The organism is Streptococcus sp. SK643 (genome assembly GCF_000259505.1).
Taxonomy (GTDB): domain Bacteria; phylum Bacillota; class Bacilli; order Lactobacillales; family Streptococcaceae; genus Streptococcus.
The window spans coordinates 1-114,740 of sequence record NZ_AJMM01000006.1; the positions used below are offsets into that span (position 1 = coordinate 1).

117 protein-coding genes, 3 tRNA genes and 1 pseudogene are annotated in these 114,740 nt (G+C 38.0%); 82 read left to right on the forward strand and 39 right to left on the reverse strand.

The features are described 5' to 3' along the window. From ftsH to HMPREF1117_RS03255, 15 genes are all read right to left on the reverse strand, one after another. Window positions 1–1,949 (reverse strand): ATP-dependent zinc metalloprotease FtsH (ftsH, locus tag HMPREF1117_RS03190; RefSeq protein ID WP_000744569.1); only part of this gene is annotated, 1,949 nt, incomplete at its 3' end. Between the two features lie 15 nt (window positions 1,950–1,964). After that, window positions 1,965–2,507 carry a hypoxanthine phosphoribosyltransferase gene (gene hpt, locus HMPREF1117_RS03195; protein ID WP_000892179.1) on the reverse strand — a complete coding sequence of 181 codons (543 nt, stop codon included), beginning with the start codon at window positions 2,505–2,507 and terminating at the stop codon, window positions 1,965–1,967. A gap of 4 nt (window positions 2,508–2,511) precedes the next feature. Beyond that, on the reverse strand, window positions 2,512–3,789 hold the full coding sequence (tilS, locus tag HMPREF1117_RS03200; RefSeq protein WP_000970500.1) for a tRNA lysidine(34) synthetase TilS: 1,278 nt from the start codon (window positions 3,787–3,789) through the stop codon (window positions 2,512–2,514). Then, window positions 3,786–5,054 (reverse strand): serine hydrolase, encoded by a 1,269-nt coding sequence (locus tag HMPREF1117_RS03205; RefSeq protein ID WP_001224742.1) that lies wholly within the window; start codon window positions 5,052–5,054, stop codon window positions 3,786–3,788. The genes tilS and HMPREF1117_RS03205 overlap by 4 nt, the downstream gene beginning before the upstream one ends. Continuing rightward, complete coding sequence (locus tag HMPREF1117_RS12045) at window positions 5,047–5,169, reverse strand: SP_0009 family protein (protein WP_000429369.1); 123 nt, start codon at window positions 5,167–5,169, stop codon at window positions 5,047–5,049. Before HMPREF1117_RS12045 ends, HMPREF1117_RS03205 begins: the two co-directional genes overlap by 8 nt. A gap of 4 nt (window positions 5,170–5,173) precedes the next feature. Continuing rightward, complete coding sequence (locus tag HMPREF1117_RS0101915) at window positions 5,174–5,542, reverse strand: septum formation initiator family protein (protein WP_000164669.1); 369 nt, start codon at window positions 5,540–5,542, stop codon at window positions 5,174–5,176. After that, window positions 5,535–5,801 (reverse strand): RNA-binding S4 domain-containing protein, encoded by a 267-nt coding sequence (locus tag HMPREF1117_RS03215; RefSeq protein WP_001234979.1) that lies wholly within the window; start codon window positions 5,799–5,801, stop codon window positions 5,535–5,537. The genes HMPREF1117_RS0101915 and HMPREF1117_RS03215 overlap by 8 nt, the downstream gene beginning before the upstream one ends. 57 nt (window positions 5,802–5,858) lie before the next feature. Beyond that, on the reverse strand, window positions 5,859–9,362 hold the full coding sequence (mfd, locus tag HMPREF1117_RS03220) for a transcription-repair coupling factor (RefSeq protein ID WP_000258143.1): 3,504 nt from the start codon (window positions 9,360–9,362) through the stop codon (window positions 5,859–5,861). Then, complete coding sequence (pth, locus tag HMPREF1117_RS03225) at window positions 9,363–9,932, reverse strand: aminoacyl-tRNA hydrolase (RefSeq protein ID WP_000163948.1); 570 nt, start codon at window positions 9,930–9,932, stop codon at window positions 9,363–9,365. 74 nt (window positions 9,933–10,006) lie between these two features. Continuing rightward, window positions 10,007–11,122, reverse strand: coding sequence for a redox-regulated ATPase YchF (gene ychF / locus HMPREF1117_RS03230; RefSeq protein ID WP_001218717.1), 1,116 nt, complete (start codon window positions 11,120–11,122; stop codon window positions 10,007–10,009). A gap of 84 nt (window positions 11,123–11,206) precedes the next feature. Further along, window positions 11,207–11,401 (reverse strand): DUF951 domain-containing protein, encoded by a 195-nt coding sequence (locus tag HMPREF1117_RS03235; protein ID WP_000285181.1) that lies wholly within the window; start codon window positions 11,399–11,401, stop codon window positions 11,207–11,209. A 64-nt stretch (window positions 11,402–11,465) separates the two neighbouring features. Further along, entirely contained in the window at window positions 11,466–12,602 is a 1,137-nt protein-coding gene (gene dnaN, locus HMPREF1117_RS03240; protein WP_000581151.1) for a DNA polymerase III subunit beta, read from the reverse strand. A 158-nt stretch (window positions 12,603–12,760) separates the two neighbouring features. Further along, complete coding sequence (dnaA, locus tag HMPREF1117_RS03245; RefSeq protein ID WP_025171563.1) at window positions 12,761–14,122, reverse strand: chromosomal replication initiator protein DnaA; 1,362 nt, start codon at window positions 14,120–14,122, stop codon at window positions 12,761–12,763. A 253-nt stretch (window positions 14,123–14,375) separates the two neighbouring features. Further along, the gene (locus tag HMPREF1117_RS03250; RefSeq protein WP_007556478.1) at window positions 14,376–15,134 is read right to left on the reverse strand and encodes a ParB/RepB/Spo0J family partition protein; all 759 of its coding nucleotides are present in this window, start codon (window positions 15,132–15,134) and stop codon (window positions 14,376–14,378) included. 57 nt (window positions 15,135–15,191) lie between these two features. Continuing rightward, window positions 15,192–16,370 (reverse strand): S1C family serine protease, encoded by a 1,179-nt coding sequence (locus tag HMPREF1117_RS03255; RefSeq protein ID WP_000681819.1) that lies wholly within the window; start codon window positions 16,368–16,370, stop codon window positions 15,192–15,194. A 181-nt stretch (window positions 16,371–16,551) separates the two neighbouring features. Between HMPREF1117_RS03255 and rlmH the strand changes: the two genes are divergently transcribed. The 6 genes from rlmH (at window position 16,552) to HMPREF1117_RS03285 (ending at window position 19,673) form a co-directional block, all read left to right on the forward strand. Then, a complete protein-coding gene (rlmH, locus tag HMPREF1117_RS03260) occupies window positions 16,552–17,031 on the forward strand; it encodes a 23S rRNA (pseudouridine(1915)-N(3))-methyltransferase RlmH (protein WP_000695944.1) in 480 nt (159 codons plus the stop codon). 43 nt (window positions 17,032–17,074) lie between these two features. After that, window positions 17,075–17,148: transfer RNA gene (locus HMPREF1117_RS03265), tRNA-Arg, on the forward strand. A 236-nt stretch (window positions 17,149–17,384) separates the two neighbouring features. Continuing rightward, a complete protein-coding gene (comD, locus tag HMPREF1117_RS03270; protein WP_000402607.1) occupies window positions 17,385–18,722 on the forward strand; it encodes a competence system sensor histidine kinase ComD in 1,338 nt (445 codons plus the stop codon). Continuing rightward, the gene (gene comE, locus HMPREF1117_RS03275) at window positions 18,719–19,471 is read left to right on the forward strand and encodes a competence system response regulator transcription factor ComE (RefSeq protein WP_000866085.1); all 753 of its coding nucleotides are present in this window, start codon (window positions 18,719–18,721) and stop codon (window positions 19,469–19,471) included. Before comD ends, comE begins: the two co-directional genes overlap by 4 nt. A gap of 51 nt (window positions 19,472–19,522) precedes the next feature. Then, a tRNA-Glu gene (locus HMPREF1117_RS03280) sits at window positions 19,523–19,594 on the forward strand. Window positions 19,595–19,599: 5 nt separating this feature from the next. Continuing rightward, window positions 19,600–19,673, forward strand: a tRNA-Asn gene (locus HMPREF1117_RS03285). Between the two features lie 40 nt (window positions 19,674–19,713). On the opposite strand, the gene HMPREF1117_RS03290 is transcribed toward HMPREF1117_RS03285, so the two are convergent. After that, on the reverse strand, window positions 19,714–20,256 hold the full coding sequence (locus HMPREF1117_RS03290) for a TetR/AcrR family transcriptional regulator (protein WP_001158260.1): 543 nt from the start codon (window positions 20,254–20,256) through the stop codon (window positions 19,714–19,716). A gap of 128 nt (window positions 20,257–20,384) precedes the next feature. Between HMPREF1117_RS03290 and HMPREF1117_RS03295 the strand changes: the two genes are divergently transcribed. Further along, a complete protein-coding gene (locus HMPREF1117_RS03295) occupies window positions 20,385–23,039 on the forward strand; it encodes a YhgE/Pip domain-containing protein (RefSeq protein ID WP_000472052.1) in 2,655 nt (884 codons plus the stop codon). 29 nt (window positions 23,040–23,068) lie between these two features. Here HMPREF1117_RS03295 and HMPREF1117_RS03300 read toward each other — a convergent pair whose 3' ends face one another. After that, window positions 23,069–25,612, reverse strand: coding sequence for a YfhO family protein (locus HMPREF1117_RS03300; RefSeq protein ID WP_000834488.1), 2,544 nt, complete (start codon window positions 25,610–25,612; stop codon window positions 23,069–23,071). Window positions 25,613–25,673: 61 nt separating this feature from the next. After that, complete coding sequence (locus HMPREF1117_RS03305) at window positions 25,674–27,296, reverse strand: ATP-binding cassette domain-containing protein (protein ID WP_000958798.1); 1,623 nt, start codon at window positions 27,294–27,296, stop codon at window positions 25,674–25,676. Between the two features lie 194 nt (window positions 27,297–27,490). On the opposite strand from HMPREF1117_RS03305, the gene trpS reads away from it, so the two are divergent. Then, on the forward strand, window positions 27,491–28,516 hold the full coding sequence (gene trpS / locus HMPREF1117_RS03310) for a tryptophan--tRNA ligase (protein ID WP_000165478.1): 1,026 nt from the start codon (window positions 27,491–27,493) through the stop codon (window positions 28,514–28,516). 149 nt (window positions 28,517–28,665) lie between these two features. After that, window positions 28,666–30,144 carry an IMP dehydrogenase gene (gene guaB, locus HMPREF1117_RS03315; protein ID WP_000073431.1) on the forward strand — a complete coding sequence of 493 codons (1,479 nt, stop codon included), beginning with the start codon at window positions 28,666–28,668 and terminating at the stop codon, window positions 30,142–30,144. Between the two features lie 56 nt (window positions 30,145–30,200). On the opposite strand, the gene recF is transcribed toward guaB, so the two are convergent. Together recF and yaaA are read right to left on the reverse strand one after the other, a co-directional pair. Next, window positions 30,201–31,292 carry a DNA replication/repair protein RecF gene (recF, locus tag HMPREF1117_RS03320; protein WP_000266701.1) on the reverse strand — a complete coding sequence of 364 codons (1,092 nt, stop codon included), beginning with the start codon at window positions 31,290–31,292 and terminating at the stop codon, window positions 30,201–30,203. A gap of 2 nt (window positions 31,293–31,294) precedes the next feature. Continuing rightward, window positions 31,295–31,663, reverse strand: a complete 369-nt coding sequence (yaaA, locus tag HMPREF1117_RS03325) for a S4 domain-containing protein YaaA (RefSeq protein WP_000455887.1) — start codon at window positions 31,661–31,663, stop codon at window positions 31,295–31,297. A gap of 160 nt (window positions 31,664–31,823) precedes the next feature. Between yaaA and yfmF the strand changes: the two genes are divergently transcribed. From yfmF to tsf, 12 genes are all read left to right on the forward strand, one after another. Next, window positions 31,824–33,074 carry an EF-P 5-aminopentanol modification-associated protein YfmF gene (gene yfmF, locus HMPREF1117_RS03330; RefSeq protein WP_000424256.1) on the forward strand — a complete coding sequence of 417 codons (1,251 nt, stop codon included), beginning with the start codon at window positions 31,824–31,826 and terminating at the stop codon, window positions 33,072–33,074. Continuing rightward, window positions 33,071–34,354, forward strand: a complete 1,284-nt coding sequence (gene yfmH / locus HMPREF1117_RS03335; protein ID WP_000161276.1) for an EF-P 5-aminopentanol modification-associated protein YfmH — start codon at window positions 33,071–33,073, stop codon at window positions 34,352–34,354. Before yfmF ends, yfmH begins: the two co-directional genes overlap by 4 nt. A 35-nt stretch (window positions 34,355–34,389) precedes the next feature. Further along, window positions 34,390–35,211: a cytoskeleton protein RodZ gene (gene rodZ / locus HMPREF1117_RS03340; RefSeq protein ID WP_001227949.1), complete on the forward strand. Its 822-nt coding sequence runs from the start codon at window positions 34,390–34,392 to the stop codon at window positions 35,209–35,211. A 10-nt stretch (window positions 35,212–35,221) separates the two neighbouring features. Then, entirely contained in the window at window positions 35,222–35,767 is a 546-nt protein-coding gene (gene pgsA / locus HMPREF1117_RS03345; RefSeq protein WP_000712140.1) for a CDP-diacylglycerol--glycerol-3-phosphate 3-phosphatidyltransferase, read from the forward strand. Then, window positions 35,764–36,591 (forward strand): energy-coupling factor ABC transporter ATP-binding protein, encoded by an 828-nt coding sequence (locus tag HMPREF1117_RS03350; protein ID WP_000835723.1) that lies wholly within the window; start codon window positions 35,764–35,766, stop codon window positions 36,589–36,591. The genes pgsA and HMPREF1117_RS03350 overlap by 4 nt, the downstream gene beginning before the upstream one ends. Then, window positions 36,576–37,415 (forward strand): energy-coupling factor transporter ATPase, encoded by an 840-nt coding sequence (locus HMPREF1117_RS03355; RefSeq protein ID WP_000510427.1) that lies wholly within the window; start codon window positions 36,576–36,578, stop codon window positions 37,413–37,415. Before HMPREF1117_RS03350 ends, HMPREF1117_RS03355 begins: the two co-directional genes overlap by 16 nt. After that, window positions 37,408–38,202: an energy-coupling factor transporter transmembrane component T family protein gene (locus HMPREF1117_RS03360; protein ID WP_000377906.1), complete on the forward strand. Its 795-nt coding sequence runs from the start codon at window positions 37,408–37,410 to the stop codon at window positions 38,200–38,202. The genes HMPREF1117_RS03355 and HMPREF1117_RS03360 overlap by 8 nt, the downstream gene beginning before the upstream one ends. Before the next feature lie 60 nt (window positions 38,203–38,262). Further along, window positions 38,263–39,081 carry a rod shape-determining protein MreC gene (gene mreC, locus HMPREF1117_RS03365; protein WP_001078975.1) on the forward strand — a complete coding sequence of 273 codons (819 nt, stop codon included), beginning with the start codon at window positions 38,263–38,265 and terminating at the stop codon, window positions 39,079–39,081. Next, the gene (mreD, locus tag HMPREF1117_RS03370) at window positions 39,081–39,575 is read left to right on the forward strand and encodes a rod shape-determining protein MreD (protein WP_001249464.1); all 495 of its coding nucleotides are present in this window, start codon (window positions 39,081–39,083) and stop codon (window positions 39,573–39,575) included. The genes mreC and mreD overlap by 1 nt, the downstream gene beginning before the upstream one ends. Window positions 39,576–39,668: 93 nt before the next feature. After that, window positions 39,669–40,895 carry a peptidoglycan hydrolase PcsB gene (gene pcsB / locus HMPREF1117_RS03375; RefSeq protein ID WP_000745153.1) on the forward strand — a complete coding sequence of 409 codons (1,227 nt, stop codon included), beginning with the start codon at window positions 39,669–39,671 and terminating at the stop codon, window positions 40,893–40,895. Window positions 40,896–41,118: 223 nt separating this feature from the next. Next, entirely contained in the window at window positions 41,119–41,898 is a 780-nt protein-coding gene (gene rpsB, locus HMPREF1117_RS03380; protein WP_007556349.1) for a 30S ribosomal protein S2, read from the forward strand. Window positions 41,899–41,975: 77 nt separating this feature from the next. Next, window positions 41,976–43,016, forward strand: a complete 1,041-nt coding sequence (gene tsf / locus HMPREF1117_RS03385; RefSeq protein ID WP_000808074.1) for a translation elongation factor Ts — start codon at window positions 41,976–41,978, stop codon at window positions 43,014–43,016. 122 nt (window positions 43,017–43,138) lie between these two features. On the opposite strand, the gene cysK is transcribed toward tsf, so the two are convergent. The 3 genes from cysK to HMPREF1117_RS03400 all read right to left on the reverse strand — a co-directional run bounded on the left by cysK (window position 43,139) and on the right by HMPREF1117_RS03400 (window position 45,256). After that, the gene (gene cysK, locus HMPREF1117_RS03390; RefSeq protein WP_000029887.1) at window positions 43,139–44,065 is read right to left on the reverse strand and encodes a cysteine synthase A; all 927 of its coding nucleotides are present in this window, start codon (window positions 44,063–44,065) and stop codon (window positions 43,139–43,141) included. A 96-nt stretch (window positions 44,066–44,161) separates the two neighbouring features. After that, a complete protein-coding gene (locus HMPREF1117_RS03395; RefSeq protein WP_000863910.1) occupies window positions 44,162–44,605 on the reverse strand; it encodes a PH domain-containing protein in 444 nt (147 codons plus the stop codon). 15 nt (window positions 44,606–44,620) lie between these two features. Beyond that, a complete protein-coding gene (locus HMPREF1117_RS03400; RefSeq protein ID WP_000395767.1) occupies window positions 44,621–45,256 on the reverse strand; it encodes a YigZ family protein in 636 nt (211 codons plus the stop codon). A 56-nt stretch (window positions 45,257–45,312) separates the two neighbouring features. On the opposite strand from HMPREF1117_RS03400, the gene HMPREF1117_RS03405 reads away from it, so the two are divergent. The 9 genes from HMPREF1117_RS03405 to HMPREF1117_RS03450 all read left to right on the forward strand — a co-directional run bounded on the left by HMPREF1117_RS03405 (window position 45,313) and on the right by HMPREF1117_RS03450 (window position 54,414). After that, window positions 45,313–46,611, forward strand: coding sequence for a DEAD/DEAH box helicase (locus HMPREF1117_RS03405; protein ID WP_000867703.1), 1,299 nt, complete (start codon window positions 45,313–45,315; stop codon window positions 46,609–46,611). After that, the gene (locus HMPREF1117_RS03410; protein WP_001277677.1) at window positions 46,608–47,270 is read left to right on the forward strand and encodes a ComF family protein; all 663 of its coding nucleotides are present in this window, start codon (window positions 46,608–46,610) and stop codon (window positions 47,268–47,270) included. Before HMPREF1117_RS03405 ends, HMPREF1117_RS03410 begins: the two co-directional genes overlap by 4 nt. Before the next feature lie 78 nt (window positions 47,271–47,348). Beyond that, a complete protein-coding gene (gene hpf / locus HMPREF1117_RS03415; protein ID WP_000599098.1) occupies window positions 47,349–47,897 on the forward strand; it encodes a ribosome hibernation-promoting factor, HPF/YfiA family in 549 nt (182 codons plus the stop codon). Between the two features lie 415 nt (window positions 47,898–48,312). Next, a complete protein-coding gene (adcR, locus tag HMPREF1117_RS03425) occupies window positions 48,313–48,753 on the forward strand; it encodes a zinc-dependent transcriptional regulator AdcR (RefSeq protein ID WP_001249316.1) in 441 nt (146 codons plus the stop codon). Continuing rightward, window positions 48,753–49,457, forward strand: a complete 705-nt coding sequence (locus HMPREF1117_RS03430; protein ID WP_001269496.1) for a metal ABC transporter ATP-binding protein — start codon at window positions 48,753–48,755, stop codon at window positions 49,455–49,457. The genes adcR and HMPREF1117_RS03430 overlap by 1 nt, the downstream gene beginning before the upstream one ends. Then, window positions 49,450–50,256, forward strand: a complete 807-nt coding sequence (locus HMPREF1117_RS03435) for a metal ABC transporter permease (protein WP_000950038.1) — start codon at window positions 49,450–49,452, stop codon at window positions 50,254–50,256. Before HMPREF1117_RS03430 ends, HMPREF1117_RS03435 begins: the two co-directional genes overlap by 8 nt. Window positions 50,257–50,265: 9 nt before the next feature. Next, window positions 50,266–51,771, forward strand: coding sequence for a zinc ABC transporter substrate-binding lipoprotein AdcA (gene adcA, locus HMPREF1117_RS03440; RefSeq protein WP_000724094.1), 1,506 nt, complete (start codon window positions 50,266–50,268; stop codon window positions 51,769–51,771). A 283-nt stretch (window positions 51,772–52,054) separates the two neighbouring features. Continuing rightward, window positions 52,055–53,206: an iron-containing alcohol dehydrogenase gene (locus HMPREF1117_RS03445; RefSeq protein WP_000190387.1), complete on the forward strand. Its 1,152-nt coding sequence runs from the start codon at window positions 52,055–52,057 to the stop codon at window positions 53,204–53,206. 308 nt (window positions 53,207–53,514) lie between these two features. Then, entirely contained in the window at window positions 53,515–54,414 is a 900-nt protein-coding gene (locus tag HMPREF1117_RS03450; protein ID WP_025171564.1) for an SPFH domain-containing protein, read from the forward strand. 278 nt (window positions 54,415–54,692) lie between these two features. Here the strand turns inward: HMPREF1117_RS03450 and HMPREF1117_RS03455 are convergent, their stop codons facing one another. From HMPREF1117_RS03455 to HMPREF1117_RS11465, 4 genes are all read right to left on the reverse strand, one after another. After that, window positions 54,693–56,780, reverse strand: coding sequence for a GH92 family glycosyl hydrolase (locus HMPREF1117_RS03455; protein WP_000802620.1), 2,088 nt, complete (start codon window positions 56,778–56,780; stop codon window positions 54,693–54,695). A 188-nt stretch (window positions 56,781–56,968) separates the two neighbouring features. Further along, window positions 56,969–58,135 (reverse strand): site-specific integrase, encoded by a 1,167-nt coding sequence (locus HMPREF1117_RS03460; RefSeq protein WP_000704660.1) that lies wholly within the window; start codon window positions 58,133–58,135, stop codon window positions 56,969–56,971. Between the two features lie 184 nt (window positions 58,136–58,319). After that, window positions 58,320–59,333 (reverse strand): virulence RhuM family protein, encoded by a 1,014-nt coding sequence (locus HMPREF1117_RS03465; RefSeq protein ID WP_001004339.1) that lies wholly within the window; start codon window positions 59,331–59,333, stop codon window positions 58,320–58,322. A gap of 342 nt (window positions 59,334–59,675) precedes the next feature. Further along, window positions 59,676–60,290 carry a helix-turn-helix domain-containing protein gene (locus tag HMPREF1117_RS11465; protein WP_001257363.1) on the reverse strand — a complete coding sequence of 205 codons (615 nt, stop codon included), beginning with the start codon at window positions 60,288–60,290 and terminating at the stop codon, window positions 59,676–59,678. 183 nt (window positions 60,291–60,473) lie between these two features. Here HMPREF1117_RS11465 and HMPREF1117_RS03475 point away from each other — a divergent pair, with 183 nt between their 5' ends. The 26 genes from HMPREF1117_RS03475 (at window position 60,474) to HMPREF1117_RS03585 (ending at window position 83,771) form a co-directional block, all read left to right on the forward strand. Further along, entirely contained in the window at window positions 60,474–60,716 is a 243-nt protein-coding gene (locus HMPREF1117_RS03475) for a helix-turn-helix domain-containing protein (protein ID WP_000417955.1), read from the forward strand. Then, window positions 60,716–61,342, forward strand: coding sequence for a Rha family transcriptional regulator (locus tag HMPREF1117_RS03480; RefSeq protein ID WP_000424657.1), 627 nt, complete (start codon window positions 60,716–60,718; stop codon window positions 61,340–61,342). The genes HMPREF1117_RS03475 and HMPREF1117_RS03480 overlap by 1 nt, the downstream gene beginning before the upstream one ends. A 438-nt stretch (window positions 61,343–61,780) precedes the next feature. Next, complete coding sequence (locus HMPREF1117_RS03485) at window positions 61,781–62,071, forward strand: hypothetical protein (RefSeq protein ID WP_000208536.1); 291 nt, start codon at window positions 61,781–61,783, stop codon at window positions 62,069–62,071. After that, window positions 62,068–62,268, forward strand: a complete 201-nt coding sequence (locus HMPREF1117_RS03490; RefSeq protein WP_000171244.1) for a hypothetical protein — start codon at window positions 62,068–62,070, stop codon at window positions 62,266–62,268. Before HMPREF1117_RS03485 ends, HMPREF1117_RS03490 begins: the two co-directional genes overlap by 4 nt. Window position 62,269: 1 nt before the next feature. Beyond that, window positions 62,270–62,485: a hypothetical protein gene (locus HMPREF1117_RS03495; protein WP_001003770.1), complete on the forward strand. Its 216-nt coding sequence runs from the start codon at window positions 62,270–62,272 to the stop codon at window positions 62,483–62,485. Then, entirely contained in the window at window positions 62,482–62,775 is a 294-nt protein-coding gene (locus HMPREF1117_RS03500; RefSeq protein WP_000122741.1) for a hypothetical protein, read from the forward strand. Before HMPREF1117_RS03495 ends, HMPREF1117_RS03500 begins: the two co-directional genes overlap by 4 nt. Further along, window positions 62,756–63,097, forward strand: coding sequence for a hypothetical protein (locus HMPREF1117_RS03505; protein ID WP_000058836.1), 342 nt, complete (start codon window positions 62,756–62,758; stop codon window positions 63,095–63,097). The genes HMPREF1117_RS03500 and HMPREF1117_RS03505 overlap by 20 nt, the downstream gene beginning before the upstream one ends. Next, complete coding sequence (locus HMPREF1117_RS03510) at window positions 63,090–63,365, forward strand: hypothetical protein (protein ID WP_000492148.1); 276 nt, start codon at window positions 63,090–63,092, stop codon at window positions 63,363–63,365. The genes HMPREF1117_RS03505 and HMPREF1117_RS03510 overlap by 8 nt, the downstream gene beginning before the upstream one ends. Window positions 63,366–63,505: 140 nt before the next feature. After that, window positions 63,506–64,366 carry a primase alpha helix C-terminal domain-containing protein gene (locus HMPREF1117_RS03515; RefSeq protein WP_000158194.1) on the forward strand — a complete coding sequence of 287 codons (861 nt, stop codon included), beginning with the start codon at window positions 63,506–63,508 and terminating at the stop codon, window positions 64,364–64,366. 79 nt (window positions 64,367–64,445) lie between these two features. Next, window positions 64,446–65,885, forward strand: a complete 1,440-nt coding sequence (locus HMPREF1117_RS03520) for a DNA primase family protein (RefSeq protein WP_029693125.1) — start codon at window positions 64,446–64,448, stop codon at window positions 65,883–65,885. Window positions 65,886–66,323: 438 nt separating this feature from the next. Then, window positions 66,324–66,449: a hypothetical protein gene (locus HMPREF1117_RS12095; protein ID WP_007556406.1), complete on the forward strand. Its 126-nt coding sequence runs from the start codon at window positions 66,324–66,326 to the stop codon at window positions 66,447–66,449. 18 nt (window positions 66,450–66,467) lie between these two features. Continuing rightward, window positions 66,468–66,998 (forward strand): hypothetical protein, encoded by a 531-nt coding sequence (locus HMPREF1117_RS03525; RefSeq protein ID WP_000173122.1) that lies wholly within the window; start codon window positions 66,468–66,470, stop codon window positions 66,996–66,998. A 70-nt stretch (window positions 66,999–67,068) separates the two neighbouring features. Continuing rightward, the gene (locus HMPREF1117_RS0101930) at window positions 67,069–67,578 is read left to right on the forward strand and encodes a hypothetical protein (RefSeq protein WP_000440226.1); all 510 of its coding nucleotides are present in this window, start codon (window positions 67,069–67,071) and stop codon (window positions 67,576–67,578) included. Window positions 67,579–68,583: 1,005 nt separating this feature from the next. Beyond that, entirely contained in the window at window positions 68,584–68,976 is a 393-nt protein-coding gene (locus HMPREF1117_RS03530) for a hypothetical protein (RefSeq protein ID WP_000417882.1), read from the forward strand. Between the two features lie 54 nt (window positions 68,977–69,030). Then, a complete protein-coding gene (locus tag HMPREF1117_RS11870) occupies window positions 69,031–69,177 on the forward strand; it encodes a hypothetical protein (protein ID WP_000568698.1) in 147 nt (48 codons plus the stop codon). Between the two features lie 478 nt (window positions 69,178–69,655). Beyond that, complete coding sequence (locus tag HMPREF1117_RS03535; protein WP_000263071.1) at window positions 69,656–70,936, forward strand: glycoside hydrolase family 125 protein; 1,281 nt, start codon at window positions 69,656–69,658, stop codon at window positions 70,934–70,936. Between the two features lie 212 nt (window positions 70,937–71,148). Further along, window positions 71,149–73,794 carry an alpha-mannosidase gene (locus HMPREF1117_RS03545; RefSeq protein WP_000432736.1) on the forward strand — a complete coding sequence of 882 codons (2,646 nt, stop codon included), beginning with the start codon at window positions 71,149–71,151 and terminating at the stop codon, window positions 73,792–73,794. Between the two features lie 83 nt (window positions 73,795–73,877). Beyond that, complete coding sequence (locus HMPREF1117_RS03550) at window positions 73,878–74,747, forward strand: ROK family protein (protein WP_007556372.1); 870 nt, start codon at window positions 73,878–73,880, stop codon at window positions 74,745–74,747. Continuing rightward, on the forward strand, window positions 74,741–76,621 hold the full coding sequence (locus HMPREF1117_RS03555) for a beta-N-acetylhexosaminidase (RefSeq protein WP_000234382.1): 1,881 nt from the start codon (window positions 74,741–74,743) through the stop codon (window positions 76,619–76,621). Before HMPREF1117_RS03550 ends, HMPREF1117_RS03555 begins: the two co-directional genes overlap by 7 nt. A gap of 204 nt (window positions 76,622–76,825) precedes the next feature. After that, window positions 76,826–77,755 (forward strand): ABC transporter permease, encoded by a 930-nt coding sequence (locus HMPREF1117_RS03560; protein ID WP_001032148.1) that lies wholly within the window; start codon window positions 76,826–76,828, stop codon window positions 77,753–77,755. 13 nt (window positions 77,756–77,768) lie between these two features. Further along, entirely contained in the window at window positions 77,769–78,692 is a 924-nt protein-coding gene (locus tag HMPREF1117_RS03565) for a carbohydrate ABC transporter permease (RefSeq protein WP_000818349.1), read from the forward strand. Between the two features lie 105 nt (window positions 78,693–78,797). Then, on the forward strand, window positions 78,798–80,282 hold the full coding sequence (locus HMPREF1117_RS03570) for an ABC transporter substrate-binding protein (RefSeq protein ID WP_000800387.1): 1,485 nt from the start codon (window positions 78,798–78,800) through the stop codon (window positions 80,280–80,282). A gap of 333 nt (window positions 80,283–80,615) precedes the next feature. Continuing rightward, a complete protein-coding gene (locus tag HMPREF1117_RS03575; protein WP_000760546.1) occupies window positions 80,616–81,305 on the forward strand; it encodes a CPBP family intramembrane glutamic endopeptidase in 690 nt (229 codons plus the stop codon). Window positions 81,306–81,373: 68 nt separating this feature from the next. Then, the gene (locus tag HMPREF1117_RS0101935) at window positions 81,374–81,670 is read left to right on the forward strand and encodes a bacteriocin immunity protein (protein ID WP_000202558.1); all 297 of its coding nucleotides are present in this window, start codon (window positions 81,374–81,376) and stop codon (window positions 81,668–81,670) included. A gap of 131 nt (window positions 81,671–81,801) precedes the next feature. Continuing rightward, window positions 81,802–82,788, forward strand: a complete 987-nt coding sequence (gene trhO, locus HMPREF1117_RS03580) for an oxygen-dependent tRNA uridine(34) hydroxylase TrhO (RefSeq protein WP_001030022.1) — start codon at window positions 81,802–81,804, stop codon at window positions 82,786–82,788. A 122-nt stretch (window positions 82,789–82,910) separates the two neighbouring features. Continuing rightward, window positions 82,911–83,771, forward strand: coding sequence for a DUF4299 family protein (locus HMPREF1117_RS03585; RefSeq protein WP_025171565.1), 861 nt, complete (start codon window positions 82,911–82,913; stop codon window positions 83,769–83,771). A 64-nt stretch (window positions 83,772–83,835) separates the two neighbouring features. Here the strand turns inward: HMPREF1117_RS03585 and HMPREF1117_RS03590 are convergent, their stop codons facing one another. The 5 genes from HMPREF1117_RS03590 to HMPREF1117_RS03610 form a co-directional block, all read right to left on the reverse strand. Beyond that, a complete protein-coding gene (locus HMPREF1117_RS03590) occupies window positions 83,836–84,900 on the reverse strand; it encodes a DUF6574 domain-containing protein (RefSeq protein ID WP_000808421.1) in 1,065 nt (354 codons plus the stop codon). A gap of 62 nt (window positions 84,901–84,962) precedes the next feature. Continuing rightward, window positions 84,963–85,877, reverse strand: a complete 915-nt coding sequence (locus HMPREF1117_RS03595) for a DUF4097 family beta strand repeat-containing protein (protein ID WP_000549764.1) — start codon at window positions 85,875–85,877, stop codon at window positions 84,963–84,965. Further along, window positions 85,870–86,463, reverse strand: coding sequence for a DUF1700 domain-containing protein (locus HMPREF1117_RS03600; protein ID WP_000198701.1), 594 nt, complete (start codon window positions 86,461–86,463; stop codon window positions 85,870–85,872). The genes HMPREF1117_RS03595 and HMPREF1117_RS03600 overlap by 8 nt, the downstream gene beginning before the upstream one ends. Beyond that, window positions 86,450–86,776, reverse strand: coding sequence for a PadR family transcriptional regulator (locus HMPREF1117_RS03605; RefSeq protein WP_000273855.1), 327 nt, complete (start codon window positions 86,774–86,776; stop codon window positions 86,450–86,452). Before HMPREF1117_RS03605 ends, HMPREF1117_RS03600 begins: the two co-directional genes overlap by 14 nt. Before the next feature lie 138 nt (window positions 86,777–86,914). Then, window positions 86,915–88,081: a CynX/NimT family MFS transporter gene (locus HMPREF1117_RS03610; protein WP_000744859.1), complete on the reverse strand. Its 1,167-nt coding sequence runs from the start codon at window positions 88,079–88,081 to the stop codon at window positions 86,915–86,917. 154 nt (window positions 88,082–88,235) lie between these two features. On the opposite strand from HMPREF1117_RS03610, the gene HMPREF1117_RS03615 reads away from it, so the two are divergent. After that, complete coding sequence (locus HMPREF1117_RS03615) at window positions 88,236–89,066, forward strand: glycosyltransferase (RefSeq protein ID WP_001291487.1); 831 nt, start codon at window positions 88,236–88,238, stop codon at window positions 89,064–89,066. A gap of 85 nt (window positions 89,067–89,151) precedes the next feature. After that, entirely contained in the window at window positions 89,152–91,002 is a 1,851-nt protein-coding gene (locus tag HMPREF1117_RS03620) for a polysaccharide biosynthesis protein (RefSeq protein ID WP_001035712.1), read from the forward strand. A 121-nt stretch (window positions 91,003–91,123) separates the two neighbouring features. Here the strand turns inward: HMPREF1117_RS03620 and HMPREF1117_RS03630 are convergent, their stop codons facing one another. The 3 genes from HMPREF1117_RS03630 to sdaAB are packed head-to-tail and all read right to left on the reverse strand — an operon-like array spanning window position 91,124 to window position 93,345. Further along, a complete protein-coding gene (locus HMPREF1117_RS03630; RefSeq protein WP_000200818.1) occupies window positions 91,124–91,771 on the reverse strand; it encodes an HAD-IA family hydrolase in 648 nt (215 codons plus the stop codon). 21 nt (window positions 91,772–91,792) lie between these two features. Further along, window positions 91,793–92,665 (reverse strand): L-serine ammonia-lyase, iron-sulfur-dependent, subunit alpha, encoded by an 873-nt coding sequence (gene sdaAA, locus HMPREF1117_RS03635; protein WP_000500049.1) that lies wholly within the window; start codon window positions 92,663–92,665, stop codon window positions 91,793–91,795. Window positions 92,666–92,673: 8 nt separating this feature from the next. Beyond that, window positions 92,674–93,345, reverse strand: a complete 672-nt coding sequence (gene sdaAB, locus HMPREF1117_RS03640; protein WP_001191180.1) for an L-serine ammonia-lyase, iron-sulfur-dependent subunit beta — start codon at window positions 93,343–93,345, stop codon at window positions 92,674–92,676. Between the two features lie 241 nt (window positions 93,346–93,586). Here sdaAB and HMPREF1117_RS03645 point away from each other — a divergent pair, with 241 nt between their 5' ends. Then, window positions 93,587–94,231, forward strand: a complete 645-nt coding sequence (locus HMPREF1117_RS03645; protein WP_000859151.1) for a LysM peptidoglycan-binding domain-containing protein — start codon at window positions 93,587–93,589, stop codon at window positions 94,229–94,231. Between the two features lie 50 nt (window positions 94,232–94,281). Here HMPREF1117_RS03645 and HMPREF1117_RS03650 read toward each other — a convergent pair whose 3' ends face one another. Further along, window positions 94,282–95,145, reverse strand: a complete 864-nt coding sequence (locus HMPREF1117_RS03650; protein ID WP_001268151.1) for a helix-turn-helix domain-containing protein — start codon at window positions 95,143–95,145, stop codon at window positions 94,282–94,284. 155 nt (window positions 95,146–95,300) lie between these two features. Here HMPREF1117_RS03650 and HMPREF1117_RS03655 point away from each other — a divergent pair, with 155 nt between their 5' ends. The 12 genes from HMPREF1117_RS03655 to mnmG all read left to right on the forward strand — a co-directional run bounded on the left by HMPREF1117_RS03655 (window position 95,301) and on the right by mnmG (window position 103,067). Continuing rightward, entirely contained in the window at window positions 95,301–96,029 is a 729-nt protein-coding gene (locus HMPREF1117_RS03655) for a hypothetical protein (RefSeq protein WP_000099868.1), read from the forward strand. Between the two features lie 150 nt (window positions 96,030–96,179). Further along, window positions 96,180–96,542, forward strand: coding sequence for a hypothetical protein (locus HMPREF1117_RS03660; RefSeq protein WP_000424402.1), 363 nt, complete (start codon window positions 96,180–96,182; stop codon window positions 96,540–96,542). After that, window positions 96,523–96,768, forward strand: coding sequence for a hypothetical protein (locus HMPREF1117_RS11945; protein ID WP_000356080.1), 246 nt, complete (start codon window positions 96,523–96,525; stop codon window positions 96,766–96,768). The genes HMPREF1117_RS03660 and HMPREF1117_RS11945 overlap by 20 nt, the downstream gene beginning before the upstream one ends. Then, entirely contained in the window at window positions 96,758–96,910 is a 153-nt protein-coding gene (locus HMPREF1117_RS11875) for a hypothetical protein (RefSeq protein ID WP_196793357.1), read from the forward strand. Before HMPREF1117_RS11945 ends, HMPREF1117_RS11875 begins: the two co-directional genes overlap by 11 nt. Window positions 96,911–96,917: 7 nt before the next feature. Beyond that, on the forward strand, window positions 96,918–97,121 hold the full coding sequence (locus HMPREF1117_RS03670) for a hypothetical protein (RefSeq protein WP_000525456.1): 204 nt from the start codon (window positions 96,918–96,920) through the stop codon (window positions 97,119–97,121). Continuing rightward, complete coding sequence (locus HMPREF1117_RS03675; RefSeq protein ID WP_000984723.1) at window positions 97,118–98,020, forward strand: hypothetical protein; 903 nt, start codon at window positions 97,118–97,120, stop codon at window positions 98,018–98,020. The genes HMPREF1117_RS03670 and HMPREF1117_RS03675 overlap by 4 nt, the downstream gene beginning before the upstream one ends. A 217-nt stretch (window positions 98,021–98,237) precedes the next feature. Next, window positions 98,238–98,417, forward strand: coding sequence for a hypothetical protein (locus HMPREF1117_RS12070; RefSeq protein WP_000475580.1), 180 nt, complete (start codon window positions 98,238–98,240; stop codon window positions 98,415–98,417). Window positions 98,418–98,529: 112 nt separating this feature from the next. Then, the gene (locus tag HMPREF1117_RS11950; protein WP_033581983.1) at window positions 98,530–98,742 is read left to right on the forward strand and encodes a hypothetical protein; all 213 of its coding nucleotides are present in this window, start codon (window positions 98,530–98,532) and stop codon (window positions 98,740–98,742) included. A gap of 48 nt (window positions 98,743–98,790) precedes the next feature. Continuing rightward, the gene (locus tag HMPREF1117_RS11955) at window positions 98,791–98,997 is read left to right on the forward strand and encodes a hypothetical protein (RefSeq protein ID WP_025171566.1); all 207 of its coding nucleotides are present in this window, start codon (window positions 98,791–98,793) and stop codon (window positions 98,995–98,997) included. Window positions 98,998–99,426: 429 nt separating this feature from the next. Further along, window positions 99,427–100,548 (forward strand): tRNA 2-thiouridine(34) synthase MnmA, encoded by a 1,122-nt coding sequence (gene mnmA, locus HMPREF1117_RS03685; RefSeq protein ID WP_001293906.1) that lies wholly within the window; start codon window positions 99,427–99,429, stop codon window positions 100,546–100,548. 140 nt (window positions 100,549–100,688) lie between these two features. Beyond that, the gene (locus HMPREF1117_RS03690) at window positions 100,689–101,144 is read left to right on the forward strand and encodes an NUDIX hydrolase (protein WP_000193644.1); all 456 of its coding nucleotides are present in this window, start codon (window positions 100,689–100,691) and stop codon (window positions 101,142–101,144) included. Between the two features lie 9 nt (window positions 101,145–101,153). Beyond that, a complete protein-coding gene (gene mnmG, locus HMPREF1117_RS03695; protein ID WP_000221920.1) occupies window positions 101,154–103,067 on the forward strand; it encodes a tRNA uridine-5-carboxymethylaminomethyl(34) synthesis enzyme MnmG in 1,914 nt (637 codons plus the stop codon). 38 nt (window positions 103,068–103,105) lie between these two features. Here the strand turns inward: mnmG and rnjA are convergent, their stop codons facing one another. Then, window positions 103,106–104,785 (reverse strand): ribonuclease J1, encoded by a 1,680-nt coding sequence (gene rnjA, locus HMPREF1117_RS03700; RefSeq protein WP_000331976.1) that lies wholly within the window; start codon window positions 104,783–104,785, stop codon window positions 103,106–103,108. Between the two features lies 1 nt (window position 104,786). Beyond that, complete coding sequence (locus HMPREF1117_RS03705; protein ID WP_000639586.1) at window positions 104,787–105,020, reverse strand: DNA-dependent RNA polymerase subunit epsilon; 234 nt, start codon at window positions 105,018–105,020, stop codon at window positions 104,787–104,789. 271 nt (window positions 105,021–105,291) lie between these two features. Here HMPREF1117_RS03705 and HMPREF1117_RS03710 point away from each other — a divergent pair. The 11 genes and pseudogenes from HMPREF1117_RS03710 to HMPREF1117_RS03760 all read left to right on the forward strand — a co-directional run. Then, window positions 105,292–105,502, forward strand: a pseudogene (locus HMPREF1117_RS03710) (hypothetical protein); the annotation flags it as partial. A gap of 105 nt (window positions 105,503–105,607) precedes the next feature. Continuing rightward, window positions 105,608–106,291 (forward strand): tRNA (adenosine(37)-N6)-threonylcarbamoyltransferase complex dimerization subunit type 1 TsaB, encoded by a 684-nt coding sequence (gene tsaB / locus HMPREF1117_RS03715; protein ID WP_000865693.1) that lies wholly within the window; start codon window positions 105,608–105,610, stop codon window positions 106,289–106,291. Beyond that, window positions 106,288–106,725: a ribosomal protein S18-alanine N-acetyltransferase gene (gene rimI / locus HMPREF1117_RS03720; RefSeq protein WP_000569847.1), complete on the forward strand. Its 438-nt coding sequence runs from the start codon at window positions 106,288–106,290 to the stop codon at window positions 106,723–106,725. Before tsaB ends, rimI begins: the two co-directional genes overlap by 4 nt. Next, window positions 106,715–107,725 (forward strand): tRNA (adenosine(37)-N6)-threonylcarbamoyltransferase complex transferase subunit TsaD, encoded by a 1,011-nt coding sequence (gene tsaD / locus HMPREF1117_RS03725; protein ID WP_000655022.1) that lies wholly within the window; start codon window positions 106,715–106,717, stop codon window positions 107,723–107,725. The genes rimI and tsaD overlap by 11 nt, the downstream gene beginning before the upstream one ends. 119 nt (window positions 107,726–107,844) lie before the next feature. Next, window positions 107,845–108,540, forward strand: a complete 696-nt coding sequence (locus HMPREF1117_RS03730) for an AzlC family ABC transporter permease (RefSeq protein ID WP_000659747.1) — start codon at window positions 107,845–107,847, stop codon at window positions 108,538–108,540. Next, window positions 108,530–108,853, forward strand: a complete 324-nt coding sequence (locus HMPREF1117_RS03735; protein WP_000253950.1) for an AzlD domain-containing protein — start codon at window positions 108,530–108,532, stop codon at window positions 108,851–108,853. Before HMPREF1117_RS03730 ends, HMPREF1117_RS03735 begins: the two co-directional genes overlap by 11 nt. A 103-nt stretch (window positions 108,854–108,956) precedes the next feature. Further along, complete coding sequence (locus HMPREF1117_RS03740; protein WP_000724928.1) at window positions 108,957–109,787, forward strand: amino acid ABC transporter substrate-binding protein; 831 nt, start codon at window positions 108,957–108,959, stop codon at window positions 109,785–109,787. 153 nt (window positions 109,788–109,940) lie between these two features. Next, window positions 109,941–110,795 (forward strand): MetQ/NlpA family ABC transporter substrate-binding protein, encoded by an 855-nt coding sequence (locus HMPREF1117_RS03745; protein WP_000694530.1) that lies wholly within the window; start codon window positions 109,941–109,943, stop codon window positions 110,793–110,795. 98 nt (window positions 110,796–110,893) lie between these two features. After that, entirely contained in the window at window positions 110,894–112,267 is a 1,374-nt protein-coding gene (locus HMPREF1117_RS03750) for a M20 family metallopeptidase (protein WP_000231796.1), read from the forward strand. Then, window positions 112,260–113,321 (forward strand): methionine ABC transporter ATP-binding protein, encoded by a 1,062-nt coding sequence (locus HMPREF1117_RS03755; protein ID WP_000085645.1) that lies wholly within the window; start codon window positions 112,260–112,262, stop codon window positions 113,319–113,321. Before HMPREF1117_RS03750 ends, HMPREF1117_RS03755 begins: the two co-directional genes overlap by 8 nt. A gap of 1 nt (window position 113,322) precedes the next feature. Further along, a complete protein-coding gene (locus HMPREF1117_RS03760; RefSeq protein WP_000444656.1) occupies window positions 113,323–114,015 on the forward strand; it encodes a methionine ABC transporter permease in 693 nt (230 codons plus the stop codon). A 29-nt stretch (window positions 114,016–114,044) separates the two neighbouring features. Here the strand turns inward: HMPREF1117_RS03760 and HMPREF1117_RS03765 are convergent, their stop codons facing one another. Next, window positions 114,045–114,614: an MptD family putative ECF transporter S component gene (locus HMPREF1117_RS03765; protein WP_000748408.1), complete on the reverse strand. Its 570-nt coding sequence runs from the start codon at window positions 114,612–114,614 to the stop codon at window positions 114,045–114,047. Between the last annotated feature and the right edge of the window lie 126 nt (window positions 114,615–114,740).

A 114,740-nucleotide genomic window follows, 5' to 3' on the forward strand; every position in this document is an offset into this window, starting at 1 on the left:
TCATTCATTTTTGACTTAATTTCATCATAAGATAGGGCATGTGATTCCTCTTCTAACGTCTCAGGCATTTTTCCTGTTTCATAAAGAGATTTAATTTGTGTGCTATCCAATGTTTCGTATTTCAATAATGCTTCAGCAATCAATTTGTGTGTTTCACGATTTGATTGGATGATTTCAGCAGCTTTATTTCGTGCTTCATTTAATAATGAACGAACCTCTTCGTCAATTTCATAAGCTGTTTGTTCTGAAATTGATTTTTGAGGACTCTGTGCACCAAACATAGCATGGTTTCCTTCATATTGTACTGGGCCAAGTTTTTCACTCATACCGTACTCTGTAACCATTGCACGCGCCATTTGCGTCGCTTGTTCAAAGTCGTTTGAAGCTCCTGTAGTTTGGACATTAAAGATAATTTCTTCAGCTACACGTCCACCCATTAAGCCAGCCAATTGCTCTTTCATATCTTCTTTAGAAAGTAACATTTGATCTTCTTTAGGCAGAGCAATCATGTAACCCCCTGCACGTCCACGAGGGACAATTGTAACCTTATGTACAACTCGTGCATTTGATAAAACCAATCCAACAATTGTATGTCCAGCTTCATGATAAGCGACCAATTCACGTTCTTTTTGAGATACTGTCTTATCTTTTTTAGACGGACCAGCGATTACGCGATCTTCTGCTTCATCAATATCTGAGGCATCAATTACCGATTTATTGCGACGAGCAGCAACTAAAGCCGCTTCATTCAAGACATTCTCTAAATCAGCACCAACAAAACCTGGAGTTTGTTGAGCCACTAATTTCAAATCAACATCTTCTGCTAAAGGCTTGTTCTTAGCATGAACTTTCAAGATTGCTTCACGACCCTTAACATCAGGACGGCCAACCAATACTTTTCTATCAAAACGTCCTGGACGCAGAAGGGCAGGGTCAAGTACATCTGAACGGTTCGTCGCAGCGATGACGATAATTCCTTCATTTCCCTCAAAACCATCCATCTCAATCAAGAGTTGGTTCAAGGTTTGTTCACGTTCGTCATTTCCTCCGCCAAGACCAACTCCACGTTGACGTCCAACAGCATCAATTTCATCGATAAAGATGATAGCTGGTGCTGCTTTTTTTGCATCCTCAAAAAGAGAACGAACACGACTTGCACCAACTCCGACAAACATTTCTACAAAGTCCGATCCTGAGATGCTAAAGAATGGAACGCCTGCTTCTCCAGCGACTGCTTTAGCAAGCAAAGTCTTACCTGTTCCCGGAGGTCCCTCCAAAAGAACACCTGCTGGAATACGAGCTCCAAGTTTTGTAAATCGTTTTGGATCTTTTAAAAATTCAACAACTTCAACTAGTTCTTGTTTTTCTTCCTCAGCTCCAGCAACATCTGAAAATCTTACTTTAATATCTTCTTTATTTGCAGCTTTAGCCTTACTACGTCCAAAACTCATCGGGTTACGGCTATTATTTCCTCCCATATTTCCCATCATAGAGAATAGGAAGAAGAAAAGAATACCGAATGGCACAATGGATACAAGAATATTAATCCACATACCACTTGAACTTTCATGCTTAACAGTTACTTCCGCTTTATGGTCAGAAGCAAGCTTTTGCAATTCTGATACCGTCGTATCTGACGGAAGAATGATGCTTGAAAATTTCTCTACTGTTGTAACAGATGGAGAAAAGAACTGAATGCCTGTTTCTTCTTTACTTGTTTTAGGATTTTTATAAACACCTGAAACTTCGATAACACTGCCATTTGGTTGGTAAGTCAATTCTTTTACATTGTCATCGGTAATTTCTTTTACCAATTCTGTATAATTAATTTGCTCACTTTTCCCTGCAACACTACCTGTACTAAAATACTGGTAACCTGTAACTAGGAAAAAAATAAGTAATAACCATAGAAAAGGATTTTTAATTAAACCATTATTTTGTTTTTTCATTAAAAATAATTCTTTCTAATTTGTATACACTTCTTCTTTTAATACTCCAACATAAGGAAGATTGCGATAATTTTCTTTGTAATCCAAACCATATCCAACTACAAACTCATTTGGAATAGTGAAACAAGTATAATCTGCTTCAATTTCTACAACGCGTCCCTCTGGTTTGTCCAATAAAGTCGCAATTTTAACAGAAGCTGCTTCTCTAGCTTTAAACATATCTCTCAAGCTCTTCAATGTTTGACCTGTATCAATGATATCTTCTACAAATAGAACATGTCTTCCTTTGATATCTTGAGTTACATCTTGCTTGATATTGATGACACCGCTACTTGCTGTTCCACCATGATAGCTAGAAACCATCATGAAGTCCATTTCAATATGTGTGTCGATATGTTTGACCAATTCAGCCATAAAAGGAATAGATCCTTTTAAAATCCCAACTAAAATTGGATTTTTTCCTGCATAGTCTTTAGTGAGTTGAGCACCTAATTTTTTAGCAGCTTCTGTAATTTCATCGTGTGAAACGAGGATTTTTTTAATATCGTTTTCTAACATTTTTTTACCTATCTATTTTTTCTATATAAAGTACAGTGTTCATTATATCATTTTTCGTTTTTTTACTCAAATCACTGGTCGCAATTCCTAAAATTGAGACAATTTTACCAAATTGCTCAATAATCAGAGCAGATTTTCGTTTTTCTATAGGAATTTTTAAATCTATAAATAAGCGTCTTAATTTTTTTCTATGCCCGTTTTTGATAATAAAATCCCCTGATTTTCGATGACGAATATGAATTGATGTTTCCCGTGAAACAGGAATTTGTTGAACTGAATCTCCCTCTAAAGGAATTCCAAAAGAAAATGAGTGTCCTAAATAGGAAACTTGATTTTGATAGTGTAACACAAGTTCATTTTTATTTTCATCGGCCTGAGGACTGATTTTACAAATCCGAAACTGTTGATACTCTTTAATTAATTCATAACCATTTTTAAGCGGATGATGATACTGGCTTTTAGATTTTAAAATCTGTCTAACTTCTTCAAACTGAGCTTTGGTAAGATTCAAATCTGGAAAGCGACTGATATAGTTTTGAAGTAAAACCTTTTGTGTAGACTGAGAAAAAGTAAAGAGTTGCTCTAAGTCCTCCACATCAACATCTTTTGATAATTCAGTTATTGCCAACTCATAGTCTCTAACCTCATTACCTAATTCTAATATAGAATCTCTAAAGCAGGGATTTTCCTTCTCTAACTCTGGTAAATAAAGATTTCTCGTTCTATTTCGAAAGTAATTATTCTCATTATTTGTTTTATCATCAAAATGAAAAATTGGTGGAAAATCCTTTTTATGAAATTGTAGTAAAGGACGGATAATTTCAATGTCTCCTACTAATTGCTTTTCTTTAATTCCTGATAAATACCGTAATCGACTACCTCGAATCAAACGCATAAAAATCGTTTCAACCTGATCATCTGCATGATGTGCCGTAACCAAAACTGTTGCTCCAGTTTCTTCCATAACCTCTTTAAAAAAATCATAACGAAAATTTCGAGCACGCACTTCTGAAAATTCACCTGAAAACCTAGTGATATAAATAGGAAGTTTAGCTTGATTAGCTAACTTCCCTAACTCCTCTTCTTCAAAATCTGATTCTAGTCTCTGCTGATGGTTAACATGAGCTAAAATCAGTTCAATTTCCAACTCTTTTTGATACTTGGATAATAGTCGAAATAAAAACATAGAATCCAACCCACCTGAAAGAGCCAACAAAACCTTTGAATGTTTGTTAAAATATTTTCTTTGAATAAAATGATTTAAAAAATCTTGTTCCATCATTTTAAAACCTCATAAACATCCTTGGCTATTTTAGTAATGGTATCATAATCAGAATTCTCTGTAAAAATTGAAAGAATAAATGGAGAATCGGTATAAACTATTGCAGTGTCATGTTTAAATTCATCTGCATCGCCAATTTTGTGAGCAACTTTAACAGAAACACCTTTGGGAATTCGCTGATTATCAAAAGCAGTTTTTGTCAAAGATTCTAAAACAAATCCATTTTGATTATAAATAGCTTCCATTACCTTACCAGCCATTTCAGAAGATATTAGTTTTTCTTTTGGATCCCAATCATGTCCCATAATAACAGATAATTTAGTTTTAAAATCGATATCAGATTTATTTGAGACATAATATCCTAGAATATTATGAGCAATATTATCAGATTCTTTTGATACTCTCGTAATTAAATCTTTTAAAGAATATTCTTTATTATCTTCTTTTTTAGGAAGACTGCCACTTCCTTCTGGTTTATAAGAACCTGGAAAATCATTAACTTCAGATATGTATTTTAAACTTGTATCTAATTGATAAACTCCCTCATTTATTTTTTCTTGCGTATAATAAAGATAAGGTAATTTCAAAACACTAGCTGCATACATTTTTTTATCTTGATTGACACCAGCTTCATTCCCAGTAGTCAGTTGCTTAACATAAATAGAGAAAGAATCTTTCTGATATTTTTCTGATAATATTTCTTGGACCTTACTCATACGATTATCTTTTTCAGAAGTATAGTCCTTATCTATCCATCCAACTTGATCAATATGTAAAAATTCTCTTCCTTCCACAAACATGGTCTTATCAATTGATACTTGCGAATAAGATGTTAAAGATGATGTTGCTTCTCTCAAATCATAAGGACTATTATATACTTTAAATCCAGACTCTAACCATACTTTTTTTACTACGGATCTTGCTTCTGATTGATCGTATAACAATCGTTTATCAGCGGCAATAAATTGATGATTTGATAATTTAAATACTGGAATTCCTTGCCTATTTAGACGCCATTCAGTTATATGAAAAGTTGTTTTGGGAGTTAGCTTTCCAGATTCTATTACTAAATCTTCATTAGCATAGACTGGGATTTCTCCATAAACCACGGGAGCATTTAATTTTTCTCTAAAATAAATACCAAAATCAGATTGAGAAAGGTAATAAATTTCTTTCGAAGTGTAGACTACTTCTTTTTCTGTGCTAACAACTTTTGAAATTGTCAAAAAGCTCGGTAGCAACAAAATAATTAAGAATTTACGCATTCTTCCTTTCCTTTTCTTCTTGTAAACGCAATTGTTGATTTTTCTCAGTCAATTCTTCTAATTTTTCATCTGACAAGTTCAAAAATCGCTCGACTACACTTAATAAATTTTCCATGTTATCACCTTGGAAGTAAGTTAGGAATGGTGTAGACTACTTCCCTAGAATTTGAATAATAGTATTTAGCACGCATATATTTAGCAGCATAATCTTCATCCTTCAACTTGTTTGCAAAGTCTGTTTCCTTATCCTTCTCCTCACTCAAAGTTTGATACTGAGTTTGCAAATCAGCTAGTTGCTGACGTCTTTGTAGTAATTGATTATAACTCTGTGCTAAATTAAAAGTCGGCAATATAAATAACAAAATGATCAAAATCAATATCCAACCCATAAAACGATTTCGTTTTTGTCGTTCTTTCATTAGATATCGATTACGTTGATGTTCGTTTTGAATAAAAGAATTGTTTAACTGTACAATATTTTTAGTCATTTTCTTCTACCCGTGTTTCACTGATAATTTCATACATGCCCACTGCATCTTCTTTTTTTGTACTATCTTTCATCTCTAATACTTTTACAAGAAGTAGTTTATTGCCAAAACGAATCTCAACTTGGTCATTTACTTTCAAATCAGTTGAACTTTTTGCCAAAATACCATTGACCTTTATTCTACCTTTATCTGCAACTTCTTTTGCAACTGTACGTCGCTTGATAATTCGTGATACTTTTAAATATTTGTCTAATCTCATCTTTATTTCCTCAAATTATTATTGTACCATTTTTATCTATTTTATAGAAGAAAAATGTTAAATAGAATTTGCTTCCTTGGATTCTTTTATCCCTAATAAAGTTTCTCCAAAACTCAACAATCCCTCTAATATTTCATAATCTTTCTTGTTTCGTACATCAAAAACAACTTCCATTAATCCTCTATTCTCAGCTATAGCAGCTTTTAAGTTCGTTGCGGATAAAGCTTTAAAATAATCTTGAGCCAAGAACAGTCGCTGAGTAATTTTTTCAAATTGAACTGTAATCTTATTCTCTTTTCTTTCCACACGTTCTACAAAGACCTTGTCAAAATATGACTTGACCAAACCAATCTCTAAAAGATAGGCAACAACATCTGGGTATTCTCCAAAGCGATCCATCAACTCCTCTTGTAACTCTTCATAGTTAGTACGACTGTCAATCTGACGAATTTTTTTATAAATTTCAATTTTGTGTCGTTGATCAGTGATATATGTTTCAGGTAGATAAGCATCAATTTGCAAGATTAATTCAGCATTGCCTTTAATTCTTTTGTTCCCACTGCGATTTCTTTTAGCAATAGCTTCCTCTAATAACTGAGAATACAATTCAAAACCAACAGAATCAATAAATCCAGACTGAGACTTTCCTAAGAGATTTCCAGCCCCACGGATTGAGAGATCTCGCATAGCAATCTTAAATCCAGATCCCAATTCTGTAAATCCTTTAATCGCTTCTAATCTCTTCTCGGAGACTTCACTGATTGATTTTTCTGGACGATACATGAGATAGGCATAAGCAATACGATTACTACGACCGACTCTTCCTCTTAACTGATACAAGGTTGACAAGCCCATATGGTCCGCATTTTCAATAAATAAAGTATTGGCATTTGGAATGTCCACCCCTGTCTCAATAATGGTAGTCGTCACTAAAATATCATACTGACCTTCAATGAAATCCAGTAGAGTATTTTCTAACTGAATATCACTCATTTGCCCATGAACATAACCAATCGAAGCATCTGGAATCAACTCCTGTAATTCTGAAACCTTCTGATCAATTGTGTCAACTTTATTGTAAAGATAGTAAACTTGACCTCCACGCTCCATTTCACGCAAGACCGCATCACGAATGACACTATCATTCTTTTCCAAAACATAGGTTTGCACTGGATAACGATTAGTCGGCGGAGTCTCAATGACTGACAAATCTCTGATTCCTAACATAGACATATGAAGGGTACGAGGGATTGGAGTAGCGGTCAAAGTTAGGACATCCACTTGTTTTTTCAGTTCTTTCAAGGTTTCCTTATGCTTGACACCAAATCGCTGTTCCTCATCAATAATCATCAAGCCCAAATCAGCAAACACAACATCTTTTGACAAAACACGATGGGTTCCAATCAAAATATCAACTTGACCGTTTTTTAATTTTTCAAGTGTCTTTGCCTGCTCTTTTTTACTTCTAAAGCGACTCAACACATCAATATTAATTGCAAAATTTTGGAATCGTTCCTTAAAATTCGTATAGTGCTGTTGTGCTAAAACCGTCGTCGGAACTAAGACGACAACCTGTTTGTGATCATTGACTGCCTTAAAGGCTGCACGCATAGCAACTTCAGTCTTTCCAAAACCAACATCCCCAACTAAAAGTCGATCCATTGGCTGAGAAGCCTGCATATCTCTCTTGATTTCCTCAATACTACGAAGTTGATCATCCGTTTCAACATAAGGAAAGGCATCATCAAAAGCATGTTGATCTTCATCATCAGCTGAAAAAGCAAATCCCTTCAACTGACTACGCTCAGAATAAAGTTTGATTAAATCGTCAGCTATATCCTCTACCTGGTTCTTAACTTTTTGCTTGGCTTTTTTAAAATGGCCATCATTTAATTTATTAAGTTTCGGAGCTTTCCCATCACTTGAGACATATTTAGATAGTAGTTGTATCTGCTCAACTGGGATAGAAATTTGATCACCATTTTGATACAGTACGCTTACATAATCACGGTGAATCCCCTTGATTTCAATTGTTTCAATTCCTAGATATTGACCAATCCCATGGATATGATGGACAACGTAGTCCTCTTTTTCAAGTTCATTGTAATCTTTTAGTCTTTCAGCATTCGAAACATGTTGTCTTCTAAAACGACGTTTTAATTTCTTTTGAAAAATCTCATGTTCAGTAATCAACAAAATCTTTTCATCAACAAAATGAAAACCATGTCTTAGATTGCCATCAATTAAGTTTACAGATTCTTTACAGATACTTGATTTATCTCTGAAATCCAATTTAATCTTGTATTCCTCTAAAACAGACTCCAATGTTTGGCTTCCCATTGAATTACTGGATTGGAGGACAATAGTGTAGTCCATTTTTTTATATCTCTCAATCTCCTCTTTAAGAAAAGAAAATTGATTAAAAAACTCCTGCATAGGATATTGATTAAATTGATGAATTTGGTCAAACTTGAGATTTCCTAACCCCTTTTGCAGATTAGAGAAAAAGGTAACCGGACTCTGTTTTTTATAGATTTGCTCTGTATCAGCAAAATACTGCATCTCAGAAAATGCTTTACTGTTCTGTAATTCTTCTGTAAAGTATTGTGCTAATTCTCTTTCAAAGACTTCATACTGATTCATTAATTTTTGATAATCATCAAAGAATATTGGGGTATCTTTTTCAATATAGTCAAAAACAGTCCATGTCTTGTCATAACACAAAGATAAAAATTTACGAGAATCTAAATGCATTTGGTTTTTATTAAAATTAGAAAGTATTTCTTCTAAATATGATTTTAAAATTGGAGATAGAGTGTTAGAAATTTGTTTCTCTAAAGCTGACTGTCCTCGTTGATATTCCTTATCTCTTAATAGTATATCACTAGCTGGAAAGATAGTAATCTCTGTCTGATTTTCTTTGGATAATTGTGTTTCAACTTCAAATGACCTAATACCATCAACTTCATCACCAAAAAACTCAATACGGTTAGGCTCTAACCGAGATATCTCAAAAATATCTAAAATATCTCCTCGTATACTAAACTCTCCCTGAGTCTGTACTTGAGTAACTTTTCGATAACCTATTTCCTTTAATTGGTCAATAACATCGTGTTGGTTATATTCTTCACCAACCTTAATACTTATAACACTTTCTTTAAATACAATTGGAGAAGGTAAAATTAATCTACTGGCTGCGATATTACAAACCAAGATCCCTTTCTTAGAAGGATCATTCAAAAAACGCAAACCTTCAACTCGTGAAATGATTTTTTCTTGTGAAGACATTAAAAATTCTACCATAGGAGAGTCATCTACCAAAAATGGATAGATAAGTTCCTCTCCTAGGATAGCAATAAGATCACTGATGATTCGCTCTGCTTCTCCATAAGTAGATGTTAGTAATACAATCTTATCCTTTTTTTTCAGACTACTCGCAATTGCAAGAGCCTTGGTAGAAGTTGACAGACCTAGTATTAATTGTCTTTTCTTATCAGCTAGATGTTGATGCCACTTTTTAATCTGATTATTTTCTGAGAATAACTCTAATAAGGTCACCATTTATCCGTTATACCTCTGCATCGTTTTTTCAAAACTTTTCTCTTGTAAATAATAATTTACAGCGTCGTCAACCTTGTCAATCGACTGTAAAATTCCAATATAGTCGTCCTGATCAAACTTACTCAAAACATGGTGAACAACTGACATTCCTTTCTTAGGTCTACCGATACCGATCTTAACGCGATTAAAGACCTGACTTCCTAGATGTTGGATAATAGACTTGATACCATTATGACCACCTGCAGATCCCTTTGCTCTTAAACGAATCTTTCCAACTTCCATGTCAAGATCATCGTAAATGATGAGTAAATCTTCAATATCCAAACCATAATAAGTCAATAAAGCATGAACCGCTTTTCCACTTTCATTCATAAAGGTTGTTGGTTTGACAAGATAAATTTTTTCTCCATTGAAAAAAAAGCTTGCTAGGTCAGCTTGAAATATTTTATCATGTGTAAAAGAAAGATTTTGTTGTTTTGCTAGTTGATCAATCAACATAAATCCGACATTGTGCTTTGTTTCAAAATATTTATCCCCTGGATTTCCTAATCCAACAAGTAATTTGGTCATTTATTTTTTCCTTTCAAAAGCCAAAAGGGTTGGAATTTTTTTCCAACCTAATTGATACTATTTACTACATTTTATTAGACATTGAAGCGGAATTCCATGATATCTCCATCTTGAACGATATATTCTTTTCCTTCTTCACGCAAGCGTCCAGCTTCTTTTACAGCCTTTTCAGATCCGTATTTCACCAAATCTTCATAAGACATAGTTACTGCACGAATAAATCCTTTTTCAAAGTCAGAGTGGATAATACCTGCCGCTTGTGGAGCTTTCATACCACGTTTGAAGGTCCAAGCGCGAACTTCTTTTTCACCAGCTGTGAAGTAAGTTCCCAGTCCAAGCAAGTGGTAAGCTGCACGAGTCAACTTGTCAACGCCTGATTCTGTCAAGCCAAGTGCTTCAAGAAACTCTTGCTTATCTTCATCGTCTAACTCAGAAATTTCTTCCTCAGCACGCGCGGAAATAACTACTACTTCAGCATTTTCTGTCGCTGCAAATTCACGAATTTGTTTAACATAGTCGATAGAGTCAGGTTCTGAAACTACATCCTCGTCTACATTGGCAACATAAAGAACTGGTTTAGTTGTCAAAAGGAAGAGACTTTTGACAACTTTTTGCTCTTCATCTGTAAATTCAATAGTACGTGCTGATTTTCCATCTTCAAGAACAGGTTTAATCTTTTGAAGAACATTAAATTCTGCTACTGATTCTTTATCTTTTTGCGTACGTGCCATCTTTTCTACACGCGCATAGCGTTTATTAACTGATTCTAAGTCAGCAAGAATCAATTCTAGGTTTATTGTATCAATATCTGCTAGTGGGTCTACAAAGGCATCTTCACGCCCTTGCTCGCGCATAACATTTTCATCATCAAAAGCACGAACTACGTGAACAATTGCATCTACTTCACGGATGTTAGCCAAGAATTTATTTCCTAGCCCTTCTCCTTTTGATGCGCCTTTTACAATCCCGGCAATGTCCGTAAATTCAAATGTTGTTGGAACTGTCTTTTTAGGGGTAATCATTTCAGTCAATTTTTGGAGGCGTTCATCCGGAACTTCTACCATTCCAACGTTTGGATCAATGGTGGCAAATGGGTAATTTGCTGCCTCTGCTCCTGCTTTTGTAATTGCATTAAATAGTGTTGATTTACCAACGTTTGGCAAACCAACGATACCTGCTGTTAAAGCCATATTTTCTCATTCTCCGTTCACATTTCAATCCCTAATATTATAACACAAAAAGGGAAAACTTGCTAACCCTCTAACTAAGTGGTGTTAATCAATAACTTTATTCATTTTACGATCAAAATCATAACGTCCCATCATGACAACATGTTCACAATTACTGCATTTTATTTTGATATCTGCCCCTATGCGTGTAATTTCCCAACGATTGGCTTTTTTACCAGTTGACTTGATGGTACAAGCATGTGGCTTTTTCATCTCAACAAAATTTCCAACTTGATACATACTACTCTCCTTTTCTTTTTCGATTATATCATAAAAGAGGCGAGCTAGGCTCAACCTCTTAAAATTAATTTGTACGAACTGGGGTGATAAGTTGCATAAAGTCCTCGTCAGTATCTGCTGGCACAAGAGTAAATGGACGAACAGCTGAGATAAAGCTAATGGTCACCTTTTCGCTATTTAAAGCTTTCAGAGAATCAATCAAATAAGTTGGGTTGAAACTAATGGTCAAATCTTCACCAATAACCTGATCAGTATCGATTTCTTCGTTTACTTTACCAACTTCTGGAGAGTGAACATGGGCGCTAACAACCCTATCTTTAATTTCAAGTTTCACAGTACCATTTTGAGTAGCACTCGATAAAAGACGAGCACGCTCCATCGATTGTCGTAATTTAACAACATCAAAAGTAACTTCCGTATTAAATTCTGTTGGAATCAAACGATCTGTGTCAGGATAATTTCCTTCTAGGAGACGAGTATAAAAGCTAATATTTTCACTTCTAAAAAGGATTTGGTTATTTGCGAAGAAAATCTCAACTGTTTCAATATCATCTGTAAATACCGCTGAAAATTCACGTAGAGAACGGCTAGGAATGACAACATCAAAATCATCACTATTTTTCTCAAGCGTTAATTTTTTCTGGCTTAGACGATGAGAATCTGTTGCCACTGTTTTTAGCTCTTTGTGTTGACTCAATACAAAATGAACACCTGTTAAAATCGGACGACTTTCCTGTGTACTTGCAGCAAATGCTGTTTCATTGATAATTTTCTTGAGTAATTTTGTTTCAAGAATTAAAGGAGTGCTTACTGAAATTTCTTGGATTCGTGGATATTGTTCACTATCTTTTCCTTTTAGGGTAATTTCTGATTTGCCACTGGTTAAAACAATTTGTTTTTGCTCAATTTCTTTAAAATCAAGTGTCACATCAGGAAGACTAGATATGACATTTATAAAGAAAGAAGCTTCAAGAAGAATAGAACCTAAGGAAGTAATTAGTAAACCAGCATCTTCATTTGTTTGAGAAATAAAATTTTCAATTGAAATTTGACCATTTGAGCCGATTAAAGTAATACCTTCATTGGTAACATCAATTTTTATAGTTGATAAAATGGGAATAGCATTTTTTGAACTAATAGCTCTTTTTGTAGTATTCAAAGCTTGTAGAAATAAATTTTTATTAATTGAGAAATGAATCATGGATTCTCCTTTATTTATTTTTAGTATTAGAAGGATAATAGTAATAATAGAGTCTGTGAAATCTGTGGAAAACTGATTTCAAGATAGTTATAGCAAGTGTTTTGGTTTGTTTAAAAAGTGTGGATAAAAAAGAGTGAAAAGTAAAAGTTATTCACAGGCTACTTGATTTTCTTTTTAATTGATTCTATTTCTAAACGTAAATTATCATCATCTTCTATCAAAGATTTAATTTTTGCGTGGGCATGAATGACTGTGGTATGATCTTTTCCTCCAAACTCTTTCCCTATTTTTGGAAGACTGTTATCTGTTAATTCTCTGGAAAGATACATGGCTACTTGACGTGCTAAAACAATATTTTGAAGACGTCTACTTCCCTTCATTTCTTTGACACTAACTCCATAGAAGTTACCTACTTCAGTTTGAATTTTATCAATTGGAATGACGAGGATTTGGCTAACATCTTGTTTTCGAGCTCTAATAGCTTCTGCAGCAACATCAATTGTAATATCTTTGATTTTCTTTACTCTAGCAACTAAAGTGATATCATTAATTGCCCCTTCAAGATCGCGAACATTTGAATCAAATTGACCTGCTAAGTATTCTAAAGTATCGCTTTGGAAATTGTAATCCAAATGTTCAGTTTTGCTTTGTAGAATGGCAATTCGCGTTTCAAATTCAGGAGGTGTAATGTGCTGGGTTAATCCCCAACTAAAGCGCGTGACAAGTCTTTCTTCAAGCCCTTCCAGATGTTTTGGACTTCTATCACTGGTTAGGACAATTTGTTTTTGCTTGTCGTGCAGTGCATTAAAGGTATTGAAAAATTCTTCTTGTGTTGCAACTTTTTTACCACTTAGAGATTGGATATCATCAATCAATAAAAGATCAAGGCTACGGTATGTCTTTTTAAACTTTTCCATTTCTCCCAGTCTTAAGTGATCTAGAAAGTCATTAATAAAGCTTTCAGCAGGGATATATTTAACACGCGCATCAGGAATGTTTTTTAGAATTTCATTACCAATAGCATTTAATAGGTGAGTTTTACCTAGACCTGGACCTCCATATATAAAAAGAGGGTTATAGGTCAAAGCTAGATCCTCTGAAACAGCTAAAGCAGCAGATTTTGCCCAAACGTTTCCATCGCCTTGGATAAAATTATCAAAGGTATACTTTTCTTTTAATCCAGTATCAGAATAAGGAATAGTTTCCAACTTTGGACTGTGGTTATAGATATTAGAATGAATGGCTTCTTCTACTTGTGAGATATTAGTAACTTGAGGTTTAGTGAAAACATAATGTGCCCTTATTTCAGCATCGTAAATTTCAAACCCGGCTACTACAATAATATCTTTCAGTTGTTTTTCCCATACCATTTCCATCTCAGATCTTGGCAGAAATATAGTGGCAACATTCTCTTCTACCTTGATTAGTTCAGCTTGGATAGCATAGAAATCATACATGGATCGTGTCAATCTTTCTTGTGCAAATTCCAATATACGGTTCCAAAACTGTTTTTCTTTCAACAATTCTTCAACCTCCTTTACTTATTGGTTTTAACTTCTGTGCTAGTTTTATTTTACCATACCTAGCAATATTTTTCCACAGCTTAGGTAGCTATCACAATAAAGATTTTCCACAAGTTGTGAATAGTAATCCACAATGTTACTAGGTTTTATCCACAGATTGGGGAAAAGAAGCAAAAATATTGATTATAAAGGATTTTAATTATAAAAAATAGTGGATAACTTTGTGAAATGAAAAAATAAAAAAACAGCCTTATTTCAGACTGTTGATAATTCTATCGTATTCTTCTTGACTAGAAAAAGAGAAAATAATTTTTCCATGGTCTTTTTTAGACAGTTTGATTTCTACATCTAATCCTAATAGGGTTTTTAATTGATGCTCTTCATTTTTTATGAAATAATCCGTATTTTGAGGTTTCTTCATCTTTTTTTTTGAAAGAAGAGATTCTAATCTCCTAACTGAAATTTCCTCTTTTAGTATGAGGTGAAAGAAATATTCTTGCTGCTCTTTGTTTAGTCCAACTAAGGAACGTGCATGAGCTTGAGATAGCTTGCCATCTTCTACTTTTGATAGGATATGTTCTGGTAGAGAAAGTAAACGGATAGAATTGCTTATATAAGGACGAGACTTGCCCATTTGATCTGCAATTTCAGTATGAGTAAATCCTTTATTTATGAGAGATTCAAATGCGCGTGCTTCTTCTACTGGATTTAAATTTTCTCTCTGTAAATTTTCAATGATAGATTGAACCATCATCTCTTTGTCTGAAAGACTTTTGACAATGGCTGGAATAGAGGTAAGGCCAGCTAAGAGAGACGCTCTGTATCTTCTTTCTCCTGCAAGGATTTCGTAACCAATTACAGGAGATTGGCGAACAATAATGGGTTGAATAATGCCATTTTCTTTAATGGACTGAGCTAGTTCTTGTAACTTATTAGCATCAAATTCTTTTCGAGGCTGATAGGGATTTTTTTGTATATCTTTGATAGAAATCATCTCAAATTTTTCCATGATTCTACACTAACATATCTTTTTATTTCTGTAAAGCTTTCTTTACACTGATGTCAATTAAGATTCTAAATCATTAGAGCTCTTATCTAATTTGATAGTAGCAGTCCCTTCTTTACCATTACGGTAGAAGGTTATTTTAATAGTATCTCCAATAGAATGATTGTAAAGGGCACTTTGTAAGTCTGTTGATGAAGAAATATCTTTATCATCAACTTTTGTAATAACATCGTATTTTTCAAGATGGCCATTCGCAGGGAGGTTATCTTGAACAGATCGGACAACTACACCAGCAGTAATATTACTTGGAATATTTAATCTTCTGATATCGCTTGTGCTAATATTTGATAAATTAACCATTTGAATTCCCAAAGCTGGTCGCGTCACTTTTCCGTTTTTTTCTAATTGATTAATAATATTGATAGCATCATTTGCAGGAATAGCAAATCCAAGGCCTTCTACAGACGTTCCACCGTTAGTTGCTATCTTACTAGATGTAATTCCAATAACTTGTCCCTGAATATTGATGAGGGGACCACCAGAGTTACCAGGGTTAATGGCAGTATCTGTTTGAATAGCTTTTGTAGAAATGGCTTGTCCATCTTCAGATTTTAATGACACATTTCTATCTAAACTTGATACAATACCTTGAGTAACAGTATTTGCATATTCTGAACCTAATGGGCTACCAATAGCAATGGCAGTTTCTCCTACGGTTAACTTACTAGAATCACCAAATTCAGCTACTGTTGTCACTTTTTCTGAAGAGATTTTTACAACAGCAATATCAGAGAAGGTGTCAGCACCAACGATTTCTCCTGGAACTTTAGTTCCATCTGAAAGTCGAATATCTAGTTTGCTAGCTCCGTTAATAACGTGATTATTAGTAACAATATAAGCTTCCTTATCATTTTTTTTGTAGATGACTCCTGAACCTTCACTAGATACTTGTTGAGAATCTGTCACTGTATCATCATTACCAAATACGCTGTTTTGTCTATTTGCTGAATAGGTGATGACAGAAACAACAGCATCTTTTACTTTATTAACGGCTTGGGTTGTTGAATTTTCGTTTTTATAGGCAGTCTGTGTAATAGTACTGTTATTTGAATTAGAGACTCCATTTTTTGAACTCAATTGAATGATTGAAAAACTTCCTAATGCACCACTGATAAAGCTAATGACAATAACAACTAATAATTGAAACCATTTTTTGTAAAATGTTTGTAGGTGTTTCATATTTGCCTCCGTATTTTTTAATTACTGAAAGTATAAACTGACTATCTTAATTATAACTTAAAAACAAAAGTTTTTCACAGATTGTGGATAACTTTTAAAAATTGTGGTTTTCTAGGTTAGATTACACAATTTATCTTGTGAATAAGATGTGAAAAAACTGAGAATATGTTAGAATAGAGACATGAAAATTAAAGTGGTAACAGTTGGAAAACTGAAAGAAAAGTATCTAAAAGATGGGATTGCAGAGTATACGAAACGAATTTCTCGCTTTTCTAAGCTTGAAATGATTGAATTATCAGATGAAAGAACACCAGATAAGGCTAGTGAATCTGAAAATCAGAAAATTTTAGAAATAGAAGGTCAGAGAATTTTATCAAAAGTTGGTGACCGTGATTTTGTTATTGTGTTAGCCATTGAAGGGAAAACTTTCTCCTCAGAAGAATTTAGTCAGCAATTAGAAGAAGCTTCTATAAAAGGATTTTCTACTCTTACTTTTATTATAGGGGGAAGTTTAGGTTTAGCTCCTATTGTGAAAAAGAGGGCCAATCTTTCTGTTAGTTTCGGTCGTTTAACCTTACCCCATCAGTTAATGAGGCTAGTCCTTGTTGAACAAATCTATCGCGCTTTTACGATTCAGCAGGGATCTCCTTATCATAAATAGAAAATTGACTTTAAACTGGATTTTTGGTAGAATAAGTGTGTTAGGTCTCATAGCTCAGCTGGATAGAGCATTCGCCTTCTAAGCGAACGGTCGCAGGTTCGAATCCTGCTGGGATCAATATGTTAAAGAAAGCTGGGAATTTTCCCAGCTTTTTTATGTACATTTCAGGATGAAAAAATGACAGTTGAGGGATTTTTTTCTAAAAAGGACCTTAGTTCTGTAAAATAGATTTGTAGATTAACTGAAAATAAAAAGGTTTAGGAGATTTCAGTATGAAAATAATTGTAAAATTAGAAAAGATTAAATGTTGGGATATTCGAAAATTAAAAAAAGATAAGGAGTAAAAAGAGAATATGGAAATTATAATAGGAATAATAGATACCTTATTAACTTGTATTTTAATTAGTAAGATCTATAATAAAATATGTAAAACTTCAAAAACAGAAGAATATATTTTAGGTTTTATACTATTTTTATTTCAATTGATTTATTATTATCTCTTTTTTTCGTTAAATCCTCATAGTTTTCTTTTAATTGTATATTACGCATTAATGAATGTGTATCCATTTATATTTTACCTTTATTTAAAATTTATTAAAAAATACAATGACACAACAAACATATTTTTAAGTATCTCATTTTCATTACTATATCAAAGTACCCATACTTTTTTATCTGTGACTTCATCATCTATAACAGGAGATTTTCTTGCACAACATTATGAACCAATATTCTTTTTTATAATCAATTTAGTATCTTATTTTATAATAGAAAAGATTATTACATATTTTCGTTTGGAATTAAATTATTTTGATAGGGATTACATGTATCCTTTTCTAAAAAAAGTACTACTAATATTTATTTTATTATATATTTTATCCTTTATTTCAGATATAGTAAGTACAATTGCTCACTTAAATAGTTTTGGAAGTATTTTATCATCAATTGTTTTTATTTGTTTACTTTTGACTTTCTTTGCTATGAATTCCCATAAAGATAAGATAGAAAAAGAAATTGCTTTGAATCAGAAAAAATTTGAACAAAGACATTTACAGAATTACACAGATGAGATTGTTGGTTTGTATAACGAAATACGTGGATTTCGTCATGACTATGCAGGCATGTTAGTTTGTATGCAGATGGCTATTGATAGTGGAGATTTACAAGAAATTGATAGAGTTTACAATGAGGTTTTGGTCAAAGCCAATCTAAAATTACGTTCAGACAAGTACACTTACTTTGATTTAAATAATATAGAGGATTCAGCTTTGCGAAGCTTGATTGCTCAGGCAATTGTTTATGCCGGAAATAATGGTGTGGAATTTTCACTTGAAGTAAAAGATACAATTACGAATCTCCAAATTGAGCTATTGGATTTGGTTCGAATTATGAGTGTTTTATTGAATAATGCGGTTGAAGGATCTGCTGAGAGTTGTAAAAAGAAAATAGAGGTAGCAGTGATTAAAATGGATTATGAAACTGTTATTGTTATTCAGAATTCATGTAAAGTCACTTCTACTCATCCGGAAGATTTATTTGCATTAGGTTTCTCTACAAAGGGAGCAAATAGGGGAATAGGTCTAAATAATGTGAAGGAAATATTGGACAAGTATGAAAATATTATTTTGGAAACAGTGATGGAAGATAGTACTTTTAGGCAAGTTATTAGGTTTAAGAGGGAGTTTGAATGAAAGTTTTAATTTTAGAGGATGTTATTGAACACCAAGTCAGATTAGAGACAATACTCGAGGAAATTTCTAAGGAGTCGAAAATTCCCATTTCATATAAGACTACAGGAAAAGTTCGTGAATTTAAAGAATATATTGAGAACGATGAAGTTAATCAACTCTATTTTTTAGACATCGATATTCATGGAATTGAGAAAAAAGGATTAGAAGTTGCACAGTTTATTCGTCGCCACAATCCTTATGCAATCATTGTTTTCATCACTAGTAGATCAGAGTTTGCGACTTTAACCTATAAATATCAGGTTTCAGCTTTAGACTTTATTGACAAGGATATAAATGAAGAATTGTTCAAAAAAAGAATTGAACAGAGTATCTTTTATACAAAGAGTATGTTACTTGAAAATAAAAATGTTGTAGATTACTTTGACTATAGTTATAAAGGGAATGATTTAAAAATTCCTTACCATGATATTCTATATATTGAAACGACAGGAGTATCGCATAAATTACGCATTATTGGTAAGAATTTTGCAAAGGAATTTTATGGAACAATTACAGATATAGAGGAGAAAGACCAAAAAAATCAACGATTTTATTCTCCACATAAATCATTTTTGGTAAATATAGGCAATATTAGAGAAATTGATCGAAAAAATATGGAAGTTGTTTTCTATGAAGACCATCGTTGTCCTATTTCAAGATTAAAAATTAGAAAGTTGAGAGATATTTTGGAGAAAAAGTCTCAAAAGTAATTGACAATTAGTAAGAAATTGATATAATGGTTATATCTGCTACAGATAGATGGTCCGTTGGTCAAGGGGTTAAGACACCGCCTTTTCACGGCGGTAACACGGGTTCGAATCCCGTACGGACTATTTAATCCGCCATAGCTCAGTTGGTAGTAGCGCATGACTGTTAATCATGATGTCGTAGGTTCGAGTCCTACTGGCGGAGTAGATGAAAGGGAACACTGTTGTGTGTTCCCTTTTTTGCATCAATTCGTATCACCAAGCATCTTCATAAGGAAGTCTGTTATTTCTTGAGGACTTTCTTTTTTTCCATGTGCAATCCAAGTTTGACAAACACCAAAAAGTGCATGAGTTAGATAGATGCTACTATATTCTAATTCAGTGGTATTTAGATTTAGTTGCATAAAGCGTTTTTGTAAATCCGTACTGAGCATGATATGAAGTTTATTTCGTAAGAAATTTTGGATTTCTTTAGTCCCATTTTCAGAAAGAAGGGCAGCCAGAAGTGGTTCTGATTCTAGATATTCAAAGACTTCTAAAATAGCGTTTCTTTTGTGATGAGCATGTTTTTGAAAAATATATTCAAATGTATGGAATAGCTTGCTTTGATAGTGCTCAATCATATCATACTTATCCTTATAGTGAGTATAGAAGCTGGAACGACTAATTCCGGCTTTTTTTGCTAACTTGACAGTAGAAATTTGATCAAATGGCTGTTCTATCAGTAGTTGTACCATAGCATTTTCAATAGTTCGCTTTGTTTTTAAGCGTTTGTTACTTTCTTGCATATTTCCTCCTTATAAACAAATTAGACTATGTGTCTAAAAATTAATTTTTTTATCTTGTAATTTATATTTTTTATTGTATAATCTATTATATCAAAATTTTAGACAATGTGTTTAAAAAAAGAGAAACTATGTTTAAAGAATGGAAAGCAATTTTTAAAAAACCAAACTTTATTATTGTCATGATAGGGATTTCTCTTATTCCCGCTCTGTACAATGTCATATTTTTGTCATCAATGTGGGATCCATATGGTCAATTGTCTGACTTACCTGTGGCAGTTGTCAATAATGATAAAGAAGCTTCCTATAATGGTAATAACATGTCTATAGGAAAAGACATGGTGTCTAATTTAGAGCAAAATAAATCATTGGATTTTCATTTTGTAGATGAAGATGAAGGAAAGGAGGGATTGGAAGATGGCGATTACTATATGGTAGTGACTTTACCAAGTGATTTATCTGAAAAAGCAGCTTCTATTTTAACGAATCATCCAGAGCAAATGCAAATCGATTATCAGACTTCAAGTGGTCATAGTTTTATTGCCAGCAAGATGAGCGATTCTGCGATGACACAGTTAAAACAGAATGTTTCTGCTAATGTAACCGAATCCTATACGAAAGCTTTATTTCAAAAGATGGGTGATTTAAAATCCGGTTTAACGAAGGCAGCCGATGGAAGTGAACAATTGGCTAACGGGGCCAGTCAGTTAGCTGTAGGAAGTCAGACATTGTCTTCAAATCTTGCTACTTTAGCTAGCTCAAGTTTAACCTTTTCGGATGGAACAGATCAATTTACAAAAGGGTTGACAACGTATGTCACAGGAGTAAAGCAACTGAATAGTGGCTTAGGAACATTTAATGATGGTTTACAGAACTATACAAGTGCGGTTTCACAGGTTGACACAGGACTTAATCAATTATCTTCGAAAACTCCAGAATTAGTTGTAGGTGTCAACCAGTTAAATACAGGGATGAAGTCATATGCTGGTGGAGTTTCACAACTCAATTCAGGTCTCAGTCAATTTTCGGTTGGTGTCAATGCCTATACAAGCGGAGTTGACAAATTATCTGTTGGTACAAACCAACTATCAAGTCAATCAGATACATTGAGAGACGGTATTACTCAATTAAATAAAGGAATAAAAGAAATATCCACACAATTAAATACTTCATCTCAACAGAAAGAGGATATAACACAGTTAGCAAGCAGTTTAGATGAGTTGAATAAGGCTCTCCAATCAGTTACAGTTTCAGATAATACTGATCTTAAAAATACAATATCTAATGACTTAACAAATATAACGACTCTTGCTCAAACTATTGTGACTAATAGTCAAGCAGAGCAAGAGAAAACTCTTACAAATCTTCAAGCAACAGCAACTTATCAATCTCTCACTGAAACTCAGAAAAAAGAATTGACTGAAGCTGTTTCAAATAATTCTAATTCTACGATAGAGTCAGCAAAAGCAATTTTAACAACGGCAGGAGATTTAAAAGAAAATTTAGGAAGTATAAACCAACCAGTCTCTAATCTTTCTACTTTACAGACTAAAGCAAATCAACTTTTACCTATAGCGTCTAGTTCCTTGACATCTATGTCAAGTGGATTTACACAGTTGCAAAATGCTGTAGATAATCAGTTAGTTCCCGGAAGTCAATCAATTGAAAATGGAGTTAATGCGTATACTAAGGGATTGGATACTATTTCTTTAAGTGTAAATCAACTAAGTGAAAAGAATATAACTTTAACAACAAGTTTGGATCAATTGGTTTCTGGCTCAACCAAGTTGACAGAAAACTCTTCAAAATTGACAACTGGTTTGGATACTCTAGCTGGGAAAACTCCAGAATTAGTAACAGGTATTGAAAAACTATCATCTGGTTCTGCTCAATTGAACAATAAGAGTCCAGAGTTAATAGCAGTTCTTACTAAATTACAATTTGGCTCTGATCAATTAACAGATAAATCAACACAATTACTTTCTGCAGCATCCCAACTAGGAAGTGGCGCTATGAAGATAGCAGATGGTACTGGAAAATTAGCTGAAGGTGGAGCAACTTTAACTGCTGGTATTGAAAGTTTACAAGTAGGAACTACTGATCTAGGACAAGGCTTAAGAAGTGCTAGCAATCAACTAAAATCAGCATCAACAGAATCTAAAAATGCAGAGATTTTGTCAAATCCACTCAATCTTTCAAAAACAGACAATGATCAAGTTCCTGTAAATGGGATTGCTATGGCTCCTTATATGATATCAGTCGCTCTCTTTGTCGCTGCATTATCAACAAATATGATTTTTGCTAAATTACCTTCAGGTCGTCATCCTGAAACTCGCTGGGCTTGGTTCAAATCTCGCTTTGAGATAAATGGAGTTATAGCTGTTTTAGCCGCTGTCTTAGTCTATGGTGGCGTTCATCTTATTGGTCTAACAGCAAATCATGAAATGAGAACCTTGTTCTTAATTATTATCGCAAGCTTAACATTTATGTCTATGGTAACTGCATTAACAACATGGAATAGCCGTATAGGAGCTTTCTTCTCTCTTATTTTGCTATTATTACAGTTAGCATCAAGTGCAGGTACCTATCCACTTGCTTTGACAAATAATTTCTTTAGAGCTATTAATCCGTGGTTACCAATGAGTTATTCAGTTTCGGGATTACGACAAACAATCTCTATGACAGGAAATATTCATCATCAAGTCATTTTCCTTGCTGTGATATTAGCCCTATTTACTGGTTTAGGTATGCTAGCCTATCGACCTAAGAAAATGGAAGAAGATTAAAAAAATCGACCGATTAATTGGTCGATTTTTTATGCTTTAGATGACTTTCGTCTGTGATTATAGGTTCCAAATAGTAAGAGAGAAGTAAAGGAACAAATTGCTCCAGTAATAAAACCATTGGGAATAAAGGAAAGTGTAATAGTTCCTTTTCCCTTAGGAACGTCAACTTTCATAAAACCAGTTTGAGCTTGTTTAATTTCTATTTTCTTACCATCTTGGTAGGCAGACCAGCCTTTATCATAAGGAATGGTGAAGAAAATGGACGTATCTTGTTTAACATCATATGTAGCAAAGACTTTGTTTTTAGAAGTTGATACTGTGACAGGTTGTTCTTTAATTTTTTGAATTGCCTCGGTGAAAGTTTTGGTATCTAAACGATAGAAGGCAGGAGATTCAAATGATACCTGTGAATTTCCAGGGAAACTAACATTAATATTGAAAGTTTTTTTCTCTTTTGTATAGCCTAGATTAAAGAAGGAGAAGACATTATCAGTTGTAAAAGTTTTCTTTTCCCCATTGACAAGGATGTCAACCTTTTTTTGTTTGTCATTAGAAAAGTGAAGGTTTGTGAAAGAAAGATAAACTTGACTGTTTTCGGGAATCTCAATTTGATACTGGATTGCTGCATCCTCATTTGAAGAACTTGTAACACTAATCAAATCATCAGTATTTTCAGTTTTTTCATAAGGTATTGGAGAAAAATAATCAAAATTGACATTAGCAAGCTGATTTAAAAACGAAGCTTGATTATCCAAGGTATGTTCATTGAACTTGACATCATTGTAAACAGATTGACTAGCAAATGCAATCGGAAGAGAGTATTGATTTTCATATAGGGTAAGGTTATCTTTTTGATAGATATCTTGGAAACCATACTTATCAATAGGACTTTCTGAGATATTGTATTGGATGCCAAATAAACTATCAGCCAAAATACTATTATTGACATAACGGAGATTGAGATTGGTCCCAGAGGATTTAAACCCAAGTTTATCCAAAGTAGAGCTTGCTGAACGATTTCGAACAGATGAAAATTGAGAGATTCCATTGTAGTTGAATTTCATACTGTCATTTCCTGTCTGAGTTTGTAGTTTTTCAGTACGAGTAAATGAATTTCCAATATATGTTGAGAAAGATTCCATAGATGGGATATCTCGACTATATGCATTTCGAGAAGCAAATCCCCATTCCTTAGCAATTCCATCAATTTGAGTTGAAGCATTTAAACTGATTTCAATTATTATAAATAAGGAAAGTAGAATTGAAAAAAGCTTCACCGTAATAGTTTTTTTTATGATTGCAAGTAGTAAGAAATAGTAAACCACTAAAAATTCAAGAGTAAGAAATATGTTTAAATCTGTTAAAAAAGAATAGTATGACTTAAAATATATAGTTGCTAGAAATCCTGTCAAGAAAATCAATAAAGACATTAAAAGATTCCAGAGTTTCAGTTCTTTGAGTCGGTTTAGAACCTCTGCTGCAGTATAAATCAATAGAGTAGAAAAAATCCAGGCATAGCGATGTAAAAACATATTGGGAGTATGCATCCCTTGCCAAAATAGATCAATTGCCTCTATGTAAAAACTAGCTATTAAAATAGTAAAGAACATTCCATAAACAAGTTTCACGTGAAACTGAATGGATTTTAATGTAAAAAATAAGATCGTTAAAATAAAAGGAAGAAGTCCAATAAAAATCATTGGAATTGATCCATATTTTGTTGTATCAAAAGATCCAATAAATTGTTTAGCAAAAACATCAAGATACCAACTACTATCAGTTTTAAATTTTGTGATAGCTGTTAATTTTTCCCCATTAGTCCGTAAATCTAAGAGAGTAGGAAGAGTCATGATTAAACTAGCAAATCCAGCTAAAAAGGAAGTTACTACGAAATCAAGAAAGGATAATCTTCGTGTTTTAAAGTCCCAAGAAATTTGACAGAGATACCAGAAAAAGAGAAACAATGCCGTCATATAACCAAAATAATAATTTTGGATAAATAAGATTGACAAACTTGTAAAGTATAAAAGACGTTTATTTTCTGTAATTAGTAAGTGTAAACCTGTTATGATTAAGGGAATCAATATAAAAACATCTAACCAATTTTTTATCTCCAACTGACTCACAGTGAAACTCATGAGAGCGTAGGAGGTAGATAAAGCTAGCTTTATAGGTTTTGGGATAGTTTCAAAAATTCTACTTATACTAAAGAAGGTTGACAGACCAATAAAGCCGAATTTGAGGAGAGTTATTAGATATACAGCATCTGACATATTGGAAAGATTAAAAACGTAGACTAGTGGTGATAAAAAACTTCCCAAGTAATAACTAGATAGAGCATAAAAATTCAGACCAAGACCACTTGTGAAGGTGTAAAACAGGCTACCATTTCCATGTAGGATATTTCGTAAAGCTACATCAAAAATAACGTATTGATGAAAACCATCTCCTAAAAGTGGAGATATATCGCTGTTCCAGTAGATACCTTGTGAAAGATATACCCCTACCATTATGATTATAGGAATGAAGAAAGAAAGAAAATAGGTCCAATATTTTTTAAAAAAAGATTTCATGTTACCTCATAAAATGATAGAAAACCCAGTTGGGGAATCCAACTGAGTTTTGAAGCTTTATTTAGTCTTTCCAAAGTTCTTTGACTTTTGCTTGTACTTCTGCATTTTCTAGGAATTCATCATAGGTCTCATCAATACGATCAATGACTCCATTTTTAGATAAGACAATAATGTGATTTGCCAAAGTTTGAATGAATTCATGGTCATGACTAGCAAAGATGATGGATTCTTTAAAGTTTTTCAATCCATCGTTCAAGCTTGAGATAGATTCTAAGTCCAAGTGATTGGTTGGATCATCAAGGACAAGGACATTTGATTTCAAGAGCATGAGTTTTGAAAGCATGACACGTACTTTTTCTCCACCTGACAAGACGTTGACAGGTTTGTTAACTTCATCTCCAGAGAAAAGCATACGTCCGAGGAAACCACGTAGGAAGGTGTTATCATCTTCTTCTTTACTTGCGAATTGACGCAACCAGTCAAGAATTGAATCTCCACCTGCAAAATCTGCCGAGTTGTCTTTTGGTAAGTAAGATCTACTTGTAGTAACTCCCCATTTGACAGTACCTTCATAGTCAATATCACCCATGATTGCACGAATTAATGCAGTAGTTTGGATGTCATTTTGTCCAATAAGTGCTGTTTTATCACCTGGACGCAAGATAAAGCTGATATTATCTAGAATAGTCTCACCATCAATTTTGACAGTTAAGTTTTCTACTGTCAAGAGATCATTCCCAATCTCACGCTCTGCTTTAAAGTTGATAAATGGGTATTTACGACTTGATGGAACGATTTCTTCAAGTTCAATCTTATCAAGCATTTTTTTACGTGAAGTTGCTTGTTTTGATTTAGAAGCATTGGCAGAGAAGCGAGCAACGAATTCTTGTAATTGTTTAATCTTTTCTTCTGCTTTAGCATTACGGTCGGCCAGTAATTTAGCAGCAAGTTCTGAGGATTCTTTCCAGAAGTCATAGTTTCCGACATAGAGTTTGATTTTCCCAAAATCAAGATCGGCCATGTGTGTACATACTTTGTTCAAGAAGTGACGGTCATGGGATACAACAATAACGGTGTTATCAAAATCAATCAAGAAGTCTTCTAGCCATGTAATTGATTGGATATCTAAACCATTGGTAGGCTCATCCAATAGAAGAACATCAGGTTTACCGAAAAGTGCTTTGGCAAGTAGAACTTTAACTTTTTCACCATTTGCTAATTCGCTCATATTTTGGTAATGCAGTTCTTCTGGGATATTTAGGTTTTGAAGTAGTTGAGAGGCTTCACTTTCTGCTTCCCAACCACCAAGTTCAGCGAATTCTCCTTCAAGTTCAGCAGCGCGAACTCCGTCTTCATCTGAAAAATCTTCCTTCATGTAAATAGCATCTTTTTCTTTCATGATGCTATAAAGTTTTTCGTTCCCCATGATAACGACATCAATAGCACGTTCTTCTTCATAGTCAAAGTGATTTTGACGAAGAACAGAGAGACGTTCATCTGGACCAAGAGAAATGTGACCTGTAGTTGGTTCAATATCTCCAGCTAAAATTTTTAAAAAGGTTGATTTTCCAGCACCGTTAGCACCAATCAATCCATAAGTATTTCCTTCTGTAAATTTGATGTTGACATCATCAAAAAGTTTGCGGTCACTAAAACGTAGTGAAACATCAGATACTGTAAGCAATATTTTTCTCCTATATGTGTTATAGTTTTATTTTACTAGAAAATACAGAAATATTCAAATTTTTATCTGTCAATTTTATGTAAATAAAGTTTACAGATATGTTTACAGAAAACTAGTTGCTTAGTTCTAATAATTTTCTGTTATTTCAGTAAAAAAATGCTATAATTGAAGAGACCATATTGGAGGAAATAAAAATGACTAAACCTATTATTTTAACAGGAGACCGTCCGACAGGTAAATTGCATATTGGACATTACGTTGGTAGTCTCAAAAATAGAGTATTGTTACAGAATGAGAATAAGTATGACATGTTTGTATTTTTAGCTGACCAACAAGCTTTAACAGATCATGCTAAAGACCCTCAAACTATTGTAGAGTCTATCGGAAATGTTGCTTTGGATTATCTTGCTGTTGGATTGGATCCAAGTAAATCAACTATCTTTATTCAAAGTCAAATTCCAGAATTGGCTGAGTTATCTATGTACTACATGAACCTGGTTTCATTGGCCCGCTTGGAGCGTAATCCTACTGTAAAAACGGAGATTGCTCAAAAAGGATTTGGAGAAAGTATTCCAACTGGCTTCCTGGTTTATCCAATAGCTCAAGCTGCTGATATTACTGCTTTTAAGGCTAATTATGTTCCTGTAGGAACAGACCAAAAGCCAATGATTGAACAGACTCGTGAAATTGTTCGTTCTTTTAATCATGCTTATAATTGCGATGTATTGGTGGAACCAGAAGGTATCTATCCGGAAAATGAGGGAGCAGGTCGTCTACCTGGCTTAGATGGAAATGCTAAAATGTCTAAGTCTCTCAATAATGGTATTTATCTAGCTGATGATGCGGATACTTTACGTAAGAAAGTAATGAGCATGTATACAGATCCAAGTCACATTAAAGTTGAGGATCCAGGAAAAATCGAAGGGAATATGGTTTTCCATTATCTAGATGTTTTTGGTCGCCCTGAAGATGCTAAAGAAATAGCAGATATGAAAGAACATTATCAACGAGGAGGTCTTGGTGATGTTAAGACTAAGCGTTATCTACTTGACATTTTAGAAAGAGAACTAGGTCCAATTCGTGAACGCCGTATTGAGTTTGCTAAGGATATGGGCGAAGTTTATAAGATGCTGCAAAAAGGTAGTCAACATGCACGAGAAGTTGCAGGAAAAACATTATCTGAAGTCAAGGGAGCAATGGGTCTTCAATATTTTAATTAATTTATATTATAAGAAACTATCATTTTCTCAAGATTGGAAAAGATAGTTTTTATTTATCCTGTAATATTTGACAAATTTTTATAGAATGGTATGATAGATACAATATAAAAAGAGTCAAGCTCAAAAAGAAAGAAAAGAGGAAACTTCGAATGTCTAATTGGGACACTAAATTTTTGAAAAAAGGTTTTACCTTTGATGATGTATTGCTTATTCCAGCTGAAAGTCATGTGTTACCTAATGATGCAGATTTAACAACTAAATTGGCAGATAATTTGACTTTAAATATCCCAATTATTACAGCCGCAATGGACACAGTAACAGAAAGCCAAATGGCAATTGCTATTGCTCGTGCGGGTGGTCTCGGAGTTATTCATAAAAATATGTCTATTGCCCAGCAAGCAGACGAGGTTCGTAAAGTAAAACGTTCTGAAAATGGTGTTATTATTGATCCTTTCTTCTTGACTCCAGAGCACACAATTGCTGAAGCAGATGAGCTAATGGGACGTTATCGTATTAGTGGTGTACCAGTTGTTGAAACACTCGAAAACCGTAAATTAGTTGGTATTTTAACAAACCGAGATCTTCGTTTTATTTCAGACTATAACCAACCAATCTCAAATCATATGACTAGTGAAAATCTTGTTACTGCTCCTGTGGGTACAGATCTTACAACAGCTGAGAGTATTCTTCAAGAGCACCGTATTGAAAAACTTCCTTTGGTAGATGAAGAAGGTCGTCTTTCTGGTTTGATTACTATCAAAGATATTGAAAAAGTTATTGAGTTTCCAAATGCTGCTAAAGATGAGTTTGGTCGTCTTCTAGTTGCAGGTGCAGTAGGTGTTACTTCAGATACATTTGAACGTGCAGAGGCTCTTTTTGAGGCAGGAGCGGATGCGATTGTTATTGATACTGCGCATGGTCATTCTGCAGGTGTCTTGCGTAAAATTGCTGAGATTCGTGCTCATTTCCCAGATCGTACTTTGATTGCTGGAAATATTGCAACTGCTGAAGGTGCACGTGCCCTTTATGAAGCAGGCGTAGATGTTGTCAAAGTTGGTATTGGCCCAGGTTCTATCTGTACTACTCGTGTTATTGCAGGTGTTGGTGTTCCGCAAGTAACAGCTATCTACGATGCTGCAGCTGTTGCGCGTGAATATGGTAAAACGATCATTGCTGACGGTGGAATCAAGTATTCTGGAGATATTGTAAAAGCCCTTGCTGCAGGTGGAAATGCAGTTATGCTTGGATCAATGTTTGCTGGAACTGATGAAGCTCCAGGCGAAACTGAAATCTTCCAAGGACGTAAGTTTAAGACTTACCGTGGTATGGGATCCATTGCTGCTATGAAGAAAGGTTCAAGCGATCGTTACTTCCAAGGTTCTGTCAATGAAGCAAACAAACTTGTTCCAGAAGGAATTGAAGGTCGTGTTGCTTATAAAGGTGCGGCAGCTGATATTGTCTTCCAAATGATTGGAGGTATTCGCTCTGGTATGGGTTACTGTGGTGCAGCTAACCTTAAAGAACTACACGATAATGCTCAATTTATTGAAATGTCTGGTGCTGGTTTGAAAGAGAGCCATCCTCATGATGTACAAATTACTAATGAGGCACCAAATTATTCTATGTAAAAAACAATGAAAAGAACTCCCGTGGAAAAAGGAGTTCTTTTACAATGTTGTCAATTTTAATTTACAGAAACTTTACCATCCTGAATAGTGAAGATGCTTAGATTTTCTGGTAGATTTTGAAGATGATCTAAGCTTGTTGTTGTAATAAAGGTTTGGATTGATTGAGAAATCGTTTCCAATAGTTTTAGTTGTCTAGTATTGTCAAGTTCACTCATGACATCGTCAAGTAATAATATCGGAGATTCTGTAGTAATACTTTCCATTAACTCTATTTCTGCTAATTTTATAGAAAGGACGAGACTACGATGTTGGCCTTGACTTCCGAAACTAGCATCCATCTCATTTATATAAAAAGAAATGTCATCCCGATGAGGACCAACACCAGTGTTCTTTTTAAATAAATCTCTGGACCTACTTTTTTCTAAAGCAATTTTGAAAGATTCTGATAAGTCTTCTTTGTCAGTTATATTGACAGAAGATTGATAGGATATTGACAACTCTTCAATCTGATTAGAGAGTTCAAAATGTTTTTTACGACCAAATGATTCTAGTTTTTTTATGAAATCTAAGCGGTGATTCATTACACGACATCCATAATCAATTAGCTGATCATCTAAGACTGAAAGGAAGGTTTCATCTATTTTTTGAGCTGATTTAAGATAAGTGTTTCTTTGTTTTAGGATGTGGTTATAATTGGTTAAGTCTGATAGATAGATGGGCTTAATTTGTCCAAGCTCCATATCAATGAATTTTCTTCGAACTGAAGGTGATCCTTTAATTAGTTGTAGATCTTCAGGAGCAAATAAGACAACATTCATGTGTCCGACATAATCTGAAAGGCGTGCCTGTTTTAAATGATTAACTTTTGTCACACGGCCTTTTTGTGTTAGTTCGATTTCTAGAGGAATGGATCCAGTTTTTTTCTGAACGAGACCTGAAATATGAAGTTGTTCCTCATCAAAATGAATGAGATTTTTATCTGTTCGAGTTCGATGACTACGCGTTAAGGCTAAAAAATAGATAGCCTCTAACATATTTGTTTTCCCTTGTGCATTCTGACCTAAAAAGACATTTAATTTAGGATTAAAGTCTATTTTTGTATTTTTGTAATTACGAAAAGTTTTGAGAGATAAATTTTGTAGCCACATAATTACCTACCAGGAAATTGTGGTGCTTGTTTTTTTGGAGTAGATGAAACAGGTTTTGATTTTTTGGGTTTCATTTCTTTATTCATTTCTTTGACAAGTTTAGCGACTCTCTCTTTTTCAACTTTATCTGTTTCGTATTCCTCTTGTTCTGCAGGACTTGGTTGTGTCAATAGGATGCCAATGTTCATATCAGGTATGTCAATTTGATCTCCAATGCGAATTTTTTTTCCTCTCCGGTTTTCCAATTCTCCATTAAAGTATACAGAGTGTTCAGCTAGAAATGCCTTGATAGCTCCTCCGCTATGAGTAATTCCAAGTTCTTTTAGCAGTGCTTGGAGGGTAATAAATTCTTCAAATAATTTGTATTCCATAATTCACCTCAATCTTTGGTATTATACCATATTTTCCCAAAAAATAGTGATAGAAATAAAGGAAAAATGTAAGCGATTTTTATTTCAAAAGCGTTACAGAGAATAAGAAAATTTCAGTTTTTCGTGATATAATAGTAGTCTGTATGTAAGGAGGTAAATCATGGAGTTAGTGCATGGAATTTCAACACATTTTATCCAATCAAAAAAGTTTAAAACTAACAAAATAAGCATTCGTTTTACAGCTCCATTATCTCTTGACACGATTGCAGGTCGTATGTTGAGTGCGAGTATGTTAGAAACGGCCAATCAGAAATATCCTAAGTCTCAAGATTTTAGAAGACATTTAGCTAGTTTATATGGAACAGATGTTTCAACCAATTGTTATAGAAGAGGTCAAAGTCATATTGTGGATCTGACTTTGAACTATGTTCGAGACGAGTTTTTGAGTAGGAAAAATGTCTTAACGTTGCAGGTGTTAGAGTTATTAAAAGAGATTCTATTTTCCCCTTTGCTATTGGATGATGGCTTTGACCCAGTCTTATTTGAGATTGAGAAAAAGCAATTACTAGCAACTTTAGCTGCCGATATGGATGATTCTTTTTATTTTTCACATAAAGAATTAGATCGTCTTTTCTTTAATGATGAGCGTCTTCAACTGAAATATGAAGATTTACGAACCCGTATTCTAGAGGAGACTCCTCAAAGTTCTTACACCTGTTTTCAAAACTTTTTAGCTAATGACCGAATTGATTTCTTTTTCTTAGGTGATTTTAATGAGATTGAAATTCAAAAATTATTGGAATCTTTCAATTTTAAGGATCGAAAAGGAGATGTGAGAGTTCAGTATCAACAACACTACTCAAATATACTACAAGAAAATATGGTCAGAAAAAATGTGGGACAATCTATTTTAGAATTGGGCTACCATTGCTCTGTTGAATATGGTGATGAACAACATTTACCTATGATTGTTATGAATGGTTTATTGGGGGGATTTGCTCATTCTAAATTATTTGCAAATGTTCGTGAAAAAGCTGGATTAGCCTATACTATTTCAAGTCAGTTGGATTTATTTAGTGGATTTTTAAGAATATACGCTGGTATTGACCGAGAAAATCGTAATCAAGCTCGCAAGATGATGAATAACCAATTGCTTGATTTGAAAAAAGGATACTTTACAGATATGGAATTAGAGCAGACGAAAGAAATGATACGTAGATCTTTATTGATTTCTCAAGATAGTCAAAGTTCACTTATTGAACGGACCTACCAAAATTCTATACTTGGAAAATCTTCTGAAGATATTGAGAATTGGATTGAAAGGCTGGATAAAATTGATAAGGAAACTATTTGTAAAGTTGCCAATCAAGTCAAACTTCAAGCGATTTACTTTATGGAAGGTATAGAATGACAAAAATTATTTTTGAAGAAAAATACTATCCAGCTGTAAAAGAAAAGGTTTATCGGACAAGGTTGTCAAATGGGTTGACAGTAGCTCTATTACCTAAAAAAGAATTTAAAGAGGTTTACGGTAGTGTAACTGTTCAATTTGGTTCTATAGATACGCTTGTTAGAGAAGTTGACGGAACTGTAAAACAGTATCCTGAGGGGATTGCTCATTTTCTGGAACATAAACTGTTTGAGAGGGGAGATTCTAGTGATATAATGGCAGCATTTACGCTACTAGGAGCAGATAGTAATGCTTTTACAAGTTTTACTAAAACTAACTATCTTTTTTCAGCTACGGATTATTTACTAGAGAATTTAGATTTACTTGAAGAATTGGTTACGAAAGCTCATTTTACAGAAGATTCTATACTTAGAGAGCAAGATATTATACAGCAAGAACGAGAGATGTATCAAGACGATCCAGATTCGTGCCTATTCTTTTCAACTTTAGCGAACTTATATCCAGGAACCCCTTTAGCTACAGATATAGTTGGTAGCGAGGAGTCTATTGTTCAAATTTATACCGATAATTTACATGATAATTTTACAAGGTTTTACAAACCTGTCAACATGTCTTTGTTTTTAGTTGGTAACTTTGATATTGACAACATCCAGGATTACCTTCAAAGAAAAGTCTTGCAAGATATGAGTTTTGAAGAGTTTACAAGAGAAAAAATTGATTTACAAGATGTAAAGCCAACAGATAGTATGAGGATGGAAGTTTCTTCTCCCAAACTTGCCATTGGAATTAGGGGGAAGAAGGAGGTTTCTCAAGAAGATGGCTATCGGTATAATATTTTATTAAAAATATTGTTTGCAATGATGTTTGGTTGGACTTCAAATCGTTTCCAAAACTTATATGAATCAGGTAAGATAGATGCTTCCTTATCTCTTGAAGTTGAAGTGACAAGTCGTTTTCATTTCGTCATGTTGACAATGGATGCAAAGGAGCCAGTTGCCTTATCACATCAGTTTAGAAAGGCTATTCGTAATTTTATAAAGGATCCAGATATAACAGAGGAACACTTGGACATTATTAAAAGAGAGATGTACGGAGAATTTTTTAGTAGCCTAAATTCCTTGGAATTTATTGCAACACAATATAATGTTTTAGATAAGGGTGAAACAATTTTTGATTTACCGAAGATTTTACAGGAAATCACTTTAGAGGATGTGCTTGAAGCAGGACATCACTTAATAGATGATGGAGATATAGTTGATTTTACAATTTTTCCAATATAAAAGTCATGGAAAAACAGAAAGAAAGAATGTTAAGTATGAGAAAAAAAACTATTGGTGAGGTTTTACGTTTAGCTAGAATTAATCAGGGATTCAGTTTAGATGAGTTGCAACAAAAGACAGAAATCCAGTTAGAGATGATAAAAGCCATGGAAACAGATGATTTTGATCAGCTACCTAGTCCTTTTTATGCACGATCCTTCTTGCGTAAATATGCTTGGGCAGTGGAACTGGATGAAAGAATCGTTTTGGATGCGTATGACTCTGGAAGTATGATTACTTATGATGAAGTAGATGTTGATGAGGAAGAGTTGTCAGGTCGTAGACGTACAAGTAAGAAAAATAGAGCATCATTTTTACCATTGTTTTATTTTATACTTTTTGCATTATCAATTTTAATTTTTGTTACATATTATGTTTGGAGTTATATTCAAAATCAACCGGAGCCCCCTTACATTTCTAACTATAGCGTGGTTCGAGAAACAAGTTCGACAAGCTCTGCTTCTCAAAACTCAAGCAGTAGTTCAAGTTCTTCGATCTTGGAGTCAGCTATAAGCGTCTCAGGAGAAGGAAATTATGTAGAAGTTGCCTATAAAACAAATCAGGAAACTGCTAAAATACAATTGGCAGTCTCAGATGCAAGAAGCTGGATTAGTGTGTCAGATAGCGAGCTCGCAGGCGGTGTGACCTTATCGCCAGATAATAAAAGTAGTCAAACAACAGTATCAACTAAAGATCCAGTGACAGTGACTTTAGGTGTTGTAAAAGGCGTTGTTTTGACTGTAGATAATCAGACAGTTGATTTATCTAAATTAACGACTCCGACTGGAACCGTCACTATCAAATTCACTAAGAATTAAGGAAAAACGAATGAAAAAAGAACAAATTCCAAATCTTTTAACAATAGGTCGTATCTTATTTATCCCTATTTTCATCCTTATTTTAACTGTAGGAAAATCGATGGGGAGTCATATGATAGCAGCGATTATTTTTACGATTGCTAGTATCACAGACTATTTGGATGGTTATCTAGCTCGTAAATGGAATGTGGTTAGCAATTTTGGAAAATTTGCGGATCCAATGGCGGATAAGTTATTGGTTATGTCAGCTTTTATTATGCTTATTGAACTAGGGATGGCTCCAGCTTGGCTTGTAGCAGTAATTATTTGTCGTGAACTTGCTGTAACAGGTTTAAGATTGCTACTGGTTGAGACCGGCGGAACAGTTCTTGCAGCAACAATGCCAGGTAAAATTAAGACCTTTAGTCAAATGTTTGCTATCATTTTCTTATTATTACATTGGACCTTGATTGGCCAAGTTATACTTTATATAGCTTTGTTTTTCACTATCTATTCTGGCTATGATTATTTCAAGGGTAGTGCGCATATATTTAAAGGGACATTTGGTTCGAAATGAAATCGATTATTGACGTAAAAAACCTTTCTTTTCGTTATAAGGAAAGTCAAGAATACTATGATGTGAAAGATATTACGTTTCACGTGAAACGTGGAGAATGGCTTTCTATTGTAGGGCATAATGGTAGTGGAAAATCAACAACTGTTCGATTAATTGATGGCTTACTTGAAGCAGAGTTTGGAGAAATTTTAATCAATGGCCAACGATTAACAGAAGAAAATATTTGGGATTTACGACATCAGATTGGTATGGTGTTTCAAAATCCTGATAATCAATTTGTCGGAGCAACTGTTGAGGATGATGTTGCTTTTGGTTTGGAAAATCAGGGAATTTCTCGTCAAGAAATGAAAGAAAGAGTAGAGGAAGCTCTAAATTTGGTTGGCATGTTGGACTTTAAGAAGAAAGAGCCAGCACGTCTATCAGGCGGGCAAAAGCAACGTGTAGCTATTGCTGGAGTTGTGGCCCAAAGGCCAGCTATTTTAATTCTAGACGAAGCAACCAGTATGTTGGATCCTGAAGGCCGTAGAGAGCTCATTGAGACCGTACAAGGAATTAGAAAAGACTACGATATGACGGTTATTTCCATTACACATGATTTAGAAGAAGTTGCTATGAGTGACCGTGTATTAGTCATGAAAAAAGGGACTATTGAATCAACTGGTAGTCCTAGGGAGCTTTTTTCTCGAAATGATTTAGATCAAATCGGATTGGATAGTCCTTTTGCCAATCAATTAAAAAATTCTTTGAGTCAGTGTGGCTATGATTTACCTGAACATTATTTGACAGAAAGTGAGCTAGAGGAAAAGCTATGGGAATTGCTCTAGAAAATGTGAGTTATACGTATCAGGAGGGAACTCCCTTGGCTTCAACAGCTTTGTCTGATATTTCTTTGACGATTGAAGATGGTTCGTATACTGCTCTGATTGGACATACAGGAAGCGGAAAATCAACGATTTTACAACTTTTGAATGGATTGTTGGTTCCAAGTCAAGGAAGTGTACAAGTTTTTGATACACTCATTACTGCAACTTCTAAAAATAAAGATATTCGTCAGATTCGTAAACAAGTTGGATTAGTATTTCAATTTGCTGAGAACCAGCTTTTTGAAGAAACTGTTTTGAAAGATGTGGCTTTTGGACCGCAAAATTTTGGAGTTTCGAAAGATGAGGCAGAGAAGATTGCGCGTGAAAAATTAGGCATGGTTGGAATTGACGAATCCTTATTTGAACGTAGTCCGTTTGAACTTTCAGGTGGTCAAATGAGACGTGTTGCTATCGCAGGTATACTTGCAATGGAGCCTGAAATCTTAGTTTTGGATGAACCAACGGCAGGCTTGGATCCTCTTGGAAGAAAAGAATTGATGAGCTTGTTTAAACAGCTGCATCTGTCAGGAATGACTATTGTCTTGGTAACGCATTTGATGGATGATGTAGCTGAGTATGCAGATCAAGTATTTATTATGGAAAAGGGATGTGTGGTTAAAAGTGGCCAGCCAAGTGATGTTTTTCAGGATGTTGCATTTATGGAAACAGTACAGTTGGGTGTCCCTAAAATAACAGCTTTTTGTAAACGATTGGCTGATAGAGGTGTATCTTTTAAAAGACTACCAATCAGGATAGAGGAATTCAAGGAGTCGCTAAATGGATAGTATGATTTTGGGGCGTTACATACCTGGAGATTCGATTGTTCACCGCTTGGATCCACGCAGTAAATTATTGGGTATGATGCTATTGATTTTGATTGTTTTTTGGGCTAATAACCCCATCACCAATTTGATTCTTTTCGTTGCGACAGGTATTTTTATCGCTTTGTCAGGGGTATCGCTCTCATTCTTTATTCAGGGACTGAAGTCTATGTTCTTTTTGATTGCCTTTACGACCCTTTTTCAATTCTTTTTCATTTCAAGTGGAAATGTTATATTCGAGTTTTGGTTTGTGAGAATCACTGACTACGCTCTGCAACAAGCTGGTATTATTTTTTGTCGATTTATCTTGATTATTTTCTTCTCAACATTATTGACTTTAACAACAATGCCTTTGAGTTTAGCATCGGCGGTTGAAGGATTGTTAGCGCCTTTAAAGAAAGTGAAAGTTCCAGTTCATGAAATTGGCTTGATGTTATCAATGAGCTTGCGTTTTGTACCAACCTTGATGGATGATACGACGCGGATTATGAATGCCCAGAAAGCTCGTGGAGTTGACTTTGGTGAAGGAAATATTGTTCAAAAAGTGAAGTCTATGATTCCTATTTTGATTCCTTTATTTGCAACTAGTTTAAAACGTGCAGATTCATTAGCGATTGCTATGGAGTCGCGTGGTTATCAGGGAGGAAAAGGTAGAAGCCAATATCGACAATTAAAATGGAGTCTAAAGGATACACTTACAATTTTTGTCATTCTAGCTCTTGGTCTATGCTTATTCTTCTTAAAATCTTAGTAAATTCCAAGGATTGTGAAAAAAGTCACTGTAACAGTTTTTTGATATAAAGGTAGGAGTATGAACCGTTTTAAAAAATCAAAATATGTAATCATTGTTTTTATCAGTGTTCTTATTGTTTCGGCACTTTTAGTGACGACTTACTCAAGTGCAGTTGTTACAAAAGTAGGAGATGGAATTTCATTGGTTGATAGGGTTGTCCAAAAACCTTTTCAATGGTTTAATTCTATAAAATCGGATTTAGGCCATTTAACAAGGACCTACGATGAAAATGAGAGTCTGAAAAAACAAATTTACCAGTTAGTGGTAAAATCAAATGAGGCGGAAAGTTTAAAGACCGAAAATGAACAATTACGTCAGCTGTTGGATATGAAATCAAAGTTGCAAGCTACTAAAATCTTGGCAACAGATGTCATTATGCGCTCCCCGGTATCTTGGCAACAGGAACTAACCCTGGATGCAGGTCGTTTAAAAGGGGTTTCTGAAAATATGCTAGTCATTGCAAATGGTGGTTTGATTGGTAGTGTTTCAAAAGTAGAAGATAACTCCACAGTTGTTAACCTTTTAACAAATACAGAAAATGCTGATAAGATTTCTGTTAAAATTCAACATGGATCTGACGTGATTTATGGAATTATTGTTGGTTATGAAAAGGAAAATGAAATTCTTAAAATTAGTCAGTTAAATAGCAACGCTGATATTAGTGTAGGTGATAAGGTTACAACAGGTGGTTTAGGAAACTTTAATGTCAAAGATATTCCTGTTGGAGATGTGGTTGCTACAACACATAGTAATGACTATTTGACACGAGAAGTAACTGTGAAATTAACAGCTAATATTAAGGATTTATATGCTGTAGAATTAGTGGGGAATTCTTAATGAGACAGTTAAAATATGTTGGTATTTTACTATTGCTTCCCTTAATTGTTTTAATCGATGCTCACCTTAGTCAAGTAGTAGGTTCTTTCTTTCCCTATGTTCATTTAAGTAGTCATTTTCTATTCTTATTCCTAATGTTTGAAACGATTGAAGTATCAGAGTATTTCTACTTACTTTATTGTTTTACAATCGGTTTAGTTTATGATATTTACTTTTTTCACTTAATAGGGATAGCAACTCTTTTATTTGTCTTGCTAGGAGTATCTATTTATAAAATGAACAGTATTATTTTGCTGAATCGTTGGACAAGAATCTTAGCTATTATTGTAATGAGTTTTCTATTTGATATGGGATCTTATCTTCTTGCTTTTGTAGTTGGAATCACTGTAGATAATTTAGCAATTTTTATAGTTTATAGCTTGGTACCATCGATGATTTTAAATTTTATATGGATGTTTGTTTTCCAGTTTATTTTTGAAAAATATTATCTATAAGAAAGAAATAAAAATGTAACAAAGGCGTAATATTCATTAGGCCTTTTTTTGATATACTAGTATTGTCTTTAAAAGAAGGAGTATCTACGTAATATGAAGAAACAAGTCTTAGCATCACTTTTATTAAGTACAGTATTAGTATCTCAAGCAGCAGTTTTAACGACTGTGCATGCAGAAACTACTGATGCAAAAATTGCAGCTAAAGATCAAAAAATTAACTCTTTAACAGCACAACAACAAGAAGCTCAAAAACAGGTTAGCCAAATTCAAGAACAAGTTTCAGCTATTCAATCTGAACAATCTAACTTGCAGTCTGAAAACGAAAGATTACAAGCGGAATCTAAAAAGCTTGAGGGAGAAATTACAGAACTGTCTAAAAACATTGTATCTCGTAATGATTCTTTGGAAAAACAAGCTCGTAGTGCTCAAACTAATGGAGCTGCAACTAGCTACATCAATACAATTGTAAACTCGAAATCCATTACAGAAGCTATTTCACGTGTTGCTGCAATGAGTGAAATTGTATCTGCTAACAATAAAATGTTGGAGCAACAAAAAGCAGATAAAAAAGCTATCTCTGAAAAACAAGTTACAAATAACGATGCTATTAATACAGTTATCGCAAACCAACAAAAATTAGCTGATGATGCTCAAGCATTGACAACTAAGCAAGCTGAGCTTAAAGCTGCAGAATTGAACCTTGCTGCTGAGAAAGCAACTGCTGAAGGAGAAAAAGCAAGTTTATTACAACAAAAAGCAGCGGCAGAAGCAGAAGCACGTGCAGCTGCGGCAGCTGAAGCAGCTTATAAAGAAAAACAAGCAAGTCAACAACAATCTGTTATTGCTTCAGCAAATACTAATTTAAATGCACAGATTCAAGCAGTTTCATCATCTACAGCTTCGGCTACTTCTACAACTCCAGCAGCACCAACGGCTTCTACACCAGCAGCTGCACCTGTTCAAGCAAAGGCTCGACCAACATACAGCTCTAATGCTTCAAGCTATCCAATTGGGGAATGTACTTGGGGAGCAAAAACTTTAGCACCTTGGGCTGGAGATTACTGGGGTAATGGCGCGCAGTGGGCTACAAGTGCAGCAGCAGCAGGATTCCGTACAGGATCAACACCTCAAGTTGGTGCAATTATATGTTGGAATGATGGCGGTTATGGTCATGTAGCAGTTGTGACAGCTGTTGAATCATCAACACGTATTCAAGTATCAGAATCAAATTACGCTGGTAATAGATCAATCGGAAATTATCGTGGTTGGTTCAATCCAGCATCTTACCCAGGATATGTTAGTTACATTTATCCAAATTAATAGATACAAAGGGGCTCTGTTTGAGTCTCTTTTATATTTTTTACCAATCTAATTTTTAATGGATATTACTAAAAATCGCTTGAAATTATTGAGGAAGTATGATAAAATAAGAACTGTCGTGTAAACGATAATACTCATTCTTGATGAATTGTGAAACTGTTGCCCTTTGGTCGTTTTGCAAGTTGAAATTGAGAAGAGGAAAAAACAAAAAGGAGAAATACTCATGGCAGTAATTTCAATGAAACAACTTCTTGAGGCTGGTGTACACTTTGGTCACCAAACTCGTCGCTGGAACCCTAAGATGGCTAAGTACATCTTCACTGAGCGTAACGGAATCCACGTTATCGACTTGCAACAAACTGTAAAATACGCAGACCAAGCATACGATTTTATGCGTGATGCAGCAGCTAACGATGCAGTTGTATTGTTTGTTGGTACTAAGAAACAGGCAGCTGATGCAGTTGCTGAAGAAGCAGTACGTTCAGGTCAATACTTCATCAACCACCGTTGGTTGGGTGGAACTCTTACAAACTGGGGAACTATTCAAAAACGTATCGCTCGTTTGAAAGAAATCAAACGTATGGAAGAGGATGGGACTTTTGAAGTTCTTCCTAAGAAAGAAGTTGCACTTCTTAACAAACAACGTGCGCGTCTTGAAAAATTCTTGGGTGGTATCGAAGACATGCCTCGTATCCCAGACGTAATGTACGTAGTTGACCCACATAAAGAGCAAATCGCTGTTAAAGAAGCTAAAAAATTGGGAATCCCAGTTGTAGCGATGGTTGATACAAATACAGATCCAGATGATATCGACGTAATCATCCCAGCTAACGATGACGCTATTCGTGCTGTTAAATTGATCACAGCTAAATTGGCTGACGCTATCATCGAAGGTCGTCAAGGTGAAGATGCTGTAGCAGTAGAAGCAGAATTTGCAGCTTCAGAAGCTCAAGCAGATTCAATCGAAGAAATCGTTGAAGTTGTAGAAGGCGACAACGCTTAATTCATAGAAATAGTAATTACCTAGGAGGGCGGGGCTTAGCCCGGCTCTCCTATTTTTAAAAATATAGGAGAATCAAAATGGCAGAAATTACAGCTAAACTTGTAAAAGAGTTGCGTGAAAAATCTGGTGCCGGTGTTATGGACGCTAAAAAAGCGCTTGTAGAAACAGACGGTGACATCGAAAAAGCGATTGAATTGCTTCGTGAAAAAGGTATGGCTAAGGCAGCTAAGAAAGCTGACCGTGTTGCTGCAGAAGGTTTGACTGGTGTTTATGTTAACGGTAATGTTGCAGCAGTTATTGAAGTAAACGCTGAAACTGACTTCGTTGCGAAAAACGCTCAATTCGTTGAATTAGTAAATACTACAGCTAAAGTTATTGCTGAAGGAAAACCTGCTAATAATGAAGAGGCACTTGCTTTGACAATGCCTTCAGGTGAAACTCTTGAAGCTGCATACGTATCTGCAACAGCAACTATCGGAGAAAAAATCTCATTCCGTCGCTTTGCCTTGATTGAAAAAACAGATGAACAACACTTTGGAGCTTACCAACATAATGGTGGACGTATCGGTGTTATTTCAGTTGTTGAAGGTGGAGACGAAGCACTTGCTAAACAATTGTCAATGCACATTGCAGCGATGAAACCAACAGTTCTTTCTTACAAAGAATTGGATGAGCAATTCGTTAAAGATGAGTTAGCACAATTGAACCACGTAATCGACCAAGACAACGAAAGCCGTGCAATGGTTAACAAACCAGCTCTTCCACACTTGAAGTATGGATCAAAAGCACAATTGACTGATGATGTTATTGCACAAGCTGAAGCTGACATCAAAGCTGAATTGGCTGCAGAAGGCAAACCAGAAAAAATCTGGGACAAAATCATCCCAGGTAAAATGGATCGCTTCATGCTTGACAACACTAAAGTTGACCAAGCTTACACACTTCTTGCACAAGTCTACATCATGGATGACAGCAAGACAGTTGAAGCATACCTTGAATCAGTTAACGCTTCAGTAGTTGAGTTCGCTCGCTTTGAAGTTGGTGAAGGTATCGAGAAAGCTGCAAACGACTTCGAAGCTGAAGTTGCAGCTACAATGGCAGCAGCCTTGAATAACTAATAATAAAAAGGAAGCCAAATTGCTTCCTTTTTTCTATGAAGTAGATTTCTCTAGGGAGAGAATTCTACTTTTCAAGATATAAATAAAAAGCCCTATAATAAGGGCTAAGTGCATTTAGGAGACTACACTTCAAATTCATAGAGTGCTGTAGACAAATAACGTTCTCCGTTATCTGGTGCTAGAGCAAGAACTTTTTTACCTGTACCTAATTTCTTGGCAACCTCGATGGCTCCGTAGATAGCTGCAGCTGAAGAAATACCAATAAGGAATCCTTCTTTTCCACCAATTTCACGGCCGAGTGCTAGAGCATCGTCTGATGTTACACGAACGATACCATCATAAGCGTTTGTATCAAGTGTATCAGGAATAAATCCAGCTGAGATACCTTGAATTTTGTGAGGACCAGGTTTTTCACCAGATAGAATAGCAGATTCATCTGCTTCTACTGCAAAAACTTGAATGCTTGAATTTGCTGTTTTGAGTGCATGAGAAACACCAGAAATCGTTCCACCGGTACCCACTCCAGCAACAAAGGCATCTAGTCCATCTTTACCGAAAGCAGCTAGTATTTCAGCTCCTGTTGTTCTTTCGTGTACTTCTGGATTAGCTGGATTGTCAAATTGAAGAGGAAGGAAACCATCACGTTCAGCAGCGATTTCTTGAGCTTTAGCAATAGCGCCTTTCATTCCCTCACTACCAGGAGTTAGGACGAGTTCAGCACCATAAGCTTGGATAATCTTACGTCGTTCTACACTCATAGTTTCAGGCATAACAATAACAACTTTATACCCTTTAGCAGCACCTACCCATGAAAGTCCAATACCAGTATTTCCACTTGTTGCTTCAACAATTGTAGAACCTGGTTTAAGAATACCGTCTTGTTCAGCTTTTTCAATCATGCTAAGAGCAATACGATCTTTTACAGAAGAACCAGGGTTGAATGCTTCAAGCTTTACATAGACATCTGCAGCACCTTCTGGCACAATGTTGTTGAGTTTAACAATCGGAGTTTGACCGATTAATTCAGTAATGTTGTTATAAATAGACATGTGAATACCTCTTTGTATAAGATATTTCTAGTATAACGCTATCTATAGCATTTGTAAAATATAGAAATCCTATCGAAGTGATAGGATTTTTTTATATCACAGGTCTAAGCCATTAATTTTCAAGCGATTGTGATAAGCTAATTCTAGTAAATAGGTGTAAAGTGGAACGATATTCGTTTTCTTAGGGAATTCAAATTTATGAGCATTAAAATGCTCATTATGTGCTTTTAGAAAGACGTTTTCTAAATAAGTAATAGTAATTTCACTATCATCTATTCCTGCTCCTGCAGTTTCCATTTCAACGTTAACAATGTTCATCAAAAAGATGGATTTAACGGACATCTTGCGACCAGTAGCGCCTTGTTTATCTGTAAAGATGATACGGATATTTGTAAATATAATAGAATCACGGATAAGTTTATATCCACTTTGAATTTCTTCATTATCTAGTAGATATTGTCCATATTCTTTGGTAAGAGTTTCTTTATTTTGCTCGCTAAAGTTACCAGCGAGTCCTTGAATGAATTTTCCAAATGCCATATTTCTATCCTTTATTTACACTAAGTTTACAGGAACTTCAACTTCTCGTAAACCTTTATCAGTTAAAGTAACTTTCCCATTAAAAAATTCTACGAGTGTGGCTTTGATATTTTCTTTTTGTTCCTTATCAACATAAATCATAGTATCGATTTGGTCTGTAAAGTTTGTTTCTAGTTCTATGAGATTATGTTCTTTAAGGAAATTACTATATTCTTGGTATTGAGCGTAGGACATTTGAATAGCTATGCCAGCCTGCTCTTTGATTTCGATGATGCCAATTTCTTTGACGGCCAAGGCAACACTACCAGCGTATGCACGGATGAGTCCTCCAGCTCCTAATTTAATGCCTCCAAAGTATCGTGTCACAACCACACAAAGGTTGGTTAGATTATGATTTTCAAGCACCCCTAGCATAGGTACACCAGCAGTACCACTAGGCTCTCCATCGTCACTAGTACGTTTGATTTCACTACGTTCACCAATAATAAAAGCAGAGCAGTTATGAGTAGCTTTGTAGTGTTCTTTCTTGATAGCAGTGATGAAGTCGCGAGCCTCCTCTTCACTATAGACACGTTTGACATGACAGATAAAGCGTGATTTTTTGATTTCTTCTTGGACTTGTCCATATTCTTTAATAGTTCTAAATTCCATAATGATATTGTACTAAAAAAACATCTAAAGTGCTAGGTTTTTACGAATAAAGAAGTATGAAAGTAAATCCAAATTATCTCGGTCGCTTATTTACTGAGGAAGAATTAACTGAAGAAGAGCGTCAGTCTGCTGAAAAAATTTTGAGTATGAAAAAAGATAAAGGAAGGCTTGTCTGTCAACGTTGTAATAGTCTTATTTTGGAAGACTGGTATTTGCCCATTGGGGCTTACTATTGTAGGGAATGTTTGCTGATGAAGCGTGTAAGGAGTGATCAAGATCTATACTATTTTCCTCAGGAAGATTTTCCTGAACAAGATGTTCTAAAATGGCGAGGTCAGTTAACGCCTTTTCAAGATATGGTATCAAAAGGATTGCTCCAAGCAGTAGATAATAAGGAGGAAACCTTGGTTCATGCGGTGACGGGAGCTGGAAAGACGGAAATGATTTATCAAGTTGTGGCTAAAGTCATTAATGCTGGTGGTGCGGTATGTTTGGCCAGTCCGAGAATAGATGTTTGTTTAGAGTTATATAAGAGATTACAGAATGATTTTTCTTGTGAGATAGCCCTCCTACATGGAGAATCAGAGCCGTATTTTAGAACACCATTAGTTGTTGCAACGACACATCAATTATTAAAGTTTTATCAAGCTTTTGATTTACTGATAGTAGATGAGGTAGATGCTTTTCCTTATGTTGACAATCCAATTCTTTACTATGCTGTAAAGAATAGTGTAAAGGAGAATGGCATGAGAATCTTTTTAACAGCGACTTCTACCGATGAGTTAGATAGGAAAGTCCGTTTAGGAGAGTTAAAGAGGTTAAGCTTGCCAAGACGATTTCATGGAAATCCGTTGATTATTCCAAAACCTGTCTGGCTATCTGATTTTGAAAGATATTTAGATAAGGGGTGTTTGTCGCCAAAGTTAAAGTCCTATATTGATAAGCAGAGAAGTACTGGTTTTCCATTGCTACTTTTTGCATCAGAAATTGAGAAAGGTGAGAAATTAAAAGAAGTCTTGCAGAAGGAGTTTCCTCATGAAAAAATTGGTTTTGTGTCCTCAGTTACGGAAGATCGATTAGAGCAGGTACAAGCATTTAGAGATGGGGGACTGACTATACTCATCAGTACAACTATTCTAGAGCGTGGAGTGACTTTTCCTCGTGTAGATGTTTTTGTAGTAGAAGCGAATCATCGTCTCTTTACCAAGTCTAGTTTAATACAGATTGGAGGACGTGTCGGTCGGAGTATGGACAGACCAACAGGAGAATTGGTTTTCTTTCATGACGGTTTGAATGTTTCCATTAAGAAGGCTATTAAGGAGATTAGACAGATGAATAAGGAGGCAGATTTGTGAGCTGCTTGTTATGTGGACAGAGTATAAAGAAGGATTTAACCTTTAGAAGTTTATTACTTTTAAAGAATAAAGAAAATAATGTTTGCGTAGATTGTTTATCTGGATTCGAGAAAATTAGTGAAGAGCATTGCCCAAACTGTATGAAAACAGGTGTGTCAACCAAGTGTCAAGATTGTCAATATTGGTGTAAAGAAGGGATACGAGCCGATCATCATGCTATTTTTATCTATAATCAAGCTATGAAAGATTTTTTTAGTCGATATAAGTTTAATGGAGACTATCTCCTAAGAAAAGTTTTTGCATCATATTTATCTGAGGAATTCAGAAAGTATAAGGATTATCAGTTTGTAGTCATTCCATTAAGTTCTGAAAGATATTATAAAAGAGGCTTTAATCAGGTTATTGGCTTGGTGGAAGCAGCAGGATATTCATACAAGGATATATTAGGTAAAAGAGAAGAAAAGGCTAGTTCTTCAAAAAATCGTTTAGAACGCTTGGCTACGAAACTTCCTTTTTTTATCAAAAATGATGTTAGTATTCCTAAAAAAATATTACTTATCGATGATATTTATACTACAGGTTCAACTGCCAATCGTATTAAGAGAATGTTGGAAGCAGCAGGCACTGAAGATGTAAAAACATTTTCACTTGCAAGATGAGGAAAAAATTGCAAAATTAAGATGAAAGCGTTATAATAAACATATAAAAACAAAAATGTTTAGAAAGAAGGTACTCATATGATTAAATATAGTATCCGTGGTGAAAACCTAGAAGTAACAGAAGCAATTCGTGATTATGTAGTTTCTAAACTCGAAAAGATCGAAAAGTACTTTCAAGCAGAACAAGAGCTTGATGCTCGGATTAATTTGAAAGTGTATCGTGAAAAAACTGCTAAAGTAGAAGTAACAATTCCACTTGGATCTATTACTCTTCGTGCAGAAGATGTCTCTCAAGATATGTATGGATCAATTGATCTTGTAACAGATAAGATTGACCGTCAAATTCGTAAAAATAAAACTAAAATCGAACGTAAAAATAAAAATAAGGTTGCAACAAGTCAATTATTTACAGATGCTTTGGTTGAAGATTCAAATGTTGTTCAGTCTAGAGTTGTTCGTTCAAAACAAATTGACTTAAAACCAATGGATTTGGAAGAAGCAATTCTACAAATGGATTTATTGGGTCATGATTTCTTTATCTTTGTAGATGTTGAAGACCATACAACGAATGTTATTTATCGTCGTGAGGATGGCGAAATTGGTTTACTAGAAGTTAAAGAATCTTAAGATTTTATATAAAATATTAGAACTTGAAAGCCAAAATGGGAGAGGACAACTATAGTCCTCTCTTTTTTGTTGTTCAGAGTACTATGATGTCAATATAGAAGTTTACTGGCAAACTTATCTTGTTTTGTGGTAATGTTTTAGAGAATAAAGTTGGTAAGGTTCCTTTCTTGAGGTATGGTTGCTAGTTTTTTTGATTGACAATCTTTTAGGATAAAGCTTTTTTAGGTCTGCAGGTAAGAAACGGATAGTCAAGTTTAGTGGGGGCATACCTGTGAGTTTAATTGGTAGCTCATCCAAAATAGTCATCTCAAGGTCTTTTATTCCTCTTTGGTTTGTGATATAATTAACCGGTAAATAATTAACGCCTCTTGTTTTTCTATTAGAGATAGAGCAAACACTAGGAAAGGAGTAAGACATGAGACAGCTAGCTAAGGATATTGACAGCTTTTTGAATGAGGTGATTTTGCAGGCTGAAAATCAGCATGAAATCTTGGTAGGCCATTGTACAAGTGAGGTTGCTTTAACCAATACTCAGGAGCATATCCTCATGCTCTTGTCGGAGGAATCTTTAACAAATTCAGAATTGGCACGACGCTTGAATGTTAGCCAGGCGGCTGTAACCAAAGCTATTAAATCACTGGTTAAGGAAGGGATGCTTGAGACGTCCAAGGATCCTAAGGATGCGCGTGTGATTTTTTATCAGTTGACAGATTTGGCTCGTCCAATCGCAGAAGAGCACCATCATCACCATGAGCATACACTTTTAACCTATGAACATGTGGCGACTCAGTTTACTCCAAATGAACAAAAAGTGATTCAGCGGTTTTTGACTGCTTTAGTAGGAGAAATCAAATAATGAGATATATTACGGTAGAGGATTTATCCTTCTATTATGATAAGGAGCCGGTTTTGGAACATATCAACTACAGTGTTGATAGTGGGGAATTTGTTACCTTGACGGGGGAGAATGGGGCGGCTAAGACGACACTAATCAAGGCCAGTCTTGGAATCCTTCAGCCACGCATTGGAAAGGTGACTATTTCAAAGACAAATACGCAGGGTAAAAAATTGCGAATTGCCTACCTGCCTCAGCAAATTGCCAGTTTTAATGCAGGTTTTCCTAGTACGGTGTATGAATTTGTCAAATCTGGTCGTTATCCGAGAAAGGGATGGTTCCGTCGTTTGAATGCTCATGATGAGGAGCATATCAAGGCTAGTCTGGACTCAGTTGGTATGTGGGAACATCGAGATAAACGCTTGGGGTCTCTATCTGGGGGACAAAAGCAGCGAGCGGTGATTGCGCGTATGTTTGCTTCGGATCCAGATGTGTTTATCCTAGATGAGCCGACAACGGGGATGGATGCAGGCAGTAAAAATGAATTTTACGAACTCATGCACCATAGCGCCCATCATCACGGCAAGGCTGTTTTGATGATTACCCATGATCCTGAAGAAGTTAAGGACTATGCGGACCGCAATATTCATCTAGTTCGTAACCAAGATTCGCCATGGCGCTGTTTCAACGTTCATGAGAATGATCAGGAGGTAGGCCATGCTTAGTTTATTATCTTATGACTTTATGCAGCGTGCCTTTCTGGCCGTTATTGCTATGAGTCTTTTCTCGCCAGTATTGGGAACCTTCCTTATTTTGCGTCGTCAGAGTCTGATGAGTGATACCCTCAGCCACGTCTCGCTGTCAGGTGTAGCCTTTGGTCTGGTTCTGGGGATTTCTCCGACTGTTTCTACGATTGCTATTGTCTTGATTGCTGCGGTCTTTCTTGAGTATCTCCGTACGGTTTACAAGAGCTTTATGGAAATCGGGACAGCTATCCTCATGTCGACAGGACTAGCTGTTTCTCTGATTGTCATGAGTAAGGGTAAAAGCTCCAGTTCGATGAGTTTGGACCAATATCTCTTTGGTTCCATCGTGACGATTAGTGAAGAGCAGGTTATTTCCCTCTTTGTCATTGCTGCGGTTGTTTTGATCTTGACTTTTCTCTTTCTTCGTCCAATGTATATCCTGACCTTTGATGAAGATACGGCCTTTGTGGATGGCTTGCCTGTTCGTACCATGTCCATTCTTTTTAACATGGTAACAGGTGTGGCTATTGCCCTTATGATTCCTGCTGCGGGAGCACTTCTAGTATCGACAATTATGGTCTTGCCAGCTAGTATTGCCCTGCGCCTGGGGAAAAACTTTAAATCGGTTATGCTGCTTGCTAGTGCTATTGGTTTTTTGGGAATGGTAGCAGGACTTTACATTTCCTACTATGCAGAAACACCTGCAAGTGCAAGTATTACCATTATTTTTGTAACTGTCTTTTTACTCATCAGTTTAGTAAGACGTTTTATCAAATAGGAAATGAACATGAAAAAAATTAGCTTATTGCTAGCCAGTTTATGTGCCTTGTTTTTAGTGGCTTGTTCCAATCAAAAGCAGGCAGATAGCAAACTAAATATCGTGACAACCTTTTACCCTGTCTATGAATTTACCAAGCAAGTCGCAGGGGATACTGCTAATGTAGAACTCCTCATCGGTGCTGGCACAGAACCCCATGAATATGAACCGTCTGCCAAGGCAGTTGCCAAAATCCAAGACGCAGATACCTTCGTTTATGAAAATGAAAATATGGAAACATGGGTCCCTAAATTACTAGATACCTTGGATAAGAAAAAGGTGAAAACCATCAAGGCGACAGGTGATATGTTGCTCTTGCCAGGTGGTGAGGAAGAAGAGGGAGACCATGACCATGGAGAAGAAGGCCATCACCATGAGTACGATCCCCATGTTTGGTTATCACCAGTTCGTGCCATTAAACTAGTAGAGCACATCCGTAACAGCTTATCAGCAGATTATCCGGATAAAAAAGAGACCTTTGAGAAGAATGCTGCTGCCTATATCGAAAAATTACAAGCCTTGGATAAGGCTTATGCAGAAGGTTTATCTCAAGCTAAACAAAAGAGCTTTGTGACTCAACATGCAGCCTTTAACTACCTCGCCTTGGACTATGGACTCAAACAAGTTGCAATCTCAGGCCTCTCTCCAGATGCAGAACCATCAGCTGTACGTTTGGCAGAATTGACAGAGTACGTCAAGAAAAATAAAATTGCTTATATCTACTTTGAAGAAAATGCCTCACAAGCCCTTGCTAACACACTTTCAAAAGAAGCAGGTGTCAAAACAGATGTCCTCAATCCTTTAGAAAGTCTGACAGAAGAGGACACCAAGGCTGGCGAAAACTATATTTCCGTGATGGAGAAAAATCTCAAGGCTCTTAAACAAACAACGGACCAAGAAGGCCCAGCAATCGAGCCTGAAAAGGCAGAGGATACCAAGACAGTCCAAAATGGTTACTTTGAAGATGCAGCTGTCAAGGACCGCACCTTGAGTGACTATGCAGGTAACTGGCAATCAGTTTATCCTTTCCTTGAAGATGGTACGTTTGATCAGGTCTTTGATTACAAGGCTAAGTTGACTGGTAAGATGACTCAGGCTGAGTACAAGGCCTACTATACAAAAGGCTATCAGACAGATGTGACTAAGATTAACATTACTGATAATACTATAGAATTTGTTCAAGGTGGACAAAGTAAGAAATTCACCTACAAGTATGTTGGTAAGAAAATCTTAACTTACAAGAAAGGTAATCGTGGCGTGCGCTTCCTCTTTGAAGCCACAGATGCAGACGCTGGACAGTTCAAATATGTTCAGTTTAGTGACCACAATATCGCCCCAGTGAAGGCAGAACATTTCCATATCTTCTTTGGAGGTACAAGCCAAGAATCCCTCTTTGAAGAAATGGATAACTGGCCAACCTACTACCCAGATAATCTATCTGGACAAGAAATCGCCCAAGAAATGTTGGCGCATTGATGAGAAACCGACTAGTTCATAGGAGCTAGTCGGTTTTTTGAAATAGTGGCTGATGCGTAGTCTGTTTCAGGTGTCGGGGGATAACCTATAGCTGTTATCTTGGGTAGATGCAATTTTGTTTCAAGAACCACAGTATCATATTGAAAAAGAATCTCACAAATAATAACTCATTTTTTCTCCTTTTAAAAACGTTTGATAAATATTTCACAAACAATTGAAAACGGATACAAAAAGTAATATAATGATGGTAAATAAATAGCGCAGAGCGCAGGAGGAAATACGTATGGCTACATTTTATGTTCCAGCAGTCAATCTTATTGGTAAAGGTGTTGTAAATGAAGTAGGTCCTTATATCAAGGAACTTGGTTACAAAAAAGCACTTTTGGTGACAGATAAGTTCATCGAAGGAAGTGACATTTTGCCTAAGATTTTAAAACCACTAGATGCTGAAGGAATTGAGTATGTGATTTTTAGTGATGTGGAGCCAAATCCGACTTGTAAAAATGTTACAGATGGTGTATGTGCCTTGCAAGAAAATACTTGTGATTTCATCATTAGTGTAGGGGGTGGTTCGCCACAGGATGCGGCTAGCTGTATTTCGGTTATCGCCACAAATGGTGGGAAACCACAGGATTATGAAGGTCTCCATAAGTCTGCTAAAAAAGGTTTGCCAGTTGTGGCTATCAATACAACGGCAGGAACTTCTGCAGAGATTACGATTAACTACGTGATTACAGATGAAGAACGCAAGGTCAAAATGGTAATGGTTGATAAAAACAGTCTTGCTCTAGTCTCTGTCAATGACCCTGAATTGATGCTATCAAAACCTAAAGATCTAACTGCTGCGACAGGTATGGATGCTCTGACTCATGCTGTAGAAGCCTTGGTAACACCAGGAGCATATGATGTAACCAAGAAACTATCTATTGGAGCCATTGAGCTTATCAAGGAATACCTTCCTCGTGCCGTAGCAAATGGACACGACATTGAAGCGCGTGAAGGTATGGTCAATGCCATCTTCCTTGGTGGTATGAGCTTTAATAATGCTGGTCTTGGCTATGTTCACTCAATGGCTCACCAACTCGGTGCAGTATATAATTTGCCTCATGGTGTATGCTGTGCCATGCTTCTTCCAGTTGTGGAACGTGAAAATGCTAAACGTGTACCAGAAGCTTTCCGTAATGTTGCTAAAGCCTTGGGACTTCATGTAGAAGGTAAATCAGATGGAGAGTGTGCCGATTATGCAATTGCTGAGATTGAGAAGCTTTCTGAAACAGTAGGTATTCCTAAGAAACTAACTGAACTAGGTATCGAAGAAAAAGATTTCGACTTTGAATACCTTTCTAAGAATGCCTTGATTGATGCTTGTGCACCGGGTAATCCATTTATGCCAACTTTAGAAGAAACGATTGCCTTTTATAAAGAGTTGTTTTAGCTAGAAAATAGACTCCAAATAAGGACTATATACCTATATGATAGAGTACTTTATAAATTTAGTTTAAAAGAAAAACTAAATTTATACAAATGTTGAACTATACCCCAGAAGTTGGGCAGAGAAGTCAAATTTTTGGGGTGTTTTATAATGAAATTGAATAGGAAGATGGAGTTTAAATCTATAAACTAAAAACTATGACTACTATTTTCTTCAATAGTTAATATTTCAGGAAAAATCGCAGTAAAAACTGCCTCTCCTTCTTTAAATGTGCTATAATACAGGAAAATATAACGATGGAGGTCACAATGATGACAGTTTTTTTCCTAATTTTTGTGGTGGTTTGTGTGCTCCTCTTGGGGCTAGTCATGCTGAGTACAGTTTATGTGGTCCGTCAGCAGTCGGTCGTGATTATTGAGCGTTTTGGGAAATACCAAAAGACAGCTAATAGTGGGATTCATCTGAGAATGCCTTTTGGAATTGATTCGATTGCAGCTCGCATCCAACTGCGTTTATTGCAGAGTGATATTGTAGTTGAAACCAAGACCAAGGATAATGTTTTCGTTATGCTAAATGTGGCGACTCAATACCGTGTCAATGAGCAGAGCGTGACAGATGCTTACTATAAATTGACACGTCCAGAATCTCAGATCAAGTCTTATATCGAAGATGCTCTTCGTTCTTCTGTTCCTAAATTGACCTTGGATGAGTTGTTTGAGAAAAAAGATGAAATTGCCCTTGAAGTGCAACATCAAGTGGCTGATGAAATGACAACTTACGGCTACATTATCGTGAAAACCTTGATTACCAAGGTCGAACCAGATGCAGAAGTCAAGCAGTCTATGAATGAGATCAATGCGGCCCAACGTAAGCGGGTTGCTGCGCAAGAGTTGGCTGAAGCTGACAAGATTAAAATTGTTACTGCTGCAGAAGCAGAAGCAGAAAAAGACCGCCTTCATGGTGTGGGGATTGCCCAACAACGTAAGGCGATTGTGGATGGACTAGCAGAGTCTATCACAGAACTCAAAGAAGCTAATGTTGGTATGACAGAAGAACAAATCATGTCCATCCTCTTGACCAACCAGTATTTAGATACTTTGAACACTTTTGCTGCAAAAGGCAATCAAACTATCTTTTTACCAAATACGCCAAATGGTGTAGATGATATCCGTACACAAATTTTGTCAGCTCTAAAAGCTGATAAAAAATGATATAAAAAAGAGCCTGCTTTAGGCTCTTTTTTCTGCGATCGTGAAAGTGAATATCCAATTGTAAAAAGTGAAATTCACAAAAGTTATTAACAGGCTGTGGATAAATGTGGATAACTTCTGATTATTCCCGTTAAAATTCTTATTTATCTAATCGCTTTAGTAGCTTTCGAGGTTTATAAAGTAGTTTTAATTCCTATAACTAAAGAGTTAAGAACAGTTTGAGATAGTTATTCACAACTTGTGGATAACATTGGGGATTGCAGATTTCTTTTTGTTATTTAGCGATGACTTGGTAACCAGCTAAGGGTGAAGGTTAGTTGTTCAGCTTTTAAGAGGCCTTGGTGTTGGATGCTAGTCACCTCGGTATTGTCGAGTTGACAGTCTTTGACAAAGTTGAAATGACTGTGGTTTTGCTCAGTATAGATATCCAACCATTTATCTTCTTTGGCAAGATAGACTCGGAGGTGGTCAAAGAGAGGGATTCCGAGATCATAGCTTGGTTTTCCTGGACAGGTCGGATAAAATCCGAGAGCTGACCAGATATACCAGGCTGAGAGACTGCCATTGTCTTCATCGCCAGGATAGGCTTCCCAACTTGGGTGAAAGGCCTTCTGACGGAGAGTCTTGATGAGAAGGGCAGTGTAGTCAGGGTAGTTGCTGTAACGGAATAGATAAGGAATGTGGAAGCTTGGTTGGTTAGAAATGGCGAGTTGCCCAAAAGGAGCAGTAGCCATTTCGCTCATTTCGTGAATCTCGTAGCCATAGCCTGTTGTCTCAAAGAGGGGAGCCTCCTGACAGGCTTTCAAAAGGTAGCGACTAAAGGCTTCTTTTCCACCCATAATCTGGATTAAGTCTGGGATGTCGTGGAGGACGCCTAAAGTTGCTTGGATGGCAGAGCATTCGGCATAGTCGCGCCCCCAACTATAAGGAGAGAAGTCAGGACGGAAGTTTCCTTGGTTATCACGCGCACGCATATAGCCTGTTTCAGTATCAAATAGATGTCGGTAATTGTGTGAAGTAGTCTTATAAGTCTCAGCAATCTCTATTTGCCCTAGTTTTTCGGCACAGCTTGCGATACAAAAGTCACTATAGGTATAGTCTAGGGTGTGGCTGACGCTTTCGTGGTGGTCTGTAGAAAGGTAGCCCAGATCGTGGTATTGCTCTAGTCCGTGACGACCATTGATGCCGAGAGGGTCGGACTTGCTAGCTGTTTCAAGCATGGCTTGGAGGAGTTCTTCTTCCAAGTCGGGGGTCATGTCCTTGCAGGCGCTATCTGCTATAATGCCATCTATAAGAGTGCCAGGCATCATGCCACGCTCATCTGGAGCCAGCCATTTTGGAAGGAAACCAGTATCGTGGTAGCTATTGAGAAAACCTTCTAAAAAACGGTGGTAGTGTTCCGGTATGATAAGGGCAAAGAGGGGGAAGGTGGTGCGGAAGGTATCCCAGAAACCATTGTTGCTGAAGAGGACACCAGGCTTGACAGTTCCAGTAGCCAGATCCTTGTGGATGGCGTGCCCTGATTCATCAATCTCATAAAAAGTCTGTGGGAAGAGGAAGAGTCTGTAAAGGCAGTGATCAAAGAAGGTTCGGTCAGCCCTTCCTGTCTCTATAACGTCAAAACGATGGAGGAGATTTTCCCAGTCCGCTTGGGCATTTGCTTTACAGTTATCAAAATCTTCTTGAGGTAGATTAAGCAGTGCTTGAGCAGGAGAGATGAAAGAAGTGGCTAGCTGAATCTCGATTTGACTATCTGCTAGGTCGATTCGCCAGTCTCCCTCTTCTTGTCTGACAGAAAGAATATCCGTATTCATCTGCAGGGAAGTGAACAGTATCAGTGGATTTTTGTTGGTTTCAGTTTTTCCTTCTTGTCGCAGGGCAAGAGTTCGCTCATCTACTTTCTCCACGATTAGTTCATCTGCTGCGTGAAGATAGAGGGAGAGGGATTTACCTTGCTTTTGTTTCAAACGAATAGAAGCACCATAGCAAGTCGGTGTTAGCTGAGTCTCAATCTGATAGCGCAGAGAAAAGAACTTCAAATAATGAGGCTGAAAGCAAGCACTATCTAGGTCATAAGAGGACTGACGATGGAAAAGGCTGTCTCCACCTAGCCGGCCTGTGACAGGTGTCAGAAGGAGCCAAGAGTAGTCCCCAATCCAAGGGCTAGGCTGGTGGGTTAACCGAATCCCCTGAAAGATGGGCAGATGCGGATCGAAAAACCAAGATCCCCTCTGATCACTAGTCTGGGGTACAAAGTAATTCATCCCAAAAGGCACGCCTGTGTATGGCAGGGTATTTCCCTGAGAAAAGGCGTGCTTACTAGCAGTGCCAAATCGGGTATCGATGGTTTCAAGTATTGGTTTCATATTATTTCCTTAGTTTTTTTATCATTATAGCAGAAAAATAAAGCCTTTATAAAAGGAGTTTAAAAGATAACTAGTTTGTAGAAAAATGAACCTTTTTTAAAATAAATCTAACAAAAACCCTGTTGCTATTGGCTTTTTGCTTTGTCTTGAATTGTTAATTTTTGAATTTGCTCCCCTTTTTGCTCCCCTTATAGTGCTTTTAGTGCAGTTTCGTAGAATGATACTGCTTTTTTTGCGTTCTCTTTTGAGAGGTGGCTATATGTGTCCATGGTCATGCTGATTTGAGAGTGACCTAGACGGTGTTGGAGTTCTTTGTATGGTATTCCAGAGTTAAGCAAGAGACTAGCGTGAGTGTGCCGGAATCCGTGAAAGCCAATGTTAGGAACGTCAGCACGCTTAAAATGTGTTAGTAATCTTTTTTTAAGTTTTACAATGCTAGTATATTCATGAATGAAGTCAGAAAATACGACACTTTCACGTTGCCCTATCTTCCAAGCTTCTTTAGTTTGGCGTAGCTTGTATTGTTTCAGCATGCTAACAGTCGCTTGATCTATATCTATATCCCGATAACTAGCCTTAGATTTTGGGCTATTGATTTCTAAATCCCGATTTAGTGTTTTGGTGATGTGTACAACGGCACCGTCTAAGTCAATATCAGACCAGCTAAGCGCTAGAGCTTCATTGATACGGCAACCAGTAGCCAGTAGGAACTTATAGAGCGTTGCGTCATAGTAATAACGATATTTACAACTATCTAAATTATCGAGATAAACAAGAAACTTTTTTAACTCTTGATTATCAAAGTGCTTTAGCTTTTGTCGCTTTGCTTTCTGAGTGTTACGAGGTAAAACCACATCACGCGCAGGATTGGACGGTATTGCTTGCATGGTTACGCCATACTGTAAGATACGTTTGTTTAAAGCGTGTATCATATCATAGTGTAGAAAAGCGCCCTCTTCCCCCCTATTAGCCTTATCAGCAAGTTTATTGATAATTGACTGAATAAGTGGAGTAGTGAGCTTATCGAGCTTATACTCCCCGAAAGTAGGCAATATGTGATTATCTATTAGCGCTCTAACGTTTCCTTGAGTGTTTGGCTTAACTGTATTCTTATAGCTTTCCCACCAGAGAGTTGCCAATTCTTGATAGTTTTTTATGGTAATAGCCTTTTGTCTGGTAGATCCTGCTTTTTGAAAAGCTATTTTTTCTTGATTGGCTTTCTGCTTAACTTCCTTTTGTGTCCGACCTGTTACTTTGGTTTTGACTTTCTTTCCTGTTACCTGGTCAACTCCTAAATATACATTAGCACGGTAAACTTTGCTACCGTCTTTTTTTATAACTTCAGTTATTTTCATGATTTAAACCTTTCTAAAATACATCAGCAGGCAAGCCATTATCAAAAAGGTTTTATATCATGCTAGGGCTTCATAGTTTGCCCTGTATTCGATTTTAAAGAGTCAGACGGTAAATAATACCAGAATAAAAAACAAGGCGGATATGGGGCTAATATGGGCTTGTTTATAGTAAACAGGCCTGTATTTAAAGTTTTTTATCGTCAGTTAGCTGTTTTAAAGTTTTTTCAAAGTCCGAGTTTATCTTTTGAGTTTTGTTGAATAGTTGGTATTCTGCTTTTGCTTTATCTTTCGCAACCTTGGAAGTGATTTTCCCATGACCTTCTAAAATATCGTATTCTTGGAAAGTCAAAAAGCGGTCAATGCTTTGGGCTAGTTGTTGCATTGTCTGAGCTTTTCGCTGTTCTATCTGTCTTTCCAGGTAATCAAAATAGCTAGATATTCCTCTTTCAAGGGAACGGATTTCTGTTTCTGAAAGGTAATTCTTTGCTATTTGGGTATCTGCTTGCAGTATGCGACCGTTAGGGGAGTTTTTCCATGTTGTAAGCCCCATGTTGTCTTTTGTATGGTCTGCTTTCGTGTAGATAATTTCCGCAGCAGTTTGGCCAGTGATTGCATAATGAAACTTATTCTGTACATCAGCATAGAATTGCTTAGTCAACGTACTTTGTGGATCATAGTCGATAGAGATTTCGGCAAAAATATCTGTAATCTGTAACCATATACGGCGTTCACTAGCCCGGATAGAGCGCACGCGCTCCAACAGCTCACGGAAATAGTCTTTTTCCAGCAAGTTTTCGCCTTGTTTCAGACGGTTGTCATCCATGGCGAACCCTTTTATCATGTACTCACGAAGTACTGAAGTAGCCCACTGTCTAAATCTCGTAGCTTTTTGGGAATTGACACGGTAACCAACTGAAATGATGGCGTCAAGGTTGTAGTAGCTGACATCCTTAGTTTGGGTTTTATCAGCAATTGCACCGTGTTTTGTGGTTATTTCCATTTTGGAAACAACCACCTTTTCTTCTAATTCGCCCTCTTCAAAGATATTTTTTAGGTGTTTACTAATTGCAGGAACACCGACATCGAAAAGTCTAGCCATTTCTTTCTGACTAGCCCAGATAGTTTCGCCTTTGATGATGACACTAGCTGTCTCGCTATCGTTATCAGCGGTATAGATTAAGAATTGTAATTCGTTCATGAGATCCTTTCTAAAATATTGTAAGTGGTTGACATTTGTTGACATCAACAAAATTAGTAGATATGGGGCTTATATAGGCTTGAAGCACGAGCGAACCACGAGAATCCACGCGCTTCAGGATTGTTGAACATTGTGGCGCGTGGGTATGCTTTGGGGCATAATCGGACTTTTCGGACTCCCTAAAGAAAAATAGTAGTGCTATGGTTTGCTATGGTTTCGATACATATAAGAATTGAGGTTTTTTGCGCTTTAGTTTGTAAAATCGGCTTTCTATTCTTCAATTTCCCCTGTTTTTGCAAAATAGAGAGTGGGAGAAGAGGTGCAATTGGTTAATGTGGGGGATTAATTTTCAGTTTTTAATTTTTTATTTTCAGCTTCTAATTTATTTAGTTCTTCCACTAGTTTTTCCATTTCTTCGTTTACAACTTTTAAGTATTTATTAAGATCTCTAGAATCTTCCATCATCATTTTAAATATTTTGGATGATAGATAATTATCTTTTGTAGATGTAATAAGTTCAACTACACCATTAAAATTATCCACAAGTTTTTTTATTGAAAGTAGCGTAGTTATAGCTTCTTTCCTATGTATTTTTTCTTCATTGAGAATATTATTTAAGTCTTGTAATTTATCATATAGTAAATCCTTAATAGAATTGTATTGCTCGTTATATCCAGTTAATTGTACAGAAAGTTCTTCGAGAGCTTCGTTTGATTTATTAATGTAATATTCTTCATCAAAAGGTTCTTCACTATATCCCAAAAGATATTCTACAGATATTTCTAAAACGTCAGCAAAGTCTTGAGCTTTATTGAGAGGAAACTGTCTTGTTTTATTTAAATATCTGGACATAGCAGATTTTGCTATTCCAGTCCTCCTAGCCAATTCGCTAAGAGAAAGGCCTTTCTTGTCTTTTTCAGAGATAATAATATCTACAATTTCACTATTAGAACGCATTTTATAACCCTCCTCTTTATTTTAATTTTATTATAACACCGTTCCCAAAGAAGCACAAGGATAACTATAAAAATATTTTATTGTCTAGATATTGAATTTTATTGTTGACAAACGAGAACGAAAATATTATACTTATCTTGTTCCTTTTCGGGAACGTATTTAAAAAAAGAAAGGTGGAAATTTATGGAATTAGATTTGAGACGCATTAAAGCAGAACGTATTGCCAAAGGGTATACTCAAGATGTAGTCGCTGAAAAAATGGGATGGAAATCACGAGCTCCTTACGCAAAGAGGGAAAATGGAGTTGTCCCTTTTGGAGCTGATGAACTTGCTGAGTTTGGCAATATTTTGGGATATAGTGTTAATGAATTAGGAATTTTTTTTACAAAAAATGTTCCCGGAAGAGAACGAAAAGGAGCTAACTAATGGAACTAGTCTACATGGACGGTAAAAAAGAGCCGTATACACTGAGCAGTATTGTGGCAGAATGTGCAGAAATCAAGCACAGACATTTGAAGATTTTGCTGAATAAACACCGAGAGGACTTCGAAAGCTTTGGAAAGGTGCAATTTAAAATTTCACCTTCAGAAAGTGGGCAAAATGTACGGGACTATATTTTAAATGAACAACAAGCAACATTGCTGATCACTTACTTACGGAATACAGAACCCGTAAAAGAGTTTAAGAAGAACCTAGTCAAAGCATTCTTTGAAATGCGTGACGAACTAGCAAAATTCAAGCTACAACGTGCTTTAGAAAAGCCAAAAAGAAAAACACTGCATGACAGCATTGAGAATTGGGAACAAGCCCCAAAGTACCCGCATAGCACCATGAACAACCTGCTACTAAAGGCCGTAACCGACAGGAACGCTAAGCAGTTAATGGCGGAACGTGGGGGCTACAATGGGATTGATAGCTTGACCAGTGAGGAGCTGGAGCAATACCAGGCATTTGAGGACATGGTAATAGCCATGATTGGCTTGAATATGAGTTACCAAGAAATCAAGGCTATGGTATTCAGAAATAAAAAAACACGCCAAAGAAGCGCGTGAGAGCAACAAAAAAAGGCTTAGCAATAACCACACCGCAGAGCCTTTCACACTAACACTAAAACGAATTTAACAAAGCAGGCAAGCTATTATCAAAGAGGTTTTAGTAAAGATTTATACCTAGATTATAGCATATTTAGGGCAATTTGACCATACGGAGAGCGCCAACTCTTAAAACTGGTACTTTCTCACGCTTTCAATTTGGCGACTCTGAGCGTGAGGATTAGCGTTATAAGAAACAACTCAAAAAGCCCCACGCTCTCGGTCGGCAAACTTCTGAGCGTGAGGAACTTCATTACAAGAAAAACTGTATAAGAAACAACCATTCAAAACCCCCACACTCGCCATCGCCCAACTTTGAGTGTGAGGATATCCAGTATAGTAAAAAGCATTAAAAAGCCATCGTGGCAAGTATAAAAAGATAGAAAAAAGGTAAAAAACATGACAACAAAAAAAGCAATATCAAGCCAACAAGTTCTATTATCGGCTAAGAAGCTAGCAGAATTAGGGAACGAATTAACCGACATCATGAATGTTTTAGAAATGAATAACCTAGCTCTTGAAGGGCTTGAGTTTGCACTACAGAATGATACAACCACGTTCTTATGGCTTGCTAAAAAATACACTGATACAGCATACGCCCAGAATGAAAAGCTATACGATCGTCTAAATGAAATAGCCTTTTTGCTTTTGAACAATGACGACGCTAAAGAGCTGGAGGCAATGCAATGACACTAGACCTAGACAACATGACACAAGCAGAATTTGATAAACAAATGGCTGAAATCAAGGATAGAAATCCGAACCTCTTCCAGTTTATTGCTGATTTTGTAGATAGAAAGGTAAGCACCGAAGAGGTGGACGACTGGTTGAATATGGAGCGAAGCGATCAAGTAGAATATATTAAGAATTATCAAGCGAGGGCATAACATGAATGAGTTAGATTTGACCAACACACAAGCGGTAATCTTTATGGTGGTATTGATTGGCTTACTGCTTTATCTAAACCACCGAGACCGCCAAAAAAGCGCCCAAATGGAGCGAGAAAGCACACAGGCGATAGAAACACCTAGCGAGGATTTAAACCCTGATTATGGGCGATATATCCAGCTTGCAGGGGTAAGAGTTTACGGAGGGATGAAATGAGTTACACAGTGAAGATATACCCTGATATTGAAAAAATACCAGACGAACCTTATTTTACTAAAGATATTTTTCTAGCTACGTGTATGGACAATGCAACAAAGTTAGCTGTAACTATGGGCTTGTTGACAAAACAAACGTTGGATTTAGAGACTAAGACAGCTATTTTGAAAACCCTTGATACAATCATAGAAACTCAAAAAGATATTTTGCGAGGGGTAACGAGCGGACAAATAACCTTTTTGAATAAAAGCAAAGAAGAGGAGGAACTGAATGAGTCTATCAGAGAATGACAAACGAGTATTAAGACTAATCAAGGTAGGTGCTGAGAACTCCATAACAGGGGCAGAAATCAGCCTACTCACCAAACTAGCAGAAAGAACCGTGCAAGATATTATCAGTCGTCTAATCACGCGCCATAGCGTTCCTATTGTTGGGGTTCGCCATGGGACATTTAGAGGATATTTTATCCCAGCTAACAAAGAGGAGCTACTGGACGGTGCAAAAACCTTTTACAATCAGATACGAGAAGAAGAAAAGCGCCTAGCGGTGTTGATGAACAGCGACCTAGAAAGCTACAAAGAAACCTTGAAGGAGGTGGGCGGATATGTTTAGCCTAAGCCGAGAAAGTGAGCAAGACCTAGTGCATGGCATTCTGGAGGTAGTGGAAAGATACCATGAAGCGCGTGATAGACTCAAACCACGACTGACAGGCTTAATATCAGCCCAGGAAGTCATGGACGAGTTAGATATAAAATATATGACACTCCAAAAATGGGAAAAAGCAGGGCTAAGACGATACCATCCACCGCTTGAAGATACAAGAAAGGTTTACTATAAAATAACTGACATCTGGAAGTTTCTGGGGGTAGAAAATGGGTAGATATAACACACACCCAGCACAGGGCGGAGGCCATTATCATGACATTAAATTGTATAAGCACCGTGGCAGATCTTTGGAACAGTTCCAAGAACAAAAGCTACTGAAGAAGTTAAAAAAGAAACGCAAAAAGGGGCGATAGTATGACAATTTATGAGGCTAAAGGCTTTCAGAGTAATCTTGTCTATCCATTTGATAAAATTGAGCCGTTCCAGTACATTGAACGCTTTAAGCCTTTGGTAGTCCCTGAAGGGGCAAACATTGAAGAATTTAAACGTACACAAGCGCCTTACTGTATCAGTGGCAAAGTGACACCAGAAAAGCATGGCAGTTACAAGCGAAACAACTCCAGTCTAATCTATCGGGATTTGATTTTCCTTGATTATGACGATATACAGGGGACGTCTGAGGGATTTATAAAGGCCGTTTCTAGCGCTTTATTTGGCTACTCCTATATCTTATACCCAACTATTAAGCATAGCTTAGAAAAGCCCCGTTTTCGCCTTGTAGTGAAGCCTGACAACGTGATGAACGAGGCAACCTATAAGCAGGTAGTGAAAGAGATTGCTGACAAGATTGGGCTACCCTTTGACATGGCAAGTCTAACCTGGTCACAACTCCAAGGGCTACCAGTAACAACAGGCGACCCAGCAAGTTATCAAAAGGTTGTGGAGCATGGCCTAGATTATCCAGTCCCCAAGGTTGAACCAAGAGCGAAGCAAAGAACTACTGAGCTTTACAAGCCTAGAGCAAGTGGCCAGAGGTCAATGACTATGAGGATCATTGACACACTTTTTAATGGCTTTGGAGACGAGGGAGGGCGAAACGTGGCACTGACACGCTTTGTAGGTTTACTCTTTAATAAGTGGGTTGATTGTGACCTAGAGACCGCCTACGAGCTGACAAAGATAGCTAATAGCGTGACAGTTGAACCATTGCCTATTGAAGAGCTAGACCGCACTTTTAGCAGTATAGCACGGACTGAATATAGAAAGAGAGGTTAGAACCATAGAACTAGAAGAATTAGCAAACCTAAAAAGTGAAATCTTGGAGGTCAGAGAGCAAGAACAACCCCCTAGGACGATGAAAGAGCTTGAAAATCGTATCTTTAAAGCTGGAGAAGAATGGCGGGCAGAACATACCGAAACTAAGGTAAATGAGAACACAGGGGACGTTACCGAAAAGGTTGCCATGCCCCAAACATTCACCGTTGCCAAAATACTGAGCGAGATTGTCACATTTACTTTTATCAGCAAGAGCAATATACCTGATTATAGCCTGCTCTATATCTATGATTTAGACGAGGGTATCTACACCGCTAGTAATGATCTATTCAATCTTTTGTGTAAGACCTTTGACGTTAGAATTAAACCCAGAGAGTGGCCACAGATTAAGTTAATGGTTAGAACATTGGCAAAGATACGAAAACCTTTAGAAAGTGCTAACCTTATTCCCGTACAGAACGGCATTATCAACTTAGAAACTAAGGAACTACTCCCCTTTAGTCCTAAGTATGTAATTACAAGTAAGATAAGCACGGCCTACCACGCGCCTAAACGAGTCCCAATAGATAGAGAGGGCAAAACTTTTGATGATTGGCTAAACTCAATCGCTTGTAATGATAGTGAACTGGTAACACTGTTTTGGCAGATTATCCTTGAAGCTATTAACCCTAACCATACCCGAAATAAGTTTGCCATCTTCTACGGGGACGGTAACAACGGTAAGGGAACATTTCAGCGCTTCCTTATCAACCTGATAGGGGAAAGCAATATATCAGCCTTAAAGCCTGCACAGTTCGGAGAAAAGCATAACTTGGAGACCTTGGTAGGTAAGGTTTGTAATATCGGGGATGAAGCACCTAACGAATACTTAAAAAATCCGTCGGATTTAATGAGTATCACTAGTGGGGACACCGTGCTAGTCAACCCCAAAGGTCGCCCAGCCTTTGAAGCCACATTCAAGTTATTCAATATCTTTTCAGGGAATTATATCCCCAATGGGGGCAACAAGACAAAAGGCTGGTATCGTAGAATTATGATCGTCCCTTTTAATGCTGACTTTAACGGGGAGAAGGAAAAACCTTGGATAAAAAATGAATTTTTGGCCAATGATGAAGTATTAGAATATGCCCTCTACAAAGCTATCAATCAAGAGCCATTTACTCACTTTATCGAACCTAAAGCAGTTAAAGGACTCCTAGAAGAATACCAGGAGGATAATGACTACTTACTTTCATGGGTTAAGCATGAATACATGGAAAAAGGTTGGCATGAGCTGGACGTAGTACCTGTTTTTATACTAACTAGGTCGCTGAAACATTATGCTGAAGATATGGGAATACCCAAGCCCAATGTTTACGGGGCAGGAAAAGAAACGATAAGACACTTACAACAGTTAACACCCAATCATTACAAACTTAAAAGAGCGAGGGTCAAAGTTGAAGATTATGACAAACTAGATCCGCTAGAGTTTGAAAGAACCAAACTATCCAAAACTAATCACGCTGTCGTTAAAGACTAAAATGTTACCTTCTTTTTATGCCCTAAACCCTTGGTATATCTAGGTTTTTACCCAAAAATGTTACCTTCTTGTTACCTTGTTTAGAAAGAAGGTAACGTTGTTAAACCCTTGATACTACTGACTTTTTTGGGAAAATGTTACCTTGTTACCTTGTTTTTAACTCTCTATATAGGGAAAAATAGTATTTTTATATATAAGGGCTATGACTTCAAAAGAAGGTAACATGGTAACAAAAGGGTCTAAACCTTTGGGGGAGTAAGGCTGAACTATGTTACCTAGAAGGTAACAAAATCACTAAAGAAGGTAACAAAATGGGGTAGATAGTACCGACCCCCTTGCAATGGTGTAACTACTAGTGACACCCTTAAGAACAGAAAGAGGAAAAACAACATGAAAATTAAACTATTTCATCAGAAATACAAGAAAGCCCTTTAGGATTTGGAAAGCCAGGTTAATGGTTTTATGGCAGGCGTTGAAGTTATTGACGTGAAATATACAGAGGCAACAGTGGGGAATAGTGAGGATATGGATACACTAACCAGTGTGATGGTTCTATACAAATAACAGAACAGGAGAAACAACATGACATTAAAAACATTTTCAGATAAAGCAAAAACATTTACTTTCACTTACGAATTTAAAGACCTAGATACTGCTATGGTAGCAGGTCACGCGCTACTGGGATATATGACTGGGACTTATGAAGTGCCATCTATTTCAATAACTCACAAGGATAAAGGCACGCTTGTAGCTGAGTATGTGGAGGATAGCAAACTAAACAAGACTTTCAAGCGTATTTGTGACAGTTTTAAAGACTACTACAACCAACCAGTGGCCGATGAAGCATTTGAGGAACGTTACAAACGGGAGCGCGTGCTTCAACTCAAAGAGTCAGAGGACTTTGAAAGTTTACTGGAGAAAGTAACAGACTACGAGCTGGAACTATTAGACTATGCTGATCGCTTGCTTTCTAATAAGCCTATCCCTATGGACTCTATGACCGCTTTTGGTACGTTGGAAATGCTGTGCGATGAAAGTATTAGCCTACTCCAAAAGTTGGACGTAGAGGGCGAATATAAAGGCCTTGCTGGTTATACAGAGCATTTGAAGTAGAACACAGGGGAGCAATCCCCTTTTTGTTAACAAGTCAATAGTTTTGGGTTTTTCCATATAGGGGGAAATAATGGAGCGGTTAGCAATAGAAACAATCACTAAATCAATGAAGCTGAGAGGAATAACTAAGGGTATAGCCGAGTTGGACGGTCAATATTTAGAGATTGATTTGGATAGTTTAATGATTGATTTTGGTGGAGAATCATTTGAATTAGACAGAATAGCAGGTACTAAGGGAGGTAATCGATATTTCTTTCTTTGCCCTGATTGTGGTAGACGGTGCAGGTTGCTTTATAAACGGTATTTATATTTTAGTTGCGGTACTTGTCTAGATATCCACAAGAGTACCCTGAACCGCAGTAAAACGGATTGCCAATACTACTGGGAGCTTGCACTAAAAGAAGCCAGAAAGGTAGAACCAGGGTGGAGTCCTAGACGTGGTGGATATATGTTTGATGGTTTCCCTGAAAGACCAAGGTATATGAAACGTGACAGGTATCATAAGCACTATAAGAAGTTTTTGAAGTATATTGAAAAAGGGGATAGATTTTGGCTGAATGGTTTGGGATCCCTGAGATAATTTGTAGTAGTGTGCAATTTACAAAACAAACAAATACTACATATTAGACGGTTTAAATGTTAAAAAAAGCTAGATATATCAAGGATTTAAGTAAGTAGAGCGTTCCAAAAAAAGGGTGCGATAAATGGAGCGCGTGTTTTGATAAAAAATTATTCGTTTAGGAAAAGGAAACAGGAAATACTTAGGTTTTGGTTAGGTAGTGGCAGTAAATATGCCTGACAAATGGCAGGGTTATGTGTGTTGAACTCCGAGCGAACGCCGAGAAAAGTGGATATATCCCCCCTATCATTTATCAAGCAATTAATAGCAATAATAACCCCCCTTAACTCCCTGAGAAATGACAAGCAGATAAGCGAAGTTTTTAGCCCTCTTATTTCGGATTTACTCCTTGCAGAATGACAAGCAGATAAGGACGACAATAAGCCTTCTTAATTGCTTACAAAACGATAGGGAGTTAAGACGAATTTAAAAGCCCCTTATTTTCGTTTTTCTCCTTGTCAAACGGTAAGGAAATAAGACAGGAAATAACATCGCTTATTTTGATTTTGCTCCCTGAAAAACTGTAAGGAGATAAGGAGACTTATTAGCTTCCTTAATTTGGGTTTTCTCCTTACAAAATGATAGGGAAATAAGAACTAAATAACTCCCCTTATTTTCCTACCAAATGACAAGGAGATAAGAGCGGTTTAAAAGTCTGTTATTTTGGATTTGTTGCTTACCAAATGATAAGCAGATAAGCAAAGAAATAACTTGCCTTAATTGCTTGCAGAATGACAAGGAAATAAGAGAGATAAAAACATCCCTTAATTGCTTATCAAACCATAAGGAGATATGGGGGCTATCTCCCTCCCCACGCGCTTCTATGAGCTTCACACCGTCATTGTACATTTTTTCTCACGGGAAAGAATTTGAAGCTAGAGCGAATATAGAGAAATAGCAAAAAAAGCCAAGGCGCTCCGCCTCAGCTATAATCTCAATAATATTATATCATGAAGGAGCGAACTAATGGAGCTGGATAAGTTTAAAACGATGATGAACGTAAGAGAGCGGATGACTTACTTTCTGAGATTCCAGAGGATGGCAGGGAGTGAAAACCAAGTTACAATAGATGAAGAGGCTTGGGAACTTGTCTTACCTGATCAGTGGAATTTGAGCGGTGAGCATGAAAAAGCAATCCGTGAGGGGTTGGAGATATTCGCCCACGACATCAATAAGATAGAGAACAAGCGAGCCAGAAAATACTTTATTATCCATTATTGCTACATGAGAAAGAAAACAGTAAGCGAATGTGTAGAAATGGCAGGTACTAGCTCCACTAGCTACCACAGATACAAACAGATAGCCGTCTTAAACTTTGCGAGAATCCACCAGAACGGAGAGCTAGAAGCATATAAGTAGGCGTTTGTGGTGTTTTGTTGAGAAATGTTGAGATTTAAGTGAGGGGGGAATGACATGATTGAAGATTTTTTGATTGATTTGGAGAATATCCAATTAGAGGATATGGAGATAGATTTAAACATGGATATAGACATAGATTTAAACATAGATTTTGACCTTGATGATTTAGATTTAACCTTACTACAAGAATTAGAATCGTAAATGTTGGAAAATGTAGGCTGAGGCTTCATATTCGCCTCCTATTTTGCTTTGTTTCGTACTGGACAACTAAAACACCATGGATAAACTAGAAGCCCTCAGAAACGAATCAGGGGGCTTTTGTGAGGTCATAATCTTATAAACCACGCGCTTCATGGTATAATATACCTATCAGCAACCAGCAATAAAAAAAGCACGTTTGACCGTGCTAGTTTCTTGCCTGCTGAACTCGTTAAATCTTAGCCCTTTTGTGGGGCTTTTTTGCTCCCCTTTTTGCGTACTTTGGGGGAGTAAGTAGTAAATAGTAATGTTAGTATTTTTTGTTAAAAAGCGCGTGATATAAGGGTCAGGAAGCCCTAAGGAAACCTAAAATAATAATTCTTTTATTATGTAGAAAAATGACTAACATTTGTGTATGTATTTTCTGATTCAAAACCTATATACTGAAAACGAAACTTGTTTGAAAGATGGAAAATATAGTATGGTATATTCTAAAGAAATTGTTAGAGAATGGCTAGATGAAGTGGCAGAGCGGGCTAAGGACCATCCCGAGTGGGTGGATGTTTTTGAGCGTTGCTACACTGACACCTTGGACAATACGGTTGAAATCCTAGAAGATGGTTCAACTTTTGTTTTGACTGGGGATATTCCTGCTATGTGGCTTCGGGATTCGACAGCCCAACTCAGACCCTACCTTCATGTGGCTAAAAGAGATCCTCTCTTGTGCCAGACAATAGTTGGTTTGGTCAAGCGTCAAATGACCTTGGTGCTCAAGGATCCTTATGCTAACTCCTTTAATATTGAGGAAAACTGGAAGGGCCACCACGAAACAGACCATACAGATTTGAATGGTTGGATTTGGGAACGCAAGTACGAGGTGGACTCGCTTTGCTATCCTTTACAGCTGGCTTATCTCCTCTGGAAAGAGACTGGTGAGACTGGTCAGTTTGATGAAACTTTTGTCGCAGCGACTAAGGAAATTCTCCATCTTTGGAGGGTAGAACAAGATCACAACAATTCACCTTATCGTTTTGTTCGAGATACAGATCGTAAGGAAGATACCTTGGTAAATGATGGATTTGGTCCAGATTTTGCAGTGACAGGTATGACTTGGTCAGCCTTTCGCCCAAGTGATGATTGCTGCCAGTATAGCTATTTGATTCCGTCAAATATGTTTGCTGTAGTAGTCTTGGGTTATGTCCAAGAAATTTTTGCTGAACATGACCTAGCTGATAGCGAAAGCATTATTGCAGATGCCAAACGTCTTCAGGCTGAAATCCAAGAAGGAATCGAAAACTATGCCTACACTAGAAATAGCAAGGGCGAAAAGATTTATGCCTTTGAAGTAGACGGTTTGGGAAATGCTAGCATCATGGATGATCCAAACGTACCAAGTCTGCTGGCTGCACCTTATCTGGGTTACTGTTCGGTCGATGATGAAGTTTATCAAGCAACTCGTCGTACCATTCTGAGCCCTGAAAATCCATACTTCTACCAAGGAGAATACGCTAGCGGTCTCGGAAGTTCTCATACCTTCTATCGCTATATCTGGCCTATCGCCCTTTCTATCCAAGGATTGACAACGACAGATAAGGCAGAGAAGAAATTCTTGCTGGATCAGCTGGTTGCTTGTGATGGGGGGACAGGAGTCATGCACGAAAGCTTCCATGTGGATGACCCAACTCTTTATTCTCGTGAATGGTTCTCTTGGGCTAACATGATGTTCTGTGAATTGGTCTTGGATTACTTGGATATCCGCTAATACTCTTCGAAAATCTCTTCAAACCACGTCAGCTTTATCTGCAACCTCAAAGCTGTGCTTTGAGCAACCTGCGGCTAGCTTCCTAGTTTGCTCTCGGATTTTCATTGAGTATAAGGAGCTCGCTTTCGCTCAATTGATTCTTGGAAAGAATCACAAATTTACATTTAAAACGTTAACAATAAAAATTTAAATTTAGAATGAGGTTTTACTTCATGGAAAATGTTGTCGTACATATTATCTCACATAGTCACTGGGATCGTGAGTGGTACTTGCCTTTTGAAAGCCACCGTATGCAGTTGGTGGAATTGTTTGACAATCTCTTTGATCTCTTTGAAAATGACCCTGAGTTCAAGAGCTTCCACTTGGATGGTCAAACTATTGTCCTTGATGACTACTTGGAGATTCGCCCTGAAAATCGCGACAAAGTCCAGCGCTACATCGACGAAGGCAAATTGAAGATTGGTCCCTTTTATATCTTGCAGGATGATTACTTGATTTCAAGTGAAGCCAATGTCCGCAATACCTTGATTGGTCAAGCAGAATGTGCAAAATGGGGCAAATCAACCCAGATTGGTTACTTCCCAGATACCTTTGGGAATATGGGGCAAGCTCCTCAAATTCTTCAAAAATCAGTTATTCACGTGGCAGCCTTTGGGCGTGGGGTGAAACCGATTGGTTTTGATAACCAAGTTCTTGAAGATGGGCAATTTACTTCCCAGTTTTCAGAAATGTACTGGCAAGGTGCGGATGGTAGTCGTGTCCTCGGGATTCTCTTTGCCAACTGGTACAGTAATGGGAATGAAATTCCAGTTGATGGAGATGAGGCTTTGACTTTTTGGAAGCAAAAACTTTCAGATGTGCGTGACTATGCTTCGACCAACCAATGGTTGATGATGAACGGATGCGACCACCAACCTGTACAAAAAAATCTGAGCGAAGCGATTCGTGTGGCAAATGAACTCTTCCCAGATGTAACCTTTGTTCATAGTTCTTTTGATGAATATGTCCAAGCTGTAGAAAGTGCCCTGCCTGAACACTTATCAACGGTTACAGGAGAGTTGACCAGTCAGGAAACAGATGGCTGGTACACACTTGCCAACACTTCTTCATCTCGTATTTATCTCAAACAAGCCTTCCAAGAAAATAGTAACCTCCTAGAGCAAGTGGTTGAACCATTGACAGTTATTACAGGCGGACACAATCATAAGGATCAGTTGACTTATGCTTGGAAAGTTCTCTTGCAAAATGCACCCCATGATAGTATATGTGGCTGTAGTGTGGACGAGGTTCACCGCGAGATGGAAACGCGTTTTGCCAAGGTTAATCAAGTAGGGAACTTTGTTAAGAGCAATCTTCTTAACGAGTGGAAGGGTAAAATCGCTACGGCTAAGGCTCAAAGTGACTATCTCTTTACGGTCATTAACACAGGCTTGCATGATAAGGTTGATACTATCAGCACAGTAATTGATGTGGCGACTTGTGATTTCAAGGAATTGCACCCAACAGAAGGTTACAAGAAGATGGCTGCTCTTACCTTGCCAAGTTACCGTGTGGAGGACTTGGATGGTCGTCCTGTAGAGGCTAAAGTCGAAGACCTTGGGGCTAATTTTGAGTATGATTTACCAAAAGACAAGTTCCGCCAAGCTCGTATTGCTCGTCAAGTGCGCGTGACCATCCCAGTTCACCTAGCGCCACTTTCTTGGACAACCTTCCAATTGCTGGAAGGAGAGCAAGAACACCGCGACGGTATTTACCAAAACGGAGTTATTGATACGCCATTTGTAACGGTGAGTGTGGATGACAACATTACAGTCTATGATAAGACAACTCACGAAGCCTATGAAGATTTTATCCGCTTTGAAGACCGTGGTGACATCGGAAACGAGTATATCTATTTCCAACCAAAAGGAACAGAGCCAATCTATGCAGAGCTTAAGGGCTACGAGGTCTTGGAAAACAAAGCTCGCTATGCTAAGATTTTGCTCAAACATGAATTGACCGTGCCTGTCAGTGCCGATGAAAAACTAGAAGAAGAGCAAAAAGGCATCATCGAGTTTATGAAGCGTGAGGCTGGACGGTCAGAAGAATTGACAAGCATTCCTCTTGAAACTGAGATGACTGTCTTTGTTGACAATCCACAAATTCGTTGCAAGACTCGCTTTACTAACACTGCCAAAGACCACCGTATCCGTCTCTTGGTCAAGACTCATAACACGCGTCCAAACAATGATTCTGAAAGCATCTATGAGGTGGTGACACGACCAAACAAACCAGCAGTTTCATGGGAAAATCCTGAAAATCCTCAACACCAACAAGCCTTTGTCAGTCTGTATGACGATGAAAAAGGGGTGACTGTATCCAACAAGGGATTGAATGAATACGAAATCCTTGGAGACGACACCATTGCAGTGACTATTTTGCGTGCATCAGGTGAGTTGGGTGACTGGGGTTACTTCCCAACACCAGAAGCTCAGTGTTTGCGTGAGTTTGAAGTCGAATTTGCGATTGAATGCCACCAAACCCAAGAACGCTTTTCAGCCTATCGTCGTGCTAAAGCCTTGCAGACACCATTTACTAGCCTTCAGATTGCTAGACAAGAAGGCAGCGTGGCTGCGACTGGTAGCCTCTTGAGCCATTCTGTTCTCAGCATACCGCAAATCTGTCCAACAGCCTTTAAGGTAGCTGAAAATGAAGAAGGCTATGTGCTTCGTTACTACAATATGTGTAGTGAAAATGTACGTGTACCTGAAAGTCAACATCTCTTCCTTGATCTACTTGAACGACCACACCCAGTTCATAGAGGCCTCATTGCACCACAAGAGATTCGTACAGAATTCATCAAAAAAGAAGAAATTTAATTTCAAAAAGTAAACATAAAAAGAAAGGAGGGGCGAAAAGGTAAGAACTAACTGCTGATTCGCCCCTTTTTATGGGAAAAACAATGACCATTGCAACGATTGATATCGGAGGGACTGGGATTAAGTTTGCGAGTCTGACTCCTGATGGGAAAATATTGGATAAGACAGGCATCCCAACTCCAGAAAACTTGGAGTATTTACTAGCTTGGCTAGACCAGCGCTTGTCAGAACAGGATTATAGCGGGATTGCTATGAGCGTTCCAGGTGCAGTCAATCAAGAGACAGGTGTGATTGATGGCTTCAGTGCCGTCCCTTATATACACGGCTTTTCTTGGTATGAGGCGCTTAGCTCTTATCAGCTACCTGTCCATTTAGAAAATGATGCCAACTGCGTTGGACTCAGTGAATTACTAGCTCATCCAGAGCTTGAAAATGCAGCCTGTGTCGTGATTGGAACAGGGATTGGCGGAGCCATGATTATCAATGGTAGACTTCATCGAGGTCGCCACGGTCTGGGTGGAGAATTTGGCTACATGACAACCCTTGCCCCTGCTGAAAAGCTCAACAACTGGTCGCAACTAGCGTCAACTGGGAATATGGTACGCTACGTGATTGAAAAATCTGGTCAGACTGATTGGGACGGTCGCAAGATTTACCAAGAGGCTGCAGCTGGGAATGCTCTTTGCCAAGAAGCCATTGAGCGCATGAACCGTAATCTGGCGCAAGGCTTGCTCAATATCCAGTATCTCATCGATCCAGATGTCATTAGTCTGGGTGGCTCTATCAGTCAAAATCCAGATTTTATCCAAGGTGTAAAAAAGGCTGTCGATGAATTTGTCGATACCTACGAAGAATACACGGTTGCACCCGTTATCCAAGCCTGCACCTATCATGCAGATGCTAATCTCTACGGTGCCCTTGTCAACTGGTTACAGGAGGAAAATCAGTGGTAATATTTACAGGACTTAGTCCCAAACAAACTCAGGCAATCGACTTGCTGACAAAGCATATTTCTTTACCAGATGTGGAAGTGGCTGTCACTCAGTCTGACCAAGCCTCTATCTCAATTACAGGTCAAGGCGGATGCTATAATCTAACTTACTGCAAACCTCACCAACTCTATCGTGCCTTGTCCTTGTTGGCAACAGCTCTAGAAGAAAGTGATAAGGTAGAGATTGAGGAGCAGGCAACTTATGAAGATTTAGCCTATATGGCAGACTGTTCGAGAAATGCGGTGCTAAATGTGGCTTCTGCCAAGCAGATGATTGAGATTTTGGCCCTCATGGGCTACTCAACCTTTGAGCTCTACATGGAAGACACCTATCAGATTGAAGGGCAACCTTATTTTGGCTATTTCCGTGGGGCCTATTCAGCAGAGGAATTGCAGGAAATCGAAGCCTATGCCCAGCAATTTGACATGACCTTTGTGCCTTGCATCCAGACCTTGGCTCACTTGTCAGCTTTCGTCAAATGGGGTGTCAAGGAAGTGCAAGAGCTTCGTGATGTGGAGGATATTCTCCTTATTGGCGAAGAAAAGGTTTATAACCTGATCGATGGGATGTTTGCTACTCTATCTAAACTGAAGACTCGCAAGGTCAATATTGGGATGGATGAAGCCCACTTGGTTGGTTTGGGACGCTACTTGATTCTGAACGGTGTTGTGGATCGTAGTCTCCTCATGTGCCAACACTTGGAGCGCGTGCTGGATATTGCTGACAAGTATGGTTTCCACTGTCAGATGTGGAGTGATATGTTCTTCAAACTCATGTCAGAGGATGGTCAGTATGACCGCGATGTAGAAATTCCAGAGGAAACTCGCGTCTACCTAGACCGTCTTAAAGATCGTGTAACCTTGGTTTACTGGGATTATTATCAGGATAGCGAGGAAAAATACAACCGTAATTTCCGAAATCATCACAAGATTAGCCAGGATCTTGCCTTCGCAGGTGGTGCTTGGAAGTGGATTGGTTTCACACCCAACAACCATTTCAGCCGTCTCATCGCTATTGAGGCCAACAAAGCCTGCCGTGCCAATCAGATTAAAGAAGTTATCGTAACGGGTTGGGGAGACAATGGTGGGGAAACAGCCCAATTCTCTATCCTACCAAGCTTGCAGATCTGGGCAGAACTCAGCTATCGCAATGACCTAGACCGTTTGTCTGCTCACTTCAAGACCAATACAGGTCTTTCGGTTGAAGATTTTATGCAGATTGACCTAGCTAACCTTCTACCAGATCTACCAGGCAATCTTAGTGGCATCAATCCCAATCGCTATGTCTTTTATCAGGATGTTCTTTGTCCAATCCTTGATCAGCACATGACACCTGAACAGGACAAGCCACACTTCGCTCAAGCAGCTGAGACGCTTACTGACATTAAAGAAAAAGCAGGCATCTACGCCTACCTCTTTGAAACTCAGGCCCAGTTGAATTGCATTTTAAGTAGCAAAGTAGATGTGGGACGACGCATTCGTGAGGCTTACCAAGAGGATGATAAAGAAAATCTACAAGAAATCGCAAGACAAGAATTACCAGCACTCAGAAGCCAAATCGAACACTTCCATGCCCTCTTTAGCCACCAATGGCTGAAAGAAAACAAGGTCTTTGGCTTGGATACAGTTGACATCCGTATGGGTGGACTCTTACAACGCATCAAGCGAGCAGAAAGTCGCATTGAAAACTATCTAGCAGGTTCTATCTCTCATATCGAAGAACTAGAAGTAGACCTCCTTCCATTCAATGATTTCTACGGAGATAAGGATTTCACAGCGACAACTGCCAACCAGTGGCATACCATTGCGACAGCTTCAACTATCTATACAACATAAGAAAATGACACTCTGTTCAAGTAGGGTGTTTCTCGTGAAACAACACAATTTCAAAAGTTCTCCACATAAAATAATTTGTGGAGTTTTTTCTATAATTAGTAGGTTAAACAAAGTTTTAAATAGGAGTATACTGTTAATGTAATCGTTATCAAAACTCTAAAAAGAAATTTTTAGATGGATATCAAAATAAAAAGGGAGGAAATTATGAATAAGTTCTCAAAAACCTTGAGAGATAACTGGATCTTTCTCTTAATGGTTTTTCCAGGAGCACTCTGGTTGATTCTATTCTTTTACATCCCAGTATTTGGGAATGTGGTTGCCTTTAAAGACTATCACATGACCAGTAATGGATTCATCGATAGTATCATGAATAGTAAATGGGTTGGACTAGATAATTTTAGATTTTTATTTAGTTCAAAAGATGCCTTTATCATTACTCGAAATACTGTTCTTTACAATCTTGGCTTCATCTTTGTGGGATTGATTGTATCTGTAGGGATTGCCATCATCCTCAGTGAGTTACGCTCCAAGAGAATGGTTAAGATTTTCCAAACGTCTATGTTGTTCCCTTACTTCTTATCATGGGTTATCATCAGTTTCTTTACAGATGCCTTCCTAAACATTGATAAAGGGGTTTTCAACCATTTCCTAGAATCTATCGGTCTGAAGGAAATCAACTTTTATGCTGACTTGGGAATATGGCCATATCTTCTACTTTTCCTAGGTATTTGGAAAGGTTTCGGATATAGCAGTGTCATGTACTATGCGACGATTATGGGAATTGATCCAACTTACTATGAAGCAGCAACAGTGGACGGAGCCAGCAAATGGCAACGGATTCGCAATGTAACCATTCCTCAGTTGGCGCCACTCGTAACTGTATTGACCATCCTTGCAGTAGGAAATATCTTCCGCGCTGACTTCGGTCTTTTCTACCAAATTCCCCACAATGCTGGTCAGCTTTATAACGTAACCAACGTCTTGGACGTATATGTTTATAACGGTTTGACTCAGACAGCGGATATCGGGATGGCTTCAGCGGCAGGTCTCTACCAATCAGTTGTTGGCTTGATTCTGGTTATCCTATCAAACTTACTTGCAAGACGAGTTGATCCAAACTCAGCTTTGTTCTAGAAAGGAGGAGAATATGGCAGAAAAGAAAATTAAAAAAGAAAAAATTGATAATGTCGGCATTCACTCCTTCAGTAAGAAAGCGGATATCTTCTTTAGCACCATTTCTGGTTTGATTGCCCTCTCTTGTATTTTGCCTTTCATATTTGTCATTGTTATTTCTGTGACAGATGAAAAAAGTATCCTCCAAAATGGATATAGTTTCTTCCCATCTCAATTTGGATTAGACGGTTTTGAGTTCTTGGCACAGTTTAAGGATAAAATCCTACAAGCCCTCTTCATCTCAGTCTTTGTAACAGTGGTGGGGACTATCACAAACGTTTTTATCACAACAACCTATGCCTACGCCATTTCACGGACAACCTTTAAGTATCGCAGATTCTTTACGATTTTCGCCCTTCTTAGTATGTTGTTCAACGCTGGTTTGGTACCAGGTTATATCGTGGTAACTCGTTTACTTCAACTTGGTGATACAGTTTGGGCCTTGATTGTTCCAATGCTTCTCTCACCATTTAACATTATCTTGATGCGTTCCTTCTTCAAGAAGACCATTCCAGAAGCCATTCTCGAATCCGCTCGTATCGATGGTGCCAGTGAAGCCCGGATTTTCTTCCAAATCTGTTTGCCATTGTCACTACCAGGTATTGCGACAATCACACTTTTAACAGCACTTGGTTTCTGGAACGACTGGTTCAACGCCCTTCTTTACATCAAGAGTGACAACTTGTATCCATTGCAGTATTTACTCATGCAAATCCAACAAAATATGGACTACATTGCAAAAGCAGTCGGACTATCTGGTCAACTGGGAGTTGCTCTTCCAAAAGAAACAGGTCGTATGGCCATGGTTGTAGTTGCAACCCTTCCAATTGCAATCTTGTATCCATTCTTCCAACGCTACTTTGTAAAAGGTTTGACTATCGGTGGTGTGAAAGAATAATTCGTGTTGAGAAATAACCCTTTCTCATTTCCAAACTTCTGCTTAATTGAAGTTTGAAAGTATTACATTGTTTATAAGTTTAAAAATAAAAAAGGAGTTTTTGTCATGAAAAACTGGAAAAAATATGCTTTTGCATCTGCTAGTGTAGTCGCTTTGGCTGCTGGTCTTGCTGCTTGTGGAAATCTTTCAGGTAACAATAAGAAAGCTGCTGATTCAGCTTCAGGTGATAAACCTGTTATCAAGATGTATCAAATCGGTGACAAACCAGACAACTTGGATGAATTGCTAACAAACGCAAACAAAATCATCGAAGAAAAAGTTGGTGCAAAATTGGAGATCAAATACCTTGGATGGGGTGACTACGGCAAGAAAATGTCAGTTATTACATCATCTGGTGAAAACTATGATATCGCCTTTGCAGATAATTACGTTGTAAATGCACAAAAAGGTGCTTACGCTGACTTGACAGAATTGTACAAGAAAGAAGGAGCAGATCTATACAAAGCACTTGATCCAGCTTATATCAAAGGGAATACTGTAAATGGTAAAATTTACGCAGTTCCAGTTGCAGCAAATGTGGCATCATCACAAAACTTTGCCTTCAACGGTACACTTCTTGCCAAATATGGTATTGATATTTCAGGGGTGACTTCATACGAAACACTTGAACCAGTCTTGAAACAAATCAAAGAAAAAGCTCCAGATGTAGTGCCATTTGCGGTTACTAAGAACTTTATCCCATCTGATAACTTCGACTACCCAGTAGCAAATGGTCTTCCATTCGTTATCGACCTTGAAGGTGATACTACCAAAGTTGTAAACCGTTATGAAGTACCTCGTTTCAAAGAACACTTGAAGACTCTTCATAAATTCTATGAAGCTGGTTACATTCCAAAAGACGTAGCAACAAGCGATACTTCATTTGACCTCCAACAAGATACTTGGTTCGTTCGTGAAGAAACAGTAGGACCAGCTGACTACGGTAACAGCTTACTTTCACGTGTTGCTAATAAAGATATCCAAATCAAACCAATCACTAACTTCATCAAGAAAAACCAAACAACTTCAGTTGCCAACTTTGTAATCTCAAACAACTCTAAGAACAAAGAAAAATCAATGGAAGTGTTGAACCTCTTGAACACTAACCCAGAACTCTTGAACGGTCTTGTTTACGGTCCAGAAGGAAAGAACTGGGAAAAAATTGAAGGTAAAGAAAACCGTGTTCGTGTCCTTGATGGATACAAAGGAAACACTCACATGGGTGGATGGAACACTGGTAACAACTGGATTCTTTATATCAACGAAAACGTTACAGACCAACAAATTGAAGATTCTAAGAAACAATTGGCAGAAGCTAAAGAGTCTCCAGCACTTGGATTCATCTTTAACACTGACAGTGTGAAATCTGAAATCTCTGCAATCTCTAACACAATGCAACAATTTGATACAGCTATCAACACTGGTACTGTAGACCCAGATAAAGCTATTCCAGAATTGATGGAAAAATTGAAATCTGAAGGTGCTTACGAAAAAGTATTAAACGAAATGCAAAAACAATACGATGAATTCTTGAAAAATAAAAAATCATAAGATAAATTGATTTCATGTATTCGATCCTAAAAATTGTAGTCACTGTTTTCCTCAGACTTATCTGGGGGAGGCAGTGATTTTTTGAAATAATACTCTTCGAACCACGTCAGCTTCCATCTGCAACCTCAAAACAGTGTTTTGAGCAGCCTGCGGCTAGCTTCCTAATTTGCACTTTGATTTTTATTGAGTATAAAGACATAGATATTCCGGTTTCTTCATTTCCCTTATTATAACCATTCAGGAAATCTCAAGCACCATTTAGGATTTGGAGTAAGGATTTAGGAAAATATGGTTTATATTAGAGAGGTTCCGAGTTTACAAAGGAGAGTTCATATGAAGAAGTATCAACTTCTATTAAAAATAAGCGCAGTCTTGTCTTACTTATTTTTCGTATTTGGACTTTCTCAGCTGACCCTTATCGTTCAAAAATATTGCCAATTTTCTTCTCAGGTAGGAAATTTTTTCTGGGTGCGAAATATCTTAAGTCTGCTATTTAGCGGAGTCATGATTTGGATTCTGGTTAAGACAGACCATGGTTATCTCTTTCGCATCCCTAGGAAAAAGTGGTTGAGCTATTCTGTTCCGACGGCTTTAGCAGCTGTCGTGCTTATATGCTTTAACTATCTGACAGCTAAACATGTTCAGGGGACAAACGAAAGTTGGAATTTGTTTATTGCCTATAGTGAAACCAATTTTGCAGAGTTCGGTGTTTACCTAACCTTGATAGTACTAGGACCTCTGATGGAAGAATTGGTGTGTAGAGGGCTGCTTCAACATGCCTTCTTTAAGAATTCGAGATTAGGACTTGACCTGATACTTCCTTCCATTTTGTTTGCTCTTCCTCATTTTTCTACTTTTCCTAGTATAACAGATATTGTTGTCTATACCACCGTTGGATGTATATTTGGAGGGTTGACCCGTTATAGCAAGAGTATGTATCTTTCTTATATACTACATGCCATTAATAATACTATAGCTTGGTTACCATTTCTGCTGACTTTTTTACATAGGGTGTTTGGTTAAATACTGGATCGAGAGTTAGGAATGATAGTTTATCAAATTTATAAGTGAGCTTCAGGAGGAAAATAAGAATGACATCATTAAAATGGTTTGCTGGAGGAAGCGAAAGACGTTGTGAAGCCATGACGATCATAGATCATCTATTGGAAGATATAAAGGATACGCCTCAACTGAATCCCTTGAAAGATCGGTTAGTGAGTTATAAAAGACGATTAGAGGACGATGGGACCTCTACTCCGTTTATATTGAGTCAAATGAATATTGATATCTCACGTGTGTTGATTGACAATAAGCTGATTTTGTTAGAAAGTCAAGCCGAGCAGATCAAAAAGTTGAGAGAACTATCTGCGATTCGGTATGGTTACTGATGAAGTGCAGGGATATGCTTCTTTCTACAATTTCCAGTCAAATAAATTGCATTCGTTTTCTCAAGCGGGTATACTAGTATAGTTAGATGAAAAATTCTGAAAATTTAAGAATAGAAAAGAGAACAAATCTTATGGCAAAAGATATTCGTGTCTTACTTTACTACCTTTATACTCCAATTGAAAATGCAGAGCAATTTGCTGCAGACCACTTGGCTTTCTGTAAATCAATCGGCCTTAAAGGTCGTATCCTAGTCGCTGACGAGGGAATTAACGGAACAGTTTCAGGTGACTACGAAACAACTCAAAAATACATGGACTACGTTCACAGTCTTCCAGGAATGGAAGACCTCTGGTTCAAGATTGACGAAGAAAGTGAACAAGCCTTCAAGAAGATGTTTGTTCGCTATAAGAAAGAAATTGTCCACCTTGGTTTGGAAGACAATGACTTTGACAACGACATCAATCCACTTGAAACAACAGGTGCTTACCTGTCTCCAAAAGAGTTCAAAGAAGCCCTTCTTGACGAAGATACAGTTGTCCTTGATACACGTAATGATTACGAATATGACCTAGGACATTTCCGTGGGGCTATCCGCCCAGATATCCGTAACTTCCGTGAGTTGCCACAGTGGGTTCGTGACAACAAAGAAAAATTCATGGACAAGCGTGTCGTAGTTTACTGTACAGGTGGAGTTCGCTGTGAGAAATTCTCAGGCTGGATGGTCCGTGAAGGCTACAAAGATGTCGGTCAATTGCACGGAGGAATTGCAACTTACGGTAAAGACCCAGAAGTTCAAGGTGAACTTTGGGATGGGAAAATGTACGTCTTTGACGAGCGTATTGCAGTCGATGTCAATCATGTCAACCCAACTATCGTAGGGAAAGACTGGTTTGATGGAACACCATGTGAACGTTATGTCAACTGTGGAAATCCATTCTGTAACCGTCGTATCCTAACATCAGAAGAAAATGAGGACAAGTACCTTCGTGGATGCTCACACGAGTGCCGCGTTCACCCACGTAACCGCTATGTCTCAGAAAATGAATTGACACAAGCAGAAGTCATCGAGCGTCTAGCAGCTATCGGTGAAAGCTTGGATCAAGCAGCTACTGTATAAGATCAAACAGTCCGCAAGGGCTGTTTTTTCTATGCTTTCTACTTAAAAACCTAAAGTTTGTTTCTATATCTTTCAGGAAAATAGGATATACTATATGTAAACGATTTCAAAGGAGGTAAATTTTGATGAAAACATTTTTTATTCCAAATAAAGAAAGTATTTTAGGTCAACAGGAGATTTTAACTGCCAAGTTTATCTTGGCTTTGGTGGATGGTTTAGAGTCTCATAGCTACGACGCAGTCTATCTCCGTCAGCCACTCAATCGTTTAGAGTATATCGAGTGTGGTATTGTTGGGAAATCTCAGTTCCTCTTTAAAGTAACCTATGCAGATGCTAAAAAAGGATATCAAGTAGTGCTTCCGGACCTGATTACTCAAGCTGACTGGGAGATTGTAGAGTCCCTTCTACAAGGTCTATCTAGCCAGTTGGGGCAAGATGTAGAAGGACTGGAAGGGTTTGATTTTGAAGGTTATTTCCATGAAAATGTCAAAAACTATTTGGCAGATAAAGTTGCCCATCTAGTCTATTGCCAAGGACTTTTGTCAACTATCTACTTCAATAGAAAAGACCTAGAAAGCTTTTTAGCTGAGAATGGCTTGGCACGTTTTGAAGCGATTGTTAAGAAGGTTCAGCAGTCGGATGCTTACTTTGCGACTGTAAAATTCTACCCCGATAGTGAAGCTAAGATTCATGGTATCTACCATCTGGCTCAAGGAGTCAAGACCGTTTTGCCTAAGGAGCCAATTATTCCAGAACCTTATGTTGAGCAGTTGGCAGGAAAGGATCTCGTCTGGGAAATTGACCTCGTGAAAATCTCTGGAGACGGCTCTAAACCAGAAGATTATGAAGCAGTCGCTAGACTTGATTATAAAGAATTTTTAGAAGCACTACCAGTAGCATATTACAAGGAACTAGATGCCAATCAATTAGAAGTGCAACCCATCCTTGGTCAAGATTTTGACAGATTAGCACAAGAAAAGTAAAGCAGGTCAATCGACTTGCTTTTTGATATATAAAAAATCCTGCCATGAAAGACAGGATTGATTCTTAAATAAAGGCTAAGATACGAAGATATTCTCCAATCAGTGCCACTTCAGCTACAAAGAAGAGGAGGATAATAACTCCGTTAACAAACACAGATAAGCATAGCTTGTAAAAGGAGTCACCTGTACTTGTTTGACTTGGTCTCGTAATACTGTGAAGACTAGCAAGTAGAATAATCCCAATGCTGATAGCACATAAGAGAGCTGAAAAGCGTAGGCTATTAAAGAAGGCAAAGAAGCTTGCAATCGCAGTGAGGAGGATAGGAATTGTCAAGAGTTGACTGAATTGCTGGAAGGCTTTTTCTAGGGTCCAGTCCATTTCTTGGTGGATAAATCGTCTCACAACCAAACTTCCCAAGAGGAATGAAAAGAAGAAAAGTGTTGTTGCTACTAGTATAGAGACGATTGAAAAGAGGGTCAATGAAGCAAATTGCTCAGGGAAGTGATTATGCATACTTGCTATGCGTCCATAATAGGCTTGCTTGCTATGGTAGATGCTAAAGAAGAAGGTTGAAGAAGAAAATAGAATGAGCAAGAAAAAGGCTGTATAACTGTGTTTATTACTTGTTTCAAAAGTGCTTGTTGGGGATTTGATGGCTTCCACTAGCCAAGACCAAAAATCAAGTACTTGCTCTTTCCATCTATCCGTAGATTTTGGAGCTTGGTCGGGGATATAAGGACTTTCTAAGGATTTATTGATAAGAAGTGGCTCTTTCGTGGTTGTTTTTTGCTGAGGAAGAGCTTCTTGGCTCTCTTCAGATATAGTGACTTTTTCTGTTTCTTTAGAAATGTCTGGCTCTTCTTCAGTAGAATTGGATGCCTTCTTTTCCTCTATTTCTGTTCTCGCTTCACTGTCTTCAGGCGTTTCAATTTTCTCTTCTTGCTGACTTTCCAGTTCGACTTCAGTTTGAGAGACTTCCTCCTCTACTTGAGCATTTTTTTCAATTGGTGTATCGAGATTAATTGTCGTTTCTTCAGTTTTATCTATCATTTCTTGTGATAAATCTTCTGATTTGTTTTCATTTGGTGATTTAACAAAATCATTACTTTCAAACCATTCTTGTTTCATGGTAGAACCTCCTTTTTAGTTAGATAAATATGCTTCCATAGTAGCAGATGTAAGCGCTTTTGTCAACGTCTGATTGGTGTGGATACTAGAGTGATATCATTATCAGCTCTAGCAATGAGTTGATCCTTGACACCAGCTTTTTCAGTTTTGTAAGGGTTACTTAATTCTGTGTATTTTGATCCAGGTTTTTCTCTTGTAGCTTGTAAGATAGAACCATAGTTACTTGAGATGTCCCAATTAATTCGTTGGCTTTCTTTTTGCGTCAGAGTGATTGAGAGATGCTCTTTAGAAGTTAATTCCACCTTGCCGTGAACTTGGATATTTTCAGCGTGGAAGTGATGTTCTGTTGACTCTAGCTGACTATCTGTAAGGTCTGTATCAAAGATATTGATAATATTTGGTGTTGTGAGTTTACTGTTTTTGATACGACTTCCTTCAATTCGGAGGAGATAGCTATTATTGGTATTGATGGTCGCATTTTCAAGACTAGCATTAGTGATACTGGTTTGACCGCGATTGGCTGAGATGTTGATCCCTTTTAGACTTCTTCCCTTTGGAACTTGGAGAATAACTTCATTAAAACGACTAGAGTAGCTACTTGCGATATGGAGAATCCCGCCAATTCCAGAAGAGAGAGATGGAGTTTCAGACAGTTTTTTATCCGTTAGGCTCAGAGTTTTGTCGTTCTGATTTATGACAAGATCATGGCGAGCAAAAAGAGTTGGATGGTAAGAAATGTGGATTTGATCATCCAAAGAGTCTGTGATGGTGAGCGCGTGTTGGTGGAGAGTGATTTCTAGGTTTTCGACTTCCTTGCCAAAGGTCAACTCTTCCATCCGACTATCGTAGACAGGTTCCTTGGACATGGCAAGTAGGCTCTTGATCCCGTCAGATTGGATACCTACAAAGAGCAGGATAAATCCGATAATAGTAGTCACCACACCAAAAATGAGAAATCCTTTTGTCCATTTATGCATGATTGTCACCTCTCTTTGCTTTTTTAAGAACAAATTGTACCAGACGGACAATAAGTAGGCCGAAGAAGCGGGCTACATAGGAAATACCTAATAAAACCAGCGAAGAAGCACCGATAGCCAGTAAACCAGAACCAAAAATCAAGATAAAGGCTGATTTAGCTTGGGCTAAGACAGTGAAACTTTCAACTAAAAATAGGAATCCGCCTATGATACCAAGTATGGAAACCGCAAAGAAAGCCAGAATGACAGTCAAAGCTGCCACAAGGATTCCGAACAGGGCCACGAGGATGGCGATTCCAAGAGGAATACCGATGGGTGCTGCAAGGAGGGTTAACAAGGCGATATGTAAAATTTGTCGGTTATTTTTTTGAGCGGGTGCTTCATTGATTTTTTTATCGAGAAGATTGGAGAGAACTTCGTGGGCTGCTTCTTTGGGAGTTCCCAAGCTAGCGATGAGTTCTTCTTCTCCTTCGACTCCAGCATCGTCAAAGAGTTCCCTGAAATAGTCCATGGCTTCAATTTGGTCAGCCTGAGGCAGTTTTTTGAGATAGAGTTCTAGCTGAGTCAGGTATTCAGTTCTTGTCATGGCGGATACTCCCTTCTATGATGCCATTGATGGTGTCTGTATAGAGTGTCCATTCATCTTTTAGGGTCAAGAGCTGCTCTATACCACCATTTGTCAAGGAGTAGTATTTGCGCATGCGACCTTGGAACTCTCTAGAATAGGTTGTCAGAAAGCTATTGCCTTCCAATTTTTTGAGAATGGGATAGAGTGTGGATTCTTTGATATTAGCAATCAGCTTAATGGTTTGGCTAATCTCATAACCATAAGAATCCCCTTTTTCCAGTACGGCCAAGATGAGAAATTCAATCAAGGCAGAGGATGTTGGAAAGTACATGGGAAACCTCCTTTTCTAATGTGTAAGATTTTTATATATAATTTTTCTACACATACATTGTACATCTAAAAGAAAGCCCTGTCAAGAGAAATGTGTAAAATTTTTATATATAAAAAACTTCTAGCTAAAACTAGAAGTTTAAAGGATTTTATCAGCTCTATCCACTGTAAAGAGGGCCACAGTCATCAGGATATCGACGAGCAAGAGAGCAGCTACAGCTGGTACCCAAGAATGGAACAGGTCAAAACTGTAACCAAAGAGAGTCGGCCCAAAGGCTGCTAGGATATAGCCTCCAGTTTGAGATAGGCCGGACAATTGGGCTGTCTTTTCAGGGGCGCTTGTCTTGAGCGAAAAGTTAACCATGAGATAAGGGAAAAGAGCGCTAGTTGCTGTTCCGATTAGGAGATGAATCATCAGCCAGTAAAGGAAATTGTTAATAGGAAAGAAGAGCATGGAAATACCAACTACTCCAGCTAGAGAGACTAAGGTCAGCATGAGTTGACGATGTTTAGTAGATAAGCTCGTCGTTAGACTAGGAATAGTCATCGAAAAGGGGATACTAATCAGAGAGAAGATAGAAGTCAAGAGTCCTGCTTCGTGGCTAGATAAGCCAGCTTGGATACTCATAGTTGGTAGCCAGGTCATACTTGTATAAAAGATTAAGGATTGGAAACCTGCAAAGACAATGACTGCCCAGACCTTGATATTCTTGATAACTTTTTCTGGGGTTGCTTGTTTAGTTTGTGGAGCAAGTCTGTGGTTGTAAGGATGGTTTGGTAACCAGACTAAAAATGTTGCTAGGCAGAGTAATGTAAGGAGAATTATTAGACCCTTCCAAGAGCTGGCTTGGGTAATTGGGACAGCTAGATAAGAAGCAAGGGCTGTAGCAATCCCCATCGAAGTCACATATAGGGTTGTGAGGAAACCAATTTTTTTAGGTTGATTTGCTTGTATAAGACTAGGGAGAAGAACGTTGATGACAGCGATACTGGCACCAACCATCAAGGTTCCCATATATAAAAGAGGTAGGTTGAAGAGGCGAATCAGAGAGCCTATTGTCAAGAAAAAGAGACTATAGGTAAAGAGATGTTCAAGCCCTATTCTTTGAGCGAGTTTAGTAGAAACGAGAGAAAAAAGGGTAAACATTAAAAGAGGAAGACTAGTCAGAAGGCCAAGTGAACTAACTTCAACTCCAAGACCCTTTGAAATATCTCCAAGTATAATCGGCAGAACAGTAAAAGGGGTCCGTAAGGAGACACCAATTAAGATAATACCTGGAATAAAAAAGAGCGACTGCTTCTTCATAAAATACCTCTTCTATCTGATTTTTATAACAGCTTATTTTAAGTTTTTTTTACTATAATGTCAAGTAAGGTTTTGGGCTTTCAAGATAAAAATAGGAAAGTCAGAAATTTTGTGATAAAATAGTGGGAGGAAATTTATACATTGGAGAAAAACTGTGTCTGAAAAGCAACAATTTAGCGTCTTGATGTCGGTCTATATAAAGGAAAATCCGATATTTTTGAAGTATGCTATCGAGAGTATTCAAAACCAGACTATGAAACCTAGTGAAATCATTCTTGTTGAGGATGGGCCTTTGACACCGGAGCTCTATCAGGTATTAGACCAGGTGGAAGCTGAGTCTGAAATTCCAGTGAAGCGTTGCCCCTTAGAAGAAAATCAAGGTTTAGGTTTGGCTCTTAGATACGGTGTTTTGCAGTGTCAGTACGATATCATTGCTCGCATGGATACAGATGATATAGCAGTAGCTGACCGATTTGAGCAACAAATTCATCTCATGGAGCAGGAAAATCTTGATCTCTTAGGTGGTCATATTGCAGAATTTATTGATAATCCAAAAGAGGTTGTTTCCTATCGTCGTGTTCCAACTCAGCACGCAGACATTGTAGCTTATCAAAGAATGAGAAGTGCCTTCAATCATATGACGGTTATGTTTAAAAAGAACATGGTTCTCAAAGCAGGTAACTACGAAGATGGACTTTATATGGAGGATGATCTCCTCTGGCTCAATATGATTGCTGCAGGTGCTAGAACTGGAAATGTAGATCAAATTTTATGTAGGGTTCGTGTCGGTGCAGGTATGTTTGAACGTCGTGGCGGTTTACGCTATCTCAATCTTTATCGTCAAGCTCGACAACGGATGTTGGAAAGAAATCAAATCTCTTATATAGAATATGCTAAAAGCGTTGGAGTTCAGGCAGTCGTTGCTCTTTGTCCAGGCTTTGTTCGTCAGTTTATCTTTGTCAAACTATTAAGAAAAAGCAAATAAAAGAATGTACGAGATAGCAAATTAGCAAAAAAATGTTATAATAACAATATAAATATTCATCTCTTTTTAGGGGGAGTAAATTCCTATGAATAAAAAACTAACAGATTATGTCATTGATCTGGTTGAAATTTTAAATAAGCAACAAAAGCAAGTGTTTTGGGGGATCTTTGATATTCTGAGTATGGTGGTTTCCATCATCGTATCTTATATCTTATTTTATGGATTAATAAACCCAGCACCTGTTGACTACATTATCTATACGAGTTTGGCCTTTCTATTTTATCAATTGATGATTGCATTTTGGGGCTTGAACGCGAGTATTAGTCGCTACAGCAAGATCACAGATTTCATGAAAATCTTCTTTGGTGTGACTGCGAGCAGTGTCATGTCTTATAGTATCTGCTATGCCTTCTTGCCACTCTTTTCGATTCGATTTATCGTTCTCTTTATCCTATTGAGTACTTTCTTGATTTTATTACCACGTATTACTTGGCAATTAATCTACTCTAAACGCAAAAAAGGAAGTGGAGATGGTGAGCATCGTCGTACCTTCTTGATTGGTGCGGGTGATGGTGGAGCTCTCTTTATGGACAGTTACCAACATCCAACTAGTGAATTGGAGCTTGTTGGTATTTTGGATAAGGATGCTAAGAAGAAAGGCCAAAAACTTGGTGGAATCCCTGTTTTAGGCTCATATGATAATTTGCCTGAATTAGCTAGACGTCACCAAATTGAGCGTGTGATCGTAGCTATTCCTTCGCTAGATCCGTCAGAGTATGAGCGAATCTTACAGATGTGTAATAGACTAGGTGTTAAATGTTACAAGATGCCTAAGGTTGAAACGGTTGTTCAAGGACTTCACCAAGCAGGTGGAGGCTTCCAGAAGATTGATATCACAGACCTTTTGGGCCGTCAGGAAATTCGTCTTGATGAATCACGCCTAGGTGCAGAACTTACAGGTAAAACTATCTTGGTTACAGGAGCTGGTGGTTCCATTGGTTCTGAAATCTGTCGTCAGGTCAGTCGTTTTAATCCTGAACGCATCGTTTTACTTGGTCACGGTGAAAATTCTATCTATCTTGTCTATCATGAATTGATTCGTACATTCCAAGGGATTGATTACGTTCCAGTTATCGCAGATATTCAAGACTATGACCGTCTGTTGCAAGTCTTTGAACAGTACAAACCAGCTATTGTCTACCATGCTGCTGCCCATAAGCACGTTCCGATGATGGAGCGTAATCCTAAAGAAGCCTTCAAAAATAACATTCGTGGAACTTACAATGTTGCTAAGGCTGTTGATGAAGCCAAAGTACCTAAGATGGTTATGATTTCGACAGATAAGGCGGTTAATCCACCAAATGTTATGGGAGCAACCAAGCGCGTGGCGGAGTTGATTGTCACTGGCTTTAACCAACGTAGCCAATCGACCTACTGTGCAGTTCGTTTTGGGAATGTTCTTGGTAGCCGTGGTAGTGTCATTCCAGTCTTTGAACGTCAGATTGCTGAAGGTGGGCCTGTAACGGTGACAGACTTCCGCATGACCCGTTACTTTATGACCATTCCAGAAGCTAGCCGTTTGGTTATCCATGCTGGTGCTTATGCTAAAGATGGAGAAGTCTTTATCCTTGATATGGGCAAACCAGTCAAGATTTATGACTTGGCCAAGAAAATGGTCCTTCTAAGTGGACACACCGAAAGCGAAATTCCAATTGTTGAAGTTGGAATCCGCCCAGGTGAAAAACTCTACGAAGAACTCTTGGTGTCAACTGAACTTGTTGATAACCAAGTTATGGATAAGATTTTCGTTGGTAAGGTTAATGTCATGCCTCTAGAAGCCATCGATAAAAAGATTGAAGAGTTCCGAACTCTCAGTGGAGATGAGTTGAAGCAAGCCATTATCGCTTTCGCTAATGAAACAACCCATGCTGAATAGAAAGAGCTTGGGTAAAAAGTCTTTAAAATCAGAAAAACGCATAGTATCAGGTATGAAAAAACGTGATACTATGCGTTTTGTTATGGAAAGTTTTACTTCAGTTTCTACTAAAATTGAGTTTTTACCTAGCTTCTTTTGTCTTGAAAAAAGTCAAAACTTCTAAGGGGGCATGGGCTATAAAATCAGGTTGATAGATTAGTAAATCAGCATTTTCTCCAAAGCCCCAAGTGACTGCTAGTTTTTTAAGTCCTGTTTCCTGAGCTCCTATCATATCAAATTTGGTGTCACCAATGATGATAACTTGTTCGGGTGCTAGCTGATGTGTTTTTAGTGTATGGCGAATGACATCCGCCTTATGTGGAGTTTCAGGACTGGATCCATAGATTCCCTCAAAGAAATGATGGATCCCCAAGTTTTTTGTCATTTCCTGAGCAGTAGGTGTATTCTTTGTAGTGGTGATGTAGAGTGGATAATTACTCGACAACTTCTCAAGCAAGTCTACAATCTGAGGAAAGAGTTGAGCTTCATAGATTCCCTTTTCCTTGTAGTAAGAACGGTAAGTCTGAACTGCCTCAGAGATTTTTTCTTTGGGGAGGTAAGTCTCAAAGCTACTTTCAAGAGGTGGTCCCATGAAACTACGAATGGTTTTGGCATCAGGACAAGGGACTCCCAGCTCTTTAAAGGTAGAGCTAAAGGCATTATGAATCCCAATGGAACTATCAACAAGAGTTCCGTCTAGATCAAAAAAGATGGCTGAGATAGAGGTCATAATTTCTCCTATCAGATAAGATTACTCTCCGAAAATTTCTTTTTGGAGGCGACGGCCAGTAGGAGTGGCAGCAAGGCCACCTTCGGCTGTTTCACGAAAGGCAGTTGGCATGGTTGCTCCTACTTGATACATGGCATCGATAACTTCATCTACGGGGATTTTGGATTCGATACCTGCCAATGCCATATCTGCTGCGATGAAGGCAAAACTAGATCCCATGGCATTGCGCTTGACACAGGGAACTTCAACTAGACCTGCAACAGGGTCACAAATCAAGCCTAGCATATTTTTAATGACAAAGGCAATGGCTTGACTAGCTTGATAGGGAGTTCCACCTGCTGCTAAAGTGAGGGCGGCAGCACTCATAGCAGAGGCAGAACCGACTTCAGCCTGGCATCCACCTTCAGCTCCTGAGATAGAAGCATTGTTTGCGATAACTAGGCCAAAGGCCCCAGCGACTAATAAGAAATCTAATTGTTCTTGATGATTCAGGTCTAATTTTTGAATAGCGGTCGTAAGAACTGCCGGTAGGCAACCAGCACTCCCTGCTGTAGGAGTAGCGCAGACCAAACCCATTTTAGCATTGTGTTCATTGACAGCTATAGCATTGCGAGCAACGGATAAAATGGTGTCGTCTGACAAGGCTTTTCCACTTTGGATATAGCGATTAAGTTTTGCAGCGTCTCCTCCAGTTAGGCCACTACGAGATTTATTTTCATTGAGGCCAAGTTGGACAGAGGCTTTCATGACTTCTAGATTGCGTTCCATGAGAAGGAGGACTTCTTCACGTTCGCGACCGGTCAACTCAAATTCTGTCGAAATCATCAGTTCAGCGACATTTCCTTGGAAGTCCTTTTCTGCTTGTTCGACTAATTCTTTGATAGAATAAAACATGATTCCTCCTACTTAAAGAAATTGACATTGTGAAGATGAGGGATTTTTTGAATTTCTTTGATGGCTTCCTCACAATTTCGACTATCAACTTCGATAATCATGATGGCTTTTTCACCCGCTTTTTCTCGAGTAACGTTCATCTGGGCGATATTGATATCATAGCGGGAGAGAGCTTTGGTTACAAGAGCGATCATCCCAGGGATATCCTGATGCACAATGATGATGGTAGGTGTATTCATATTGAGAGAGACCGCAAAGCCATTGAGTTCGGTGACCTGAATATTCCCCCCACCGATAGAAATACCAGTGACACTTATGCTCTTGTGGGGATTTTTGACAGTAATTTTAGTGGTGTTGGGGTGTGGAGCATTGCTGTCTTTTTGGATGGTCCAGACAATCTTGATGCCTCTCTTGTGGGCGATTTCAAGACTATTTGGGATTTCAGGATCATCTGTATCCATACCCAAGATTCCTGCAACTAGGGCTAGGTCTGTCCCGTGACCACGATAGGTCTTGGCAAATGAGTTAAATAGCTGGAATTCGACTTCTGTCGGTGTATCATCAAAAATAGAAGAGACAATCTTCCCAATACGAACAGCACCAGCAGTATGGCTACTGGATGGTCCAATCATGACTGGTCCGATAATATCAAAGACAGATTGAAAACGAAGTGATTGCATCAGTTTCCCCTTATAAAAATTCTTAGTTATATTATATCAAAGAATGAAGGTATTGGCTTTAATTGTGGGTTAAAACCTCTTTAATGTTCAAAATAGCATAAAAATAGACTCTTTTGTGACAAAAATGCCTTGTTTTATCAAATAAAAAAATAATTTTGTAATATTTCTACATAAAAGTGTTAAGAAATAGTAATATTTAAAAGGTATCATAGAGATATAGAAAGAAGGAGAACTTTTAAAAATGAAAACAACAACTAATAAAATCAAAACAACTATTGCAGGAGTAGCCGCTTTGTTTGCAGTATTTGTACCATCGTTTGTATCTGCTCAAGAATCAACAACTTACACTGTTAAAGAGGGTGATACACTCTCAGAAATCGCTGAAACTCACAACACAACTGTTGAGAAATTGGCAGAAAACAACCACATTGATAACATCCACTTGATTTACGTAGGTCAAGAGCTCGTTATCGATGGGCCTGTAGCACCTGCTACAACACCAGCTCCAAGCACTTATAAAGCTCCAGCAGCACAGAATGAGGCTGTTTCAGCACCAGTAGCAGCAACTACAGAAGTAGCGCAAAAAGAAGCTCCAGTAGCAAGTGCTCCTGCAGAAGCAGTTGCTCCAACACCAGCGGCAGCACCAGCTTCAACTGTAAGCGAATCTGACGCAGAAGCCAAAGAATGGATCGCTCAAAAAGAATCAGGTGGTAGCTACACAGCTACAAACGGACAATATATCGGACGTTACCAATTGACAGCTTCATACTTGAACGGTGACTACTCAGCTGAAAACCAAGAACGTGTAGCAGATGCCTACGTTGCAGGACGTTACGGTTCATGGTCAGCCGCTAAAAACTTCTGGCTTAACAACGGCTGGTATTAAGAAATAACGAACAGAATAATTTGAAAAGTCGAGGAAATCCCTCGACTTTTTTATATTTTCTTCGGTTGATAATAGGTCTCCACTTCTTTTTTGAGATGAGACAGCATAGAAGTTTCCTCGGTCAGCTCTAGAAGGGAGAACCCTTTTTGGATAAGTTTAGCATCATCCCTACAAATCCCAATACGGACATAGCAGATAGCAAGTCTATCGTAGCTTTTCTTGTTCTTGGCATCCTCCAGTAAAGTGTAGCAGATTTGCTTACACATGTTTTTATCTTGATTGTATAGATAGAGTGTGGAAAGGTTTAATAGAATTGTCATTCGCAAGTCATATAAATGTTGATAGTTTTTATAGACTTCTAGGCGTTGCAATATTTTTCCAGTGATGAGATGGAGGTATTCAATGGGAAAACTGAAAAGAATGGTATTGAGGATTTTTAGGTCACTCTCATACCATGTATCTTGTTTTTCAATTTTTCTCCAAAGTTTTTTGACAACCTGTTCTGCGTGATCTGATAGTTGCTCTGTACCATGTTGACGGATATAAATGACAACTTCAAGCATGTCTCTGATTTCTTCTATAGGGAGATCGTGGTGGGTCTTGAGGTAGTCTTGGCATTTTTGAAATAAATTGACAAGATCGCCGGTCCCAATAATGGAACGCATATTAAGATAGGTTTGCATAATTTCTTTGCGTTGACTTGGTTGATAAAGTTGACAGATATATTCAAACTCTTCAAAACTCATATTGATTTGACGGAGAAGAAATTCCATATTTTCATATTTGGGGGTAGTCTTGCCACTTTCGATTTTTGATAAGCTAGTTCTTGAGAGAACACCCCCACAGACCTCTTCTTGGGTCAGCCCCTTTGATTCACGTATTTCTTTATAGACCTTTCCGAAATCATAACGCATGATTTTCTCCTTTTCGTGAAAAAAGTTAACAAACAATAAAATTTTGTTAAAAATATTGTATCATAGCAATGTAAAAAGTAAAAAAGAAAGTCGAAATAAAGTTGTGAAAAAGATTGACATAGTTTAAAAATGGGACCAAAGATAAGAGGAAAAGGATGAGTAGTGTAGATAAGATTAAAAAAATACACGTCATCGTGTGTTGGCTGTATATATTTTTGTCATTTAGGTCGACAATCAGTAACACGGAGTATTTCTTGCTTATTTTTTTAGCGTTTCTCTATTCGATAGTATCGCTACCTATATATTCAGTGAAGAATAAAATAGTATCTATTTGTCTGGCTATAAACTCGATTCTGTTAATGAGTTTCCCGATTTTAATCAATAAATATTTCCCAGGAAACGTTTCTACTTATATCGTATTAATCAGTATTTTTATCCTGGAGTTTTTAATCTTTAATAAAATTGGTAAAGATTTTGATACTAGATTAGCTAGTGAGTATAGGAAAATCAGTCAGTTTAAAAGTAAGATGTCTCAATCTCCTTGGATAAAATATTTAGAGATTTCTAGTTTTATATTAACTATATTTCCATTTATTCTTCATGGTACAGTTGCTAATCGTGTATTTGCTCTTATCTTTTTGATAAAAATTTGTGTAGATACTACGATCAAGATTCTATTAAACAGAATTTTTAAGACAAGTAAGGTAATGAAAAGGAGGATATTTTCTCTTTTTGTACTAGATTTGATTGTCTATATATTTTTAGGTTATGTTTTAGTAATGCAAAAAGATGGATACCTATTTTCAATTCTACTAATTTTTTCTAATTTCTCACTTCCCTTTATCAGAGAAAAAGAGTATGAATTATTTAAAAATAAGAAATGAGATAAATATGATTAAATCTTAGTTCTCTTTAAAATAAAATCAGGTAGAGAAAGGATATCTTATCTAGGTAACTAAGTACTATAAACAAAGTTGACGATTACCTGTTAGGAAACTATCCTAACCACGCTGTATGAAAAAAGGAGTATTTTGATGGAGCTTGTATTACCAAACAACTATGTTGCGATTGATGAAGAAGAGATGATGTATCTTGATGGGGGTGGTGTTGGTTGTAACTGGTGGAACAAACGTTATAATATTGCTGCAACTGCAGTTTATGGAGGGATGTCAGTATACCAGAGATATGCCATTAAAAAGTTAATTGCTAATCGTGGTATGATGAGCCGAGTCGTTAGAAGTGCTATAACAAGATATATTGGTGGAGTTAGTATGGCAACTATTACTAATGCTCTTAATATTGCGGCTACTGTTGCTGAAGTATTCTCATTAGGAGGAGCCATTGCATATGGTTTAGATATCGTAGACGGTAAATTTGATGGATATTTATGGGGATAAAACTATAGCTATGAAACATTTTTTTGCAGGAATTGGTGAGATTCATTTTTTGTTATTTTTATTATATCTAAGCATGTCTACTAGTCCAATTATTGGACTAGTGATTGGACATACTAAAATAAATCTAATAAATTCTATTATTATGGTTCTTGGTATGATATTGACATTAATTTTGGTATTATCAAGAGTGTATAGAAAATATTTTTATAGAGACGATGATGACTAAAGTTTTTATCAATAAAGCAAGTTTTGCAACTTCTACTATTAATGGATTTGCAGCTTGGATGTCAATTGGTAATGCCATTACAACAATTTGGGCAAATAATGATATTAATCGCAGAGATCTAAACTTAAACGACTTATGGTAATTGTAAAATGGGTATGAAAATTGAAAAAATTTTTGTTATTGTATTTTTGGAATTTCTACTAATTTCCTCTGTAACTTTTTTAGCATATGATCATGTTGGTGAGGAACTAAAGAAATTAATCATTATGATTAATTTAATATTTTTGCTTTTAACCCTAGCAATGATAGTTTATGCAAAATTAAAAAAAGATAAGGGTGCTGTAAAATTATGATGCGTAAACTAATTATTTTCTTATTAATGCTCCCTTTTTTAGGTTTGTGGTTAGAGTCGCATGTCTTAGTGAATAACTTGCCACTGAATCTAGAAATTCCCCTTGATTTTATTATCAGTATGAGTCTTACTTTCTGTAGTTTAATTTTCTCAAAAATAGTTTTGGACCTACTATATGCATTGAAAGATTTATACAAGAAAAGAGGCCTTATTACGATTTTTCCCTTTATTTTTATAAAAAGAAAAAAAGTTAATGTGAGATTCTCGCCCTATTTTTCATTTCATCGTAAAAGTTTGTTGCCTGATGATTTGAAATCTAGAATTATATGGAGTTTTATTCTTGAAATAGTCATTATAGCAGCCTTTATTTTTAAAATGCCTTTCGTTCTAATTGTGCTTACTACAATATTTTTTTGGAATATAATGGATATCAACCATCTCGTTTTTAATAAGACGGAATTTCTTTTCAATCAAAATAAATGGCAAAAAGAAGATTCGTTTGACAGGAATTTGACCAATACGTTAAAGGATAAAATACAAAAATCAGAGCTAAGTTATTCTGACTTAATGTGTATTCTGCTGTATGATGCGATTAACCAATTCACCTTTTTAACGGATAGCGAGATCTTTGAGGATATTTTGAAAAAAATCGAAGATTCTCAAAACACTCTTCTATGTACAGGTCTTGCCGAGTTACTGCTGTATGAGATTTCTATTAGTGACAATAACAACTGGCAAGAAAAGGTTGATAAAATTAGAATACGGCTCATCAGAATCAATCAATTAGATTTTTTCTATTATACAAGTCGGTTAAGGCAAAATTTTGATTTCTGTATGAATAGAGAATATGCCAAGATGAAGTCACGAAGGATATTGATTAGTAATGAGAAGATAATCTAGATTCGTCTTGTAAGTTCAGTAAATGAAGTTATTTGAAGTAATTAAGTTTAAAAATTTGTTCATCTATAAAATATGATTAGGCAAAAAAGAGCCTCTTAGTTAGGTAATGAAGAGATGGTGTAACTTAATGGAGTATTATATCTATACAAGAGCTTGCTTTCTTTTGGAGAACTGTTACAGTAAACATAGCCACTGCTTATTTTATGGGGAATTAAATATGTTTAAACTAAGTGATAAAGTTAGACTAATATTTGCTCTTTTAGGGGTAAGTTTCATATTGGTTAGTATGTATCTTATACCTTTCATTAAAACTGAGAATAAATTTTGGGAAATACTTTTATTTATATTAGGTGTGTTGCTAATTGGAATTGCGTTACTAAATCCCCCCAAAAATTAAATTTTAGAATGGTATTAGTGAGTAGGTAATCATTTATTGATTGGATTTTTTAATGCCATTGATGAATGGAATGAAAAATGTAATAATGACTTAAGGATAGGATGATAGTATTATGATGGTTGTTTTAATTTCAGTGCTTGTGGCATTTCTGTATTATGTAATTACAGAATATTTTAAGAATAATTATATTGACTGTATACTATTTCTATCATTGCTGATTTCTCATTTGATATGGGATTACTATTTTTTGCCCATTGAAATCTTAGTGGCATTAAGTGGAGTAAATTTGCTGTCAAGATTTTTCAAAAAAAAGAGAAGTCAATAGATTTGTTAGTGGATTATAAAGATGAAAGGTAAAATTGGGATATTTAAAATGAAACATTTTTTTGCAGGAATTGGTGAGATAAGATTTATTAGTTATCTATTGTCTCTATGTGTAGGACTAGCCCCTCTTTTTCATATCTATGTAATAGGTTCTGAAATGAACTTTGTGAAAATAGTATTATCTATTTTGGGAATTATATTTGTTTGTATTTTAACTATTGCTCGAATTTATAGGACTTTTTTCTATAAAGAATAGTTGGTCTTGAAATATATACTATGTAAGAGCTTGGCAGATTATCAGCCTCTTTCTTGTCTTCTCTAACCAAGCATGTTATAATGAATACTGCTCAAGCGACCTTCAATCGTTAAGCACACACGACCTTCAATCGTGAACTAGTCATTTCGTTTATCTTTTATTACGTCGTTAACTCGAAATGAGATACAAGCAGAACTTGTCTTATTTATAACCTCAATCAGTCTCCCAGACTGATTGAGCGAACTCAAGTTATGCCTGCGACTCGTTGCCTATCATATTTTCATTTTAAGATGATAGGCTAAAATGGTCTCCCAGACCATTTTACTACTAAAAGCAAACGAAATGACTATACTCAAATAAATTCTATTGAAAGTCATAGTAAATAGAATTTTGAGGGGTATAAATAAACGAACAGATGGGAGACTTACCATGAGTGAGAACTCTAAAACACGTGTTGTTGTGGGGATGAGTGGTGGTGTCGATTCGTCGGTGACGGCTCTTTTGCTCAAGGAGCAGGGCTACGATGTGATCGGTATCTTCATGAAGAACTGGGACGACACAGATGAAAACGGCGTTTGTACGGCGACCGAAGATTACAAGGATGTGGCTGCGGTGGCAGATCAACTTGGCATTCCTTACTACTCTGTCAATTTTGAAAAAGAGTACTGGGACCGCGTTTTTGAGTATTTCCTAGCGGAATACCGTGCAGGGCGCACACCAAATCCAGATGTTATGTGCAACAAGGAAATCAAGTTTAAGGCCTTTTTGGACTATGCCATGACCCTGGGTGCAGATTATGTAGCGACTGGGCATTATGCCCGAGTGGCGCGTGATGAAGATGGTACTGTTCATATGCTTCGTGGTGTGGACAATGGCAAGGACCAAACCTATTTCCTCAGCCAACTTTCGCAAGAACAACTTCAAAAAACCATGTTCCCACTAGGACATTTGGAAAAGCCTGAAGTTCGAAAACTAGCAGAAGAAGCAGGCCTTGCGACTGCTAAGAAGAAAGACTCGACAGGGATTTGCTTTATCGGAGAAAAGAACTTTAAAAACTTTCTCAGCAACTACCTGCCAGCTCAGCCTGGTCGCATGATGACTGTAGATGGTCGCGATATGGGAGAGCATGCAGGACTTATGTATTATACAATCGGTCAGCGTGGCGGTCTCGGTATCGGTGGCCAACACGGCGGTGATAATGCCCCTTGGTTCGTTGTCGGAAAAGACCTGAGCAAGAATATTCTCTATGTAGGACAAGGATTCTACCATGATTCGCTCATGTCAACCAGCCTAGAGGCTAGTCAAGTCCACTTTACTCGTGAGATGCCAGAGGAATTTACGCTAGAATGCACAGCAAAATTCCGTTACCGTCAGCCCGACTCTAAGGTAACAGTACATGTCAAAGGAGACAAGGCAGAGGTTATCTGTGCAGAACCGCAACGCGCGATTACACCAGGACAGGCAGTTGTCTTTTACGATGGCGAAGAGTGTCTAGGTGGTGGTTTGATTGACAATGCTTACCGTGATGGACAAGTTTGTCAGTACATTTAGATTGACAAATTTTCTCAATTTGCTACAATAATAAAAGCAATAGAAATGATGGTCAAAGCTCATGGATGTTGCAGGCTTTTTTGTCCTGCACTTCTTTGGAGTTTTGACTGTTTTTGTGTCGTTTAAGGGAAAGGACAAGAATGACTCAGCAAGACTTTCGGACAAAAGTAGGAAATATAGTTTTTGGTGTTCGGGCGACAGCTTTGATTATCCAAAATCGCAAGCTCCTAGTTACCAAAGATAAGGGTAAATATTATACTATTGGTGGTGCGATTCAAGTCAATGAAAGCACGGAAGAAGCGGTAGTCCGTGAAGTGAGGGAAGAACTGGGTGTCAAAGCTCAAGCTGGGCAACTAGCTTTTGTGGTTGAAAATCGTTTTGAACAGGACGGTATTTCCTATCACAACGTTGAGTTTCATTATCTGGTGGACTTGCTTGAGGATGCCCCATTGACCATGCAGGAAGATAAGAAAAGGCAGCCCTGTGAGTGGATTGACTTGGATAAGCTCCAGAATATCCAGCTAGTTCCAGCCTTTCTAAAAACAGCCCTACCAGATTGGGACGGCCAACTAAGACACATCCATCTTGAGGAATAGGAGAGAAACATGACTTATAATTTTACTGAAGAATACGATATTATTGTAATCGGTGCGGGACACGCTGGGGTAGAAGCATCCCTAGCTGCTAGTCGTATGGGTTGTAAGGTCTTGCTTGCGACTATCAACATTGAAATGCTGGCTTTCATGCCTTGTAACCCCTCTATCGGTGGTTCTGCCAAAGGGATCGTTGTGCGTGAAGTTGATGCCCTCGGTGGCGAGATGGCCAAAACCATTGACAAGACTTACATCCAGATGAAGATGCTTAACACAGGGAAGGGGCCAGCTGTCCGTGCCCTTCGTGCGCAGGCTGACAAGGAGCTTTACTCTAAGGAAATGCGCAAGACAGTTGAAAATCAAGAAAATCTGACCCTTCGTCAAACCATGATTGATGAGATTTTGGTGGAATACGGCAAGGTTGTCGGTGTCCGTACAGCAACCCATCAAGAGTATGCTGCAAAGGCTGTTATTGTAACGACAGGGACAGCCCTCCGTGGGGAAATTATCATCGGAGACCTCAAGTACTCATCAGGCCCCAATCACAGCCTAGCTTCTATTAACCTTGCTGACAATCTCAAGGAATTGGGCTTCGAAATTGGTCGTTTCAAGACAGGAACTCCTCCACGTGTCAAGGCTTCTTCTATCAACTACGATGTGACAGAGATTCAGCCAGGAGATGAAGCACCAAACCATTTTTCTTATACCTCGCGTGATGAGGACTATGTCAAAGACCAAGTGCCATGCTGGTTGACCTACACCAATGTTACCAGTCATGAGATTATCCAAAACAACCTCCACCGTGCGCCTATGTTTACAGGTGTGGTCAAGGGAGTGGGGCCTCGTTACTGTCCATCAATTGAAGACAAGATTGTGCGCTTTGCGGACAAGGAACGCCACCAACTCTTCCTTGAGCCAGAGGGGCGCAATACTGAGGAAGTCTATGTTCAAGGACTTTCAACCAGTCTGCCTGAGGATGTCCAGCGTGACTTGGTTCATTCTATCAAAGGGTTGGAAAATGCAGAGATGATGCGAACAGGCTATGCCATCGAGTATGACATGGTCTTGCCTCATCAGTTGCGTGCGACTCTGGAAACCAAGAAAATCTCAGGTCTTTTCACTGCTGGTCAGACAAATGGAACGTCAGGTTACGAAGAGGCAGCAGGTCAAGGGATTATCGCGGGTATCAATGCGGCTCTGAAAGTCCAAGGCAAGCCTGAGTTGATTTTGAAGCGCAGTGACGGTTATATCGGCGTGATGATTGATGACTTGGTGACCAAGGGAACCATTGAACCTTATCGCCTTTTGACCAGTCGTGCTGAATACCGTCTCATTCTCCGTCATGACAATGCCGATATGCGTTTGACAGAGATGGGACGCGAGATTGGACTTGTGGATGATGAACGCTGGGCTCGTTTTGAAATCAAGAAAAATCAATTTGACAATGAGATGAAGCGCCTAGACAGCATCAAACTCAAGCCAGTCAAGGAAACCAATGCCAAGGTTGAGGAGATGGGTTTCAAGCCTTTGACAGATGCAGTGACAGCCAAGGAATTCCTTCGCCGTCCAGAAGTTTCTTATCAAGATGTGGTGGCCTTCATCGGACCGGCTACAGAGGACTTGGATGACAAGATTATCGAATTGATTGAAACAGAAATCAAGTACGAGGGTTACATCTCAAAAGCTATGGATCAAGTGGCTAAGATGAAACGGATGGAAGAAAAACGTATTCCAGCCAATATTGATTGGGATGATATTGATTCTATCGCTACAGAAGCCCGTCAGAAATTCAAACTCATTAATCCAGAAACTATTGGTCAGGCTAGTCGTATTTCTGGAGTAAACCCAGCAGATATTTCTATTTTGATGGTGTATCTGGAAGGTAAAAATCGTAGTATTTCTAAAAATCAAGAAAAGAAAGCATAAAGAAAAACAGCTCCGAATGTCGGGGCTGTTTTGTTGACTTATTCTTCATCTGGTGTGAGGATCATCGGGATGATAATCGGTTCACGTTCTGTATTTTCATAAAGGAAGGGGCGAATAGCGTTGACAATGGCACCATTGACAGACTGTACGCTAGCATCCTTGTTTTTCAGTGCGATACGAATAGCATTGAAGAGGATACGTTGACTTTGACGAATCAAGTCACCAGACTCACGCATGTAAACAAAACCTCGGCTGAGGATGTCTGGGCCAGACAGAATCATCTGTGATTTGAAGTCAACAGTTGCGACTGCAAGAACGACACCATCTTCAGACAAATCTCTACGGTCTTTAAGAACAGCAGCACCGATTTCACCGATACGGTTACCGTCGACATAGATATCTTGGGCATTGAATTGGCCTGCGATACGAGCAGAATCTGCAGTAAGGGCAAGCACATCGCCATTACTCATAATAAAGATATTGTCCTTTTCAACACCAGTATCCACTGCTAGTCCAGCGTGGACTTTTTGCATGCGATATTCACCGTGGACAGGCATGAAGTACTTAGGTTTAATCAAGCGGAGCATAAGTTTTTGCTCTTGCTGACCACCGTGTCCAGATGTATGGATATTGTTGACTTTACCGTGGATAACTTCAACACCAGCTTCAGAAATGATGTTAATCAGCTTGTTGACGCTAGTAGTGTTTCCAGGGATTGGACTAGAAGAGAAGATAACGGTATCACCGGGTTGTAGTTGTACCTGACGGTGCGTTCCGTTTGCGATACGAGAGAGAGCTGCCATAGGCTCACCTTGACTACCTGTACAGAGAATAAGAACATCGCCTGCAGGATAATCTTTGATTTCATTTGGCTCGATAAAGGTTCCTTTAGGAGCTTTGATGTAGCCAAGGTCGATTCCGTTGACAATGGCCTTTTCCATAGAACGACCAAAGACAGCGATCTTGCGCCCAGTCTTAACAGCGGCTTCTGTTGCTTGTTGAAGACGGAAGATATTTGAGGCAAAGGATGCAAAAATAATACGTCCTTCAATGCCTTGGATAATCTTCATGATGGACTGGCCAACGACTTTTTCAGAGTTGGTAAAGGTTGGAACTTCTGCATTTGTCGAGTCAGACAGGAGACAGAGCACGCCTTCTTCACCAAGAGCTGCCATACGGTGCAAGTCTGCTGGTTCACCAACTGGTGTAAAGTCAAACTTGAAGTCACCCGTACAGACGATTTTTCCTTGAGGAGTATGAATGACAATCCCCAAAGGCTCTGGAATAGAGTGAGTCGTTCTAAAGAAAGTTGCCTTGAGATTTTTAAAGGTCAACTCAGTGTTGTGGTTGATTTCGTAAAGTTTGGCGTTGCGCAAGAGGCCGTGTTCTTCGAGTTTCCCACGGATCAAAGCCAAGGCAAGCGGTCCAGCATAGATTGGGACATTTGCTTGCTTGAGTAGGAATGGAATTCCACCGATGTGGTCCTCGTGTCCGTGTGTAATCAAAACAGCCTTGACGCGGTCGATATTGTCCACGATGTAAGAGTAATCAGGAATGACATAGTCGATACCCAGCAAGTCATCTTCTGGGAATTTAATCCCAGCATCGACGATGATAATCTCGTCTTGGTATTCAATTCCGTAAGTGTTTTTCCCGATTTCTCCCAGACCACCGATGGCAAAAACGCCGACTTCTTCTGGTTTAAGAGTGTAGGCCATATTAGAACTCCGTGATTTTGAAGGCGCCAGTTTCTTTTTCGTAATCTAGCAATTTGTCAGATAAGAGTTCAATAAATTCGATGTTGTACTCTGGACGATTTTCTTCGACAAGTTGGCGAGCAGCGATACGTCCCTCAAGTTCTGAGCTGGCATCGATGTCTAGGTAAAGTGATCGTGTTGTTTCACGACGTGGGCTACGTTCTTTTGTTTCTTGATAAAAAACTTTGTAAATCATATCGTTCCTTTCTATTTGTAGGTCAGTGTATTCCAAACTTTCAGCAGAGATTTGCTTGATTTCATTCCATTTTGCGTCTAGATTGACCTTGATTCGTTACAATTATTTCAATTATACCATAAAATGAAAAATTAGTAAAAAACGGGAACGAGAAAGTCTTTTGAAACCAAGTAAGCGCTGCTAGCAAAAGAAAAATGTGCTTTTCTATAATGATAGAAAAGGGGATAAGATACGAAACATTCTTAATACTTTTCATCAAGGAGGTTCGATTATGAATGGTCTGTTTATTTTTGCCATCGGAGTTCGCTTGGCGACGTTTATGATTTTTGTTGCCTGTGTTTACCGAGGAAATGTTTTATTTACTCGACTAGAGGGACGGAAAACCAAACTTTTCTGGAAGATTAGTTTTGTGACTCTCTATTCTCTTTTTCCTCCGTGTAACCTATGTAGTTTGGTTGGTATTTTACTTTGGTTTAAATGCATATATGCCCTGCTTATGCTGGGGCATTTTGTTTGGGATAAAGAAAATTCCCATGTGCCAGCTTTTGTAGTATAATAGTAAGCAGACAAAAAGATAGGAATGTGTTATGAAAGTATTAGCTTTTGATACGTCCAGCAAAGCTCTTTCTCTCGCTATTTTAGAGGACAAGCAGGTTCTTGCTGAGACGACTATTAATATTAAGAAGAATCACAGTATTACCCTCATGCCTGCCATCGATTTTTTAATGGCAAGTTTGGATTGGACGCCCAAGGATTTGGACCGAATCGTGGTAGCGGAAGGGCCGGGTAGCTACACAGGCTTACGAATTGCGGTAGCAACTGCTAAGACCTTGGCTCATACTCTGAACATTGAGTTAGTTGGTATGTCTAGCCTCTTGGCTTTAGTGCCAAGTCAGCAAGAAGGACTGGTTGTTCCTGTCATGGATGCTCGTCGTAACAATGTTTACGCAGGATTTTATGAAAATGCTAAATTTGTCATGCCAGAAGCACATCTATCTTTTGAAGAGGTATTAGAAAAAGTCAAGGGTGCTAGTCAGGTTACCTTTGTTGGAGAAGTCGTCCCCTTTGTGGAGCAGATTCAAGAACATTTACCTCATGCCAACTACCAAGAAACCTTGCCAAATGCAGCCAATCTTGCTCTTTTGGCTTGGGATAAGGAAGCAGACTCTTTGCATGATTTTGTGCCAAATTACCTCAAGCGTGTTGAGGCTGAGGAAAACTGGCTCAAGAACCACACCGAATCTGGCGAGTCTTACATTAAACGCCTATGATAGAGATCAAACGAATCCAACAACAGTCTGATCTGGCCCAAGCCATTTACGCTGTTATGGCGGATGTTTACTCAGTTAGTCCTTGGACGCTGGAACAAATCCAAGCAGGCCTGTCCCAAGACCAGACTTGGTATGCTCTGGCTTATGATGGGGCCGAAGTGATTGGATTTCTAGCTGTGCAGGAGAATCTTTTTGAAGCAGAAGTTCTGCAAATTGCTGTCAAAGAAGCCTATCAGGGTCAGGGAATTGCGTCAACTTTGTTTGCTCAATTGCCGACAGATAAGGAGATTTTCCTCGAAGTCAGAAAGTCAAATCAACGAGCGCAAGCATTTTACAAGAAAGAAAAGATGGCAGTCATCGCTGAGCGAAAGGCCTACTACCATGATCCAGTCGAGGATGCCATCATCATGAAGAGAGAAGTAGATGAAGGATAGATATATTTTAGCATTTGAGACATCCTGTGATGAGACCAGTGTCGCCGTCTTGAAAAACGACGATGAGCTCTTGTCCAATGTCATTGCTAGTCAAATTGAGAGCCACAAACGTTTTGGGGGTGTAGTGCCGGAAGTAGCTAGTCGTCACCATGTCGAGATCATTACAGCCTGTATCGAGGAGGCGCTGATAGAAGCAGGGATTACCGAAAATGATGTGACAGCTGTGGCGGTTACCTATGGACCAGGCTTGGTCGGTGCCTTGCTAGTTGGCTTGTCAGCTGCTAAGGCCTTTGCTTGGGCACATGGACTTCCGCTGATTCCTGTTAACCACATGGCTGGACACCTCATGGCAGCTCAGAGTGTGGAGCCTTTGGAGTTTCCCTTGTTAGCCCTCTTGGTTAGCGGAGGACACACAGAGTTGGTTTATGTTTCTGAGGCTGGTGATTACAAGATTGTTGGGGAAACGCGAGATGACGCGGTTGGTGAGGCTTATGATAAGGTTGGCCGTGTCATGGGCTTGACCTATCCTGCCGGTCGTGAGATTGACGAGCTAGCTCATCAGGGGCAGGATATTTATGATTTCCCCCGTGCTATGATTAAGGAAGATAATCTGGAGTTTTCATTCTCAGGTTTGAAGTCTGCCTTTATCAATCTGCATCATAATGCTGAGCAAAAGGGAGAAAGTTTGTCTACAGAGGACTTGTGTGCTTCCTTCCAAGCTGCAGTTATGGACATTCTTATGGCAAAAACCAAGAAGGCTTTGGAGAAATACCCTGTTAAAACCTTAGTCGTGGCAGGTGGTGTGGCAGCAAATAAAGGCCTCAGAGAACGCCTAGCAACTGAAATCACAGATGTGAATGTCGTCATTCCACCTCTACGCCTCTGCGGAGATAATGCAGGTATGATTGCCTATGCCAGCGTTAGCGAGTGGAACAAAGAAAACTTCGCAGACTTGGACCTCAATGCCAAACCAAGTCTTGCTTTTGATACTATGGAATAAAGAAGAGTCTGTCTGATTACAATCAGCAGACTTTTTTCTCTTCCCTGAATGTGTTATAATAGTCCATGCTGTGGCTGGAACCGATTCAGCCCACTTATTAAGACAATACGAGGAGAAAGATGAAAGAAAAAGGATTTTGGGAAGGGGTCCAGGCAGCCATGCCGACTGCCCTTGGCTATGTCAGTATCGGTCTAGCTTGCGGTATTATCGGTGCACCTTATGTGACACCTGTTGAGATGGCCTTGATGAGCCTCTTTGTTTATGCTGGGAGTGCCCAGTTTGCCATGTTGGCCTTGATTGCAGTGCAGGCACCTGTAGCTGCCATTGCCATGACGGTCTTTTTGATCAATTTACGTCTCTTTTTGCTGAGTTTACATGCATCGACTTATTTTCGTCACACTAGTCTATGGCACAATATCGGTATGTCTAGTATCTTGACGGATGAGACTTATGGTGTATTGATGGGAGAATTGGCCCATACAGAAAAGGTCAATCCTATGTGGATGCATGGGAATAATCTCAATAGCTATGTAGCTTGGTTGATTGGGACGGTTGTTGGGACAGCTCTAGGTGGTCTTCTGCCAAATCCCGAAATCTTTGGCTTGGATTTTGCCCTTGTTGGGATGTTTATTGGTATTTTTGCTTCGCAATTCCAGATTATGCAAAGACGGATTCCTGTTCGCAATCTGCTCATTATCCTAGCAGTTGTTGCGTTGTCCTTCTTTTTACTCTTGGCAGTGGTGTCTCAGTCACTAGCTGTTCTATTTGCGACACTACTTGGTTGTACGATAGGGGTGGTTTTAGATGGTCAGTAAGTATCTTTTATTAGCGGTTGTTTTCTCTGGCTTGGTGACTTGGATTCCCCGTATGATTCCCTTCATCTTGGTCAAGTATAAGGGTTTGCCTCCTATCGTTGAGCGATTTTTGAAGTTCTTGCCCGTTTCTATTATCTTTGCCTTGATTCTTTCAAGCGTAGTGACAGGCAAGGTTGGTAGTCTTCCTCAAATCAAATGGCTGGACTTCTTAGCCGTCTTTCCAACGGCTTGGGTAGCCTTTCGCTACCGCAATCTAGTCGGAACTGTTCTCTTTGGAGTGGTTTTGATTGCAGTCTTGCGTTTGGTCTTTTAAATTGGCCATAAAGAAAACTTATCACAGAGATAGATATCATATAATGGCGTAAATGGTCTTTTTCTGTTAAGATTATAAGGTATTCTATTTTGGAGGAAATAACATGAAAAAAATCGTTAAATATTCATCTCTTGCTGCCCTTGCTCTTGTTGCTGCAGGTGTGTTAGCAGCTTGCTCAGGTGGTGCGAAGAAAGAAGGAGAAGCAGCTAGCAAGAAAGAAATTATCGTTGCAACCAATGCTTCACCAAAACCATTCAACTATGAAGAAAATGGTGAATTGACTGGTTACGAAATTGAAGTGGTTCGCGCTATCTTTAAAGACTCTGACAAGTATGATGTCAAGTTTGAGAAGACAGAGTGGTCAGGTGTCTTTGCTGGTCTTGACGCTGACCGTTACCAAATGGCCGTTAACAACATCAGCTACACTAAAGAACGTTCTGAAAAATACCTTTATGCAGCCCCAACTGCTCAAAACCCTAACGTTCTTGTAGTGAAAAAAGACGACTCTAGCATCAAATCGCTTGATGATATCGGTGGAAAATCAACAGAAGTTGTTCAAGGGACAACATCAGCTAAACAGTTGGAAGACTACAACAAACAACACTCAGATAATCCAACTGTCCTTAACTATACTAGAGCTGACTTCCAACAAATCATGGGACGCTTAAGCGATGGACAATTTGATTACAAGATTTTTGATAAAATCGGTGTTGAAACAGTCATCAAGAACCAAGGTTTGGACAACTTGAAAGTTATCGAACTTCCAAGCGACCAACAACCGTACGTTTACCCACTTCTTGCTAAAGGTCAAGATGAGTTGAAAACATTTGTAGACAAACGCATCAAAGAACTCTACAAAGACGGAACTCTTGAAAAATTGTCTAAACAATTCTTCGGAGATACTTATCTACCAGCAGAGGCTGATATTAAATAATTATTTGAAATCATCCATTCTGAGTAAGGTGGATGGTTTCTCAGTTTTTAGGGATATAGTTTTAAACTATATATCTGACTATCTAATAACAATTTGTGAAATAAAACAAATTGTGAGATACTAGTACGGTATTATTTTTAAGGAGAAAGAATCATGAAAATCAAAAAATGGCTTGGTGTAGCAGCCCTTGCTACAGTCGCAGGTTTGGCTCTTGCAGCTTGCGGAAATACAGAAAAGAAAGCAGACAACGGAACAGTTGTTAAAATCGCAACAGTGAACCGTAGTGGTTCTGAAGAAGCTCGTTGGGACAAAGTTCAAGAATTAGTCAAAAAAGACGGTATTACTTTGGAATTTACAGAGTTCACAGACTACTCACAACCAAACAAGGCAACTGCTGATGGCGAAGTAGATTTGAACGCTTTCCAACACTATAACTTTTTGAACAACTGGAACAAAGAAAACGGAAAAGACCTTGTAGCGATTGCAGATACTTACATTTCTCCAATCCGCCTTTACTCAGGTTTGAATGGAAGTGACAACAAGTACACTAAAGTAGAAGATATCCCAGCAAACGGAGAAATCGCTGTACCGAATGATGCTACAAACGAAAGCCGTGCGCTTTACTTGCTTCAATCAGCTGGTTTGATTAAATTGGACGTTTCAGGAACTGCTCTTGCAACAGTTGCTAACATCAAAGAAAATCCAAAGAACTTGAAGATCACTGAGTTGGATGCTAGCCAAACAGCTCGTTCATTGTCATCAGTTGACGCTGCCGTTGTAAACAACACCTTCGTTACAGAAGCAAAATTGGACTACAAGAAAGCACTTTTCAAAGAACAAGCTGATGAAAATTCAAAACAATGGTACAATATCATTGTTGCTAAAAAAGATTGGGAAACTTCACCTAAGGCTGACGCTATCAAGAAAGTCATCGCAGCTTACCACACAGATGAAGTGAAAAAAGTTATTGAAGAAACTTCAGACGGCTTGGATCAGCCAGTTTGGTAATAGAATATTAGGAGGTGGGAGAATGGTTCCACCTCTTGCTTTTGTATAGAGCATGGATTGCAAAGAAGACTATAGGTTCATAGAAAGGTAGAGAGAATATGGTTTTTCCTAGTGAACAAGAACAGATTGAAAAGTTTGAAAAGGATCATGTAGCCCAACATTACTTTGAAGTTTTGCGGACCTTGATATCTAAGAAATCAGTCTTTGCCCAGCAGGTTGGACTCAAGGAAGTCGCAAACTATTTGGGAGAGATTTTTAAGCGTGTGGGAGCAGAAGTTGAGATTGATGAGAGCTACACGGCTCCTTTTGTCATGGCTCATTTCAGAAGTTCGCGTCCAGATGCTAAGACCTTGATTTTCTATAACCACTATGACACTGTACCAGCGGATGGGGATCAGGTCTGGACAGAGGATCCCTTTACTCTTTCGGTGCGCAATGGCTTCATGTATGGACGTGGGGTTGATGACGACAAGGGTCATATCACAGCTCGTTTAAGTGCGTTGAGAAAATATATGCAGGACCATGATGATTTGCCTGTCAATATCAGTTTTATCATGGAAGGGGCGGAGGAATCGGCTTCGACAGACTTAGATAAGTATCTGGAAAAACATGTGGACAAACTCCGTGGCGCAGATTTGTTGGTCTGGGAACAAGGGACCAAAAATGCCTTGGAACAGCTGGAAATTTCTGGTGGAAATAAGGGGATTGTGACCTTTGATGCCAAGGTTAAAAGTGCTGATGTGGATATCCACTCTAGTTATGGTGGAGTTGTGGAATCAGCTCCTTGGTATCTCCTTCAAGCCTTACAGTCTCTTCGTGCTACAGATGGCCGTATCTTGGTTGAAGGTTTGTACGAAGAAGTCCAAGAGCCAAATGAACGTGAATTGGCTTTGGTGGATCAATATGCTCAACGAAATCCAGGGGAAATCAGCCAGATTTATGGTTTGGAATTACCTCTCTTACAAGAGGACCGTGTAGCCTTTCTAAAACGTTTCTTTTTTGAACCAGCTCTTAATATCGAAGGGATTCAGTCAGGTTATCAAGGGCAAGGAGTTAAAACGATTTTGCCTGCAGAAGCCAGCGCTAAGTTAGAAGTTCGTTTGGTTCCTGGCTTAGAACCGCATGATGTTCTGGAAAAAATTCGGAAACAGCTAGACAAAAATGGCTTTGATAAGGTAGAATTATACTATACCTTGGGAGAGATGAGTTATCGAAGCGATATGAGTGCACCCGCCATTCTCAATGTAATCGAGTTGGCCAAGAAATTCTATCCACAGGGCGTTTCAGTCTTGCCGACAACAGCGGGGACAGGCCCTATGCATACGGTCTTTGATGCCTTAGAGGTACCAATGGTGGCCTTCGGTTTAGGGAATGCCAATAGTAGAGATCATGGTGGAGATGAAAACGTGCGAATCGCCGATTACTACACCCATATTGAATTAGTAGAGGAGCTGATTAGAAGCTATGAGTAGAGATATTATCAAGTTAGATCAGATCGATGTGACTTTTCATCAGAAGAAGAGAAACATCACAGCGGTCAAGGATGTGACTATTCACATCCAAGAAGGGGATATCTACGGAATCGTTGGATATTCTGGAGCAGGGAAATCAACCCTTGTACGGGTGATTAACCTCTTGCAAAAACCATCTGCAGGGAAAATTACCATTGACGACGATGTGATTTTTGATGGTAAGGTGACCTTGACGGCAGAGCAGTTACGTCGTAAACGTCAAGATATTGGGATGATTTTCCAACACTTTAATCTTATGAGTCAGAAGACTGCTGCGGAAAATGTGGCCTTTGCCCTTAAACACTCTGGACTCAGCAAGGAAGAAAAGAAGGGAAAAGTAGCTAAGTTGTTGGACTTGGTTGGCTTGGCAGATCGTGCTGAAAACTATCCTTCACAACTATCTGGAGGGCAAAAACAGCGTGTGGCCATTGCGCGTGCCTTGGCAAATGATCCAAAAATCTTGATTTCAGATGAGTCAACTTCTGCCCTTGACCCGAAGACAACCAAGCAGATTTTGGCCTTATTGCAAGATCTGAACCAAAAATTAGGCTTGACTGTTGTCTTGATTACGCATGAAATGCAGATTGTCAAAGACATTGCCAATCGTGTGGCAGTCATGCAGGATGGTCATTTGATTGAAGAGGGCAGTGTGCTTGAAATCTTCTCAGATCCTAAACAACCTTTGACTCAGGACTTTATCTCAACAGCCACAGGAATTGATGAAGCTATGGTCAAGATTGAGAAGCAAGAAATCGTGCAACACCTGTCTGAAAACAGCCTTTTGGTGCAGCTCAAGTATGCAGGAGCTTCTACAGATGAGCCACTTTTGAATGAATTGTACAAACATTACCAAGTAACAGCTAATATCCTCTATGGGAATATCGAAATCCTCGATGGCACTCCTGTTGGAGAATTGGTTGTGGTCTTGTCAGGTGAAAAAGCAGCGCTAGCAGGTGCCCAAGAAGCCATTCGTCAAGCAGGCGTACAACTAAAAGTATTGAAGGGAGGACAGTAAGATGGAATCATTGATTCAAACCTATTTGCCAAATGTCTATAAGATGGGTTGGTCTGGTCAAGCAGGCTGGGGAACAGCCATCTACCTAACCCTTTATATGACAGTTCTTTCCTTCATCATCGGAGGTTTCTTGGGGCTAGTGGCAGGTCTTTTCCTTGTCTTGACAGCACCCGGAGGTGTCTTGGAAAATAAGGTCGTCTTCTGGATTTTGGATAAGATTACCTCCATTTTCCGTGCGGTTCCTTTCATTATCCTCTTGGCAATCTTGTCTCCCCTTTCTCACTTGATTGTGAAGACAAGTATTGGGCCAAATGCAGCCCTTGTTCCACTTTCTTTTGCAGTCTTTGCATTCTTTGCACGTCAGGTGCAGGTTGTCTTGGCTGAATTGGATGGCGGTGTCATTGAGGCAGCTCAAGCGAGCGGAGCGACATTCTGGGATATCGTGGGTGTTTACCTATCAGAAGGTCTTCCAGATTTGATTCGTGTGACGACTGTAACCTTGATTTCCCTTGTTGGTGAAACGGCTATGGCTGGTGCGGTTGGAGCTGGTGGTATCGGTAACGTGGCCATCGCTTATGGATTTAACCGCTACAATCACGATGTGACCATCTTGGCAACCATCATTATCATTTTGATTATCTTTGCAATCCAATTCTTGGGAGATTTCCTGACCAAAAAATTGAGCCATAAATAAAAAAGAGCCGCTTGGCTCTTTTTTAGTAATTATATTTTCTGTGCCAATTTTTTACTCAAGGCTTGTCCAAGCAAGGCACCAACCAGGGCTCCTATGACAACACTTGCGATAAAAAGAAGAATGGTCGAAGGATTTGGCGCGACCATGATACGGTCGATATATTCTTGCGATTTTCCTCTTGCTAGAAGGGTTGCCATATAGGCTTTGGGTGCAATCCACATGACTAGAATTGGTCCTGATGTGCTGAAAGCAAAAATAACAAAGGATAGGAAATTCTTAGTTTGATCCTTGTATCTTCCTAGGCTAGCCACTCCATCTGCTAGGAGGCCACAGATAATCCCAGGAAGGAAGGTGCCAGCACCGTGTTTAGTTCCTAAGAAGAAGAGAGAGATGACAAGGCCGATAGTGGTAATGGCTCCAAAGCGCGGAACTTTTGCGATTAGAATCATATAAACGCTACCGCCGACAAGGGCAGTAAAGGCAGGCGCATAAAACATGTTTCCAGTTTGGTCGAGGAGATTGCCCAAAAGGACACCAATCCCCATGCAGAGGAAGTAAAGAACTGCATAGAGCAGTGTAGTTAAGATAGATTTTTTCATGAGTTGTCTCCTGATAATTTTTTCATAATTCTCATTTTACCACGGTTTGGTGGGATTGTAAATGGATAGTGTATGTTTTTGAAAACGCTTGAAATATGATATAATAGTTTCATAGTTATTTTTAGG

What these genes read in the sequence shown, in the direction of transcription:
- HMPREF1117_RS03595 (WP_000549764.1), bottom strand. Translation starts at nt 85,877, where the DNA reads ATGCATAAATGGACAAAAGGATTTCTCATTTTTGGTGTGGTGACTACT.
- HMPREF1117_RS03450 (WP_025171564.1), top strand. Translation starts at nt 53,515, where the DNA reads ATGACAGTTTTTTTCCTAATTTTTGTGGTGGTTTGTGTGCTCCTCTTG.
- HMPREF1117_RS03405 (WP_000867703.1), top strand. Translation starts at nt 45,313, where the DNA reads ATGAAAGTAAATCCAAATTATCTCGGTCGCTTATTTACTGAGGAAGAA.
- HMPREF1117_RS03765 (WP_000748408.1), bottom strand. Translation starts at nt 114,614, where the DNA reads ATGAAAAAATCTATCTTAACTACACTGCTCTATGCAGTTCTTTACTTC.
- HMPREF1117_RS03675 (WP_000984723.1), top strand. Translation starts at nt 97,118, where the DNA reads ATGATGCGTAAACTAATTATTTTCTTATTAATGCTCCCTTTTTTAGGT.
- HMPREF1117_RS03495 (WP_001003770.1), top strand. Translation starts at nt 62,270, where the DNA reads ATGAATGAGTTAGATTTGACCAACACACAAGCGGTAATCTTTATGGTG.
- HMPREF1117_RS11870 (WP_000568698.1), top strand. Translation starts at nt 69,031, where the DNA reads ATGATTGAAGATTTTTTGATTGATTTGGAGAATATCCAATTAGAGGAT.
- HMPREF1117_RS03550 (WP_007556372.1), top strand. Translation starts at nt 73,878, where the DNA reads ATGACCATTGCAACGATTGATATCGGAGGGACTGGGATTAAGTTTGCG.
- comD (WP_000402607.1), top strand. Translation starts at nt 17,385, where the DNA reads ATGGAAATTATAATAGGAATAATAGATACCTTATTAACTTGTATTTTA.
- tsaD (WP_000655022.1), top strand. Translation starts at nt 106,715, where the DNA reads ATGAAGGATAGATATATTTTAGCATTTGAGACATCCTGTGATGAGACC.
- HMPREF1117_RS03205 (WP_001224742.1), bottom strand. Translation starts at nt 5,054, where the DNA reads ATGCGTAAATTCTTAATTATTTTGTTGCTACCGAGCTTTTTGACAATT.
- HMPREF1117_RS03505 (WP_000058836.1), top strand. Translation starts at nt 62,756, where the DNA reads ATGAGTCTATCAGAGAATGACAAACGAGTATTAAGACTAATCAAGGTA.
- rlmH (WP_000695944.1), top strand. Translation starts at nt 16,552, where the DNA reads ATGAAAATTAAAGTGGTAACAGTTGGAAAACTGAAAGAAAAGTATCTA.
- yfmH (WP_000161276.1), top strand. Translation starts at nt 33,071, where the DNA reads ATGACAAAAATTATTTTTGAAGAAAAATACTATCCAGCTGTAAAAGAA.
- HMPREF1117_RS03430 (WP_001269496.1), top strand. Translation starts at nt 48,753, where the DNA reads ATGAGATATATTACGGTAGAGGATTTATCCTTCTATTATGATAAGGAG.
- HMPREF1117_RS03485 (WP_000208536.1), top strand. Translation starts at nt 61,781, where the DNA reads ATGACAACAAAAAAAGCAATATCAAGCCAACAAGTTCTATTATCGGCT.
- HMPREF1117_RS03755 (WP_000085645.1), top strand. Translation starts at nt 112,260, where the DNA reads ATGAGTAGAGATATTATCAAGTTAGATCAGATCGATGTGACTTTTCAT.
- HMPREF1117_RS03480 (WP_000424657.1), top strand. Translation starts at nt 60,716, where the DNA reads ATGGAACTAGTCTACATGGACGGTAAAAAAGAGCCGTATACACTGAGC.
- HMPREF1117_RS03565 (WP_000818349.1), top strand. Translation starts at nt 77,769, where the DNA reads ATGGCAGAAAAGAAAATTAAAAAAGAAAAAATTGATAATGTCGGCATT.
- HMPREF1117_RS11950 (WP_033581983.1), top strand. Translation starts at nt 98,530, where the DNA reads ATGATGGTTGTTTTAATTTCAGTGCTTGTGGCATTTCTGTATTATGTA.
- mfd (WP_000258143.1), bottom strand. Translation starts at nt 9,362, where the DNA reads ATGGTGACCTTATTAGAGTTATTCTCAGAAAATAATCAGATTAAAAAG.
- comE (WP_000866085.1), top strand. Translation starts at nt 18,719, where the DNA reads ATGAAAGTTTTAATTTTAGAGGATGTTATTGAACACCAAGTCAGATTA.
- HMPREF1117_RS03255 (WP_000681819.1), bottom strand. Translation starts at nt 16,370, where the DNA reads ATGAAACACCTACAAACATTTTACAAAAAATGGTTTCAATTATTAGTT.
- HMPREF1117_RS03735 (WP_000253950.1), top strand. Translation starts at nt 108,530, where the DNA reads ATGGTCAGTAAGTATCTTTTATTAGCGGTTGTTTTCTCTGGCTTGGTG.
- HMPREF1117_RS03235 (WP_000285181.1), bottom strand. Translation starts at nt 11,401, where the DNA reads ATGTATCAAGTTGGAAATTTTGTTGAGATGAAAAAGCCACATGCTTGT.
- hpt (WP_000892179.1), bottom strand. Translation starts at nt 2,507, where the DNA reads ATGTTAGAAAACGATATTAAAAAAATCCTCGTTTCACACGATGAAATT.
- sdaAA (WP_000500049.1), bottom strand. Translation starts at nt 92,665, where the DNA reads ATGTTTTATTCTATCAAAGAATTAGTCGAACAAGCAGAAAAGGACTTC.
- HMPREF1117_RS03645 (WP_000859151.1), top strand. Translation starts at nt 93,587, where the DNA reads ATGAAAACAACAACTAATAAAATCAAAACAACTATTGCAGGAGTAGCC.
- HMPREF1117_RS03740 (WP_000724928.1), top strand. Translation starts at nt 108,957, where the DNA reads ATGAAAAAAATCGTTAAATATTCATCTCTTGCTGCCCTTGCTCTTGTT.
- adcA (WP_000724094.1), top strand. Translation starts at nt 50,266, where the DNA reads ATGAAAAAAATTAGCTTATTGCTAGCCAGTTTATGTGCCTTGTTTTTA.
- HMPREF1117_RS11945 (WP_000356080.1), top strand. Translation starts at nt 96,523, where the DNA reads ATGGATATTTATGGGGATAAAACTATAGCTATGAAACATTTTTTTGCA.
- HMPREF1117_RS03705 (WP_000639586.1), bottom strand. Translation starts at nt 105,020, where the DNA reads ATGATTTACAAAGTTTTTTATCAAGAAACAAAAGAACGTAGCCCACGT.
- HMPREF1117_RS03745 (WP_000694530.1), top strand. Translation starts at nt 109,941, where the DNA reads ATGAAAATCAAAAAATGGCTTGGTGTAGCAGCCCTTGCTACAGTCGCA.
- cysK (WP_000029887.1), bottom strand. Translation starts at nt 44,065, where the DNA reads ATGTCTATTTATAACAACATTACTGAATTAATCGGTCAAACTCCGATT.
- HMPREF1117_RS03760 (WP_000444656.1), top strand. Translation starts at nt 113,323, where the DNA reads ATGGAATCATTGATTCAAACCTATTTGCCAAATGTCTATAAGATGGGT.
- HMPREF1117_RS0101930 (WP_000440226.1), top strand. Translation starts at nt 67,069, where the DNA reads ATGGAGCGGTTAGCAATAGAAACAATCACTAAATCAATGAAGCTGAGA.
- HMPREF1117_RS12045 (WP_000429369.1), bottom strand. Translation starts at nt 5,169, where the DNA reads ATGGAAAATTTATTAAGTGTAGTCGAGCGATTTTTGAACTTGTCAGAT.
- HMPREF1117_RS03655 (WP_000099868.1), top strand. Translation starts at nt 95,301, where the DNA reads ATGAGTAGTGTAGATAAGATTAAAAAAATACACGTCATCGTGTGTTGG.
- HMPREF1117_RS03510 (WP_000492148.1), top strand. Translation starts at nt 63,090, where the DNA reads ATGTTTAGCCTAAGCCGAGAAAGTGAGCAAGACCTAGTGCATGGCATT.
- HMPREF1117_RS03690 (WP_000193644.1), top strand. Translation starts at nt 100,689, where the DNA reads ATGACTCAGCAAGACTTTCGGACAAAAGTAGGAAATATAGTTTTTGGT.
- HMPREF1117_RS03290 (WP_001158260.1), bottom strand. Translation starts at nt 20,256, where the DNA reads ATGCAAGAAAGTAACAAACGCTTAAAAACAAAGCGAACTATTGAAAAT.
- trpS (WP_000165478.1), top strand. Translation starts at nt 27,491, where the DNA reads ATGACTAAACCTATTATTTTAACAGGAGACCGTCCGACAGGTAAATTG.
- HMPREF1117_RS03590 (WP_000808421.1), bottom strand. Translation starts at nt 84,900, where the DNA reads ATGAAACAAGAATGGTTTGAAAGTAATGATTTTGTTAAATCACCAAAT.
- HMPREF1117_RS03620 (WP_001035712.1), top strand. Translation starts at nt 89,152, where the DNA reads ATGAATAAAAAACTAACAGATTATGTCATTGATCTGGTTGAAATTTTA.
- pgsA (WP_000712140.1), top strand. Translation starts at nt 35,222, where the DNA reads ATGAAAAAAGAACAAATTCCAAATCTTTTAACAATAGGTCGTATCTTA.
- dnaN (WP_000581151.1), bottom strand. Translation starts at nt 12,602, where the DNA reads ATGATTCATTTCTCAATTAATAAAAATTTATTTCTACAAGCTTTGAAT.
- HMPREF1117_RS11875 (WP_196793357.1), top strand. Translation starts at nt 96,758, where the DNA reads ATGATGACTAAAGTTTTTATCAATAAAGCAAGTTTTGCAACTTCTACT.
- HMPREF1117_RS03750 (WP_000231796.1), top strand. Translation starts at nt 110,894, where the DNA reads ATGGTTTTTCCTAGTGAACAAGAACAGATTGAAAAGTTTGAAAAGGAT.
- HMPREF1117_RS03465 (WP_001004339.1), bottom strand. Translation starts at nt 59,333, where the DNA reads ATGAACGAATTACAATTCTTAATCTATACCGCTGATAACGATAGCGAG.
- tsf (WP_000808074.1), top strand. Translation starts at nt 41,976, where the DNA reads ATGGCAGAAATTACAGCTAAACTTGTAAAAGAGTTGCGTGAAAAATCT.
- HMPREF1117_RS03295 (WP_000472052.1), top strand. Translation starts at nt 20,385, where the DNA reads ATGTTTAAAGAATGGAAAGCAATTTTTAAAAAACCAAACTTTATTATT.
- HMPREF1117_RS12070 (WP_000475580.1), top strand. Translation starts at nt 98,238, where the DNA reads ATGTTTAAACTAAGTGATAAAGTTAGACTAATATTTGCTCTTTTAGGG.
- pth (WP_000163948.1), bottom strand. Translation starts at nt 9,932, where the DNA reads ATGACCAAATTACTTGTTGGATTAGGAAATCCAGGGGATAAATATTTT.
- HMPREF1117_RS03250 (WP_007556478.1), bottom strand. Translation starts at nt 15,134, where the DNA reads ATGGAAAAATTTGAGATGATTTCTATCAAAGATATACAAAAAAATCCC.
- HMPREF1117_RS11465 (WP_001257363.1), bottom strand. Translation starts at nt 60,290, where the DNA reads ATGCGTTCTAATAGTGAAATTGTAGATATTATTATCTCTGAAAAAGAC.
- recF (WP_000266701.1), bottom strand. Translation starts at nt 31,292, where the DNA reads ATGTGGCTACAAAATTTATCTCTCAAAACTTTTCGTAATTACAAAAAT.
- HMPREF1117_RS03670 (WP_000525456.1), top strand. Translation starts at nt 96,918, where the DNA reads ATGGGTATGAAAATTGAAAAAATTTTTGTTATTGTATTTTTGGAATTT.
- tsaB (WP_000865693.1), top strand. Translation starts at nt 105,608, where the DNA reads ATGAAAGTATTAGCTTTTGATACGTCCAGCAAAGCTCTTTCTCTCGCT.
- HMPREF1117_RS03570 (WP_000800387.1), top strand. Translation starts at nt 78,798, where the DNA reads ATGAAAAACTGGAAAAAATATGCTTTTGCATCTGCTAGTGTAGTCGCT.
- HMPREF1117_RS03575 (WP_000760546.1), top strand. Translation starts at nt 80,616, where the DNA reads ATGAAGAAGTATCAACTTCTATTAAAAATAAGCGCAGTCTTGTCTTAC.
- HMPREF1117_RS0101935 (WP_000202558.1), top strand. Translation starts at nt 81,374, where the DNA reads ATGACATCATTAAAATGGTTTGCTGGAGGAAGCGAAAGACGTTGTGAA.
- HMPREF1117_RS03545 (WP_000432736.1), top strand. Translation starts at nt 71,149, where the DNA reads ATGGAAAATGTTGTCGTACATATTATCTCACATAGTCACTGGGATCGT.
- HMPREF1117_RS03215 (WP_001234979.1), bottom strand. Translation starts at nt 5,801, where the DNA reads ATGAGATTAGACAAATATTTAAAAGTATCACGAATTATCAAGCGACGT.
- guaB (WP_000073431.1), top strand. Translation starts at nt 28,666, where the DNA reads ATGTCTAATTGGGACACTAAATTTTTGAAAAAAGGTTTTACCTTTGAT.
- HMPREF1117_RS03400 (WP_000395767.1), bottom strand. Translation starts at nt 45,256, where the DNA reads ATGGAATTTAGAACTATTAAAGAATATGGACAAGTCCAAGAAGAAATC.
- HMPREF1117_RS03490 (WP_000171244.1), top strand. Translation starts at nt 62,068, where the DNA reads ATGACACTAGACCTAGACAACATGACACAAGCAGAATTTGATAAACAA.
- HMPREF1117_RS03730 (WP_000659747.1), top strand. Translation starts at nt 107,845, where the DNA reads ATGAAAGAAAAAGGATTTTGGGAAGGGGTCCAGGCAGCCATGCCGACT.
- HMPREF1117_RS03520 (WP_029693125.1), top strand. Translation starts at nt 64,446, where the DNA reads ATGAAAGAGCTTGAAAATCGTATCTTTAAAGCTGGAGAAGAATGGCGG.
- rpsB (WP_007556349.1), top strand. Translation starts at nt 41,119, where the DNA reads ATGGCAGTAATTTCAATGAAACAACTTCTTGAGGCTGGTGTACACTTT.
- hpf (WP_000599098.1), top strand. Translation starts at nt 47,349, where the DNA reads ATGATTAAATATAGTATCCGTGGTGAAAACCTAGAAGTAACAGAAGCA.
- mnmA (WP_001293906.1), top strand. Translation starts at nt 99,427, where the DNA reads ATGAGTGAGAACTCTAAAACACGTGTTGTTGTGGGGATGAGTGGTGGT.
- HMPREF1117_RS03475 (WP_000417955.1), top strand. Translation starts at nt 60,474, where the DNA reads ATGGAATTAGATTTGAGACGCATTAAAGCAGAACGTATTGCCAAAGGG.
- rimI (WP_000569847.1), top strand. Translation starts at nt 106,288, where the DNA reads ATGATAGAGATCAAACGAATCCAACAACAGTCTGATCTGGCCCAAGCC.
- tilS (WP_000970500.1), bottom strand. Translation starts at nt 3,789, where the DNA reads ATGATGGAACAAGATTTTTTAAATCATTTTATTCAAAGAAAATATTTT.
- HMPREF1117_RS03350 (WP_000835723.1), top strand. Translation starts at nt 35,764, where the DNA reads ATGAAATCGATTATTGACGTAAAAAACCTTTCTTTTCGTTATAAGGAA.
- yaaA (WP_000455887.1), bottom strand. Translation starts at nt 31,663, where the DNA reads ATGGAATACAAATTATTTGAAGAATTTATTACCCTCCAAGCACTGCTA.
- yfmF (WP_000424256.1), top strand. Translation starts at nt 31,824, where the DNA reads ATGGAGTTAGTGCATGGAATTTCAACACATTTTATCCAATCAAAAAAG.
- HMPREF1117_RS11955 (WP_025171566.1), top strand. Translation starts at nt 98,791, where the DNA reads ATGAAACATTTTTTTGCAGGAATTGGTGAGATAAGATTTATTAGTTAT.
- trhO (WP_001030022.1), top strand. Translation starts at nt 81,802, where the DNA reads ATGGCAAAAGATATTCGTGTCTTACTTTACTACCTTTATACTCCAATT.
- HMPREF1117_RS03605 (WP_000273855.1), bottom strand. Translation starts at nt 86,776, where the DNA reads ATGTACTTTCCAACATCCTCTGCCTTGATTGAATTTCTCATCTTGGCC.
- HMPREF1117_RS03455 (WP_000802620.1), bottom strand. Translation starts at nt 56,780, where the DNA reads ATGAAACCAATACTTGAAACCATCGATACCCGATTTGGCACTGCTAGT.
- HMPREF1117_RS03560 (WP_001032148.1), top strand. Translation starts at nt 76,826, where the DNA reads ATGAATAAGTTCTCAAAAACCTTGAGAGATAACTGGATCTTTCTCTTA.
- HMPREF1117_RS03300 (WP_000834488.1), bottom strand. Translation starts at nt 25,612, where the DNA reads ATGAAATCTTTTTTTAAAAAATATTGGACCTATTTTCTTTCTTTCTTC.
- sdaAB (WP_001191180.1), bottom strand. Translation starts at nt 93,345, where the DNA reads ATGCAATCACTTCGTTTTCAATCTGTCTTTGATATTATCGGACCAGTC.
- HMPREF1117_RS03395 (WP_000863910.1), bottom strand. Translation starts at nt 44,605, where the DNA reads ATGGCATTTGGAAAATTCATTCAAGGACTCGCTGGTAACTTTAGCGAG.
- HMPREF1117_RS03445 (WP_000190387.1), top strand. Translation starts at nt 52,055, where the DNA reads ATGGCTACATTTTATGTTCCAGCAGTCAATCTTATTGGTAAAGGTGTT.
- HMPREF1117_RS03600 (WP_000198701.1), bottom strand. Translation starts at nt 86,463, where the DNA reads ATGACAAGAACTGAATACCTGACTCAGCTAGAACTCTATCTCAAAAAA.
- HMPREF1117_RS03660 (WP_000424402.1), top strand. Translation starts at nt 96,180, where the DNA reads ATGGAGCTTGTATTACCAAACAACTATGTTGCGATTGATGAAGAAGAG.
- mreC (WP_001078975.1), top strand. Translation starts at nt 38,263, where the DNA reads ATGAACCGTTTTAAAAAATCAAAATATGTAATCATTGTTTTTATCAGT.
- adcR (WP_001249316.1), top strand. Translation starts at nt 48,313, where the DNA reads ATGAGACAGCTAGCTAAGGATATTGACAGCTTTTTGAATGAGGTGATT.
- rodZ (WP_001227949.1), top strand. Translation starts at nt 34,390, where the DNA reads ATGAGAAAAAAAACTATTGGTGAGGTTTTACGTTTAGCTAGAATTAAT.
- HMPREF1117_RS03525 (WP_000173122.1), top strand. Translation starts at nt 66,468, where the DNA reads ATGACATTAAAAACATTTTCAGATAAAGCAAAAACATTTACTTTCACT.
- mnmG (WP_000221920.1), top strand. Translation starts at nt 101,154, where the DNA reads ATGACTTATAATTTTACTGAAGAATACGATATTATTGTAATCGGTGCG.
- HMPREF1117_RS03460 (WP_000704660.1), bottom strand. Translation starts at nt 58,135, where the DNA reads ATGAAAATAACTGAAGTTATAAAAAAAGACGGTAGCAAAGTTTACCGT.
- rnjA (WP_000331976.1), bottom strand. Translation starts at nt 104,785, where the DNA reads ATGGCCTACACTCTTAAACCAGAAGAAGTCGGCGTTTTTGCCATCGGT.
- HMPREF1117_RS0101915 (WP_000164669.1), bottom strand. Translation starts at nt 5,542, where the DNA reads ATGACTAAAAATATTGTACAGTTAAACAATTCTTTTATTCAAAACGAA.
- HMPREF1117_RS03515 (WP_000158194.1), top strand. Translation starts at nt 63,506, where the DNA reads ATGACAATTTATGAGGCTAAAGGCTTTCAGAGTAATCTTGTCTATCCA.
- ychF (WP_001218717.1), bottom strand. Translation starts at nt 11,122, where the DNA reads ATGGCTTTAACAGCAGGTATCGTTGGTTTGCCAAACGTTGGTAAATCA.
- HMPREF1117_RS03360 (WP_000377906.1), top strand. Translation starts at nt 37,408, where the DNA reads ATGGATAGTATGATTTTGGGGCGTTACATACCTGGAGATTCGATTGTT.
- HMPREF1117_RS03500 (WP_000122741.1), top strand. Translation starts at nt 62,482, where the DNA reads ATGAGTTACACAGTGAAGATATACCCTGATATTGAAAAAATACCAGAC.
- HMPREF1117_RS03435 (WP_000950038.1), top strand. Translation starts at nt 49,450, where the DNA reads ATGCTTAGTTTATTATCTTATGACTTTATGCAGCGTGCCTTTCTGGCC.
- HMPREF1117_RS03650 (WP_001268151.1), bottom strand. Translation starts at nt 95,145, where the DNA reads ATGCGTTATGATTTCGGAAAGGTCTATAAAGAAATACGTGAATCAAAG.
- HMPREF1117_RS03535 (WP_000263071.1), top strand. Translation starts at nt 69,656, where the DNA reads ATGGTATATTCTAAAGAAATTGTTAGAGAATGGCTAGATGAAGTGGCA.
- HMPREF1117_RS03630 (WP_000200818.1), bottom strand. Translation starts at nt 91,771, where the DNA reads ATGACCTCTATCTCAGCCATCTTTTTTGATCTAGACGGAACTCTTGTT.
- HMPREF1117_RS03530 (WP_000417882.1), top strand. Translation starts at nt 68,584, where the DNA reads ATGGAGCTGGATAAGTTTAAAACGATGATGAACGTAAGAGAGCGGATG.
- HMPREF1117_RS03355 (WP_000510427.1), top strand. Translation starts at nt 36,576, where the DNA reads ATGGGAATTGCTCTAGAAAATGTGAGTTATACGTATCAGGAGGGAACT.
- pcsB (WP_000745153.1), top strand. Translation starts at nt 39,669, where the DNA reads ATGAAGAAACAAGTCTTAGCATCACTTTTATTAAGTACAGTATTAGTA.
- mreD (WP_001249464.1), top strand. Translation starts at nt 39,081, where the DNA reads ATGAGACAGTTAAAATATGTTGGTATTTTACTATTGCTTCCCTTAATT.
- HMPREF1117_RS03610 (WP_000744859.1), bottom strand. Translation starts at nt 88,081, where the DNA reads ATGAAGAAGCAGTCGCTCTTTTTTATTCCAGGTATTATCTTAATTGGT.